Origin of the sequence: Mycobacterium sp. NPDC050041 (assembly GCF_049541695.1) — a bacterium.
Lineage (GTDB): Bacteria > Actinomycetota > Actinomycetes > Mycobacteriales > Mycobacteriaceae > Mycobacterium.
On sequence record NZ_JBMVDG010000008.1, the window covers coordinates 55,141 to 168,968 of the forward strand.

General features: G+C 70.2%; 104 protein-coding genes and 3 pseudogenes (2 of these 107 only partly in view). 57 read left to right on the plus strand and 50 right to left on the minus strand.

Annotation, left to right across the window (positions count from 1 at the left end):
* A protein-coding gene (locus tag ACPCHZ_RS22285; RefSeq protein ID WP_423486738.1) for a PQQ-binding-like beta-propeller repeat protein crosses the window boundary here: on the minus strand, positions 1-1,195 show its 5' portion. Its footprint begins 428 nt before the window's first position; the window shows 1,195 of its 1,623 coding nt (coding positions 1-1,195); the start codon lies at positions 1,193-1,195; the stop codon falls past the left edge of the window.
* 169 nt (positions 1,196-1,364) lie between these two features.
* Here ACPCHZ_RS22285 and ACPCHZ_RS22290 point away from each other — a divergent pair, with 169 nt between their 5' ends.
* The 9 genes and pseudogenes from ACPCHZ_RS22290 (at position 1,365) to ACPCHZ_RS22330 (ending at position 10,932) form a co-directional block, all read left to right on the plus strand.
* Positions 1,365-1,658: a hypothetical protein gene (locus ACPCHZ_RS22290; RefSeq protein ID WP_423486739.1), complete on the plus strand. Its 294-nt coding sequence runs from the start codon at positions 1,365-1,367 to the stop codon at positions 1,656-1,658.
* A 103-nt stretch (positions 1,659-1,761) separates the two neighbouring features.
* Positions 1,762-3,144, plus strand: a complete 1,383-nt coding sequence (locus tag ACPCHZ_RS22295; protein WP_423486740.1) for an acyl-CoA dehydrogenase family protein — start codon at positions 1,762-1,764, stop codon at positions 3,142-3,144.
* A gap of 9 nt (positions 3,145-3,153) precedes the next feature.
* Positions 3,154-3,953 (plus strand): annotated as a pseudogene (locus tag ACPCHZ_RS22300) (DUF427 domain-containing protein).
* A gap of 79 nt (positions 3,954-4,032) precedes the next feature.
* Positions 4,033-5,211 carry an alcohol dehydrogenase catalytic domain-containing protein gene (locus ACPCHZ_RS22305; protein ID WP_423486741.1) on the plus strand — a complete coding sequence of 393 codons (1,179 nt, stop codon included), beginning with the start codon at positions 4,033-4,035 and terminating at the stop codon, positions 5,209-5,211.
* A 99-nt stretch (positions 5,212-5,310) separates the two neighbouring features.
* A complete protein-coding gene (locus ACPCHZ_RS22310; RefSeq protein WP_423486742.1) occupies positions 5,311-7,164 on the plus strand; it encodes a hypothetical protein in 1,854 nt (617 codons plus the stop codon).
* A 175-nt stretch (positions 7,165-7,339) separates the two neighbouring features.
* Positions 7,340-7,780, plus strand: a complete 441-nt coding sequence (locus tag ACPCHZ_RS22315) for a hypothetical protein (protein ID WP_423486743.1) — start codon at positions 7,340-7,342, stop codon at positions 7,778-7,780.
* Positions 7,777-9,114: a hypothetical protein gene (locus tag ACPCHZ_RS22320; protein WP_423486744.1), complete on the plus strand. Its 1,338-nt coding sequence runs from the start codon at positions 7,777-7,779 to the stop codon at positions 9,112-9,114. The genes ACPCHZ_RS22315 and ACPCHZ_RS22320 overlap by 4 nt, the downstream gene beginning before the upstream one ends.
* 110 nt (positions 9,115-9,224) lie before the next feature.
* Positions 9,225-10,349, plus strand: a complete 1,125-nt coding sequence (locus tag ACPCHZ_RS22325) for a GGDEF domain-containing protein (protein ID WP_423486745.1) — start codon at positions 9,225-9,227, stop codon at positions 10,347-10,349.
* A 34-nt stretch (positions 10,350-10,383) separates the two neighbouring features.
* A complete protein-coding gene (locus ACPCHZ_RS22330; protein ID WP_423486746.1) occupies positions 10,384-10,932 on the plus strand; it encodes an isochorismatase family protein in 549 nt (182 codons plus the stop codon).
* A 4-nt stretch (positions 10,933-10,936) separates the two neighbouring features.
* Here the strand turns inward: ACPCHZ_RS22330 and ACPCHZ_RS22335 are convergent, their stop codons facing one another.
* Positions 10,937-11,734 carry an enoyl-CoA hydratase/isomerase family protein gene (locus ACPCHZ_RS22335; RefSeq protein ID WP_423486747.1) on the minus strand — a complete coding sequence of 266 codons (798 nt, stop codon included), beginning with the start codon at positions 11,732-11,734 and terminating at the stop codon, positions 10,937-10,939.
* A gap of 161 nt (positions 11,735-11,895) precedes the next feature.
* Here ACPCHZ_RS22335 and glgX point away from each other — a divergent pair, with 161 nt between their 5' ends.
* Positions 11,896-14,010 (plus strand): glycogen debranching protein GlgX, encoded by a 2,115-nt coding sequence (glgX, locus tag ACPCHZ_RS22340; protein WP_423486902.1) that lies wholly within the window; start codon positions 11,896-11,898, stop codon positions 14,008-14,010.
* Between the two features lie 3 nt (positions 14,011-14,013).
* On the opposite strand, the gene ACPCHZ_RS22345 is transcribed toward glgX, so the two are convergent.
* Positions 14,014-14,382: a hypothetical protein gene (locus tag ACPCHZ_RS22345; protein ID WP_423486748.1), complete on the minus strand. Its 369-nt coding sequence runs from the start codon at positions 14,380-14,382 to the stop codon at positions 14,014-14,016.
* A gap of 145 nt (positions 14,383-14,527) precedes the next feature.
* Between ACPCHZ_RS22345 and ACPCHZ_RS22350 the strand changes: the two genes are divergently transcribed.
* The gene (locus ACPCHZ_RS22350) at positions 14,528-15,082 is read left to right on the plus strand and encodes a TetR/AcrR family transcriptional regulator (protein WP_423486749.1); all 555 of its coding nucleotides are present in this window, start codon (positions 14,528-14,530) and stop codon (positions 15,080-15,082) included.
* Here ACPCHZ_RS22350 and ACPCHZ_RS22355 read toward each other — a convergent pair.
* The gene (locus tag ACPCHZ_RS22355; RefSeq protein ID WP_423486750.1) at positions 15,079-15,435 is read right to left on the minus strand and encodes a hypothetical protein; all 357 of its coding nucleotides are present in this window, start codon (positions 15,433-15,435) and stop codon (positions 15,079-15,081) included. The two genes, ACPCHZ_RS22350 and ACPCHZ_RS22355, sit on opposite strands and share 4 nt — an antisense overlap.
* Before the next feature lie 116 nt (positions 15,436-15,551).
* Here ACPCHZ_RS22355 and ACPCHZ_RS22360 point away from each other — a divergent pair, with 116 nt between their 5' ends.
* Positions 15,552-16,712 (plus strand): acyl-CoA dehydrogenase family protein, encoded by a 1,161-nt coding sequence (locus ACPCHZ_RS22360; RefSeq protein ID WP_423486751.1) that lies wholly within the window; start codon positions 15,552-15,554, stop codon positions 16,710-16,712.
* A gap of 15 nt (positions 16,713-16,727) precedes the next feature.
* Positions 16,728-17,846, plus strand: a complete 1,119-nt coding sequence (locus ACPCHZ_RS22365) for an acyl-CoA dehydrogenase family protein (protein WP_423486752.1) — start codon at positions 16,728-16,730, stop codon at positions 17,844-17,846.
* A gap of 6 nt (positions 17,847-17,852) precedes the next feature.
* On the opposite strand, the gene ACPCHZ_RS22370 is transcribed toward ACPCHZ_RS22365, so the two are convergent.
* Positions 17,853-19,163: a maltokinase N-terminal cap-like domain-containing protein gene (locus tag ACPCHZ_RS22370; RefSeq protein WP_423486753.1), complete on the minus strand. Its 1,311-nt coding sequence runs from the start codon at positions 19,161-19,163 to the stop codon at positions 17,853-17,855.
* 292 nt (positions 19,164-19,455) lie between these two features.
* On the opposite strand from ACPCHZ_RS22370, the gene ACPCHZ_RS22375 reads away from it, so the two are divergent.
* Entirely contained in the window at positions 19,456-19,845 is a 390-nt protein-coding gene (locus tag ACPCHZ_RS22375; protein WP_423486903.1) for a hypothetical protein, read from the plus strand.
* Positions 19,846-19,848: 3 nt separating this feature from the next.
* On the opposite strand, the gene ACPCHZ_RS22380 is transcribed toward ACPCHZ_RS22375, so the two are convergent.
* Positions 19,849-20,847: a hypothetical protein gene (locus tag ACPCHZ_RS22380; RefSeq protein ID WP_423486754.1), complete on the minus strand. Its 999-nt coding sequence runs from the start codon at positions 20,845-20,847 to the stop codon at positions 19,849-19,851.
* 174 nt (positions 20,848-21,021) lie between these two features.
* On the opposite strand from ACPCHZ_RS22380, the gene ACPCHZ_RS22385 reads away from it, so the two are divergent.
* The 5 genes from ACPCHZ_RS22385 (at position 21,022) to ACPCHZ_RS22405 (ending at position 25,665) form a co-directional block, all read left to right on the plus strand.
* Positions 21,022-21,825 (plus strand): HugZ family protein, encoded by an 804-nt coding sequence (locus tag ACPCHZ_RS22385; protein ID WP_423486755.1) that lies wholly within the window; start codon positions 21,022-21,024, stop codon positions 21,823-21,825.
* 21 nt (positions 21,826-21,846) lie between these two features.
* On the plus strand, positions 21,847-22,425 hold the full coding sequence (locus ACPCHZ_RS22390) for an orotate phosphoribosyltransferase (RefSeq protein WP_423486756.1): 579 nt from the start codon (positions 21,847-21,849) through the stop codon (positions 22,423-22,425).
* An 8-nt stretch (positions 22,426-22,433) separates the two neighbouring features.
* Positions 22,434-22,853 (plus strand): TIGR03668 family PPOX class F420-dependent oxidoreductase, encoded by a 420-nt coding sequence (locus tag ACPCHZ_RS22395; RefSeq protein WP_423486757.1) that lies wholly within the window; start codon positions 22,434-22,436, stop codon positions 22,851-22,853.
* The gene (locus tag ACPCHZ_RS22400) at positions 22,841-23,497 is read left to right on the plus strand and encodes a cytochrome b (RefSeq protein WP_423486758.1); all 657 of its coding nucleotides are present in this window, start codon (positions 22,841-22,843) and stop codon (positions 23,495-23,497) included. The genes ACPCHZ_RS22395 and ACPCHZ_RS22400 overlap by 13 nt, the downstream gene beginning before the upstream one ends.
* An 80-nt stretch (positions 23,498-23,577) precedes the next feature.
* Positions 23,578-25,665 (plus strand): elongation factor G-like protein EF-G2, encoded by a 2,088-nt coding sequence (locus ACPCHZ_RS22405; protein WP_423486759.1) that lies wholly within the window; start codon positions 23,578-23,580, stop codon positions 25,663-25,665.
* On the opposite strand, the gene ACPCHZ_RS22410 is transcribed toward ACPCHZ_RS22405, so the two are convergent.
* A complete protein-coding gene (locus tag ACPCHZ_RS22410; protein ID WP_423486760.1) occupies positions 25,632-26,204 on the minus strand; it encodes a carboxymuconolactone decarboxylase family protein in 573 nt (190 codons plus the stop codon). The two genes, ACPCHZ_RS22405 and ACPCHZ_RS22410, sit on opposite strands and share 34 nt — an antisense overlap.
* Before the next feature lie 269 nt (positions 26,205-26,473).
* Here ACPCHZ_RS22410 and ACPCHZ_RS22415 point away from each other — a divergent pair, with 269 nt between their 5' ends.
* Positions 26,474-27,649, plus strand: a complete 1,176-nt coding sequence (locus tag ACPCHZ_RS22415; RefSeq protein ID WP_423486761.1) for an MCE family protein — start codon at positions 26,474-26,476, stop codon at positions 27,647-27,649.
* A 3-nt stretch (positions 27,650-27,652) separates the two neighbouring features.
* Here the strand turns inward: ACPCHZ_RS22415 and ACPCHZ_RS22420 are convergent, their stop codons facing one another.
* The 7 genes and pseudogenes from ACPCHZ_RS22420 to ACPCHZ_RS22450 form a co-directional block, all read right to left on the minus strand.
* On the minus strand, positions 27,653-28,540 hold the full coding sequence (locus ACPCHZ_RS22420; RefSeq protein ID WP_423486904.1) for a DMT family transporter: 888 nt from the start codon (positions 28,538-28,540) through the stop codon (positions 27,653-27,655).
* Positions 28,541-28,668: 128 nt separating this feature from the next.
* Complete coding sequence (locus tag ACPCHZ_RS22425) at positions 28,669-28,941, minus strand: hypothetical protein (protein WP_423486762.1); 273 nt, start codon at positions 28,939-28,941, stop codon at positions 28,669-28,671.
* Positions 28,942-29,056: 115 nt separating this feature from the next.
* A complete protein-coding gene (locus tag ACPCHZ_RS22430; protein ID WP_423486763.1) occupies positions 29,057-29,740 on the minus strand; it encodes a histidine phosphatase family protein in 684 nt (227 codons plus the stop codon).
* Positions 29,741-29,784: 44 nt separating this feature from the next.
* On the minus strand, positions 29,785-32,115 hold the full coding sequence (locus ACPCHZ_RS22435; RefSeq protein ID WP_423486764.1) for an MMPL family transporter: 2,331 nt from the start codon (positions 32,113-32,115) through the stop codon (positions 29,785-29,787).
* A gap of 101 nt (positions 32,116-32,216) precedes the next feature.
* Positions 32,217-33,074, minus strand: coding sequence for a hypothetical protein (locus ACPCHZ_RS22440; RefSeq protein ID WP_423486765.1), 858 nt, complete (start codon positions 33,072-33,074; stop codon positions 32,217-32,219).
* A gap of 33 nt (positions 33,075-33,107) precedes the next feature.
* The gene (locus ACPCHZ_RS22445) at positions 33,108-33,359 is read right to left on the minus strand and encodes a hypothetical protein (protein ID WP_423486766.1); all 252 of its coding nucleotides are present in this window, start codon (positions 33,357-33,359) and stop codon (positions 33,108-33,110) included.
* Positions 33,360-33,362: 3 nt separating this feature from the next.
* Positions 33,363-34,270, minus strand: a pseudogene (locus ACPCHZ_RS22450) (oxygenase MpaB family protein).
* A gap of 180 nt (positions 34,271-34,450) precedes the next feature.
* On the opposite strand from ACPCHZ_RS22450, the gene ACPCHZ_RS22455 reads away from it, so the two are divergent.
* From ACPCHZ_RS22455 to ACPCHZ_RS22465, 3 genes are read left to right on the plus strand one after another with little or no spacing between them, the layout of a single operon-like run.
* Positions 34,451-34,675 (plus strand): hypothetical protein, encoded by a 225-nt coding sequence (locus ACPCHZ_RS22455; protein ID WP_264011630.1) that lies wholly within the window; start codon positions 34,451-34,453, stop codon positions 34,673-34,675.
* Positions 34,676-34,712: 37 nt separating this feature from the next.
* Positions 34,713-34,973 carry a hypothetical protein gene (locus ACPCHZ_RS22460; protein ID WP_423486767.1) on the plus strand — a complete coding sequence of 87 codons (261 nt, stop codon included), beginning with the start codon at positions 34,713-34,715 and terminating at the stop codon, positions 34,971-34,973.
* 42 nt (positions 34,974-35,015) lie between these two features.
* Positions 35,016-35,972 (plus strand): TIGR03557 family F420-dependent LLM class oxidoreductase, encoded by a 957-nt coding sequence (locus tag ACPCHZ_RS22465; RefSeq protein WP_423486768.1) that lies wholly within the window; start codon positions 35,016-35,018, stop codon positions 35,970-35,972.
* Here ACPCHZ_RS22465 and ACPCHZ_RS22470 read toward each other — a convergent pair.
* The 7 genes from ACPCHZ_RS22470 to ACPCHZ_RS22500 all read right to left on the minus strand — a co-directional run bounded on the left by ACPCHZ_RS22470 (position 35,969) and on the right by ACPCHZ_RS22500 (position 40,350).
* Entirely contained in the window at positions 35,969-36,844 is an 876-nt protein-coding gene (locus tag ACPCHZ_RS22470; protein WP_423486769.1) for a rhomboid family intramembrane serine protease, read from the minus strand. The two genes, ACPCHZ_RS22465 and ACPCHZ_RS22470, sit on opposite strands and share 4 nt — an antisense overlap.
* Before the next feature lie 2 nt (positions 36,845-36,846).
* Entirely contained in the window at positions 36,847-37,254 is a 408-nt protein-coding gene (locus tag ACPCHZ_RS22475) for a VOC family protein (RefSeq protein WP_423486770.1), read from the minus strand.
* A gap of 44 nt (positions 37,255-37,298) precedes the next feature.
* Positions 37,299-37,724 (minus strand): nuclear transport factor 2 family protein, encoded by a 426-nt coding sequence (locus tag ACPCHZ_RS22480; RefSeq protein WP_364982354.1) that lies wholly within the window; start codon positions 37,722-37,724, stop codon positions 37,299-37,301.
* Positions 37,725-37,728: 4 nt separating this feature from the next.
* Positions 37,729-38,925, minus strand: coding sequence for a cytochrome P450 (locus tag ACPCHZ_RS22485; protein ID WP_423486771.1), 1,197 nt, complete (start codon positions 38,923-38,925; stop codon positions 37,729-37,731).
* A gap of 84 nt (positions 38,926-39,009) precedes the next feature.
* Positions 39,010-39,411 (minus strand): STAS domain-containing protein, encoded by a 402-nt coding sequence (locus ACPCHZ_RS22490; protein ID WP_423486772.1) that lies wholly within the window; start codon positions 39,409-39,411, stop codon positions 39,010-39,012.
* Positions 39,412-39,497: 86 nt separating this feature from the next.
* The gene (locus ACPCHZ_RS22495; RefSeq protein WP_423486773.1) at positions 39,498-39,938 is read right to left on the minus strand and encodes an ATP-binding protein; all 441 of its coding nucleotides are present in this window, start codon (positions 39,936-39,938) and stop codon (positions 39,498-39,500) included.
* Positions 39,939-40,005: 67 nt separating this feature from the next.
* Positions 40,006-40,350 carry an STAS domain-containing protein gene (locus tag ACPCHZ_RS22500; protein ID WP_423486774.1) on the minus strand — a complete coding sequence of 115 codons (345 nt, stop codon included), beginning with the start codon at positions 40,348-40,350 and terminating at the stop codon, positions 40,006-40,008.
* A gap of 175 nt (positions 40,351-40,525) precedes the next feature.
* Here ACPCHZ_RS22500 and ACPCHZ_RS22505 point away from each other — a divergent pair, with 175 nt between their 5' ends.
* Positions 40,526-41,836 carry a PP2C family protein-serine/threonine phosphatase gene (locus ACPCHZ_RS22505; protein ID WP_423486775.1) on the plus strand — a complete coding sequence of 437 codons (1,311 nt, stop codon included), beginning with the start codon at positions 40,526-40,528 and terminating at the stop codon, positions 41,834-41,836.
* Complete coding sequence (locus ACPCHZ_RS22510) at positions 41,833-42,852, plus strand: cobalamin B12-binding domain-containing protein (protein WP_423486776.1); 1,020 nt, start codon at positions 41,833-41,835, stop codon at positions 42,850-42,852. The genes ACPCHZ_RS22505 and ACPCHZ_RS22510 overlap by 4 nt, the downstream gene beginning before the upstream one ends.
* On the opposite strand, the gene ACPCHZ_RS22515 is transcribed toward ACPCHZ_RS22510, so the two are convergent.
* Genes ACPCHZ_RS22515 through ACPCHZ_RS22540 form a run of 6 tightly spaced genes read right to left on the minus strand, consistent with a single transcriptional unit; the run spans position 42,849 to position 49,625 of the window.
* Positions 42,849-45,047 carry an MMPL family transporter gene (locus tag ACPCHZ_RS22515; RefSeq protein ID WP_423486777.1) on the minus strand — a complete coding sequence of 733 codons (2,199 nt, stop codon included), beginning with the start codon at positions 45,045-45,047 and terminating at the stop codon, positions 42,849-42,851. The two genes, ACPCHZ_RS22510 and ACPCHZ_RS22515, sit on opposite strands and share 4 nt — an antisense overlap.
* 42 nt (positions 45,048-45,089) lie before the next feature.
* A complete protein-coding gene (locus ACPCHZ_RS22520) occupies positions 45,090-47,285 on the minus strand; it encodes a SpoIIE family protein phosphatase (protein WP_423486778.1) in 2,196 nt (731 codons plus the stop codon).
* Positions 47,282-47,908 (minus strand): SpoIIE family protein phosphatase, encoded by a 627-nt coding sequence (locus ACPCHZ_RS22525; RefSeq protein WP_423486905.1) that lies wholly within the window; start codon positions 47,906-47,908, stop codon positions 47,282-47,284. Before ACPCHZ_RS22525 ends, ACPCHZ_RS22520 begins: the two co-directional genes overlap by 4 nt.
* 4 nt (positions 47,909-47,912) lie before the next feature.
* Positions 47,913-48,335 carry an anti-sigma regulatory factor gene (locus ACPCHZ_RS22530; protein WP_423486779.1) on the minus strand — a complete coding sequence of 141 codons (423 nt, stop codon included), beginning with the start codon at positions 48,333-48,335 and terminating at the stop codon, positions 47,913-47,915.
* Entirely contained in the window at positions 48,332-48,706 is a 375-nt protein-coding gene (locus ACPCHZ_RS22535) for an STAS domain-containing protein (RefSeq protein ID WP_423486780.1), read from the minus strand. Before ACPCHZ_RS22535 ends, ACPCHZ_RS22530 begins: the two co-directional genes overlap by 4 nt.
* Positions 48,707-48,734: 28 nt before the next feature.
* A complete protein-coding gene (locus ACPCHZ_RS22540; protein WP_423486781.1) occupies positions 48,735-49,625 on the minus strand; it encodes an STAS domain-containing protein in 891 nt (296 codons plus the stop codon).
* 162 nt (positions 49,626-49,787) lie between these two features.
* On the opposite strand from ACPCHZ_RS22540, the gene ACPCHZ_RS22545 reads away from it, so the two are divergent.
* Positions 49,788-50,156 (plus strand): STAS domain-containing protein, encoded by a 369-nt coding sequence (locus ACPCHZ_RS22545; RefSeq protein WP_364982324.1) that lies wholly within the window; start codon positions 49,788-49,790, stop codon positions 50,154-50,156.
* Between the two features lie 5 nt (positions 50,157-50,161).
* On the opposite strand, the gene ACPCHZ_RS22550 is transcribed toward ACPCHZ_RS22545, so the two are convergent.
* From ACPCHZ_RS22550 to ACPCHZ_RS22565, 4 genes are all read right to left on the minus strand, one after another.
* Positions 50,162-50,914: a hypothetical protein gene (locus ACPCHZ_RS22550; RefSeq protein WP_423486782.1), complete on the minus strand. Its 753-nt coding sequence runs from the start codon at positions 50,912-50,914 to the stop codon at positions 50,162-50,164.
* Positions 50,911-51,864 carry a VWA domain-containing protein gene (locus tag ACPCHZ_RS22555; RefSeq protein ID WP_423486783.1) on the minus strand — a complete coding sequence of 318 codons (954 nt, stop codon included), beginning with the start codon at positions 51,862-51,864 and terminating at the stop codon, positions 50,911-50,913. Before ACPCHZ_RS22555 ends, ACPCHZ_RS22550 begins: the two co-directional genes overlap by 4 nt.
* Before the next feature lie 28 nt (positions 51,865-51,892).
* Positions 51,893-52,906, minus strand: a complete 1,014-nt coding sequence (locus tag ACPCHZ_RS22560; RefSeq protein ID WP_423486784.1) for a hypothetical protein — start codon at positions 52,904-52,906, stop codon at positions 51,893-51,895.
* 75 nt (positions 52,907-52,981) lie between these two features.
* Positions 52,982-53,611 carry a TetR/AcrR family transcriptional regulator gene (locus tag ACPCHZ_RS22565; RefSeq protein ID WP_423486785.1) on the minus strand — a complete coding sequence of 210 codons (630 nt, stop codon included), beginning with the start codon at positions 53,609-53,611 and terminating at the stop codon, positions 52,982-52,984.
* 60 nt (positions 53,612-53,671) lie between these two features.
* Between ACPCHZ_RS22565 and ACPCHZ_RS22570 the strand changes: the two genes are divergently transcribed.
* From ACPCHZ_RS22570 to ACPCHZ_RS22585, 4 genes are all read left to right on the plus strand, one after another.
* Entirely contained in the window at positions 53,672-54,517 is an 846-nt protein-coding gene (locus ACPCHZ_RS22570) for an alpha/beta fold hydrolase (protein ID WP_423486786.1), read from the plus strand.
* Positions 54,518-54,557: 40 nt separating this feature from the next.
* On the plus strand, positions 54,558-55,145 hold the full coding sequence (locus ACPCHZ_RS22575; protein WP_423486787.1) for a TetR/AcrR family transcriptional regulator: 588 nt from the start codon (positions 54,558-54,560) through the stop codon (positions 55,143-55,145).
* A 128-nt stretch (positions 55,146-55,273) separates the two neighbouring features.
* The gene (locus ACPCHZ_RS22580; RefSeq protein WP_423486788.1) at positions 55,274-55,552 is read left to right on the plus strand and encodes a hypothetical protein; all 279 of its coding nucleotides are present in this window, start codon (positions 55,274-55,276) and stop codon (positions 55,550-55,552) included.
* A 65-nt stretch (positions 55,553-55,617) separates the two neighbouring features.
* Positions 55,618-56,253, plus strand: coding sequence for a class I SAM-dependent methyltransferase (locus ACPCHZ_RS22585; RefSeq protein ID WP_423486789.1), 636 nt, complete (start codon positions 55,618-55,620; stop codon positions 56,251-56,253).
* A 4-nt stretch (positions 56,254-56,257) separates the two neighbouring features.
* On the opposite strand, the gene ACPCHZ_RS22590 is transcribed toward ACPCHZ_RS22585, so the two are convergent.
* From ACPCHZ_RS22590 to ACPCHZ_RS22610, 5 genes are all read right to left on the minus strand, one after another.
* Positions 56,258-57,571: an HNH endonuclease gene (locus ACPCHZ_RS22590; protein ID WP_423486790.1), complete on the minus strand. Its 1,314-nt coding sequence runs from the start codon at positions 57,569-57,571 to the stop codon at positions 56,258-56,260.
* A 490-nt stretch (positions 57,572-58,061) separates the two neighbouring features.
* Positions 58,062-58,508 (minus strand): STAS domain-containing protein, encoded by a 447-nt coding sequence (locus ACPCHZ_RS22595; protein WP_423486791.1) that lies wholly within the window; start codon positions 58,506-58,508, stop codon positions 58,062-58,064.
* Positions 58,509-58,652: 144 nt separating this feature from the next.
* Positions 58,653-59,309: a nitroreductase family protein gene (locus tag ACPCHZ_RS22600; RefSeq protein ID WP_423486906.1), complete on the minus strand. Its 657-nt coding sequence runs from the start codon at positions 59,307-59,309 to the stop codon at positions 58,653-58,655.
* 69 nt (positions 59,310-59,378) lie between these two features.
* Complete coding sequence (locus tag ACPCHZ_RS22605) at positions 59,379-61,112, minus strand: ABC transporter ATP-binding protein (RefSeq protein WP_423486792.1); 1,734 nt, start codon at positions 61,110-61,112, stop codon at positions 59,379-59,381.
* Positions 61,109-63,694 (minus strand): ABC transporter ATP-binding protein/permease, encoded by a 2,586-nt coding sequence (locus ACPCHZ_RS22610; protein WP_423486793.1) that lies wholly within the window; start codon positions 63,692-63,694, stop codon positions 61,109-61,111. The genes ACPCHZ_RS22605 and ACPCHZ_RS22610 overlap by 4 nt, the downstream gene beginning before the upstream one ends.
* A gap of 247 nt (positions 63,695-63,941) precedes the next feature.
* Between ACPCHZ_RS22610 and ACPCHZ_RS22615 the strand changes: the two genes are divergently transcribed.
* On the plus strand, positions 63,942-65,060 hold the full coding sequence (locus tag ACPCHZ_RS22615) for a diguanylate cyclase (RefSeq protein WP_423486794.1): 1,119 nt from the start codon (positions 63,942-63,944) through the stop codon (positions 65,058-65,060).
* A 10-nt stretch (positions 65,061-65,070) separates the two neighbouring features.
* Here the strand turns inward: ACPCHZ_RS22615 and ACPCHZ_RS22620 are convergent, their stop codons facing one another.
* Positions 65,071-65,649, minus strand: a complete 579-nt coding sequence (locus tag ACPCHZ_RS22620) for a MarR family winged helix-turn-helix transcriptional regulator (protein WP_364982280.1) — start codon at positions 65,647-65,649, stop codon at positions 65,071-65,073.
* 367 nt (positions 65,650-66,016) lie between these two features.
* On the opposite strand from ACPCHZ_RS22620, the pseudogene ACPCHZ_RS22625 reads away from it, so the two are divergent.
* The 4 genes and pseudogenes from ACPCHZ_RS22625 to ACPCHZ_RS22640 all read left to right on the plus strand — a co-directional run.
* Positions 66,017-67,123: pseudogene (locus tag ACPCHZ_RS22625) on the plus strand (LLM class flavin-dependent oxidoreductase); the annotation flags it as partial.
* A gap of 36 nt (positions 67,124-67,159) precedes the next feature.
* Positions 67,160-68,332 (plus strand): sulfotransferase family protein, encoded by a 1,173-nt coding sequence (locus tag ACPCHZ_RS22630; RefSeq protein WP_423486907.1) that lies wholly within the window; start codon positions 67,160-67,162, stop codon positions 68,330-68,332.
* A 2-nt stretch (positions 68,333-68,334) separates the two neighbouring features.
* Positions 68,335-69,135: a sugar phosphate isomerase/epimerase family protein gene (locus ACPCHZ_RS22635; protein WP_423486795.1), complete on the plus strand. Its 801-nt coding sequence runs from the start codon at positions 68,335-68,337 to the stop codon at positions 69,133-69,135.
* 5 nt (positions 69,136-69,140) lie between these two features.
* Positions 69,141-70,376, plus strand: a complete 1,236-nt coding sequence (locus ACPCHZ_RS22640) for a DUF1214 domain-containing protein (protein WP_423486796.1) — start codon at positions 69,141-69,143, stop codon at positions 70,374-70,376.
* 3 nt (positions 70,377-70,379) lie between these two features.
* Here ACPCHZ_RS22640 and ACPCHZ_RS22645 read toward each other — a convergent pair whose 3' ends face one another.
* Positions 70,380-71,270, minus strand: a complete 891-nt coding sequence (locus ACPCHZ_RS22645; RefSeq protein ID WP_423486797.1) for an SDR family NAD(P)-dependent oxidoreductase — start codon at positions 71,268-71,270, stop codon at positions 70,380-70,382.
* 185 nt (positions 71,271-71,455) lie between these two features.
* On the opposite strand from ACPCHZ_RS22645, the gene ACPCHZ_RS22650 reads away from it, so the two are divergent.
* Genes ACPCHZ_RS22650 through ACPCHZ_RS22670 form a run of 5 tightly spaced genes read left to right on the plus strand, consistent with a single transcriptional unit; the run spans position 71,456 to position 75,967 of the window.
* On the plus strand, positions 71,456-71,899 hold the full coding sequence (locus ACPCHZ_RS22650) for a nuclear transport factor 2 family protein (protein ID WP_423486798.1): 444 nt from the start codon (positions 71,456-71,458) through the stop codon (positions 71,897-71,899).
* A 41-nt stretch (positions 71,900-71,940) separates the two neighbouring features.
* Positions 71,941-73,074: a sulfotransferase family protein gene (locus ACPCHZ_RS22655; protein WP_423486908.1), complete on the plus strand. Its 1,134-nt coding sequence runs from the start codon at positions 71,941-71,943 to the stop codon at positions 73,072-73,074.
* Positions 73,074-74,318 carry a hypothetical protein gene (locus ACPCHZ_RS22660; RefSeq protein ID WP_423486799.1) on the plus strand — a complete coding sequence of 415 codons (1,245 nt, stop codon included), beginning with the start codon at positions 73,074-73,076 and terminating at the stop codon, positions 74,316-74,318. Before ACPCHZ_RS22655 ends, ACPCHZ_RS22660 begins: the two co-directional genes overlap by 1 nt.
* Position 74,319: 1 nt before the next feature.
* The gene (locus ACPCHZ_RS22665; RefSeq protein WP_423486800.1) at positions 74,320-75,153 is read left to right on the plus strand and encodes an oxidoreductase; all 834 of its coding nucleotides are present in this window, start codon (positions 74,320-74,322) and stop codon (positions 75,151-75,153) included.
* A complete protein-coding gene (locus ACPCHZ_RS22670; protein ID WP_423486801.1) occupies positions 75,146-75,967 on the plus strand; it encodes a mycofactocin-coupled SDR family oxidoreductase in 822 nt (273 codons plus the stop codon). Before ACPCHZ_RS22665 ends, ACPCHZ_RS22670 begins: the two co-directional genes overlap by 8 nt.
* Here ACPCHZ_RS22670 and ACPCHZ_RS22675 read toward each other — a convergent pair whose 3' ends face one another.
* Positions 75,968-76,357, minus strand: a complete 390-nt coding sequence (locus ACPCHZ_RS22675) for a MarR family winged helix-turn-helix transcriptional regulator (RefSeq protein WP_423486909.1) — start codon at positions 76,355-76,357, stop codon at positions 75,968-75,970. It abuts the gene before it with no gap.
* Positions 76,358-76,444: 87 nt separating this feature from the next.
* Between ACPCHZ_RS22675 and ACPCHZ_RS22680 the strand changes: the two genes are divergently transcribed.
* Positions 76,445-77,059, plus strand: coding sequence for a TIGR03086 family metal-binding protein (locus tag ACPCHZ_RS22680; RefSeq protein WP_423486802.1), 615 nt, complete (start codon positions 76,445-76,447; stop codon positions 77,057-77,059).
* Between the two features lie 56 nt (positions 77,060-77,115).
* Here the strand turns inward: ACPCHZ_RS22680 and ACPCHZ_RS22685 are convergent, their stop codons facing one another.
* Positions 77,116-78,081, minus strand: coding sequence for a ferritin-like domain-containing protein (locus ACPCHZ_RS22685; RefSeq protein ID WP_423486803.1), 966 nt, complete (start codon positions 78,079-78,081; stop codon positions 77,116-77,118).
* A 213-nt stretch (positions 78,082-78,294) separates the two neighbouring features.
* Between ACPCHZ_RS22685 and lipE the strand changes: the two genes are divergently transcribed.
* Entirely contained in the window at positions 78,295-79,563 is a 1,269-nt protein-coding gene (gene lipE / locus ACPCHZ_RS22690; RefSeq protein WP_423486804.1) for a lipase LipE, read from the plus strand.
* Between the two features lie 255 nt (positions 79,564-79,818).
* Positions 79,819-80,220 carry a heme-binding protein gene (locus tag ACPCHZ_RS22695; RefSeq protein WP_423486805.1) on the plus strand — a complete coding sequence of 134 codons (402 nt, stop codon included), beginning with the start codon at positions 79,819-79,821 and terminating at the stop codon, positions 80,218-80,220.
* 76 nt (positions 80,221-80,296) lie between these two features.
* On the opposite strand, the gene ACPCHZ_RS22700 is transcribed toward ACPCHZ_RS22695, so the two are convergent.
* Positions 80,297-81,418 (minus strand): FAD-dependent oxidoreductase, encoded by a 1,122-nt coding sequence (locus ACPCHZ_RS22700; protein WP_423486806.1) that lies wholly within the window; start codon positions 81,416-81,418, stop codon positions 80,297-80,299.
* A gap of 111 nt (positions 81,419-81,529) precedes the next feature.
* Between ACPCHZ_RS22700 and ACPCHZ_RS22705 the strand changes: the two genes are divergently transcribed.
* The 3 genes from ACPCHZ_RS22705 to upp are packed head-to-tail and all read left to right on the plus strand — an operon-like array spanning position 81,530 to position 84,676.
* Positions 81,530-82,810: a GTP cyclohydrolase II gene (locus tag ACPCHZ_RS22705; RefSeq protein WP_423486807.1), complete on the plus strand. Its 1,281-nt coding sequence runs from the start codon at positions 81,530-81,532 to the stop codon at positions 82,808-82,810.
* A complete protein-coding gene (locus ACPCHZ_RS22710; protein ID WP_423486808.1) occupies positions 82,807-84,045 on the plus strand; it encodes a URC4/urg3 family protein in 1,239 nt (412 codons plus the stop codon). Before ACPCHZ_RS22705 ends, ACPCHZ_RS22710 begins: the two co-directional genes overlap by 4 nt.
* Position 84,046: 1 nt before the next feature.
* Entirely contained in the window at positions 84,047-84,676 is a 630-nt protein-coding gene (gene upp / locus ACPCHZ_RS22715) for a uracil phosphoribosyltransferase (RefSeq protein WP_423486809.1), read from the plus strand.
* Positions 84,677-84,689: 13 nt separating this feature from the next.
* Here the strand turns inward: upp and ACPCHZ_RS22720 are convergent, their stop codons facing one another.
* Positions 84,690-85,076, minus strand: a complete 387-nt coding sequence (locus ACPCHZ_RS22720; protein ID WP_423486810.1) for an STAS domain-containing protein — start codon at positions 85,074-85,076, stop codon at positions 84,690-84,692.
* A 257-nt stretch (positions 85,077-85,333) separates the two neighbouring features.
* Here ACPCHZ_RS22720 and ACPCHZ_RS22725 point away from each other — a divergent pair, with 257 nt between their 5' ends.
* Positions 85,334-86,209, plus strand: coding sequence for a LysR family transcriptional regulator (locus ACPCHZ_RS22725; RefSeq protein ID WP_423486811.1), 876 nt, complete (start codon positions 85,334-85,336; stop codon positions 86,207-86,209).
* Positions 86,210-86,284: 75 nt separating this feature from the next.
* Positions 86,285-87,496, plus strand: coding sequence for an MFS transporter (locus tag ACPCHZ_RS22730; protein ID WP_423486812.1), 1,212 nt, complete (start codon positions 86,285-86,287; stop codon positions 87,494-87,496).
* Here the strand turns inward: ACPCHZ_RS22730 and hrpA are convergent.
* A complete protein-coding gene (gene hrpA, locus ACPCHZ_RS22735; RefSeq protein WP_423486813.1) occupies positions 87,489-91,415 on the minus strand; it encodes an ATP-dependent RNA helicase HrpA in 3,927 nt (1,308 codons plus the stop codon). The two genes, ACPCHZ_RS22730 and hrpA, sit on opposite strands and share 8 nt — an antisense overlap.
* A 54-nt stretch (positions 91,416-91,469) precedes the next feature.
* Here hrpA and ACPCHZ_RS22740 point away from each other — a divergent pair, with 54 nt between their 5' ends.
* The gene (locus ACPCHZ_RS22740) at positions 91,470-92,279 is read left to right on the plus strand and encodes a helix-turn-helix transcriptional regulator (protein ID WP_423486814.1); all 810 of its coding nucleotides are present in this window, start codon (positions 91,470-91,472) and stop codon (positions 92,277-92,279) included.
* A 55-nt stretch (positions 92,280-92,334) separates the two neighbouring features.
* On the plus strand, positions 92,335-93,099 hold the full coding sequence (locus ACPCHZ_RS22745; RefSeq protein ID WP_423486815.1) for a glucose 1-dehydrogenase: 765 nt from the start codon (positions 92,335-92,337) through the stop codon (positions 93,097-93,099).
* Between the two features lie 6 nt (positions 93,100-93,105).
* Here ACPCHZ_RS22745 and ACPCHZ_RS22750 read toward each other — a convergent pair whose 3' ends face one another.
* Positions 93,106-94,296 (minus strand): geranylgeranyl reductase family protein, encoded by a 1,191-nt coding sequence (locus ACPCHZ_RS22750; RefSeq protein ID WP_423486816.1) that lies wholly within the window; start codon positions 94,294-94,296, stop codon positions 93,106-93,108.
* A gap of 200 nt (positions 94,297-94,496) precedes the next feature.
* On the opposite strand from ACPCHZ_RS22750, the gene ACPCHZ_RS22755 reads away from it, so the two are divergent.
* The 3 genes from ACPCHZ_RS22755 to ACPCHZ_RS22765 are packed head-to-tail and all read left to right on the plus strand — an operon-like array spanning position 94,497 to position 98,008.
* Positions 94,497-94,916 carry a Fur family transcriptional regulator gene (locus ACPCHZ_RS22755; protein WP_364983114.1) on the plus strand — a complete coding sequence of 140 codons (420 nt, stop codon included), beginning with the start codon at positions 94,497-94,499 and terminating at the stop codon, positions 94,914-94,916.
* A gap of 48 nt (positions 94,917-94,964) precedes the next feature.
* Positions 94,965-97,205 carry a catalase/peroxidase HPI gene (gene katG, locus ACPCHZ_RS22760; protein ID WP_423486817.1) on the plus strand — a complete coding sequence of 747 codons (2,241 nt, stop codon included), beginning with the start codon at positions 94,965-94,967 and terminating at the stop codon, positions 97,203-97,205.
* 23 nt (positions 97,206-97,228) lie between these two features.
* Complete coding sequence (locus ACPCHZ_RS22765) at positions 97,229-98,008, plus strand: glutamine amidotransferase (protein ID WP_423486910.1); 780 nt, start codon at positions 97,229-97,231, stop codon at positions 98,006-98,008.
* Between the two features lie 23 nt (positions 98,009-98,031).
* On the opposite strand, the gene ACPCHZ_RS22770 is transcribed toward ACPCHZ_RS22765, so the two are convergent.
* Positions 98,032-98,688: an SDR family oxidoreductase gene (locus ACPCHZ_RS22770; protein WP_423486818.1), complete on the minus strand. Its 657-nt coding sequence runs from the start codon at positions 98,686-98,688 to the stop codon at positions 98,032-98,034.
* Positions 98,689-98,864: 176 nt separating this feature from the next.
* Between ACPCHZ_RS22770 and ACPCHZ_RS22775 the strand changes: the two genes are divergently transcribed.
* Positions 98,865-100,115: a DUF222 domain-containing protein gene (locus ACPCHZ_RS22775; RefSeq protein ID WP_423486819.1), complete on the plus strand. Its 1,251-nt coding sequence runs from the start codon at positions 98,865-98,867 to the stop codon at positions 100,113-100,115.
* A gap of 27 nt (positions 100,116-100,142) precedes the next feature.
* Here ACPCHZ_RS22775 and ACPCHZ_RS22780 read toward each other — a convergent pair whose 3' ends face one another.
* The 3 genes from ACPCHZ_RS22780 to ACPCHZ_RS22790 form a co-directional block, all read right to left on the minus strand.
* Positions 100,143-108,065: a BTAD domain-containing putative transcriptional regulator gene (locus ACPCHZ_RS22780; RefSeq protein ID WP_423486911.1), complete on the minus strand. Its 7,923-nt coding sequence runs from the start codon at positions 108,063-108,065 to the stop codon at positions 100,143-100,145.
* Between the two features lie 121 nt (positions 108,066-108,186).
* Positions 108,187-108,843 carry a hypothetical protein gene (locus ACPCHZ_RS22785; RefSeq protein ID WP_423486820.1) on the minus strand — a complete coding sequence of 219 codons (657 nt, stop codon included), beginning with the start codon at positions 108,841-108,843 and terminating at the stop codon, positions 108,187-108,189.
* Positions 108,840-109,427 carry a hypothetical protein gene (locus ACPCHZ_RS22790; RefSeq protein WP_264010632.1) on the minus strand — a complete coding sequence of 196 codons (588 nt, stop codon included), beginning with the start codon at positions 109,425-109,427 and terminating at the stop codon, positions 108,840-108,842. The genes ACPCHZ_RS22785 and ACPCHZ_RS22790 overlap by 4 nt, the downstream gene beginning before the upstream one ends.
* 118 nt (positions 109,428-109,545) lie before the next feature.
* Here ACPCHZ_RS22790 and ACPCHZ_RS22795 point away from each other — a divergent pair, with 118 nt between their 5' ends.
* Entirely contained in the window at positions 109,546-109,695 is a 150-nt protein-coding gene (locus tag ACPCHZ_RS22795; RefSeq protein WP_364982194.1) for a hypothetical protein, read from the plus strand.
* Here ACPCHZ_RS22795 and ACPCHZ_RS22800 read toward each other — a convergent pair.
* Entirely contained in the window at positions 109,671-110,564 is an 894-nt protein-coding gene (locus ACPCHZ_RS22800; RefSeq protein ID WP_423486821.1) for a mycobacterial-type methylenetetrahydrofolate reductase, read from the minus strand. The two genes, ACPCHZ_RS22795 and ACPCHZ_RS22800, sit on opposite strands and share 25 nt — an antisense overlap.
* Positions 110,565-110,718: 154 nt before the next feature.
* On the opposite strand from ACPCHZ_RS22800, the gene ACPCHZ_RS22805 reads away from it, so the two are divergent.
* On the plus strand, positions 110,719-112,131 hold the full coding sequence (locus ACPCHZ_RS22805) for an acyl-CoA carboxylase subunit beta (protein WP_423486822.1): 1,413 nt from the start codon (positions 110,719-110,721) through the stop codon (positions 112,129-112,131).
* A gap of 133 nt (positions 112,132-112,264) precedes the next feature.
* On the opposite strand, the gene ACPCHZ_RS22810 is transcribed toward ACPCHZ_RS22805, so the two are convergent.
* Positions 112,265-112,810: a hypothetical protein gene (locus tag ACPCHZ_RS22810; RefSeq protein ID WP_423486823.1), complete on the minus strand. Its 546-nt coding sequence runs from the start codon at positions 112,808-112,810 to the stop codon at positions 112,265-112,267.
* A gap of 43 nt (positions 112,811-112,853) precedes the next feature.
* Between ACPCHZ_RS22810 and ACPCHZ_RS22815 the strand changes: the two genes are divergently transcribed.
* Positions 112,854-113,828, plus strand: partial view of a protein adenylyltransferase SelO gene (locus ACPCHZ_RS22815; protein ID WP_423486824.1) — the 5' portion only. It continues 477 nt past the right edge of the window; 975 of the gene's 1,452 nt are visible here — the first part of the coding sequence; its start codon is at positions 112,854-112,856; the stop codon falls past the right edge of the window.

A 113,828-nucleotide genomic window follows, 5' to 3' on the forward strand; every position in this document is an offset into this window, starting at 1 on the left:
GCTCGGTGAACGACGACGCGTAGACGTCGGTGCCCGCCCTCGGCGCGTATTCACCGGGCACATCGGTGAAGGCGCCGGTGTGCGCGTCGATGAGCGTCGGCTTCGAGCAGTCGTAGGCGAACTGGCCCGGGGTGCCGGGCGAGAGAGTGGGATTGCTGCACGAGATGGACTGGCTCCAACGCTCACGTCCGGTGGCGGGGTCCAGAGAGTGGAAGCGGGTGCGGCTATCGGATCCGCTCACGGGTGCGTTGGCGGTGAAGACGGCCATGCCGAGTGCGTCGACCGATCCGGTCGCCGCGGTCACGTCCCCGCCGCTGCTGTACTCGCGACGCCACAGCACCTCGCCGGTGCCGCCGTCGAACGCGATGATCCCGTGATAGAGGAAGACGACGACGATCCCCGTCCGGTCGTCCCGATCGCGGCGCACCACCAGGAGTCGTCCACTGGTTCCATAACCGGTGGCGTGCCAGCGCTTCGCGCCGGTCGCACCGTCGTAGGCGGTGATCTCTCTACGGGTGTCCACGACGAAACCGTTGCCGACGCCGTAGACCTCGGGGAGGTTCTCTCCGTCGTCGAGCGGGATCTCGTAGCGGACGGGGCCGACCGCGTTCGGAGCCTCGGTGGGCGGAGTGGGCGTCGCAATGAGATCTGGACCCCACACGCCGCTGCGGTGGTCCGCAACGCTCTGGTAGCTCAGGACGGGAACGACGACCACCACGACGAGGGCGACGCACCACGCGGCTCTGCCACTGACCGGGCCGGCGACGGCCGTCGAGGCGAGGGCGGAGACCGTCGCCACGACGGCACACAGCACAGCGACGACCGCGAGGATGCTCGCGCCCGTGCTGTCCACGAAGGGCAGCGCATCCCGGGCCCCGAACACTCCGAACGCCATCCAGAGCGCCCAGGCGCAGAGTGCCGCGGCGACGAAGCCTGCGACCTTCATCAGGCCGGTCGCGAGTGAGTCCCTGCCGATCAGTCGCGGCACTGCGGCGATGAACGCCCATCCCCCGGCGACCGCGGCGATGATGCCCATGGTGCTGAGCGAATGCGTCGTGACGTCGCCCGACGACCGGATGATCCACATGACCCCCAGACCGGCGACCGCCAGCGCCGCCGCCGAGACCGCAAGGCCGACAGCGACGCCGAGCGCGCGGGGACGCCACCGCGCGCCCGCCGGGAAGTCCTTGCCCACGCATCGATCGTAGGGGCGACGCGTGAGCGTCGATGACACCGAAATCGGGCGTCGACCGATCACTTCCTGCCACCGGTCGGCCAATCCCTGCCAACGGAAATCAAACGCTTGACCTGCTGGTTTGAACTGTCAGACCACAACGAGAAACACCTAAGAAAGAAGCAAGACCATGAACAAGTTCGGATTCGCCACCCTCGCCGCCAGCGCCTTCGCCGCCGCCTTCGTCGGCCTCGCCGGCCCCGCCGCCGCCGCACCCACCGGCCCCGGCAACGCCGAACAAGCCATCGAAGAACTCCGCTCGCAGGGCTACCGCGTTCAGGTCAACCGCCTCAACGACGTCGCCCTCGACGAAGCCCGCGTCGTCTCGGTCAGCCCCAACGCCAGCATCCGCCCCAACGCGATCCGCTCCAACGACAAGAACAACAACAACTTCAGCCCGACGGTCACCATCGACGTCAAGTAACACCCCCCGACGACGGCCCCCGGAGCAATCCGGGGGCCGTCGTCGTTGCGGGTCGCGTGGTCCGAGGTTTCGCGGCGACGCTGCGCGGCTAATCCGTCGCTTGATGACCTTCGACCTGACGCCCACCATCGCGCAGCACGACCTCGCGCGGCGCGCCCACGAGTTCGCTGAGCAGTGCATCCGTCCTGTGGCGCAGGAGTACGACAAGCGCCAGGAGTTCCCGTGGCCGGTGCTGGAGGAGGCTGCGCAGCGCGGCTTCTACAGCCCGCTGTTCTATCGCGACCTGATCGGCGACCCCACCGGGCTGTCGCTGCCGATGTTCATGGAGGAGCTGTTCTGGGGCTGCGCCGGCATCGGGCTGGCCGTGGTGATGCCCGCACTGGCGCTCTCGGCGATCGGGCAGGCCGCATCGCCGGAGCAGATGCTGCAGTGGGCGCCCGAATGTTTCGGCACTCCGGGTGATCTCAAGCTCGCCGCGCTGGCCATCTCGGAACCCGAGGGTGGCAGCGACGTCCGCAACCTGCGCACCACGGCGCGTCGCGACGGCGGCGACTGGATCATCGACGGTCACAAGATGTGGATCGGCAACGGCGGCATCGCCAACGTCCACGTGGTCAACGCCGTGGTCGACCAGGAACTGGGCCACCGCGGGCAGGCGATGTTCATCGTCCCCGGCGGCACACCCGGACTGGAACTGGTGCGCAAGCTCGACAAGCTGGGCTGCCGGGCGTCGCACACCGCCGAGCTGAAGTTCGACGGCGTGCGCGTGCCCGGCGAGAACCTGCTCGGCGGGAACGAGAAACTCGAGCACAAACTGGAGAAGGCGCGCGAGGCCGTCGAGGGCGCCCGCCGGTCCGGCTCGGCGTCGCTGGGCACCTTCGAGCAGACCCGGCCGATGGTGGCCGCGCAGGCGCTCGGAATCGCCCGTGCCGCACTGGAATACATGACCGAGTACGCCAACCGGCGGGAGGCCTTCGGCGCGCCCATCATCGACAACCAAGGCATCTCGTTCCCGATCGCGGACATCGCGACCCAGATCGACGCGGCGCGGCTGCTCACGTGGCGGGCGTCGTGGATGGCCGCTACCGGTGTGCCGTTCGACCGCGGCGAGGGCTCGATGTCCAAGCTCGCCGCCAGCGAGGTGGCAGTCAAGGCCACCGAGCGCGCCATCCAGACCATGGGTGGGTGGGGCTACATCACCGACCACCCGGTGGAGAAGTGGTACCGCGACGCCAAGCTGTACACCATTTTCGAGGGCACCAGCGAGATTCAGCGGATGGTCATCGGCCGTGCGCTCGGCGCCGCCGACGGTGCGCCACCCCTGCACGTCGACCTCGAACCGACCGGCGGGCCGCTGAACCGGTGGTTCGGCCGCGGCACGCCGTTGCGCGGCCGCGCCGCCGACGCGGCCCTCGGCGCGAAGGACCGCGTCCCCGACCCGGTGATGCGGCTGGCCATGAAGGTGCTCCAGCCGCCGCGGAAGTAGCTGCACTTCATGGCGATTCGGATGCTGGACGCTATCGGCGGCAACATCGGGGCGCTGCGCTTCGAGCCGACCGAGAAGCGGGTGCGGGTGTCGCTCGGCGGTGAGCCCGTCGCCGACACCTCCCGGGCCCGGCTGGTGTGGGAGCCGCGCCGCATCGTGCCTGCCTACGCCGTCCCCGTCGCCGACCTCGCCGCCCAGTTGGTTCCGGCGGGCGCCGAATCGGGGATCGACGACGACACCGCGCGCCCGTCCTCGATCCGTCGGTGCCTTTCGTCTCGCACAGCTGTGCCGGCACGCCGTACGACGTGATTGCCGGCGACCAGACCGGCGCGGCCGCGGCCTTCACCCCCGACGACCCCTACCTCGAGGGCTACGTGATCCTGCAGTTCGACACCTTCCAGTGGCGTGAGGAGGACGAGCCGATCGTCGGGCACCCACACGATCCGTTCAGCCGCATCGACGTGCTGCGCAGCGACCGCCACGTGGTCGTCGAACTCGACGGCACCCGGCTCGCGGAGTCCACCCGGCCGATGCTGCTCTTCGAGACGCAACTGCCGGTGCGGTTTTGCCTGCCGCGCGAGGACGTCACCGCCGATCTGGAGCCCAGCGACACCGCGAGTCACTGCGCGTACAAGGGCCGCGCCCACTACTTCTCCCTGCCGGGCGGCCCGCGCGACCTCGCGTGGACCTATCCCGACCCGCTGCACGACGCCGAACCGGTGCGTGACCGGGTGTGCTTCTTCGACGAGAAGGTCGACGTCGTGGTCGACGGCCACCGCCGCGACCGCCCGACCACCCCCTGGAGCTGACCCCGCCGCCCGTTTGGGGCACCGCATTGCGGGCATGCCACTCCGAGAGAGATCAGGACGAGATTTCGGAGGAGGACGTATGCGTGCCGTCACCTGGCAGGGCAGGCGGAAGGTGTCCGTGGACACGGTGCCCGACCCCATCATCAAGGAACCGACTGACGCGATCATTAAGGTCACCAGCACCAACATCTGCGGCTCCGACCTGCACCTCTACGAGGTGCTCGGTGCGTTCATGAGCCCCGGCGACATCCTCGGCCACGAGGCGATGGGCGTGGTCGAAGAGACGGGCAGCTCGGTCGGCGACCTCAACGTGGGAGACCGGGTGGTCATCCCGTTCAACATCTCCTGCGGGGCCTGCTTCATGTGCGATCACGGCCTGCAGAGCCAGTGCGAAACCACGCAGAACCGCGACCAGGGCACCGGCGCAGCGCTTTTCGGCTACTCGAAGCTCTACGGCGAAGTCGCAGGCGGACAGGCCGAGTACCTGCGCGTGCCGCAGGCGCAGTACACCCACATCAAGGTTCCCGACGACGGGCCCGACGACCGCTACGTCTACCTGTCCGACGTGTTGCCCACGGCGTGGCAGGCCGTCGAGTACGCCGAGGTGCCCGCCAGCGGCACGCTCGTCGTGCTCGGTCTCGGGCCGATCGGCGCGATGTCGTGCCGCATCGCCGCCCACCGCAAGGACTGCCGGGTGATCGGCGTCGACCGGGTCGCGGAACGGCTGGACCGTGCGCGGCCGTACTGCGCCGAGGTGGTCGACATGCGCAGCGAGGACGCGAACGCCGTGGTCGCCGACTTCACCGAGGGCCGCGGCGCCGACGCGGTGATCGATGCCGTCGGGATGGAGGCGCACGGCTCGCCGATCGCCGAGGCGGCGCAGACCGCGAGCGGCTTCCTGCCCGCCCCGGTGGGCCGGCTGGTGATGAAGAACGCCGGGGTGGACCGGCTGGCCGCGCTGAACTCCGCGATCTCGCTGGTGCGCCGCGGCGGCACCATCTCGTTGAGCGGGGTGTACGGCGGCGTCGCCGACCCGATCGACATGAAGACCCTGTTCGACAAGCAGATCCAGCTGCGGATGGGGCAGGCCAACGTCAAGCGGTGGGTGCCGGAGATCATGCCGCTGCTGACCGCCGACGACCCGCTCGGTGTGGAGTCGTTCGCGACGCACCGGTTGCCGCTCGATGCCGCGCCGGGCGCCTACGCGACGTTCCAGAAGAAGGAGGACGGGATGGTGAAGGTCGTCCTGCAGCCGTGACCGCCGGATGAATTACCCGGTACCCCTGGTTTCGGGTCGGCCGTCTCTGGCAATATTACCCAGCGGTAGGTTCGGTCCGCGCGACTTGGGGAGATGACAGTGGGGTTGTTCGACCAGGTTTCCAGCGTCTCGGTGCTGGCTGCCCAGAATTCTGAGGGCGGCGGCGCCGCCATCAACGAGATCATCGGCTTAGCCGCCACGGGCGGCGTCGTCACGGCGGTGCTGCTCTGGATCGGCTGGATGCACCGCCAACACAAGATCACCTGGCTCAGGAAGCTGGCCGACTGGAGCGGGCACCGCTTCAAGCGCCCGTCGTGGGTGGCACTGCCCGTCGCGATGTTCATCTCGTCGATCATCTGCGCGCTGTTCGGCTTCATCTGGGACGTCAGCCTGCACATAGGCAACGGTCGCGATGACGGCGCGCTGGCAAACCCGGCCCACTACTTCATCCTGATCGGCCTGTTCGGCATCTTCGTCGCGGGCTGCACAGCGATGGTGCTGCCGCTGGACGGGAAGCGGCCCGGACCGGCCGCCGTGCGGATCACCGACCACTGGTACGCCCCGGTCGGCGGCATCGTGATGGCCGGCTGCGGTCTCTATGCGCTGTTGGGCTTCCCGCTCGACGACATCTGGCACCGCATCTTCGGCCAGGACGTCACGCTGTGGGGCCCCACCCACCTAATGATGATCGGTGGCGCCGGGTTCTCCACCCTGGCGGCGCTGTACCTCGAGCACGAGGGCCGCAAGGCCCGTCCGGCCGACGCGGGACCCGACGGCTTCGGGCTGAAGTTCGTGCAGTACCTCGCATTCGCCGGCGTCCTGATCGGCGCATCCGTCTACCAGATCGAGTTCGACTTCGGGGTGCCGCAGTTCCGGCAGGCGTTCCAGCCGATGCTGATCGCCGCCGCCGCCGCGCTCGCCCTGGTCGGCGCCCGCATCTTCATGGGTCGCGGCGCCGCGCTGATCGCCGCGCTGGTGGCGATCGGACTGCGCGGCATCGTCGCCCTCATCGTGACCCCGGTGCTCGACGCGCCGGTCAACTGGTTCCCGCTCTACCTCGGCGCCGCGATCGTGGTCGAACTCCTCGCGCTGACGCCCCTGCTCAGGCGGCCCGTGGTGTTCGGCCTCGTCGCCGGCCTCGGCATCGGGACGGTCGGCATCTGGCTGGAGTCGCTGTGGATAAACTCCGTCTACGCCTACTCGTGGCCGACCAGCATCTGGACCGAGGCCCTGGCGATGACGGTGCCGGTGGCTGTCCTGACCGGCGGCTGCGGCGCGATGGTCGGCATGGTGCTTACCGCCCAGAAGTTGCCGCGCCGGGCGATCGGCGCCGGTCTCGTCGCGCTGACCGTGCTCGCCATCGGCGGGGCGGCCGCGAACGGCCTGCGTTACGACGTGCCGCAGAACGCCACCGCCGCGTTCACACTCGCCGAGGCCCCGCCCGTCAACGGCCAACGCTACGTCACCGCCGACGTGCGCTTCAACCCGCCGGACGTCGTCAGCGACGACCCGAACTGGGTGTCGGTGCTGGGCTGGCAGGGCGGCCTGCCCAACGAGCGCGGCCAGTTCATCGACCATCTCGAGAAGGTCGGTCCGGGCCACTACGTGTCCACCAAGCCGATGCCGGTAGCCGGTGAATGGAAGACTCTGCTGCGCGTGCACGACGGCAAGACCTTCACCGCCGTGCCGATCTACCTGGCCGGCGACCCGGGCATCGGGGCACCTGAGGTGCGCGCCGATCCGCAGTTCACCCGGCCGTTCGTCTCGGAGATCACCATCCTGCAGCGCGAGCGCAGCCCGGACATCCCGCAGTCGCTGTGGCTGATCGGCTGCCTCATCGTGCTGTTCTGCACGCTGGCGATGATCTCCGGCATCACCTGGGGTGGCGGCCGCATCAATAACAGCGAACCGTCCGACAGCGACGCCGAACTGCAGCCCTCAGCGCAGGCATGACGGGTCGGCCCGACGTCCAACTGCTCGCTGACCACTCGGTGTGGCTGGCATTGCCGGCATTGACACCCGCGTTCATCGTTGCCGCGGTGGTGATCTACATCGCGGTGAAGAACCGGCGCAGAGGAGACGGGCCTCACAGTGAAGGGATCGGCGCGACAGACCAAGATGGGTGACCGTGACAGCGCTTAGCAGAACTCTTGTACTCGCAGCCACGACAACCCTTCTCGCCGCGTGCGGCGGCGGTGGCGACGGAGCGGACGGCGGCGGCAGCACAGCCGCCGCGTCGAGCAGCCCGTCGGTCACCACCGTCGCGCCCTCGGACATGACCGATCAGCAGCAGGCACCCGAGCGGCTGACGATCGAGGTGAAGATCCAGGGTGTCGACGTCACCCCGACCAACGCCGCGCTGCAGGCCAAGGTGGGCCAGCCGATCGTGATCCGGGTGGACAGCGACGCTGCGGACGAACTGCACGTGCACTCGGTGCCCGAGCACAGCTTCCCGGTCGAGGCCAGGCCGGGTCAGCAGTTCCAGTTCACCGTCGACGTGCCCGGCAACGTCGACATCGAACTGCACGACGCGGGCAAGGTCGTCGCGACCATCCAAGTCCAGCAGTGACGGCGGGCGCCTCCACCGCGATCCTCGCGCACGGCCTCGGCGGCTCGACCGACCTGCCGATCCCGTTCACCTATGCGCTGATCGGCGCGGCGTGGGCGCTGACGTTCACCTTCGCCGTCGTCGCGCTGGCATGGCGCACACCTCGGTTCGACCCCGACAAGCCGGGCCGGGCGCTGCCGCAGTGGGTGACCACGGCGGTGGACGCGCCCGCCACCCGGTGGGTGCTGGCGGCGGCGGCCCTGGCGTTCACCGGCTGGGTGGCGATGGCCGCGTTCTTCGGGCCCGACGGCGCCGACAACCCACTGCCCGGCGTGTTCTACGTGCTGATCTGGGTGGGCGTGCCCGCGCTGTCGCTGCTCATCGGGCCGGTGTGGCGGGCGGTGTCGCCGGTGCGCTGCGCCTTCCGCGTCGCGACGCTCAGGCGCGCTCGCACCGGCAGGCCCTATCCCGAGCGGCTCGGGTACTGGCCCGCGGCCGCAGGGTTGTTCGCGTTCGTGTGGCTGGAGCTGGCCAGCGCCGATCCCGGTTCGCTGCAGGCGATCCGCACCTGGCTGCTGATCTACCTCGCCGTCGTCGTCGCCGGCACGCTGTGGTGGGGGCCGCAGTGGCCGGCCCGCGCCGACCCGTTCGAGGTCTACAGCGTGGTGGCGTCGCGGCTCTCCCCGATGCACCGCGTCCGGGACACCGGCCGCATCGCGATCGGCAACCCGTTCGACCACCTGCTGACGCTGCCGGTGCGCGGCGGCACCGTCGCCGTGCTCGCAGTGCTGCTCGGCTCGACGGCCTTCGACAGCTTCTCGGCGACGCCGGCGTTCCGCACGTTCGTCGACGACCACACGTCGTCGGCGGCGGCCGCGACGCTGGTCCGGACCGCGGGCCTGCTGGTGTTCGCCGGTGTGGTGGCCGGCACGTTCTGGCTCGCGGCCCGCGCGACCGGAGGGGTCGACCGCGCGCTGCGCCGCAGGCTGCCCGGGCTGATGGCGCATTCGCTGATCCCGATCGTGATCGGCTACATCTTCGCCCACTACCTGACCTACCTGATCGAACGCGGACAGCAGACCGTGATCCGGCTGGCCGACCCGCTCGACCGCGGCTGGAATCTGCTCGGGCTCGGCGATGCCGAGGTGAGCTACCTGCTGTCCATGCACCCCGCCGTGCTGGCGACGCTGAAGGTGGGCTTCGTGGTGGCCGGACACATCGCCGGCGTGATCGCCGCACACGACCGGGCGCTGCGGCTGTTGCCGCGCGCCCACCAGCTGACAGGCCAGCTGGCGATGATGCTGGTGATGGTCGGCTACACGTTCATGGGGCTGTACCTGCTGTTCGGCGGCTGATTTCGACATACCGCAGGTACGGGTTTCTTGGTAGCGTCGTCACCGGGGCCGCCCGAGCACACCACGATCTCGGAGCTGTTGCGGGACGTGGCGCCGACTGGGAGGTCCGTATGACGAGCGCGGTACGCGACTGGTGGCGCCAACCCGACCACTACTACTGGCTCACCGCGATGCTGGCCGCCCGCGGCGCCAAGCTCAGCACCTGCCGGCTGTTCGCCTTCGCTCTTGCCGGTTTCGCCGGCGTCGTGCTGGTCTCGCTGGCCAGCCCGGCAGGCCCGCAGGGCCGCGTCGGGTGGACCGTCGCGCTGATCGTCGCCACCTGTCTGCTCGCGCTGGCGGCGACCTGGTTGCTGCACGGCTGGCTCAGCCGCACCCAGTCGTCGCTCTTCGTGGTCGTGGTGGCCGCCTGCATCTCGGCGGCGTGCCTGGTGCAGGCCGACCCGTTCAACGGGATGTTCGGCGCCACCGCCTTCGCCGTGCTCGCCGGCTACATCGCCTTCTTCCACACCCCGCGCTACATGGCGCTGAACTTCGTCATCTCCTCGGCCACCGCCGGAGTGCTGGCGGTGCGCCTCGCGGAGACCGGCGACACCGCGCTGGCCTGCTCGACGCTGCTGTTCCTGGTGCTGGTCAACTTCGGCACGCCGTTCGCCTGCCAGTCCCTGGTGCACCTGCTCGGGATCAACGTCCACAACGCCGAGATCGACCCGCTGACGGGCCTGCTCAACGAGGACGCCTTCTACCGGACCGCCTCGGCGTTCATCGCCGCCCGCAACCGGGACGACGACCGCTACCTGGTCATCGTGGTCGTCGACCTGGACAGCTACGCGCTGCTGACGCAGACCGAGGGCAGGGTTTCCGGCGAGCAGGCCCGCGTCGCCGTCGGGCAGACCCTGCGCGAGACCACCCGGCAGAACGCCGTCATCGCCCACGTTCCGGACTCGGAGTTCCTGATCGTCGACAGCTTTCCCACCACCGACAGTTCGCCGTTGGTCGAGCGGGTCCGCAGTGCGATCAAGGTGACGCCACCGCGCACCAGCGCCAGCATCGGTGTGGTCAGCACGCCGATGCGCGGGCTCGCCCAGCACCCGCCCTATGAGGTGCTCACCGAGCTGATCGGCATCGCCCGCGCGGCCGTCGGCGAGGCCCGGCGCGAGGGCGGGAACCAGGCGCACTACATCGTGTGCCCCACCCTCACCGCCTGCGAGGGCGGCGACGAACCGCCGCGCTTCTGAGCGCCGCCCCGCGGTGCGGGGATACCGTTGCAGGATGCGGGCATTGATCATCGTCGACGTCCAGAACGACTTCTGCGAGGGCGGGTCGCTGGCCGTCGAGGGCGGCGGCGCCGTCGCGCGGGGAATCACCGAACTGCTCGGCGCACACGAGTACGACCACGTCGTCGCGACGAAGGACTACCACATCGATCCGGGAGCGCACTTCTCCGACAACCCGGACTTCCGCGACTCGTGGCCGCCGCACTGCGTCGTCGGCACCCCCGGCGTCGACTTCCATCCCGCGTTCGACCCGTCCGCCGTCGAGGCGGTGTTCCACAAGGGCCACTACTCCGCGGCGTACAGCGGCTTCGAGGGCGCCGACGCCGCGGGCGCCCCGCTCGCCGACTGGCTGCGCGCCCGCGACGTCGACACCGTGGACGTCGTCGGCATCGCCACCGACTACTGCGTGAAGGCCACGGCCGCCGACGCGGCAGCCGCCGGCTTCACCACCCGGGTGCTGCTCGATCTCACCGCGGGGGTGGCGCCGACGACCACCGCCGAGGCCGTCGACGCGCTGCGCGGGGCGGGCGTCGAAGTGGCCTGACCGGTCAACCCGACCAGCGCGGCGGCCGCTGCTGCAGGTACGCGCGCATCGCCTCGCGGGCGTCGTCGTGGGCCATCAGCCGCAGGTGGATCTCCGTCTCGCGGGCGCCGACGGCGTCCCGGTCGAGATCGAAGGAGTCCCACAGCAGCCGCTTGCTGGCGGCCACCGACAACGGCGCGGTGTTCTCGGCGATGTCGCGTGCCACCGCCAGCGCCGCTGGCAGCACCTCGGCGGCGTCGAGCACCCGGCTGCCCAGGCCCAGTTCGACCGCGCGGTGGCCGTCGAACGTCGCGCCGGTGAGCAGGATCTCCGCAGCGCCGGAGATCCCGGCAAGCCGGGGCAGCACCCAGTGCGCGTAGGCGTCACCCACCACTCCCCGGCGCACCTGCACGACGCCGTACTTCGCGTCGGCGGCGAAGATGCGGATGTCGCACTGCAGCGCCAGCGTCAGCCCCAGGCCCAGCGCATGACCGTTGACCGCCGCGATCACGGGTTTGCTCAGCGTCCACGCCGGCACGTCGATCCCGGCCGCGCTGAATACCGGCCCCGGGGCGGTGAAGGTGTCCTCGCCCGCAGCCAGGTCGGCACCCGCGCAGAACGCCGGAGGCGTCCCGGTGAGCACGATCGCGCGCACGTTTTCGTCCCCGTCGCACCGGGTATAGGCCTCAGCCAGTTCGTCCCGCATCCCGTCACCGACGGCGTTGCGCCGGTCCGGCCGGTTAAGGGTGATGGTGGCCACACCGGCGTGGACGTCGACCAGCAACGTGCGGTAACGGGGCTGGTCGGGGCGGCTCGACACCATGGACTCCTCTCCGGAGCGGGACGGCTGGAAGAACGCTCGTGATGCTCCCGCATCACGGGGACCCGTATCGTCGCCTTGGTCAATCCAGGGAAGTAGGAGAGTGCACTTTGGTCCGAGCCAGCTCGAGCAAGCCCGCCCCACCGGCCGACGCGCCCGCCGCGCTGGCCGACATCTGGCCGGGCAAGGCCTATCCGCTCGGCGCGACGTACGACGGCTTCGGCACCAACTTCGCCGTGTTCAGTGAGGTCGCCGAGCGGGTCGAGCTGTGCCTGTTCGACGCCGACGGTCAGCAGACCGGCTGCGTGACGCTGCCCGAGGTGGACGGCTTCGTGTGGCACGGCTTCATCCCGAACATCGAGCCGGGCCAGCGCTACGGCTACCGGGTGCACGGCCCGCACGATCCGGCCAACGGGTTGCGCTGCAATCCCAACAAGCTGCTGCTCGACCCGTACTCCAAGGCGATCGACGGCACGTTCGACTGGGGTCAGCCGCTGTTCGGCTACAACTTCGGCGAACCGGACAGCCGCAACGACGACGACTCGGCGGACCTCATGCCGAAGTCGGTGGTGATCAACCCGTTCTTCGACTGGGGCGTGGACCGCCCGCCGAAACACGAATACGCCGACACGGTGATCTACGAGGCCCACGTCAAGGGACTCACCCAGACCCATCCCGAGATCCCCGAGCAGATCCGGGGGACGTACTCCGCGGTGGCCCACCCGGTGATCATCGATCACCTCAAGGCCCTCGGCGTCAACGCCATCGAACTGATGCCGGTGCACCACTTCGCCAACGACTCGACCCTGATCGACAAGGGCTTGTCGAACTACTGGGGCTACAACACGATCGGCTTTCTGGCGCCCGACCCCAAGTACAGCTCGAGCAACACCCCCGGCGGTCAGGTGCAGGAGTTCAAGGCGATGGTGCGCACGCTGCACGAAGCCGGCATCGAAGTGATCCTCGACGTGGTCTACAACCACACCGCCGAGGGCAACCACATGGGTCCGACGGTCTCGTTCCGCGGCATCGACAACGCGGCGTACTACCGCCTCGTCGACGACGACAAGCGCTACTACATGGACTACACGGGCACCGGCAACAGCCTCAACGCCGGCAGCCCGCACGCGCTGCAGCTGATCATGGACTCGCTGCGGTACTGGGTCACCGAGATGCATGTCGACGGATTCCGCTTCGATCTGGCCTCGACGCTCGCCCGCGAGTTCTACGACGTGGACCGGCTGTCGACGTTCTTCGAACTCGTGCAGCAGGATCCGACGGTCAGCCAGGTGAAGCTGATCGCCGAACCGTGGGACGTCGGACCCGGCGGCTACCAGGTCGGCAACTTCCCGCCGCAGTGGACGGAGTGGAACGGCAAATACCGCGACACGGTCCGCGACTACTGGCGCGGCGAGTCGGCCACGCTCGACGAGTTCGCCTCCCGGCTGACCGGCTCCTCGGACCTCTACGAGCACACCGCTCGCCGTCCGGTCGCCTCTATCAACTTCGTCATCGCCCACGACGGCTTCACGCTGCGGGACCTGGTGTCCTACAACGAGAAACACAACGAGGCCAACGGCGAGGACAACAACGACGGCGAGAGCCACAACCGGTCCTGGAACTGCGGCGTCGAGGGCCCCACCGATGACCCTGAGGTCATCGCGCTGCGATCCAAGCAGCAGCGCAACTTCCTGACCACTCTGCTGCTGTCGCAGGGTGTTCCGATGATCGCGCACGGTGATGAATTGGGCCGCACCCAGCACGGCAACAACAACGTCTACTGCCAGGACAACGAGCTGTCCTGGATCGACTGGTCCACCGCGGACACCGATCTGATGGAGTTCACCCAGGCCGTGTCGGCACTGCGGGCCGCGCACCCGGTGTTCCGCCGTCGCCGGTTCTTCAGCGGCAGGCCGGTCCGGCAGAAGGGCGGACCCGGCCTGCCCGACATCGCGTGGTTCTCCCCCGACGGCTCGGAGATGACCGACGAGGACTGGGAGAGCGGGTTCGCCAAGTCGGTGGCGGTGTACCTCAACGGCGACGGCATCCCCGACCTCGACGACCGGGGTCAGCGGGTGGTGGACGACTCGTTCTTCCTGTGCTTCAACGCCCACCACGAGCCGATCGACTTCACCATGCCCGGCGAGGAGTTCGGGGCGCTGTGGAAGCCGGTGATCTACACCGGCGGCAACGGCGCCGGACACAGCGAGCCGGTGCCGGCCGGGACGACGTTCAGTGTCGACTCGCGCTCGGTGATCGTGCTGCAGGCGGGCGACTGAGCGCTACTCCACGACGTCGAAGAACGACTCGCCGTCCTCCGGGGTGCCGCTGATCTGCCCTTCGTCGGTGCCGTGCCGCTGGGTGTCGAGGCGGTCGATCTCGTCGTCGCTGATCGAGACGACGTCACCGCCGTCGGTGGCGTCGCCTGCGGCCGGTGCGCCGTCGGCGGAGACATCGGGCACCTCGTCGGACAGCCGCTCGTCGAGGGTTTCGTCCTCCTTGGGCTCGATCCACCGCTCGGGCGGGTCGACGACATCGTCGCCGTCGTTGTTGCGCACCTCGTCGGAGTCCAGCGCCTCGGACGGGCGCAACGATTCGCCCTCTCCGCCGACGTCGTTGGCGGAGTCGGCGGCGTTGTTCTCGGTGCTCATGGGAGACCTCCTGGATCGGTCCGGTGCGGCCTACTGTCGCCTGCCCGGTTGCCCCTAGGGCCGCGGCGCTAAACGCGCTGCCCGAGCGGGCAAATTTTCGCCAGTGTCAACGGATCGCTGCGACGGTGTCCGTATGCTGCGCGTCATGGCGTCGCAGCGCGACCAACCCCTGTCATTCGACGACTGGGTGGAAGCCGGTTTCGACCTGCTTGCCGAGGGTGGCTTCGACGCGCTGCGCATCGGCCGGCTCTGCGAGCGGCTCAACGTCACCAAGGGCAGTTTCTACTGGCACTTCGCCGACATCCAGGCCTACCGCGCTGCGCTCGTGGACTCCTGGACCGACCTGCGTGCCGAGGACCGCCGCCGGTTGACCTCGATGGAGGACCTGGATCCGCGGGAGCGGCTGGCCCGGATGATGGGCATGCTGGCGCGCCCCGACCACTGGTCGGTGGAGCGGGTGATGCGGGCCTGGGCGCTCACCGACGACCGGGTCGGCGAGAGCGTCCGGCGCGGCGACCAGCGGGTGTTCGCGGCGGTCCTGCAGGCCTTCACCGACTACGGCTTCGAACCCGCCGACGCGGCGCTGCGCTCCGGGCTGCTGTTCGGCGCCGGCCTCGGCCTGCTGCACGGCTCGGACCCCGCCGTCGACGCGTCGCCGGAGGTGCGGGACCGGCTGCTGGAGTTCCTGCTGCGCGACTAGGTGATGCCGCAGGCGCGGTCGAGCCGTTGCAGCAGATCATGGGCCGCCAGCTCCACCTGCTTGTGCCGCCACTCGGCGGCCCGGTACACGCAGGCGATCAGGCCGGTGCGGTGCAGACGCCGGAAGTCGCCGTACCCGAAGGCGTACCGCGCCTTGGTGCCGTCGGACGCGCCGTCGGTGAGCGCGAGATGCCAGGCGGCGTAGTCGTCCCACGAGTGCCGGTCCAGGTAGGCGTTCTGCGCGTCGGCGCGGGGCTGGACCTCGCCCCAGTCGCTGTCGAGCACGTACTGGCGGGCCTCGATGAGGTCGCGGGCCTTCTCCACGGCCGCGTCGTTGAGCAGGTACTTGGCCATGTCCGCATTCTCCGCCATCGCAGCGGCGGGTAGTAGTCCCGGTGCGCCAGCGACCCGACCAACCGGGTGGTTTACGGTACATACAGGCCTGATTACCGACGAGTAGGGAGGCAGCAATGCAACTGGCGCTGACACCGGAGGAAGCCGCCTTCCGGGACGAGCTACGCACCTTCTACACGACCAAGATCCCCGCCGACGTGCGCGAGCGCTCGCGCCGCGGCGGCGAGGTGTCCAAAGAGGACATCGTCACCACGCACAAGATCCTGCACGAGCACGGACTGGCGGTGCCGAACTGGCCCGTCGAGTGGGGCGGTAAGGACTGGACGCCGACCCAGCACCAGATCTGGCTCGATGAGATGCAGCTGGCCAGCGTGCCCGAGCCGCTGACGTTCAACGCCAAGATGATCGGCCCGGTGATCGCCGAGTTCGGCTCGCAGGAGATGAAGGAACGGTTCCTGCCGCCGACCGCGTCGCTGGACATCTGGTGGTGCCAGGGGTTCTCCGAGCCGGAGGCCGGATCCGACCTCGCCTCGCTGCGCACCACCGCGACCCGCGACGGCGACACCTACGTGGTCAACGGACAGAAGACCTGGACCACCCTGGGCCAGCACGCCGACTGGATCTTCAACCTGGTGCGCACCGACCCGCAGGCGCCCAAGCGTCAGGCGGGTATCTCGCTGCTGCTCATCGACATGAACACCCCGGGCATCACGCTGCGGCCGATCAAGCTCGTCGACGGCAGCTACGAGGTCAACGAGGTGTTCTTCGAGGACGTCCGGGTGCCCGCCGACCAGCTCGTCGGCGAGGAGAACCAGGGCTGGAGCTACGCCAAGTTCCTGCTCGGCAACGAGCGCACCGGCATCACCCAGGTGGCCCGCACCAAGCTGAAGCTCTCCGAGGTCAAGGCCCGCGCCAAGGAGTCCGGCCTGCTCGAGGACCCGTTGTTCGCCGCCCGCCTGGCCGAGGCCGAGAACGACGCGCTGGCACTGGAACTCACCCAGATGCGGGTGGCGTCCGGATCGGTAGACGGCAAGCCCAACCCGGCGTCGTCGGTGCTCAAGCTGCGCGGCAGCCAGCTCCAGCAGATCGCGACCGAACTGCTGGTCGAGGTGGCGGGCGCCGATGCGCTGCCGTTCGAGGCCGGCGACGACATCGCCTCGCCGTACTGGGCCCAACACGCGGCGCCCACGTACCTGAACTACCGCAAGACCTCGATCTACGGCGGCAGCAACGAGGTGCAGCGCACCATCATCGCCTCGACGATCCTCGGACTGTGAGATAGGGAGCAACTCGTGGACTTTCAGCTCAGCGAAGAGCAGGTGCTGCTGCGCGACACCACCCGTGACGTGCTGGCCCGCAGCTACGACCCGGAGAGCCGCCTCAAGGTGATCGACTCCGAGCTCGGGTGGAGCCGCGACGTGTGGAACCAGCTCGCCGAGATCGGCATCCTGGGACTCGGATTCGAGGAGGACGCCGGCGGGGCGCTCGAGATCATGGCGGTGGCCACAGAGATCGGCCGCAGGCTTGCCCCGGAACCGGTGCTGAACGCCGCGCTCGGCCCCGGCGCGCTGATCGCCGAAGCAGGCACCGACGAGCAGCGCGGCCTCCTCGACGAGGTGGCCGCCGGTCAGCGGCTGCTGGCCTTCGCCCACGTCGAGCCCGGTATGCGCGGCGCGACCGGGACGATCACGACCAAGGCTGTGCAGCAAGGGGATTCGTGGTCGCTCAGCGGACGCAAGAACCCGGTGCTCGCCGGTGACTCCGCGGACACGCTGGTGGTCAGCGCGGCGCTGCCCGACGGCGGGACGGGACTGTTCCTCGTCGATACGGGCGGGGATGCCAGGGGGGTCACCCGCACGGGCTACCGCACCTTCGACGGCCAGCACGGCGCGCAGATCGACCTGGCCGACGCGCCGGCACAGCCGCTGGGTTCGGCGTCGGACGCATCAGAGGCGATCGCCCGCACCGTCGTGCGCCTGCAGTCCGCCCTGTGCGCCGAGGCGCTCGGCGCGATGGAGGAGGCGCTGCGGCTGACCACCGAATACCTCACCAGCCGTAAGCAATTCGGTGTCACGCTGAACAAGTTCCAGACGCTCACCCAGCGCGCGGCCGACATGTACGTCTCCCTCGAACTGGCGCGTTCCATGAGCATGTACGCCGCCATGTCGATCGCGGACGGCAACTTCGACCCGGCGGTGTCGGCCCGGGCGAAGCTGCAGATCTGCCGCTCCGGGCGCCACATCAGCCAGGAGGCGATCCAGCTGCACGGCGGCATCGGCGTCACCGCCGAATACCCGGTCGGGCACTACGCGGCGCGGCTGACGGCCATCGAGCACACCCTCGGCTCGGCCGGTGACCAGCTGCACGTGCTGACCGACCGGCTCACCGACTACGAGGTCGCCACGCTGTAACGGCCGCTACCCGACGAGGCGGGCGATCGAGTCCAACGGGATGGGCAGCCACCCCGGCCGGTGACGGCTCTCGTAGCCCGCCTCGTACACGGCCTTGTCCAGTTCGTAGGCCGCCAGCAGTTCGGCCGAATCGCGGGGATCTACGCCACATCCGGCGGCATATCCGTCGCAGAACGCGGTCACGTTGCGCTGCGCCCACTCCCGGGCGCGCTGGGCCTGCTGCGGATCGGTCTCCGACGTACCCTCGATCAGCTGCTGATGGGCGGCGTACTCGTAGGACCGCAGCACACCGGCGACGTCGCGCAGTGCGGAGTCCGGCCGCCTGCGCTCGTCGAGCGGCTGGCCGGGCTCACCCTCGAAGTCGATGAGCAGCCAGGCGGTTCCGGTCCGCAGCACCTGGCCCAGGTGCAGGTCGCCGTGCACGCGCTGCACGGTGATCGACTGCTCGGCCAGCTTGCGGTAACGCTCCTCGATCAACGGCACGTAGCGGCCGATCTCGGGTACCGCACCGGCCACCGCGCGCAGCCGCTCGAGCACCGTGTCGGTGGGGAACGGCAGGGTCGACGTGCCCAGCTCGTCGGCGAGCGTGGCGTGCACCGAGGCGACGGCCTCGCCGAGCAGGCGCGACTCCGCGACGAATTCGTCTGCGGCGCCGCCATTCTGAGTGTCGACGAACAGATTCCGGGTGCTGGCCAGGGCCATGTCCCAGCCCTCGGTGGAGCCGCCGGCGAACTCGGTCACCATGCCCATCGCGTAGGGCTGCCCGTCCAGCGTCGTCTCGATGGAGCCCAGCAGCCGGGCGACGTGCGGGTTGCCCGCACGGGCGAGCACCCGGTTGAGCTCGATGTCCGGGTTGACGCCGGGGGTGATGCGGCGGAAGGCCTTGAAGATGGCCTCGCGGCCGAAGATCACGCTGGTGTTGCTCTGCTCGGCGCCCGACACCCTGGCCGCCTCGCCCGTCGGCAGCGCGGCGCCCGGTTCCTTGACGAAGCGGACGCCGTCGACGTCGGCATCGTCGTCGATCAACGACAGCAGGTACTGCGCGGCGGCCGGGTCGAACAGCGCGTCGTAGGCGGTGCGGCCGCCGTCGACGCCGATCACCGCACCGGAGGGAACGTCGGAGGGCGTGGTGTCGCCGTGGCCGACCAGCAACTGGTAGCGCTCGGCGGCGCCGTCGGCGTAGAGGACGTCGAGCAGCACCAGGTCGAGGTCGGGTCGCAGGGAGATCACCCGGCCCGGCCGGGCCTCCTCGAGGTGGCGGGTACGCCCGGCGTACCACCGCTGCTGCGGTAGCCAGGTGTCGAACGGCAGGTTCATCGCTTGGCTCCAGATCGTCGGACGGGGGTCGCGGCGCCGTCGCACCCTGAAACCTACCCATCGCGGCGCGAACCGAATCGTGGCCCGCCGGGCCGGTTTCCGGCACCGGTTCCAGGGTGTGAGGTAACTGTTGAAACCCCGGTGCCGACACGTTACGGTTTCGGCGTCTGTGATCTGCCCGTCGGGGGCGATCGATACTCTGAGTAGGAATTCGGGTGGGTCTGTGGCTGAATCGACGCCAAATGATGGTGAAGCTCCGGTAATCGTCAGTCTGTCCGATGCGGCGATGCACATGTACTCGGCGGCCATCGATTCGCTGCCCGACGCGGCCGATCCCGAGTTCCCGGAGCGGTCCGCGGTGGTGCTGACGGGTCTGCGCAAGCTGCTCGGTGCGATGTCGGAGGCCGCGAGCCACAGCCGGATCAACCCGTCGGTGATCGTCGCGCTCAGCGGTGTGCGCAACCGCTACGACGCGTTGATGGAGAGCGCGGCCGGCGGGCCCGGAGCCACCCTCGGACAGCGCCTCTACGTCGCACGCACGCGGGCGAAGCTGAGCACCAAGGAAGCCGCCAACGGTGTCGGACTGCGCCGCGACCTGATCGAGGCCGTCGAGGCCGAGGAGCAGGCGAGCGAGGCGGAGACCGGCAAGATCAAGGACCTCATCGCCGCACTCGGCGGCTAGCCGTCAGCCCAGGAACCGGTCGGCTCCCCCGGTCCGCACGTACCGGCCCGCGTTGGCCTGCCGATAGCCGATGAAGCCGCCGCAGGCCGTCACGATGAACAGCCCGAACAACCCCGGCATGGCGCCCACCCACTGGCCGCCCGGCCCGCCGGCGCGCGAGGCGGACGGCAGACCCAACCGTGCCGCGGCACCGCTCGCGACGCTCGACCCCGGTAACGCGGGTGCATTGAAAGCGGATGGCGTGCCGATCATCGACCCGCCCGAGGCGGACGTGGGCAGAGCGGCCTGGATACCGAAGAACCCCGTCGACGCCGGTGCGGGCCCCGGCGGACCCGGTAAGACAACGGGGGGTGGTGCCATCCCCACGAAGGGCGGCGCGGCGACGATCATCGGCACCTCGAGCACCTCCGGCGCCCCGGGGCTGAACTGCCCCACCTCACCGCCGCTGCCGGCATCGACGACCGGGTCCTCCTCGGCGGGTCCGCCGCGAAACGCCGGGCCGGGTGGTTCCGGTTCGGGTTCGCGTGCGCCGGAGTACAGCGACACCGATGCGGAGACGCCCGGCGTCCCGACCCGCAGACTCGCCAGGCACGACCCGGTGCAGTTGTCGGCCCCGCGCTCGGTTGCGCCGACGGACATCCGCACCTGCGGGATGGGCAGGTTGCTCCGGCCGCCGGGCACGCGGATGTCGATGCGGTCGCGGTCGGATTTGGTGTCCTCGCCGTCGTCGGTGCGCTCCTCACGCGCCCGGGTGCCGCCGAGGCTGATACCGAATGTCCGCCGCTTGCGCTGACCGCCGGAACCGTCGTCGTTGCGGGAGTCGCGCCCCTGTCCGGGCGTTCGGTCGTCGTCGCCTTTGCCGGTTTCACTGCTGTCGGACTTGCCCGCATCATCGGAGCTGCCGGGGTCGGCAACCGCGACGCCCGCGACCGGACCCGCCACGACCAGTCCACCCACCACGACACCGGCACACATCAGCGGGCGCAACGACGGCATTGCCATGCGACCCTCACTCCCCCGGCGGGCGATTGCTATACCACACACCCACCGCAGGTATTTTCGCATATTGACGGCATTTGGCGGTAGCTGTCGGCAATAGCACTTCGCCGACGGTCCCCCGGGGCGGCTGCCGGCCGTCCCATCGGCGGCCGCGCGCAGGTCAGGTAGGGTGCCGAGGTGGCCAACCGCGATCATGGTGACCCCGGCGACGCCCCGTCGATCCCCCCGCCGCTGGGCGAGGTGTCCCGTGCCGTCCGCCCGTCGGCCGCCGAAGAGGCCCGCACCATCGCGGCCTCGACCAACACCGCGACGCTGGCGACGCTCACCGCCGACGGCGACCCCTGGGCGTCGTTCGTCACCTACGGACTGCACGGCGGGGCGCCCGTACTGTGCGTGTCGAACCTCGCCGAGCACGGCCGCAACCTCGACGGCGACCCGCGGGCCAGCCTGGCGATCGTCGCGCCTGCCACCGACACCGACCCGCTCGCCAGTGGCCGGGTCACCCTCGCCGGTGTCGCCGAACGACCGACCGGCGACGAGCGCGACGCCGCCCGGGAGGCGCACCTGGCCGCGGTGGCGGCCGCCAAGTACTACATCGACTACAGCGACTTCACGCTGTGGGTGCTGCGGGTGCAGCGGGTCCGGTGGGTCGGCGGGTACGGCCGGATGGAGTCCACCACCGGCGCCGAGTACGCCGCGGCCGAGCCCGATCCGGTGGCGCCGCGAGCCGCGGGCGCCGTCGCCCACCTCAACGCCGACCACTCGGAGGCGCTGCTGGCGATGGCCGCCTCGCTCGGCGGTTACGCCGACGCCACGGCCGCCGTCTGCACCGGCGCCGACCGGTACGGCCTCGACCTGCGGGTGACCACACCGCGCGGCGTCGCGTACCCGCGCATCGGCTACGCCGCGCCCATCGCGTCGTTCGAGGAACTGCGCTCGGCGGCGGTGGAACTGACCCGCCGCGCCCGCGGGGACGGCTGACCCTGCAATACGATCGCCGGTATGTCTGCTGCGACCGGGCGTCCGGACACCTGGCAAGCCGCCTTCGACCTCATCCGCACCCGCGGATACGAGCACCGCGCCGAGCCGTTCCGGCTGGCGAGCGGCCAGCTCAGCCACGACTACATCGACGGTAAGTACGCCGTCGACAACGGCGAACGGCTGACCGTGGTGAGCCGTGCGGTCGCGGACCTGGCGGCGATGAACGGCATCGAGTTCGACGCCGTCGGGGGGCTCACCATGGGCGCGGATCCGCTGGCCCACGGTGTCGCGATGGTGACCGGAGCCGCGTGGTTCTCGGTGCGCAAGGAGCAGAAGCAGCGCGGCCGCGAACAGTGGATCGAGGGCACCCGCATCGAGCCCGGCACGCGGGTGCTGCTGGTCGACGACGTGATCAGCACCGGCGGATCGACGGCGCTCGCGCTCGACCGGGTGACCGCGGCGGGGGCGGTGGCCACCGGCGTCATCCCGATGGTCGACCGCGGCGACGTGGCGGCCGCACTGTTCGCCGAACTCAACGTCCCGTTCGTCGCGCTGGTCACCTACCGCGACCTCGGGATCGAACCGGTCAAGGCGGTGTGAGTCCGGAGATGGCCGGTGACGACGACGCCAGGGCGGCAGCGGCCCGCTTCGCGGACGCCCCGTCCGCGGTGCTGGCGACCATCGACCCCGGCGGCGCGCCGCACCTGGTGCCGGTGGTGTTCGCCGTGTCGGGTGACACGATCTACACCGCGGTCGACGCCAAGCGCAAGACCACCCAGCGGCTGCGGCGGCTGGCCAACATCGAGGCCGATCCGCGGGTGACGCTGCTCGTCGACCACTACGCCGACGACTGGACCCAGCTGTGGTGGGCACGCGCCGACGGCGAGGCGACGGTGCACCACAGCGGCGAGGAGATGGCGGCCGGCTATTCACTGTTGCGCCACAAGTACGTTCAGTACCAGCGCCTCGCCCTCGACGGTCCGGTGGTGACCGTCGCGGTGCGACGGTGGTCGTCGTGGCAGGCCTGATCCGGCTGCGCAATGGCGCCCACGGATACGGCGCCGTCTCGAAGCTCCTGCACTGGCTGACCGTCGCGGTGATCGTCGCGCAGTTCACGGTGGGCGCGACGATGGGTCCCGACGAGGCCGCGCTCGACCGCGAGAAGGACCGCATCGACGAACTCGAGGAGCTCGGCGAGGAGCGGGCCGAACGGCAGGGCGAAGCGGCCGAGGAACGTTTCGAGAACGAGATCGACCGACTGGAGGACGAACTCGACGTCCGCGAGGACGACTACGTGGCCGACGCGTTCGGCGACGTGGCGTCGGGCACCTTTGCGGGCGACGGGGTCTCGTTGCCGGAACTCCATGTGACGCTGGGTCTCTCGCTGATCGCTCTGGGTGTGCTGCGCATCGTCTGGCGTGCCGTGGCCGGGTTGCCGCCGTGGGCCGAGCACCTCAGCGCGGGGGAACGGACCCTCGAAGCCGCCCTGGAGAAGTCGCTGCTGGCACTGCTGTTCGTGGTGCCCGGCACCGGCCTGGCGGTGCTCGCCCTCGGTCACGACTGGGTGCCGCTGCACGTGGCCGCCCAGGTCGCGTTGCTGCTGGCCATCGCCCTGCATGTCGGGCTGGTGCTCAAGCACACGCGCAACCGGCACCTGTCCCGCATGCTCTGACGGTCGCCCTTGTGCTGCCGTCCGCATCGGAGAATTCTGGACGGTGCACCGGGCGACGCGGCCCGGGCGAAGGGATCGTCATGGCCGACCGGACGACAACGTCCCGCGGCGGCGCCTCCGCCGTCATCACCGCGGACCGGCCCGCCGCCATCCGCAACGTCGTGCTCGTCGGCCCCTCGGGGGCTGGCAAGACGACGCTCGTCGAAGCGCTGCTGGTGGCCGCCGGTGTGCTCAACCGCGCCGGCGCCGTGACCGACGGCACCACCGTCTGCGACAGCGACGACGCGGAGGTCGCCCAGCAGCGGTCGGTCGGCCTGGCGCTGGCGTCGCTGCGCTTCCGCGACGTCAAGATCAACCTGATCGACACCCCCGGGTACGCCGACTTCGTCGGTGAGCTGCGGGCCGGTCTGAGGGCGGCGGACTGCGCGCTGTTCGTGATCGCCGCGAACGAGGGTGTCGACGAGCCGACGCGATCGCTGTGGCTGGAGTGCAGCCAGGTGCGGATGCCGAGGGCGGTGGTGATCACCAAGCTCGACCACGCCAGGGCCGACTACTCCGCCGCACTCTCCGCGGTACAGGATGCGTTCGGCGACAGGGTTCTTCCGTTGTACGTGCCCGCCGGCGACGGGCTGACCGGGCTGCTCGCACTCAGCCCCGTCGGCGAGGACCGCGCCGGCGAGCTGCGCGGCGCCCTGATCGAGGGCATCATCGAGGAGTCCGAGGACGAGACCCTGATGGAGCGCTACCTCGGCGGCGAGGACATCGACGAGTCGGTGCTGATCGAGGATCTCGAGAAGGCCGTCGCCCGCGCGTCGTTCTTCCCCGTCGTCCCGGTGTGCAGCACCACCGGTACCGGCACGCTGGAACTGCTCGAGGTCGCCGCGCGCGGCTTCCCGTCGCCGCCGGAACATCCTCTGCCCGAGGCGTTCACGCCGCAGGGCGCCGACCGCAAGGGGTTGTGCTGCGACCCGGACGGCCCACTGCTCGCCGAGGTGGTGAAGACGACGTCGGATCCCTATGTCGGCAGGGTGAGTCTGGCCCGGGTGTTCTCCGGGACGATCAGGCCCGACATGACGGTGCACGTGTCGGGCCATTTCTCGTCCTTCTTCGGCGCGGGCGCCGGACCCGCCGACCACGACGAGGACGAACGGATCTGTGCGCTGTCGTTCCCGCTCGGCCGCCACCAGCGGCCCGCGCCGTCGGTGATCGCAGGCGACATCTGCGCGATCGGCAGGCTGAACCACGCCGAGACCGGAGACACGTTGTCCGACAAGGATTCGCCGCTCGTGCTCAGACCGTGGACGATGCCCGAGCCGCTGCTGCCGATCGCGGTGGCGCCGCGCGCCAGGACCGACGAGGACAAGCTGTCGGTCGGCTTGGCACGGTTGGCCGCCGAGGACCCGACGCTGCGCATCGAGCAGAACCCCGACACCCACCAGCTGGTGCTGTGGTGCATGGGCGAGGCTCACTCCCACGTCGTGCTCGATGCGCTGGCGCGTCGCTACGGCGTCGCCGTCGACGTCGTCGAATTACGGGTGCCGCTGCACGAGACGTTCGGTGCCGCCGCGAAAGGCCATGGCAGGCACGTCAAACAGTCCGGCGGCCACGGCCAGTACGCGGTGTGCGACATCGAGGTCGAGCCGTTGCCCCCCGGTGCGGGCTTCGAGTTCGTCGACCGCGTCGTCGGCGGTGCGGTGCCGCGCCAGTTCATCCCCAGTGTGGAGAAAGGCGTCCGGGCGCAAATGGCCAAGGGCCTCACCGGCAACGGCGGGGCGGGACACCCGGTGGTCGACATCAGGGTGACGCTGGTCGACGGCAAGGCGCACAGCGTGGACTCGTCGGACTCCGCGTTCCAGACGGCCGGGGCGCTGGCGTTGCGCGACGCGGCCGCCGCGACGGTCATCACGGCGCTGGAACCGGTCGACGAGGTGTCGGTACTGATCCCCGACGATCTGGTGGGTGCGGTGATGACCGACCTGTCGACGCGTCGCGGCCGGGTGCTTGGCACCGAGACGATGGGCGGCGACCGCACGCTGGTGAAGGCGGACGTCCCGCAGATCGAGCTCAGCCGCTACGCGGTGGACCTGCGGTCGCTGTCCCACGGCGCGGGGTCGTTCACCCGCCGGTTCGTCCGCTACGAGCCGATGCCCGAGGCGCTGGCCTGGTAGTGCTCCGGCTTGCCCGCCCACTCCTCCGGTTCGACGCCGAACGTGTTCAGCGCCGTCGCCAGCACCCCGTAGCCGCCTGCGGTGAACAGCAGGTCCATCCGCTGCCGGTCGTCGAGGTGCTGCCCCAGCGCATCCCAGGTGCCGGGAGTGATCCGCGACCCGTCGTGGAGTTCGTCGACGGCGGCCAGCACCGCGCGGTCGAACGCGCCTGCGGCCTCACCGGCGCGGGCGGCCTCCACGTCGGCGTCGGTCAGGCCGGCCTGCTTGCCGATCGCGACGTGGTGCACCCACTCGTACCGGCACCCGTGGCGGTGGGCGACACGCAGAATGGCCAGTTCGCGCTCGCGTGCGGGCAGCGACGAACCCTCCATCAGATAGGTGTTGAACGGCAGGAACTTGCCCGCCAGTTCCGGATGGCGCACGAGTGTCGCCAGTGCGTTCCCCGCGTCTTCGGGGTTGCGCCGCTCGGGGGCCACGGTGCCCTCGAGGGCGCGGCTGGTGTGGTCGTCCCACTCGTCGGCCGGCAGTGGCGTCAGCATCGGTGTCCTCTCGGCATAGCTCTTTAGCCAGTCTATGCATTGAGCGGGCGCCTGCGCGAATGTGACCGGCGTCGCACACCCATCACCACGTGATGTGCACCGCACTCACTTGCGGCGACGCAACCGGGTTGAAAAAGTTAGGTCACTTTAACTGTCGGAATCGTCATTAACTTATATGCTGGCGGCCGAGGTGACGACCATCCGGGGAGGAAGCACCTGTGGATACCGGCCTGCAAAAACGGTTCAAGCACTGGCGCTGGGATCCGCCCGTGAAGACGGCGAGCGTCATCACCATCCTGATCATGGTGGTGATCCTGGCGATGGTGTGGCTGCAGTTCCGCGGGTCGTTCACCCCGGTCACGCGGCTCACCCTGATGGCCGACCGCGCCGGCCTGAACACCGACCCGGGTTCCAAGGTCACCTACAACGGCGTGCAGATCGGCCGGGTGGCGGAGGTCGAGCCGCAGAGTGTCGGCAACGAACCGCGGGCCAAGCTACTCCTCGACATCGACCCGCAGTACATGCGACTCATCCCGGCCAACGTGGACGTCGACATCGCGGCCTCCACGGTGTTCGGCAACAAGTTCGTGTCTTTCTCGACGCCGGAGAACCCGGTGCCGCAGCGGCTCGACCCCGCCGACGTCGTCGACGCGACCAGCGTGACCACCGAGTTCAACACGCTGTTCGAGACGGTGGTCGAGGTCGCCCAGCAGGTCGACCCGATCAAGCTGAACCAGACGCTGACCGCGACGGCCGAGGCGCTCGACGGACTCGGTGAGCGATTCGGCCAGGCGGTGGTCAACGGCAACGAGATCCTGGCCGACGTGAACCCGCAGATGCCGCAGATCCGCCGCGACACCCAGTTGCTGGCCGACCTGGGCGAGGTGTACGCCGACGCCGCGCCGGACCTGTTCGACGGGCTGGAGAACGCCGTCACCACCGCGCGCACCCTGAACCAGGAGCGCGGCAATCTCGACGCGGCGCTGATGGCCGCGGTCGGCTTCGGCAACACCGGCGGTGACGTGTTCGAGCGCGGTGGCCCCTACCTGGTGCGCGGCTCCGAGGATCTGATCCGCACCTCGGCGACGCTCGACGAGTACAGCCCCGCGCTGTACTGCACCATCCGCAACTGGCACGACAACGAGCCCAAGTTCACCGAGTTCAACGGCGGCAACGGCTATTCGGTGAACCTGCACAACACGCTCGTCGGCGCGGCCAACCCGTGGGTGTACCCGGACAACCTGCCGCGGGTGAACGCCAAGGGCGGCCCCGAGGGCAGGCCGGGCTGCTGGCAGAAGGTCACCCGCGACCTGTTCCCCGCGCCGTATCTGGTGATGGACACCGGCGCCTCGCTCGCCCCGTACAACCACATCGAACTCGGCCAGCCCATCGCCATCGAATACGTGTGGGGACGCCAGATCGGCGAGAACACGATCAACCCGTAACCGCTACGGCTGGCGCACCACGGCCTCGAGTTCGGCTTCGTAGGCGCCTTCCTCACGGCCGAGGGCGATGGTGGCCGCCACCATCGCGGCGATCGCGATGACCAGGGCCACCGGTTCCCAACCGGTGATCGACAGGTGCTCGCCGAGCAGGACCGAGCCCAGCACGACGGCGACCGCCGGCTCCAGCACCAGCATCGTCGGCACCGACGTCTGCAGCGAGCCCGCGTGGAAGGCCGACTGCTGCAGCAGCGTCGCGGCCACCCCGAGCAGGACGACGAGGTAGATCGTGGGCGTGGTCAGCACCTCCTCCACCCGGCCCTCGGTGATCAGGTGCATCACGATCTTGGTGAGCACCGCCACCACGCCGAAGAGCACACCCACGGCGACGGCCAGCAGCACCGCGCGCCGCCAGTCGACGGCGCGGACTGCGACGGCGATGCACGCCAGCACCGCCGCGCCGCACACCACGGCCACCGCCACCGTCGCCGGGACCGAGATGTCGTAGTCGCCGGCCTTGGCCTTGGCCAGCGCCACGAACACCGTCAGCGCAACGGTCAGCAGCACCGCCCACAGCCATTCGGCGCGGCTCACCCGCCTGCCGGCCAGCCGCGCACTCAGTGGAAGCGCGAACAGCAGGGCGGACACCAGGATCGGCTGCACCAGGATCAGCGACCCGTAGCCCAGCGCCAGCGCCTGGAACACGAAGCCGGCGACGGCGGACCCGGTGCCGGCCCACCACAGGGGGCGGCGCACCAGCGTCATCAACATCAGGGTGCTGACGCCTTTCTCCGCGGGCACGTCCATCGTGGCGCGCTGTCGCACGACGATCCCGACCGCCATGAACACCGCTGCAAGCAGTGCGAAGAGCACCGCCAAACCGTGGCCCACCAAGCCGCGCACCCCTTCCGGTCCTGCCGCCGTCGGCAGGCAGCACCCACCACCGTAGGCGGAGTGCGGCGCGGGGTCAGCGCGGGCGCGCGCTCAGTCCGCGCGGAAGGTGGCGGGCAGTGTGGCGGCTACTAGCTGGCTTCGCGATCGGCGACCGGGCGCAGATGCGGCCGGGGCGCCGACGGCGCGATCCGGTCGTTGACGCCGGCCACCACCGAGTCGACGCGGGTGACCGCCTTGTCGCAGAGGCCGCGGACCCGGTCGCCCGCGGTGTCGACGTCGTCGGCGGCGCTGAGCAGGTATGCCCGCACGTTCAGCCGCAGTCGCTCGCCGCGCCGGCGCATCCCCTGGCGCAGGCGGTCGTCGACCTCGAGGTTGACGTATGGCAACAGCCGGATCTTCATGTGTGCTCCCGATCGTCGGATGCTTGGGCCAACCCTAACGCGCAGGTGGCCGGCGGAGAAGACGACGTGGGGCGGACGCACGACCATGCGCGGTGTGGCGTACGTCACGTCGCGGTCAGGCCGGAGCGCCCTGCCAGTCGTCGAGCGTCCAGCCCTGCTCGGGGCTGCCGGTGAGCACCACGCGGCCGGTGTTCTGCAGCGGCTCGCTGCGCAGCAGCGACGGGTCGGGGTTGGCCACGTTCATCGTCACCCACAGCATGATCGCCGCGCCGTGGGAGAACGCGACGGGATCGCGGGCGCCGCTGTCGTAGATCCGGCGGACGGCGTCGTCGAACCGGGCGTCGAATTCGTCGCCGCTCAGCGAACCCGGGATGCGTGCCGACCGGTCGCCGGCCAGCCAGCGTTGCGGCGCCGAGAAGTAGTCGACCGCGTCGGCCTCGGGCCTGCCCTCGTACTCGCCCGCCTCGATCTCGCGCAGGCCGGGCAGCACCGTGACGGGCTCGCCGAGCGCAGCCGACATGGGTTGCGCGGTCTGCTGCGTGCGCACCATCGTCGAGGCGAAGATGCCGTCGTAGTCGTTGCCGCTCAGATGCGTCGCGGCGGCTGCGGCCTGCTCGCGGCCGAGTTCGGTCAGACCAGGACCCGGGGTCGACGTGTCGATCAGGCCGGAGGCGTTGCCCGCGGACTGCGCGTGCCGGATGAACGTCAGCGTGATGGTGTGCGGGCCGCCCGCCGCCGCCGACGGGGCACCGGCGATGGTGATCGTCACAGCGGCCAGAGCCGCGAGTATCCGGCGCATCCCGTGATGGTGGCAGAGTTCTCTGCGCGAGCCAACGGTGGTGGCTACACGGGGACGGGGGCGTCCTCGCCTGCGCTGCGGGCCAGCCGGCGATTCAGCTTGTCGCCCTCGATGTCCAGGTCGGGCAGGAAGGCCGCCAGCCGCCGCGGCAGCCACCAGGCCCGGTCGCCCAGCATCGACATCACCGCGGGCACCACGGTCATCCGCACCACGAACGCGTCGATCAGCACGCCGAACGCCAGCGCGAAGCCCATCTGCTTGATCATCGGGTCGGCGTTGAACACGAAGCCGGCGAACACCGCCATCATGATCACCGCGGCCGCCGCGACCACCCGGCTGGCCTGGGCGAACCCGTGTGACACCGCCTCGTCGCCGCGGTGGCCGTGCACGTGCGCCTCCTTCATCGACGAGACCAGGAACACCTCGTAATCCATTGCCAGGCCGTACAACACACCGATGACGATGATCGGCAGCAGGCTCAGGATCGGCCCGGTGGCGCTCAGCCCGATGAGTTGCTGGAACCAGCCCCACTGGAACAGCGCGGTGGTGGCGCCGAACGTGGCGATCACGCTGAGCAGGAAGCCCACCGTCGCCTTGACGGGCACCGCGATCGAGCGGAACACCACCAGCAGCACCAGCAGCGACAGCCCCACGACGACGGCGATGTACAGCGGGATGGCCTCGGCCAGCCGGTCGGTGGTGTCAATGCCCATCGCGGTGACGCCGGTGACCCCGAGGTCGACGTCGCGCAGTTCCGACAGCGGTCCGGCATGTGCCCGGATGTCGCGCACCAGTTGAGCGGTGGCGTCGTCGGTCGGACCGGCGGTGGGCACCACCGAGAACACCGCGGTGTCGGCGGTGTCGCTGACGGTGCCCAGGCTCACCGACTCCACCCCGGGCATCCGGCGCAGGTCGTTGTAGGTGTCGACGAGGGCGGCTGTGGTCAGCGCCCCACTGGCGGCCGGTTCGGCGATCACCACAAGGGGTCCGTTGAAGCCGTCGCCGTAGTGCTCGCCGACCAGGTCGTAGCTCGCCCGCTGCGGGGTGCCCTGGTTGTAGCTGCCACCGTCGGGCAGCCCCAGCGACATGTTCAGCGCGGGCACCGCGAGCAGACCGGTGACGACGACGCCGGCGATCGCGACCGGAACACGATGCCGCAGCACCGCTCCCACCCACGCCGAGGCGAACCGGTGGTTCCCGGTGTCGCTGTCGGCCGCGGCAGCCTCGTCACGGGCCTTCGCCGAGCAGATCCGCTCGCCGACCAGGCCCAGCAGCGCGGGCAACAGGGTGATCGCGGAGGCGACGGCGACGATCACCGTCCCCGCGGCGGCCAGCGCCATCGGCGTCAGCAGCGAGATGCCGACCACGGTCAGCGCCACCAGCGCGATGACGACCGTGGTGCCTGCGAAGACCACGGCGCTGCCCGCGGTGCCGATGGCCCGCGCGGCGGCGTCGGCCGCCGACAGGCCGCGGTCCAGGATGAGGCGGCGCTGCCGGTTGACGATGAACATCGCGTAGTCGATGCCGACGGCCAAGCCGAGCATCAACGCCAGCACGGCCGTCATCGACTGCATGTTCACCAGATGCGAGAACAGGAAGGTGCCGCCCACCCCGATCGCGACGGCGGTCAGCGCGGTCACCAGCGGCAGGCCTGCGGCCACCAGCGAGCCGAGCGTGACCACCAGGACGAGTGCGGCCACCATCACGCCGATGACCTCGCCTGCGCCGATGATCTCGGGCATCTGCAGCATGCTCGCCGACGGCAGCACCTCGATCCCGCTCCGCCCCAGTGCGTCCCGTGCGGCGTCGACGGTGTGCTCGATGGTTCCGGTGGGCAGCTCGGCGGTCTGCTTGTCGAACGAGAACTGGTAGAGCGCCGCGGCGCCGTCGGCCGACACCACCACGCCGGGCACCGGTCGGCCGTTGAGCAGCAACGGCTTCGGCGCATTCTCCGGCGCAGGCGCGTGTACCTGCGCCTGCGCGATGGCCGCCGATGCGGCCAGCGTCGGGCTGGCAGGCCCCTTGGCCATTTCGGCTCGGGCGATCTCGTTCGGGTCGAGCACGTGATCGCTGTGCGCGACGGCGTCGACGGCGGCCAGCACGGCGTCGCGGTGCGCCGGGTCGTCGATGCGGGTGCCTGCCGGCGCGGCGAACGCGATCAGGCCCTGCCCGCCGGACGCTTCGGGCATCCGCTCGGCCAACTGGTCGATGACCTGCTGGGCGGGCGTGCCGTTGATGCGCATCTCGTTGGAGACCTTGGGCGGGTTGATCGCGAGAATGCCTGCGACGACGGCGATCAGCGCCAGCCACACGCCGATGACGTGCCAGGGCCGGGCGAAGGCGTAGCGGCCCATGCGATGCAGAAGTGTCGACATGTAAGTGAGAGTAGGCTCCCGATATGGGAGTCGGCTATCGTTTGTCGCCAAGCCCACGTGGGTCCCGCCGGCATGACCCGCGACACACACCGGGCCGGGGTTCAGCCCCGGCCGAGGCCCTTCTTGGCCTCCTTCACCACGGCCCCCGCATCGCGCCCGGCCTGTTTGGCGGCGGCGTAGGCCTCCTCGGCCTCCTCGAGCGCCTCCTCGGCCCTGGCGAGTCGGTTGCGCGCGTCGTCGCGCTTGAGCCGCGCGGTGGCCAGGTCGCTCTGCCGCTCGGCGATCGCCTCGTCGGCCTCGGCCTTGGCCCGCTCCGCGGCCGCCAGCACGGCGCGCGCCCGCTCCCGGCGCTGCCGGTCGGCCTTGTCCCTGTCTTCCTTGTCCCGGCCGGCCTTGTCCCGGTCGGCCGCGGGCTCCGGCGCCGGGGCGGCCTTCGGCGTGGCCGCCCTGCTGCCGCGCGCCGTGGTGGACACCTGGGAGATCTCACCGAACTCACCGAACCCCGACCACTGTTCGGCCTTGGCCAGCCGGCCGAGCCGGGCGGTGACGTCGGGGTCCGCGACGGCGGCCTGCAGGGTGTCGGTGACGTCGTCGCGCAGCGCCGCCGACGGGTTGGCGATGCCCGCGACCCGGAACGCCGTGCGGGTGAGCTCCACGACGAGACGGCGTTGCTCGCCGGAGAATTGCCGGATGCGCTCACCGTCCATCGTGGAGTGCGCGCTGCGTAGCCGCTCCCCCAGGTCGGCCAGCTGCGACCTGACCTCGGGGTCGTCGTGGATCAGCCGGTTGACCACCCATGCCGAGGTGGTCGGCTTGCGCGACGCCGAGATCGCCTTGGCGCCTTCGGTGTCGCCGCCCTGTTTGGCCGCCTTGGCCAGTTGTGTCCGCAGCGCGGTGAACTCCTCGGGTGCCGCTTGGTACAGCTCGTCGATCGCCTGATCGGTCGCACTGTCGGCCATCGGGCCATGATCCCGCGCCGGACGTCGTGAACGCTAGACCGCCGCGCACACCTCGGGTGCGAACAGCAGCACCGGCCAGTAGAGCACCGACTCGCCGAAGGCCACCAGATTGGCGCCCGCGGGCAGCGTGGCCTGCAGCCGCAGCTCGGCGAGCCGGGCGAATTCCGGCTGCAAGAAGGTGAACCCGATGCCGATAGCGAGGTACGGGATGGCGAGCCACATGCCCAGCTCGAGCCATCCCGCGACAGTCAACTCCCGGGCGAGCAGGCGGCGCAGCGCGTCCATGGTTCAGATCAGCGGGCGGTGGCGGCGGATGCGGCGGCGGACATCGGCGAGCAGCACCAGGCTGCCGCCCTGCCGGATGAACGGCGGAAGGAATCGGTTTACCAAAGCCACTGTGCGGAAGAGTCTTTCGAACCACCTCTGCTCGGCGTCACTCCACCGCACCCCCATGGCGTCGCGGAAGACGGGGGCCAGGAAGCCGATGGTGAGGAATCTCAGCAGCCGCCGCGACGTCAGCCGCAGCGGCGCCCGGATCATCTGCAGGTCGATCAGGTCCTCGAGGTAGGCACGCACCTTGTCGTCGACGGCCACCCGTGCGCACGCGGTGTTCCAGTAGTGGTCGAAATCGGCTCGGCTGGGCGGCCATTGGTCCTCGGTCACCTGAAGCGTGGTGCCGAGCGTCCATGCCGAGCGGTAGAACTGCTCGGACTGGTCGGGGGTCATCTGACCACGCAGCAGCTGGTAGGTGTCCTCCAGTCCGACGAAAGACATGCGGCCACCCACATCTGCAGCTCACGGTCGAAGGCGTTGTAGCGCACCGCGCTGCCCGGCTCCGACTTCACATGACGGTGGGCGCCGTTGACGGCCTCCCGCATCGCCGCCCGGTCGGCGTCGGTGCCGAGGATCGCGACCGCGAGGTACTGGAACGTCGTCCTGGCCCGCTTCCACGGATGCTTGAGCAGGTTGCCGGAGTCCACCTTGCTCTCCACCACGCCGTAGCCGACCCCCGGCGAGGAGAGCTGCATGATGACGTTGGCCGCACCCGCCGCGAACGACCAGAAGTCCATCGCGTCGGCCACGGTGACGGGTTCGTCGGACCAGCGCGCGGTGCGGCGCCCGATCGTGATGCGGGTGTCGGTGGTGGTCAACACGCGGTCCTCGGCTGTTCTCTGGCTGTCCCCCGGTACTGCCATGTCGGTCAGCGTGCCACACCGGCGACCGCTGCGGGAACACATTCTCGCGAAACAGCGGTACACATCAACGTCACCCGGGCGCGGTATTCGGCTGACAACACGGGTTCTGATCGCGTCGATCCGTTCCGTTACCTACGAACGCCCGTTAACATTCCGGTGGAGTGGATGGAGGGGACACCGATGGAGACCAAGCTTCGTCAGCTGCTGGCCTACAAGCTCAGCATCGCCGAGTTGATCGGCATCGCACTGCTGCTCGGGACGCCGTACCTGATCGTCGGTGTCATCTGGTCGAGCACGCACACCGAGCACCTGCGCGGCATGGAGGGCGCCGACCTGGCGATCTCCTTCCTCGGCTCGATCGCGTCCTGGCCGGTGCTGCTGTTCTCCAATGTCTGTATGACCTGAGCGTGCATGCGCCGAGCCGTCGGCTACCGTCGGGGCCATGTCCAACGTTGCCAACGATCCGATCGACGACGTGGCCGAGGGCGACGTCGTCGACGTCGACCGCGGGTCCGGTTCACGGCCCTACCAGGTGGTGTTCAAGAGCACCGACGAGACGCCGCAGGGGACCGTCTTCACCGTCACGTTCCAGGACACCGACGGCGAGACCTTCCAGCAGGAGTATCCGGCGGGCACGGTGGTGACCCGCTCGCTGGAGAGCAAGTGGGAGTCCCCGCAGAGTCCGACGCAGCACGGCGGGTAGCGCGAACGCATAGCCGGCGTGGCGGCGGGTACCCCCCGCGCCATGGCGAAGATCGGATACTTCCTGTCGTGTGAGCAGTACACCCCTGCCGAACTGGTGGACCAGGCCAAGCGTGCGGAGGCCGCGGGCTTCGACTCCCTGTGGATCTCGGATCACTTCCACCCGTGGAACGACGAACAGGGCCAGAGCCCGTTCGTGTGGGGGGTGATCGGCGCCCTGTCGCAGGTGACCTCGCTACCCGTGTCGACGGGGGTCACCTGCCCCACCATCCGCATCCATCCGGCGATCATCGCCCAGGCGGCCGCCACCGCCGCCGTCCAGCTCGACGGCCGGTTCGTGCTGGGCGTCGGCAGCGGGGAGGCACTCAACGAGCACGTCCTCGGCGATCACTGGCCGTCTGTCGGCGTCCGGCTGGAGATGCTCGAGGAGGCCGTCGACGTGATCCGGCTGCTGCACGGCGGCAAGGAGGTCAGTCACCACGGCCTGCACTACGAGGTGCAGGAGGCCCGCATCTACACGCTCCCCGAGCAGCCGGTGCCCATCTACGTCTCGGGCTTCGGCCCGCAGGCCGCCGAGCTGGCCGGCCGCATCGGCGACGGCTTCGCCACCACGATGGCGGACGCCGAGCTGATCAAGACGTTCCGCGACTCCGGTGGCGGCGACAAGCCCGTGCAGGCCGGCACCAAGGTCAGCTGGGACCGCGACGCCGAGAAGGGCCTCGACGCGGCGCACCGGCTGTGGCCGAACGAGAGCCTGCCCGGTCAGCTGGCCCAGACGCTGCCGCGGCCCGGCGACTTCGCCGACGCCGGCGCCCTGGTGCCGCGGGAGAAGGTCGCCGAGTCGGTGACGTGCGGCCCGGACCCCGACAAGCACGCCGCGCAGGTGCGCGAGTACCTCGACGCCGGGGTCGACGAGGTCTACGTCCAGCAGATCGGACCGGACCTCGACGGCTTCTTCGAGTCCTGGCAGCGCGACGTGCTGCCGCAGCTGCGGTCCTAGCGCACCGAGCCGCCGAACAGGTCGAGCAATTGGCCGGTGCGCCACCAGATCAGCGCCGCCAGCACCACCAGTACGGCTGCCGTCACACCAGCTTGGATCAGGTTGCGCTGCTCGCGCGGGGCGTAGGCGTACGCCGCGGCCACCGCGGCACCGGTGATCAGCCCGCCGATGTGGCCCTGCCAGCTGATGTTCTGTGAACTGATCAGCGGATAGACGAACGTGAAAGCGAGGTTCAGCACGATGATCGCGGCGATCCCGCGGATGTCCAGGTTGAGCCGCTTGGCCACCACGAACGTCGCGCCGAAGAGGCCGAACACCGCCCCGGAGGCGCCCGCGGTGCCGGTGTTGAGCGGGGAGAGCAGGTAGACCAGCACCGAGCCGCCCAGTGCGCTCAGCCCGTAGAGCGCGCCGAAGCGCAGCCGGCCCAGCGCCGCCTCCAGCGGCGGCCCCACGTAGTACAGCGCCAGCATGTTGAACAGCAGGTGGGTGATGCCGTAGTGCAGGAACGCCGACGTCACCAGCCGCCACCACTCGCCGGACGCGACGCCGGGCGCCCACAGCACGAGCTCGCGCTCCAGCTCGGGCATCGCGGACTGCAGCACGAACGCCAGCACGTTGACCGCGATGAGCACGTAGGTGACCATCGGCTTGGTGGCGCCTGCGCGGCCGCCGAACGGGGTACGCACCGGCCGCACCGTCCTGGCGCCGGCGTTCACGCACTCGACGCACTGATGGCCCACCGCCGCTGAGCGCATGCACTCACCGCAGATGTACCGCCCGCAGCGGTTGCAGCGCACATAGGTCTGCCGGTCGGGATGGCGGTAGCAGGTCGGCGTCTCGGCCGGCGACTGCTGCGGATGCGGGTAAGCCATGGTTACAGCGTCCCGAACAGTTCGATCCAGTTGCCGTCGGGGTCGGCGACGAACATCCAGCCCATCCCCGGCACCGGCGCGAATTCCGTCAGCGGTTCGACGATGTCGTAAGGCGACGCGGCGAACTCCTCGGCGACGGCGCGCAGCTTCTGCACCCCGATCGTGAAGTACCGGACCCCGGCCTGGGCCCGCCCGCCTCCCGGCGCCGCGGGTTGCGGCGGCGGCGGGTCGTAGGTCACCAGCTTGAGCACGCCGTTGCCCAGCGTGTAGCGCCGCTGCGTGCCGCCGGGGAACTCGAGCTCGCCCTGAAACTCCAGCTCGAGGAAGCCCTCGTAGAACGTCACCATGGGGTCGGGATTCGTGGTCACCAGGCCGACTTCGATGCCGGGGGTGAGCAGATCGAACTTCACCTACGCCATTGTCCCGGTCGGCGCGCGTGCCCCGCGCGCGGCCGTCAGGAGCCGGGGGTGCTGAACTCCATGATCAGCCGGGTCAGCCGCAGCGCCTTGATCCGCCACGCGCCGTCCTGGCGGACCCAGCGCTCGTGGTAGTGGCCGTAACCGGTGAGTGCCGGACCGTTCTCCCACACCACCCGGTCCTGCATGGCCCACACGACGGTGGCCTCGTCACCGTCGACCTCGATCAGCGGGGTGTGTACCTGGTGGGCGGAGCGGGCGTTGGTCAGCGAGGACCGGATCATGTCGACGGCGGCGTCGCGGCCGGTGATGACGGGCACGCCGGTGCCGCCGTCGCTGACGTCGAGCTCCATGTCGTCGGTCATCAGGTCGCCGAACCCGGCCCAGTCGCGGGTGTCCAGGGTGTAGCAGTAGCGGCCCTTGGCGTGGGTGAGGGCGAGGAAGTCCTCGGGAGTCGTCGTCATCGGTCTAGGACACCACGATCCGCAACCGCTCCCAGCCCCGGACCGTCGATGTCGGGGCGAGTTCCATGCTGTCGTAGTCGATGCCCCACTCGGGCCACCGGTTGAGCAGCTCGTCGAGCGCGATCCGGCCTTCCATGCGGGCGAGGTTGGCGCCGAGGCAGTAGTGCACGCCCTTGCCGAAGGTCAGGTGGCTGATGTTGTCGCGGCCGATGTCGAACGTGTCGGGGTCGCGGTAGCGGCGCGGGTCGCGGTTGGCGGCGCCGAACAGCAGCAGGATCGCGCTGCCCGCGGGCACGGTGGTGCCGTACAGCTCGTGGTCGCAGGCGAGGTATCGCGCGACGTGCGGGCCGGTCGGCTCGAACCGCAGCGTCTCGTCGATCGCGCGGTTGAGCAGCGAGCGGTCCTGGGCGACCCGGCGGCGCTGGTCGGGGTGTTCGGCGAGCACCTTCGCCAGCCAGCCGATCAGCCGGCCGGTGGTCTCATTGCCCGCACCGGCCACCACCTGCGTGTAGTGCAGCACCTCCTTGCGGGTGAGCTTGCGGGTGACGCCGTCGGCGTCGGTGAACTCGACGTTGAGCAGCGCCGTCATCAGGTCGTCGGAGGGGTTGTGCGAGCGCCATTCGACGTAGTCGGCGTAAATGCGGCCGTCGGCGATCCTGTCGGCAGCGACCACCTTCATCGGCGCGCCGCGCTGGGTGCGCAGGTTGGCGTCGTTGGCGTCACGCACCGAGACCTGTTCGGACTCAGGGATTCCCAGCAGCATGCCGATCACCCGCATCGGCATCATGGCGGCCAGTTCGGCGATGATGTCGAAGCCGTCGCTGCCGACGTGCGGGTCGAGGCAGCCGATGCAGAACCGGCGGATCTGGTCCTCGATCTCGGCCATCCGGCGCGGCGTGAACACCCGCGACATCAGCCCGCGCAGCATGCTGTGCACGGGTGGGTCCTCGAACATCATCACGCCCTCGGGCATGTCGAAGTCGGACTGCACGAGTTCGAGGATGTCGCTGCGGGAGTTCGAGAACGTCTGCCAGTTCGACAGCGCGTCCTCGACGTCGGCGTGCCGGGAGATCGCCCAGAAGTCGTAGCGCTCGTTGTAGTAGAGCGGCGCCTCCTCGCGCAACCGCGCGTAGGTCGGGTAGGGATCGTTGACGATGTCGACGGAGTAGGGGTCGTAGTAGACCGCGGCGGCGGTGGTCATCATGGCTCCCTGCGTGCACTGAGCGATCGCTCAACAATGCGTCCCGTGTATGACTAGCAGCCCGCAGGCGGGGCGGTCAACGGTTCAGGCGGTGGCGCCGTGCGCGCGTTCGGGCATCGACCGCGGGATCAGGCCCACCGGGTCGCACAGGTCGAGGACGCGGCTCACCGCGCGGCTGGGCAGCACGTGCCACGTGGCGTCACTGCGGGTCAGGTGGGCGTTGATGGCGTGTAGGGCGGCGATGCCGTCCACCGCGATGAAGTCCAGGTCGGTGAGGTCCAGCGTGACGGAACGGGCGGCCGCGGGTATCGCCTCGTACACCGCGACCGCGAAATCCTTGGCGTTGGCGGCGTCCACCTCGCCGCACACCCTCACGGTGGTGCGCCGCGACGCCCCACGCCCACGGGTACTGCCGACAGCCGCCACCCGCGATGCGATCGGCGGCCGGCACGCGGATACCCGACCGTGCAGGTATGCGATCGTCACGGCGTGACTCCATCAGCAGGGGGGTCCGGTGGGCGTTTCGTTCCCACTGCAAAGGACAACCAAACCTGTGGTGGAAATAATTTCCGTCAGGCCGGCGCGACCGGGCGCAAGGTGGCGGCGCACCCGTCGAAGCCCAGATACACCCGGGTGCCCTGCGGCGACGGGTCGATGGCGAACCGGTCGGCGAGTGCCCGCATCAGCGGGATGCCGCGGCCCCGCGCGGACGTTCTCGATGCGGGTGCGGCCTCCCGCCACCTCCCGCGGTCGGCGACGGTGACGGCGAGGACGCCCGGGCCGTCGCGGTGGGCCTGCAGGCAGAACGTCCGATCCCGCCCGCCGTCGCGGTAGGCGAACTCGGCGGCGTTGGCCATGGCCTCGTTCACCGCGAGCACGATGTCGCTGTACCGGACCGAGTCCAGCCGGAAACCGGTCCGCAGCCACCGGGAGAACTCCTCCCGCAGGCTGCTCACCGCGCCGGCATCGGCGGCCACGGTCCGGACGAAGGCGGCGTCCGCGCTGTCGGTCAAGGCGTGTGCGAAAGACATGGTCTTTGTGGGCTACCCGCTTCCCCGCGGAGTCACTCGCCGCGGCAGGTCACGGTCTGACGTGATCCAGGGCACCATCGAGTGTCGGGAACAGCGTGATCACGTCGGTCAGCCCGGTGATCTTGAGCGGTCTGCTGGTCGCCGGACCATCGGCGACGACCGCGAACCGGATCGCGGGCGTGACCTCGTGGTGGGTGTTGACCAGGACCTGCATGCCGGCGGAGGCGAGGAATTCGACGTCGGTCAGGTCGATGATCACGGCGGTGGGCCGCTGTGCGACGACCGCACGGACCTTCTCGGTCAACGCCGGCGCGGTCAGCATGTCGATCGCACCGGACGCGCGCACGACGACGACGCTGCCGACCCATTCCTCACGATCGTCTTCAGCGGTCACAGCCCACCTCGTCTCGGCGCCGTCGACGACGCGCACAGAAAGAAAGGAGGCTGCAGGCTGAACCCGGGAATCGCCGCCATCGGACCCAGCGGCGTCGGACGGCGGCTCACAGCGTATCCGACCGCCGCACTCGTCGGATGATGAGGCGCAGCGAGTGCGGCTACGGTGAATGGTGATGGCGAGTAACCGGATGGCGCAGGAGCCGTCGGCGATCCATGCGGAGACCGTGGCAGCGGTGCAGCGCCGTGCGCTGATGGAGTCGGTCGAGGTCGATCTCGCCGGTTCGCTCAACTACCGCAGGACCGTGCTGCGGGTGCTCAGCCTCATCCGGCCCGCGATCGCGGACTGGGCCGCGCTGGTGATGCCCGACAACCGCACCGGTGGACTCGAGGTGCACGGTGGCGACGACGTGGCCTTCACCGAGGTGGTGCCGCGCTCGGTGGTCGACGGCCTGGCCACCGACCGGGTGCTGCGCACCGGCCACCGCGAGCTGCTGCACTTCGGGATCGGGGCGGACCCGGCGGGCTCTGCCGAGCACGGGATGTTCGGCATCATCCGGCATCCGCGGCTGCGCGAGCAGGTGGACGCGCTGCGGCCGGCCGACGTGCTGTTGCTCGGGTTGACCGCCCGCGGGGCGACGGTGGGCGTGCTGATGATCACCCGCGGCCAGGGTCGCGGATTCGACGACGACGAGGTGGCGTTCGCGGAGCGGATCGCCTCCCGCGCGGCGGTCGCACTCGACTCGGCCCGCCTCTACGAGGAGCGGGCGCGGGTGGCGACGATCCTGCAGCGCAGCCTGCGGCCACCCGCACTTCCGGAGGCGGGCGACATCCGGCTGGCCGCGCGATACCGGCCCTCGGCCGAACACCTCGAGATCGGCGGCGACTTCTACGACGTGTACGGAGCCGACGGCGACTGGCTGCTGGCCCTCGGCGACGTCTGCGGAAAAGGCGTCGAGGCCGCCGCGCTGACCGGCCAGACCCGCCAGAGTCTGCGCACCGCCGCCTATTTCGACCCGCGGCCTGCCGTGGTGCTCGGCGCTCTGAATCACGTGCTGTGGCAACCGGGTTCCGACCAGTTCGTCACCGTGGTCTGCGCGCGGGTCCGGACGTCCGCCGACGGCGGGGCCGACGTCGAGATCGCGGTGGCGGGCCACCCGGCGCCGATCGTGCTGCGTGCCGGCGGCGACGTCGAGCAGGTCGAGATCTTCGGCACCGCCATCAGAGTGCTGCCGCAGGCGACGTACCGCACCGCGACGCTGCGCCTGGAGCGCGGCGACACCCTGCTGATGTTCACCGACGGGGTCGACGAGGCCCGTGGCGGCGACGGCTTCTACGGCGTCGACCGGCTGACGGCCCTACTGCCCGCCTACGCGGGCGCCGCGCCCGCGGTGGTCTGTGAGGCCATCGAGCAGGACGTCATCGAATTCGTCGACGGCGGCCCGCACGACGACATCGCGCTGCTCGCGGTGACGTGCGGGAGGTGAACACCGCCGTCCTGACGGACGCGCTGAACGGTTACGAGCAGGCCCTCTCGGCCAACGATGCGGTGGCCGCGACCCTCCTGGTGACCCGTCTGCTGGCCGACGGCGCCGATCCGGTGGCGGTGCTGACCGACGTCGTCGCGACCGCGCAGCGCACCGTCGGGTCACGCTGGCAGCGCGGGGAGTGGACGGTCGCCGAGGAGCACGCGGCCACCGCGATCGCGGTCGCGGCGACGACGGCGGTGGCCGGACACGTCCGGCAGGTGCCGGTGACCCACGGCCGCGTGCTGGTGGCGTGCGCCGAGCGGGAGTGGCATGCGCTGCCCGCGATGATCATCGACTGCGCGCTGCGCGCCAACGGCTGGGACAGCACGCTGCTCGGCGCCTCCACCACGCCGTTGCGGCTCAGCCAGCACCTGCAGGATCTGGGCCCGGATGCGATCGCGGTGAGCTGCTCGATTCTCGGTTCGCTGCCGACGACGCGGCGGTTCATCGAGGCGGGCACCGGCGCGGGCGTGCCCGTCGTGGTCGGCGGACCGGCGTTCGGCTACGACGACGTCCGGGCCACGGCGCTGGGGGCGACGGCATGGGCGCCCGATGCCCACGGGGCGGTCGCGGTGCTTGCCGGTCTGCCCGCGGTGGTGCCGCCTGCAGGCCCGTTGCCCGCCGACGCCGTCGCCGAGCAATCCGCCCTCGACCTGGATCACCGGCGGCTGGTCGCGCTGCTGCGCGATCGGTGGTCGCTGACCCGCGAGGCGGACGCGGACAGCCGGGTGCACGACGTCGCCGACGACGCGCTGCACCAGGCGCTGCACGCGGTGGCGGCCGCCCTTCTCACCGGAGATCCCCGCCCGGTCGCCGAGACCTCCGCGTGGATCGCCGACCTGCTGCGCACCCGCGGCGCGGACGCCGCTGCCATCACCGAACTCGCGGCACTGATGACAACGGCGCTGCGCGACTACCCGCTGGCGGGCCGCCTGGTCGCCGAACACTTCACCGGCGAGTGGCCGGTGCTCTAGGCAGGCACGTGCTCGCGGGATTCGGTGGCCTCGGTGCTCAGCTTGTCGCCCTCGACGTCGACGTCGGGCAGCAACCGGTCCAGCCAGGCCGGCAGGTACCAGGCCCGCTCCCCGAGCAGCGACATGACCGCGGGTATGAACACCATCCGCACCACGAACGCGTCGAACACCACGGCGACGGCCAGCGCGAAGCCCATCGACTTGGCCACGGAGTCGGGCGACAGGATGAACGCCGCGAACACCGAGATCATGATGACGGCCGCACAGCTGACCACCCGCGCACTGCGCTGGAACCCGGTGATGACCGCCTCCTGCGCGGTGCGGTCGGTGTCGCCGGTGACGAACTTCTCGCGCATCCGCGTCACCAGGAACACCTGGTAGTCCATCGCCAGGCCGAACACGATGCCGATCAGGAAGATGGGCAGGAAGCTGATGATCGGCCCGGGGTCGGACACCAGCCCGAACCAGCCCTCCTGGAACACCGCGACGGTGGCGCCGAACGTCGCACCGATCGACAACACGAATCCCAGTGTCGCCGTGAGAGGTACGAGCAGGGAGCGGAACACCAGCGTCAGCACCAGGAAGGCCAGCCCCACCACCAGTGCCAGGTACGGCACCAGCGCCTTGGTCATCGATTCGGACAGGTCCGACAGGATCGCCGTCTGCCCGGTCACGCCGAACTGCACGCCGGTGGCGTCGGTGATGGCCTGCTCGAGACCGCGGATCGAGTCGACGAGGGCCTGGGTCTGCGGGCTGCTCGGCCCGCTGGCCGGGATGACGCTGATCAGCGCGCCGGTGCCGTCGGGATTGAGCTGCGGCGGGGCGACCATCCGCACGTCGGGCAGCGCCTGGATCTCCTTCGCGAGCGCCTGGTAGCCGGCCGGGGCAGCGGAGGCCCCCCTGCCGTCGGCGACGACGATCAGCGGGCCGGTGATGCCTTCGCCGAACCCCTGGTCGAGCAGCTTGACGGCGTTCTTCTGATCGCTGGTGGCGGCCACGTCCATGCCGAGCTGCAGCTTGAAGGTCGGCAGTGCGATCACGCCGAGCGCGAGCACCACCGCGATGATCGCCGGAACAGGATGCGCGGCAATCATTTTGGCCCAGCGCAGTCCGTTGGTCGGCGCGGTGTCCGGTTCGTCGCCCTGGCGCAGCCGCTTGATGCGGCCGGCGAAGGCGCGGTGGCCGAACAGTCCGAGGAACGCGGGCAGCAGCGTCACCGCCGCGAGCACGGCCATCACCACCGCCAGCGCCGCGGTCAGGCCCATCACCGAGATCATCGGGATGCCGACGACCGTCAGACCGACCAGGGCGATGACGACGGTCAGGCCTGCGAACACCACCGAGGACCCCGCGGTGCCGACGGCCCGGCCGGTGGCGTGGGCGCGGTCGTCGGTGACGCGGAGTTCGTTGCGGTAGCGCGACACGATGAACAGCGAGTAGTCGATGGACACCGCGATGCCGAGCATCGACGACAGCATCAGCGCCGAGGAGTCCATGTCGACCAGCGACGTCGCACCGGTGATCAGGGCGATCGAGATCCCGACGCCGAACAGCGCGGTGATGATCGGCAGGGTCGCGGCCACCACCGAGGCGAAGGCGATCACCATCACCACCAGGGCGACGGCGAATCCGATGGCCTCCGAAGGGCCCTGCTGCGGGGTCTGCCCGTTGTAGAGAGTGCCGGTGCCCTCGACGGTCAACCCGCCGTCGCGCGCCTTCGCCATCACGGACTCCAGCGCGTCGATCTGGTCCTTGGACACGTCGACGAACTTCTGGTCGTAGGTCACGTCCAGGTAGGCGATGGTGCGGTCCTTGCTGACGCTCGTCGCACCCGCGGACGTGGTCAGCGGGTTCATCAGGGTCTGGCCCTGCACGTGCGGCAACCCGCGCAACTCTCCGACGAGCCTGTCGACCGCGGCGACGGTCTCCGGGCGGTCCAGCGTGGCGCCGGCGGGCGCCTGGAGCACCACCTTGGCCTGCGCCATCTCGTCGATGTCGCGTTGCGCGGGGAACTTCTGGTCCATCAGGTCGCTCGCCTGCTGTGACGCCGAGCCCGGCAGCGAGAAGTCTTTCTGGAACGGCTGGGCCAGTGTGGTACCGGCCAGCGCGGCCAGCAGCAGCCCCACCCAGAGTCCGATCACCAGCAGCCGGCGGCGGTACGCGAAGCCCCCGACGCGATACAGGAATGTCGCCATGGTTAGTCGGGCTACCCGGTTCGGCGGCGAGTATTCCGTCGGTCAGCCGGGTGTGAGCCGGAACACCATCTCGACGGTGGTGCCTGCCGCCGACGGCCCCAGGTCGACGCGTGTGCTGACCGCCCGCATCATCGGCAGCCCGCGGCCGCGGGTGCGCGGCTTCGCGTCGGGGATCTTCCACGCCCCGAAATCGACCACGCGGGTGACGATCTCGTCGCCCCACACCGCGGCGTCCACGATCATCACGCCGGCGGCCACGTCGCGGTAGCCGTGCTCGACGCTGTTGGTGCACGCCTCGTTGACCGCGAGCACGACGTCGGTGGCCAGCTCCTCGCCCGCGCCGACCTCGGCCAACCAGGCCGTCAGCTCGGTGCGGACCCGGCCGAGGTGAGCGGGGGTGGCGGCGATCTCCAGGTGCAGCGGTTCGGGTGGCCGGCGGTAGACCAGCACGGCGACGTCGTCGTCGTACCCCGACGGCGGGGCCAGCTCGCGCAGCACCGCGTCGGCGATGGTGTCGGCGTGCGAGGACATCTCGCGTTCCAGCACCCGGGTGACGCGGTCGATGCCGTCGTCGATGGACGCGTCCCGCCGTTCCACCAGGCCGTCGGTGTAGAGCAGCAGCGCCGAACCGTGCGGCAGGGTGCGGGTGGCCTGCGGGCGCGGTCCCGTGCGCCGCACCGCCAGCGGCACCGCCCCGGCGTCGGAGAGCACGGTGGGCGGCGACGCGGGCGCGGCGAGCACCGCGGGCATGTGACCGGCGCTGCTGTAGCGCAGTTCGCCGGTCCGGATGTCGAGGATGGCGAGGAATACCGTCGCGCAGTAGGCGTGCGGGATGAGCGCGGCCGCCGAGTCGAGCTCCTCGAGCAGGACGGCGGGCTCGGCGCCGGTCAGCAGCAATGCGCGCGCCGAACTGCGCAGCTGACCCATCACGGCGGCGGCGGGCAGCCCGCGCCCCACGCAGTCGCCGACGATGATGCCGATGTCGTGGTCGCCGATGGGCAGCACGTCGTACCAGTCGCCGCCGATCTCCAGCGGCGCGACCGCCGGTTCGTAACGCACCGCGAACCCGGCGGGCGGGCTGGTGGTGGGCAGCATCGCCCGCTGCAGGGTCAGCGACGCCTCGCGCGCGGCCTCGAACTGGCGGACGTGCTGGATCGCCAGGCCGAGGTGGCCGACCAGCGCTGTGAGCAGCAGCCGGTCGTCGGCACTGATCTGCCGGGGCCGGGAGTGTTCGAGCACCACCGCGGTGTCACCGGCGCCGGGCAGCATGGCGACGATTCCGCAGGCGGTGTCCGAATCATCTGGCGGCAACACGGGTTCGATGGTCAGCGGCGGCCACTGCCGGGCCTCGCCCAGGGTGACCTGCAGGGCCGGGTCGAGGTCGGACCACTCCGTGCCTGCCGGCTCACCGGCCGCCCGGACCGCGGGCTCCTCGTCGGCGGTCAGCCAGGTCACCGTGAGCACCCGCTGCAGGTCGATCGCCGTGCGGCATTCGTCCAGCGTGATCGCCAGCACCTCGGCCATACTCTTGGCCAAGCCGATCGCCGTGGCCAGCCGGGCGAGCAGCCGTTCGCGCTCCGAGGCGGCCCGCGCCAGGGTGACGTCGCGGATGGTGCCGACGTACGCCTCCCGGCTCCTTCCCGCCGCGGGCACCACGTTGATGCTCACCGCGGCCCAGCCTGCGGTGCCGTCGCGGCGCCGGATCTCCGTCTCGGACTGGATGTCCCCGGCCTCGGTCAGCTGGTTGAGCTGCCGGGCGGCCAGCGCCTGGTCGGCGAGCCACGGGTAGGGCCACCGGTAGGGCAGGCCCGCCGCGTCGTAGCCGGTGATGTCGGTGAATGCGTCGTTGATCTCCACCACCGCGCCGTCTCCGTCGGCGATGAAGAAGCCTTCCTGCAGTGCGTTGACCAGTGCGCGGCGGAACTGGTCGCGGTCGGCGAGGCCGTCGGCGCGGGCCCGCTGCTGCTCGTACCGCTCTGTGCCGTCGAGGAATCCGCGGGTGGCCACGTCCAGGGCGGCCAGCGCCTGGAGCAGGAACTGCAGTGCCGCAGCCGGTTCCGCCCCGGCGTCGCCCCCGTCGAGCAGCCGGAAGTGGTTCTCCACGATGTCGAGCGTGCTGATCCGCTCGGCCAGCGCGCGGCGGCCCAGTTCGTGGCCGACCTCGAGCGTCGCCTCGTCGCGCCCGGCCAGATAGGCGCGCAGCGCGTCGGCGTAGGCGGAATGGAACTCGTCGGTCATGACGCCGTCCCGCGGTGGCGGGCCACCAGCACCAGCGCGTCGTCGCCGTCCCTGCCGTGCCGGTGCAGGATCTGCTCGGCGAGGGTGTCGGCGGGTGCCGCGAAATCGAGTGCCTGCAGCCGGTTCTCGTCCAGGCCGTCGCTGGCCATCACGAGCAGGTGGCCCGGCCGCACCGGGAGGCCTTCCGGCGCGGCAATGTCGGGCAGCCGGTAGCCGACGATGCCGCCGAGCAGCCGGGCCGACGAGCAGGTGTCGACTCCGCTCGGCGCGCGCGCGACCAGGTCCGCCGACACATTGCCGACGCCGACCCACTGCAGGATGCCCGCGCCGAAGTCGATGCGCGCAAGCGTGATCGCGGCGCCGCGGGTGTCGGTCATCTCCCGGTGGCACTGGGCCATCAGGTCGTACAGCGGCCGGTCGTCGGCGTGCCGCAGCACCTGCTCGGCGCACCGGGCCGCAGCGGCCGCGGGTTCGCCGTGCCCGAGGCCGTCGATGACGCCGAACAGCGCGGCGTGCGGGCCGACCCCCACCGCCACCGACCGGTCGCCGCACACCACCTGGCCGGCCACCGGCCGCGCCGCCGCTGCCCACTCCATCGGGCCGAGCCGCCCGTGCTGGGCCATCGTCTCAGCCATCGTCGGGCGCCCACTTCCACATCTCGACGACGGTGCCCTGCCCCGGTGTCGACTCGACGATCAGCCGGTCCATCAGCCGCCGGGCGCCGGGCAGGCCGAGGCCGAGGCCGCGGCCGGTCGAGTAGCCGTCCTCCAGTGCGCGGTCGATGTCGGCGATGCCGGGGCCGTCGTCCTCCGCACGCACCACCAGCGCCCTGCGCCCGTCGCGGTACTGCACCCCCACCCGCACCTCGCCGCGGCCCGCGTAGCTGGTGATGTTGCGCGCGATCTCCGAGATCGCGGTGGCCACCATGGTCACGTCGGTCAGCGAAAAGCCCAGTCGGCGTGCGAGTTCGTGGCCGGCCTGACGCGCGGTGACGATGTCGTCGGAGTCGTTGACGTCGACGACGAAGTCCGCCGACCGCGGCGGTGTCACCGTCGCGGCCGTTCGTCGCCGGGCGCCCGGCGGTGCAGCAGCGCCAGCCCCTCCTCCAGGTCGAGTGCGGTGTGCATGCCGTCGAAGACCAGGCCCAGCTGCACCATCGCGAAGGCCACCTCGGGCTGAAGGCCGACGATCACTGTGTCGGCGCCGCGCAGCCGCGTCATGTGCGCGATCGTCCGGAGTGACCGGGCCGCATAGGAATCCATCACGTCGATCGCGGTCACGTCGACGATGATGCCCTGCGCGCGGAACCGGCTGACCCGTTCCATCAGGTCGTGCTGCAGCCGCTCGGTGTCGGAGTCGGTCAGCGCGGCCTGCACGGTCGCGATCAGGATCGCGCCCTGCTTGAGGATGGGTACCGGCATGGAAGTGGTTGCGGCGCAGTCGGCGCGCTCAGCCGTTCTGCTCGCCGGTGCGGCTCACCTCGTATCCGAGCAGGCGTTCTGCCTCCTCGATGCCGCCCTGCAGGTCGCCGACAGCGTTCATCTTCGACAGGTCGAGGCCGATGGTGACCAGCGTCAGGGCGATCTCCGAGGACAGCCCGGTGATGATCACGCTGGCGCCCATCAGGCCCGACGCGTCGACGGTCTGCACCAGGTGGTTGGCGACGGTGGAGTCGATGGTCGGGACGCCGGTGATGTCGATGACCACCACCTTGGCGCGGTTGGCCCGGATGGCCCGCAGCAGCTGTTCGGTGACCTGGCGGGCGCGCTGGCTGTCGAGCACGCCGATGATCGGCAGGATCAGCAGCTGCTCGCGCACCTGCAGCACCGGGGTGGACAGCTCGCGGATGGCCTCCTGCTGCTGGCGGATGATGCGCTCGCGTTCCTGGACGAAGCTGACGCCCACGGTGTTGGCGATGCGGTTGGCGGCCGGCTCGTAGGCGTCGAGCACGCGGTTGAGCAGGTCGAAGTCGGTCTGGTACTTCTCGAACAGCGAGCGGGCGAGCACGTCGCGCAGCAGCAGCACGATGCCGAGCACCTCGTCGGTCTCGACGCCCCGCGGGATGATGCGCTCGGACAGGTCGCGGGCGTAGGCCTGCAGGGCTTCCACGCTGCCGGTCTCCAGCACCTCGACGTAGTTGTCGTACACCGCGGTCGCCTCGGAGAACAGTTCCTCCGGCGTCATCGCGGTGAGCAGTTCGGCGGCGGTGATGCGGCGGGCCCATTCCTCGCGCAGCACCGTGCGGTTCTGCCGCAGATGCTTGACCAGCTGCGGCAACAGCCCCTCGGTGGAAATGCCGGGCGTGCCCGCGGCGGTGAAATCGGTCGACATCTCGGTCATGTGCTCTCCCGGCCAGCGCATGCGCGCACCCGGCGCGCGAGTCACCTGACGAGCCTATCCCGGTGGTGAGCCCGTTTCCGGTGAAGTATTTTTTCCGTGTTGCCCGAGACGGTTAGGCTTCCAACGTCCGCCCACCGGCGGATGGCGACGTAAGGACGGCAGTTGTCAGCTTCGCAAGCGATCTCCACCTCGGTGCAGCACGTCGACGGCATCGCGGTGCTCGCCGTGGGCGGCGTGGTCGATCTCGCCACCTCCGCCACCCTCGAGGAAGTGGTCGCGGGCCTGGTGGACGAGCGTCCCGCCGCCCTGATCATCGACCTCTCCGAGGTGACGTTCCTGGCGTCGGTGGGCCTGCAGATCCTGGTCGCCACCCACGAGAAGGTCAGCGGGTCGGCGCGCTACGCGGTGGTGGCCAGCGGCCCCGTCACCGCACGGCCGATCCAGCTGACGCGCCTGGACGACGTGTTCCCGCTGCACGCCACGCTCGACGACGCGCTGGCCGATCTGCGCGACGGCGACGCCACCGTCTGACCTGCTCAGCCCGCCGCAGCGGCGCCGGCCGCATCCCGCAGCACCCGTTTCAACCGCTCCAGCGGATCGCCGCCGCGCGGGTCCAACCGTCGCGGGTCGTCGGGCCGCTGCTCCTCGTCCTCGGTCGGTGACCCCGCCGACGGGGGCGGTGGCGGTGGGGGCGGCGGAGGCGGTGGTGGCGGCGGTGGTGGTGGCGGCGGCATCGCGTCGGCGTTCCTGATCTTGGCGGCCAGTCGTTCGGCGGCGTCGTCGCGGATGGCGCGGCGCTCCTCGTCCGGGTCGGTGTTGCCTTCGAAGCACTCCGGCGGTGCGCCTTCGACGACGGCCAGCGCGCTGGTGTAGCGCTCGCGGGCGGCCACCGGGTCCCTGGCGAAGCCGGCCAGGTCGCCCTGGGTCTCGCGGACCAGCTCGAGGTTGACCCGCACCGGGCAGGACTGCGCGGCGTCGGTGCGGCGCAGCGCCTCGTCGAACTCCACGTCCGCGTCGGCGAGGCGGCCGTCGAGCACCGCAAGCGTGCCCGCGGCGAACGGCGCCTTCGCGGTCTCGACGAGGTTGCCGAACTGCAGCACCGACACGTCGGAGGACAGGCCGTCGAGGTCGCCCTCGGCGTAGTCGTCGACGGCTGAGCTCCCCGCCGCCACCATCGTGACCAGCTTGAGCGCGACCACCAGCGCGAGCAACGCCACCGGCGCGGAGAGCAGCAACAGCCGCCTGCGCAGTCTCAGCCGCCGCGGGGCCGGCCCCCGCCGGCGCGTCACGAGGTCACCGCCCGCCGGGCCGCCCGGTGCCTGCGCAGCTCGCGGACCATCAGGTAGATCTCGGCCAGTGCCAGCGCGGCGGCCAGCAGCATGAACAACCAGTACCACTCCGTGCGCGGGGTGTTCTGCGCATTCTCGGTGTCGGCGGACGACGGGGCGGGCAGCACGCTCTCCAGCGGTGGCCCCGCGTCGCGCCGGGCATACGGCACGCCCAGCTGGTCGGCGACTTGCTGCAGCGCGGCCTCGTCGAGCGGCGCGCCACCGTCGGGTCCCGGTGTGCCGTAGCCGAGCACCGCACCGCCGTCGACCATGCCCGTCTCCAGCTCGAAGCGGCCCTGCGGCGCCTCCGACCCGCCCGCGCCGGAGCCGAGGTAGAAGACCAGGTTGCGGGACTGCGGATACTGCTGGCCGGCTTGAATCAGCTGATAGCGCAGGGGATTCGCAGCGGCGGCGACGTTGACCTGCGCCGCCGCGTCGGGCGGGTCGGCATACGGGGTCAGCGCGGCGGCCACCGGTTCGAGGCTCCACGCATCGTCGGACAGCGGCCAGTCCAGCGACGGACGGGCCGCGAAAGAGATCATGGCGAACCGGGCCTGCGGGTAGCGCTCGATGAGGGCCTCGATGTCGGTCCGCATGCCCTCGATCCGGGGCCGGCCGCCGTAGTCGGCGACGCCGGAGTCCACCGAGCGGTCCACCACGAAGAAGACGTTCGGCCCGCTTGCCGGGGCCGCCGCAGCGGAGTCCGCTTCGACGGTGCCGGCCCCGGGCCGGGCCAGCGCCGCCAGCACCAGCAGCACCGCGAGGGTCAGGCCGCTCCAGCGCAGCGCCGCCGCGCGTCGCTGCGCGCCGGTGGCCACGAACACCTGGCGCAAGGTGACCAGCCGGGCGACGACGAGCGCCGCGGCCACCACCGCGAGGATCGGCCCGGGCAGGACGGGGTCAACACTCATCGGTGCCGTCTCCTCTTCGCGCAAGCGCTCATCGACGCAGCACCACCAGGGCCACCGACAACACGGCGGCCGACAGCAGCGCCACCGTCAGCGGCACGGTCGGCGACTCGCCGGGCAGCTTGCTGAACAGCCCGCTGTCGGCGGGGACGGCGGGCGGCGGGTCGGCGCGGATGGCGTCCAGCCGGGTGGTGAGCTGGTCGGCGCCGCCGCCGACGCCCGCGGGCAGTTGACGGAAGAACTGCCCGCCGGTGCGTTCGGCGAGGTCTTCGAGCGCGGCGTCGGCGTCCCGGGACGACTCGGTGGGATCGGCCACTGCGACGATGTTCACCTGAGCGCGGGCATCGGCCGCGAGGTCGCCCACCTGGTCGGCGGTGAACAGTCCGGGCTCGGCGCCGTCAGTGCGAAACACGCTGGGCCCGAGATAGATCAGCGAGCGGCGGTACGCGGTCGCGGGCCCGTCCGTCGGAAAGCCGGTGAGGCACAGCGCGAGTACGTCCTCGACGGTGCGCGCATAGTCGACGTAGGTGACCGCGGGCGCGAACGAGCCGGCCTCGTCCGATGCCGGCTCTAGGCCGGCGTAGTCGTTGAATCGGCCTGCGGCGTACTGGTAGTCGCGGGTGAGCGGGACGACCCGCCGATTGGACGACGTCAGTCCGATGCGTTCGGTGCCGGGGCCGGTGGTGACCTGTCCGGCGAAGTAGGACAGGAACGCGGCGGTGGCCGGATCGGTGGCGGGCTGACCCACGCAGAGCATCACCTCCTCGGGCTGGCTCTCCTCGGCGGTGCGCACGTCCACGGGCCGGGCGCCCGCGATCACGGCGGCGCCGAACAGCACCGCCAGCATCAGCACGGTGGCCAGCGCGGAGGCCCGGCGGACGCGCGCGGCCCTGGCGTACTCGGGCAGCCGGGTGAGGCGGTCGACGTTGGCCAGCGGTCGCAGTCGGCGCGGCGCGTGCGCCATCGGCAGCAGTACGGCCAGGCCGACAACCACGGCCAGGAGTGCGAACCCGGCGATCGCGACCGGCCACCAGGTCAGCTCCATGGTCGGTGTTCGCTCATAGCGCGCTTGGCATACCCTTCGCGTCGGCTCTCAACACGTCGGCCCGGTTTGCTGTGGTCACCGCGAGGCGATCCCGCGGATGATCCGGTCGCAGACCTCGTACATGTCCCGTTGCGCGGCTTCGGGGTCCTGCGCGCGGGACACGTACAGCGCCGCCTCGTCGAGCGCGCCGAGGAGCACGTGGGCCGTCGGCCGCACCGGTTGCTCGGGCAGCACGCCGTCGGCGATGGCCTGCGAGAGCATCGCCTCGATCACCCCCAGCCCGTAGCGCGCCCCGACCTCGCGCCAGTGCTCCCAGCCGAGCACCGCGGGCGCGTTGACGAGGACGATCCGGTGCACGTCCGGGGCGGCGCAGTGGTCGAGGAACAGCCGGACGCCGTGCCGCATCGCCTCGAGTTGGTCCCCTGGCGCCGCGGTGGCGATGGCCTCGGCGATGCTCGCCACGAGTTCCTCCTCGACCTGCTCGTACACGGCCTCGAACAGCGCCGCCTTGTCGGAGAACTGGTGGTAGAGGGCGCCCCGGGTGACGCCGGCCGCCGCCACGATCTGCTGGGTGGACACGTCGGCGAAGGCGTGGTCGGCGAACAGTCGGCGCCCGGCCGCCATCAGCCGGGCGCGGGTCTCGGCGGTGCGCTCCGCCTGAGTGCGGCGCACGGGCCGGCCGTCCGGGGAACCGTTGACTTTCATACAGTCTGCACGTAACTTTCATACCGAGTGTTTGTAAATGTCGATCGAAGGATATCCGAGATGCCACAGCTGAACCTGAAGGACACCACCCTCGACTACCGCGTCGTCGGCCCGGAGGACTCCCCGCATCCCCCGGTCCTGTTCGTGCACGGCATCCTCGTCGATCACCGGCTGTGGTCGGGGGTCGCAGACGAGTTGGCGCGCAGGGGCTTCCGCTGCGTGCTGCCGGACTGGCCGCTCGGATCGCACATTCGCCCCGCGGGCGATCGCGCCGACCTGTCGCCGATGGGCGTGGCCACGATGGTCCGCGACACCATCTCCGCGCTCGGACTGGAGAACGTGACCCTGGTCGGCAACGACACCGGCGGCGGCATCTGCCAGCTGGTGGTCGACGCCTATCCCGAGTCCGTGGGCAGGCTGGTGCTGACCAACTGCGACGCGTTCGACAAGTTCCCGCCGTTCCCGTTCAACCTGGTGTTCGCGACGTTGCGCGGAAACCTGTCGATCAAGCTGCTGATGAACCTGATGAGGATCACTGCGCTGCGCCACTCCCCGATCGGCTTCGGGATGTTGTTCCGGACGGATCCGACACTCACCGCGGCGTGGGTGGCGCCATGCCAGAACGATCAGCGGATCCGGCGGGAACTCGCGAGGCTGCTGCGCAACGTCGCGAAGACGGACCTCACCGACGTGGCATCGCGCCTGCCCCGGTTCACCAAGCCGGTCACGGTGGTGTGGGGCATGCTCGACCGCAGCTTCACCCCCGCTCTCGGACGGCGCCTCGTCGCGCTGTTCCCCGACGCCACCTGGGTCGAGGTGCCGGATGCCCGGACGTTCGTCGCCCAGGACGCCCCGCTGGCGGTGGTCGACGCGATCAGCTCGATCACCGCAAAGACCGACGCCTGAATCAGCACCGCGCTAACTGGGAGCGCGCTACCATTTGGATGTGGCGCGCACAGCTCACCAACGATCGGACGCGTTCGCGAACGTCAGCAGGATCGTCGCCGCCGCGCGCGAGATCTTCGCGCGCGACGGCACTTCCGCGACCCTGAGCCAGGTGGCCAAGGCCGCGGGCGTCGGCAACGCGACGCTGTACCGGCATTTCCCGAACCGCCGCGCGCTGGCCGCCGCGGTGTACGAGGACATCGTCGTCAACGACATCCGGCCGACGATCACCGCGCTGGGCGACAACGCGCCGCGCGAGGCGTTCATCGACGCGCTGGCCCGTCTCGAGGACGCCATGTTCGAGCAGCGGCCACTGCTCGCCTCGATGGGTGACCTGGCCGAGCTGACCGTCGACCTGTTCACCCGCGACCGCGAGCAGTTCGAGGCGATGATCGCGCACGCCAAGGAGTCCGGACTGCTGCGGGCGGACCTGACCGCGGACGACGTGGTCAACTTCGTCGCGATGGTGACCACCGCGTCGGTGGCGATGAACCAGCCGAAGGCGGTGCGCCGGCGCTACCTGAGCCTCATGTTCGACGCGTTCAGTGCCCAGGGCGCGCAGGCCTTGCCCACGCCTCCTTTGCGTTGACTTTGCATTGAGGGCGCCCCTCACTCGCACTTCTGCACCCTCATCGCAAAGTCAATGCGAGAAGTAGAGCCGGTGCGGTGAACCTTTTCGCGTCCCGCCTCGTAGAGCCTTCTGAACACTCACAACGAATGGAAGGCACGACCATGAGGACCCACCTGTTGATCTCCGCCGGTATCGCCGCGGCGGCTTGCGCGACGATCCTTGCACCGACGGCGGCGGCCGAGGCGGCCTCTGGACCGGCGGGGCACTCCATTGCGACCTTCGAGACCCACGGGGCCGAATGCGCCGCTACCGATCGAAACCCGCGGAGGCAGACCGGATTCGTCCTGCGTGACGAGGACGGGAAGAACCCATTCGCGGTGGCCGACTCCCGCAGGGTCGCCCTCAAGGCGGACTGCTCGCGTTGACCCGACCGGCGCCCACAGGCCGCCTCGGTACTGTGGAGCGTCGAGGCGATTCGGAGGCGATACACGTGGCGACGGAAACGCGCAGGGGACTGAACGACGCGATCACACGATTCTGGAGTGTGGCCGCGCCCTTGTACGACCAGCAGCTCCTGCAACGCCTGGTGTACCGCCCCGCGCAGGACGAGGTGGTCGACCGGCTGCGCACCCACGGGGCCCGGCGGATAGCCGATATCGCTTGCGGCACGGGCATTCTCACTGATCGCATCCAGCGCGAGCTCGGGCCGGACGAAATCTACGGCGTCGACATGTCCGACGGGATGCTCGAGCAGGCGCACGCCCGGTCAGCGAAGGTCGACTGGCGCAAGGGACCGGCCGAGCGGTTGCCGTTCGACGACGGTGCGCTCGACGCGGTCGTCACCACTTCGGCGTTCCACTTCTTCGACCAGCCGGCCGCCCTGCGCGAATTCCATCGCGTGCTCGCGCCCGGCGGGCTGGTCGCCGTCACGACGATCAATCCGAATCTGCCGGCGCCCTTCGACCGGCTGACGCTCGGCCGCCGCAGTCCCGCGCACAACCCGTCGCCCGCGCAGATGCGCACGCTGTTCACCGACGCCGGATTCACGCTCGTCGACCAACACCGGGTCCGGCGTCCAGGATGGACCCAGCTGGTGTCCGACATGATCACCGTCGGCGGCCGGTAGCCGGTCACGTTCGACGTGGGCGATATCGTCCCGGGTCTGGGTGCAGCCGGTTCTTGAGTAGCGCCGCGCCGCAGGTGATCCGCTGGTGCGGGCGCTTGACCAGGATGTCGAGTTTCCCCGGCGCCGGCGGCGCGGTGGAGCGGTAGCGGCCCCCACTGGGGGCGACGAAATCGGCGGTGTGCACGCCGTCGACCTCGCCGGTGCTGACCTGCCAGCCCGGAGCCTCCTTGTCGTAATTGCACCGCGCACAGTCCCCCAGGGCGTTGACCGCGCTGGTCGCCCCACCCCGGTGATGCGGGTCGGCGTGGTCGTGGTGGCGGATCGGGGCATCGCAATACGGCGTGCGGCACCGCTGATCACGCAGATCGATGAACCTCGCCAAGGCCTTCGGGAAACACCGCGACCGCGACTCCATCGCCACCAACGCCCCCGACACCGGCCGCGCATAGAGCCGGCGCAACGCCGCCACCCCCGCACCCGCGGCATCAGCCACCATCTGCCGCGCGATCGACGCCGGGACCGGCCCATAGCCCTGCAGGTGCGCCGGCTCGCCATCCCCACCCAGCAGCGCCCGATCCGACATCACCAGATCCACGGTCACCGGCACCGGTGTCGCTGCGCTGCGACCGGTCACCCGCTCATAGAGGGTGTCGGCCATCACCTGCCCGCGGCTGCGCTCATCGAAAGTGGTGTCGGCCGCATTCTTGAGCGCGGCGTACACCGCAACCCCCTGGGCCATCGGCAGCAGCGCGCTCACGTACGCCATCACATCGGGGGCGGGCCGGATCGTCACCGTCCGCTCGGTGACCGCCTTCGCGGCGCGGTCGACCACCGCCTGCGCATCCAACCGGTAGGCGATCTTCTTCGCCTCGGCCTCGATCCGGCCGTCACCCAGGCCCTCCAACGCAGCCAGATCGCCGCACATCTCGGCGTCCAACTGCTTGCGGTGCTCGACCGACAGGCACGCCGACTCCCGCACGATCAGCGTCGCCCGCCACTCGGTGAGCACCCCGCACTCCAACGCCGCCAGCGTGCACGGCATCTCATACACCAACGCCCGGGCGACACCCAGATGCCGCCCACCCTGATTCGGCGACGCCCGCCGGGCCAACGCGATCTCCCCGGCCAACCCCCGACCCCGCTTCGCCGCCGGCACCCCCTGGGCGGCTTCGCGCGCCCGCCGCATCGCATCGAGTTCAACGGCGACCCGGGCCTGCCCGGCGGCGCAGGCGGCCTTGGCCGTCTCCAACGCCGCCAACCGGGCATGCAGCCGGGCTTCGTCAGCCCCGAACGGCACCGCCGACAACTCTTCGAACATGTGTGCGATCATACCGGCGCCCACCGACACGCCCGTTGCATCACGACCGTGGAGCGGGCCCCACGCGGTGAATCCGAGCGACCCTCAGCGCGGACCCAGCGTCTTCTCGAACATGCACTGGAAGTCTTCGGGCGGACAGCCGTACTTCGTGGGGTCCGGGACGCCCGCGCACCCGGATCCGTCCGTTGTGGGGAACTGACCCTCGGGACACTGGCCGGGGGGCTGTGCGCTCGCGACCGGCGTGGCGAGCAGCCCGAAAGCCGCTATGCCCGCTGCCGCGGCGAGGACTGCCGGGATTCTCTTGCACACGGAAATTCTGTCTCGGTTCATGATCGATCCCACTCTTTGCTACCGGAACCCGCTGCCCCAGGATGCGAGAACGATAACCGCATGTTCACGCTGTTCTGACCGAGATTGGTGAGCGGCGATCGCGTTAGTTGCGTTTGCCATGATCGCCATCAGCCGATGTCAGTACGGACGACGACAGCCCTCAGCCCCGTCCCATCGCCAGGCGGTGACAGCGAGCCAGGCAGTCCAGCCGCGACTCTGCGGCGGCCAGGTCTTCGACCAGCGGTAATTCGTTGTTCGGGTCGAGGATCTGCAGCAGCCTCCGTACGGCCGGGCTGCCGACCAGGGCCCAGTCCACGTCGGACCGCGCACAGTGCACCCCGATGTAGTACAGGGCCCGGAAGCCTTGACAGCCGAAGAATTCGACATCGCTCAGGTCCAGGACGAGCTGGGTGGAGATGCCGGTGTGCCGCTCGACGAATCGGCCCAACGCCCGGCCGTTGGTGGCGTCGATCTCACCGTCGACGGTCACCACCACCCGGGCCGGCGAATGGCGACGCACCGCGAAGGCGGCCCGGCCAGTGAGTTCGACACCGTCATCAGGACTGCGCGGCTCGACCGCACAACGGTTGTCGGTAGTGCTCAGCATGGCGCACCTTCCACGCGGAACGGGGGGTCGCTTCGTTCTCGACCGGAAAGTACTACGGATTCCGCATCAGCGGCTAGAGATCGCCCGAATACTCAATATCGTTTCGGCCAAGATCGATTCGTGCATGCATTCATGATCAGAAGCTTAACCAGACTCAGCATTCGCCGGCCGGGCGACGGAATCCGCACCGCCGATGATCTCGCCCGCGGAGGCGTCCCAGTGGTCGAGGTTCACCACGGTCTCCAGCGGTCGCCTACGCACCGGGCCGTGCCTGCCCTTGGGCCACCCGACCACCACGTGCCCGGCCAGCAGCCAGCCCTCGGGCACCCCGACCGCCCCGCGCAGCAGCTGTTCACCGCCGTATGACGCCCAGCTGGTCGGGCAGGCGCCCAGCCCCTGCGCGCGCGCCGCGAGCAGGAAGTTCTGCATGGCCGGGAAGATCGAGCCACCCAGCAGCAGCTCCGACGCGGTCGGGTAGTGCTGCTGGGCGAACAGCACCGAGGTGAATTCGCCTGCCCGGTCGTGCAACTCGTAGAGCGCGCGATTGTCGCGGGCGCGCCGGCTGAGGTCGTCCGCTGCCGGGCGGGTGATCCCGTAGACCGGTTCGATGACGGCGAGCGCCTGCGCGGCGGCCTCGGCCACCACCGCCCGCTGCCGCTCCGACCGCAGCACCACGAACCGCCAGCCCTGGGCGTTGGCCCCTGAGGGCGCGCAGCGCGCGGCGTCCAGGCACCGGGTTAGCGTGGCGTCGTCCACCGGATCGGCGGTGAACCGCCGGATCGACCTGGCGGTCGACAGCACCTCCCAGACGTCACTGCTGGTGTCGGCCACGCATGCCTCCCCGAGTCTTGGCGACGAGGTCCGGCGAAGTCAGGCGTGGATGCGCCAGTCCGCGGCGTCGCGCTGCTGGCGCCAGAACTCCTCGAACCGGCCGCCGGCTGAAAGTAGTTCGTCGATACTGCCATCCTCGACGACGCGGCCGCCGTCCAGGAACAGCACGCGGTCGGCGTGGCGGATGCTGGCCAGCCGGTGCGCGACGATCACCTTGGTGCGCGGCCGTACATCGGCCGTGAGCGCGTCGACGATCGCCGCCTCGTTCTCGTTGTCCAGCGCGCTGGTGGCCTCGTCGACGAGCAGCACCGGCGACTTCTTGAGCAGCGCACGGGCGATGCTCACCCGCTGGCGCTCGCCACCGGACAGTGCGGTGCCCGCCTCGCCGACGCGGGTGGCATCGCCGTCGGGCAGCCGTCCGGTCAGTTCGTCGACCCGGGCCAGCGCCGTCGCGCGCGCCAGCTCGCCGGCGTCTGCGGCGGGATCACCGGCCAGCACGTTCTCCCGGATGGTGCCGTTGAACAGGTACGGCTGCTGGAACACCACACTCGCGGCGGCGCGACGGCTCTCGGCGTCAAGGCCTGCCGCGTCGACACCGTCGATCAGCACCCGACCCGACACCGGTTCGTGCAGTCCGGCGATCAGCGCCAGGATTGTGCTCTTGCCCGAACCCGACGGCCCGACGATCGCGGTGGTGGCGCCCGGCTCGAGCGTGAAGCTGACGCCGTCGAGCACGGGGGTGTCCCCGTAGCCGAAGGTGACGTCGGAGAACGTGATCCGGGGCGGCGCCGATGATTCGGGCAGCGTGCCGGTGCCCGTCCGCAGCGTCGGCGCCGTGATCACCGCGCGGATGTGGTCGAGGGTGGCGCGGATCGTCTCGAGTGCGGGCGCCAGCTCGCTCAGCGTGGTGAACGGCTCCAGGTAGCGGGCGATGACGACGATCAGCGCGACGGCCTCCGGCACCGAGAGCGCACCGTTCACGGTCATCACGGTGGTCACGCCTGCCAGCAGGATGAGCGCCAGCTGACTGGCGATGCTGAACAGCAGCTGCCCGGGCACCTGCATGAGCAGCAGCCGCATGGTCGCCCCGTGCTGGGTGGCCAGCGCCTCGCCGACGTGGCTGCGGGCGGGCTCGACGCGGCGCGCGGCGCGCAACGCCTGTTGGGTGCGGGCGAACTCGATGAGCCGTTCGGTCAGCGCGCTGTTGGACTCCCCGGCCACCCGGTCGGCCTGCCGGCTCAGCCGGCCCGAGGCGCCCATCGCCGCCAGCAGCACCACCACTCCGGCCAGCGCAGCGGCGCCGAGCTGCCACGGCGCGACCGCGAACAGTGCCAGCGCGACCGACAGCGGCAGCAGCACCGCGTTGAGCAGCGGGGTCAGCAGGTTGACGACGAGGCCCACCAGGTCCGGCCCGGTCGCCGCGATGGCCTGCCGTGCGGTGGCGGTGTTCTCGGCGTCGAACCAGTCCAGCCGCACCGCGGGCAGCCGGTCGGCGACGTCGTGCTGGGTGCGGTCGAGGACGGCGAAACCCAGGTCGAAACCGATCCGCGCGGTCGCGCCGTCCACCGCCCAGCCCACCAGGGTCGCCAGGGTCAGCCAGCCGAGCCACGGCAGCGCGTCCGCCGGGGTGTCGCCGAACAGCGCGGCGATCAGCGGCACCAGCAGCACCGCGGCGACGGCCCGCAGAATCACCGATATCAGCGCGAGTGCCGCATAGAGCGCCACCCTTGGCGTGCGGTCGACCGGGATGAGCCGGATCAGGGTCGGGATCATCGCGTCGCCTCCTGCGCGCTCGCCACGGCGCCCTCGCCGGGCCGGGCGGTGTCCCAGAGCCGCCGGTAGAGACCGTCGGCGGCCAGCAGCTCGTCGTGGGTGCCGCGTTCGGCGATGCGGCCGTCGTCGAGGACGACGATCTGGTCGGCGCCGGTGACGGTGTGCAGCCGGTGGGCGATCACCAGCACGGTGCGGTCACTGGTCAGCCGGTTGAGCGCCTGCTGCACCAGGTACTCCGACTCGGGGTCGGCGAACGCGGTGGCCTCGTCGAGGATCAGCACCGGGGTGTCGGCGACGATCGCCCTGGCGATGGTGAGCCGCTGCCGCTCACCGCCGGACAACCCGCTGGCGGCGCCGAGCACGGTGTCGTAGCCGTCCGGCAGCCGCAGCACCCGGTCATGGATCTGGGCCTGCTCGGCCGCCGCGTGCACCCGCTCCGGCGGTGAGTCCGGCTCGGCCAGCGCGATGTTCTCGGCGACGGTGCCGTGCACCAGCTGGGTCTCCTGCAACACGAAGCCCACCCGCCGGTACAGCTCGTCGGCGCTCAGCGACCGGACGTCCCTGCCGTCGACCAGTATCGCGCCGTCGGCGACGTCGTGGAAGCGTGCCAGCAGCGCGGCCAGCGTCGACTTGCCCGAGCCCGACGGCCCGACCAGCGCGGTGACCGTGCCCGGCCGCAGCGTCAGCGAGACGTCCTTGATCACCGGCACCCCGGGGCGGTAGCCGAAGGTGACGCGGTCGAATTCGACGATGCCGCTCCGGTTGTCGTCATGCGGGGCGGCGTCGTCGCGCACGTCGAGTTCGGGCTCGTCGAGCGTGTTCTGCAGCCGCCGCGCGGCGAGCACGCCGGTCCGGATGCCGCCCAGCCCGTAGGCGATGTTGAGCAGCCGGGAACCGAAGGTGGTGCCCAGCAACAGGAACGGCAGCAGATTCACCGGGTCCATCGACCCCGCGACGACGAGCAGCGTGCCGGTGACGGCGATCAGCCACAGGAACGTCGCGGGCCGGGTCGCGATGTCCATCGTCGTCTTCTTGCCGACGAAGGGCCGCTGCCAGTCGTTGAGGAACGCGATGTACTCGTCGAGCCGGGCACGGAAGCTCGACGCCGCGGCGCCACCGAACACCCGCACCACCGGCTGACCCTCGAGGTAGGCGCCGGCCTCGCCGTTCATCCGCTCCACCCACTTGGCCGACTGCGGGATCTTCGGTCCGGACTGCACCGTCATCGTCGACGTCAGCACCATCCACACCAGCACCGGGACGAACAGCACCAGCGCGATCCGCCAGTCGACGACGAACAGGTAGACCAGCACGGCGACCGGCGCCACCGCCGCGGCGACCGCATCCGGAATGGCGTGCGTGACAAGGTAATGCAGGGCCAGGGTGTCGTCCTGCACCAGCTGCTTGATGGAGCCGGAGCCGCGGGCGGTGAACCAGCCCAGCGGGAGCCGGGCCATCTTGGTCAGCAGCCGGCCGCGCAGCTCGCGCGCGAACCGGGCGTCGAGCGCGTGCAGCCACAGGGTCAGCGCGGCGCCGAGCACGGTGCCGACGCCCAGCAGTGTCAGCGCGGTAAACGCCAGTGTCCACAAACGGGATTCGTCGGCGCCGGTCAGCAGCAGCCGGGCGAGTTCGACCAGCAGCACGAAGGGCGCCAGCTGGACGAGCGTGATCACCGCCTGCAGCACCCCGGAGACGATCAGCGGTGTCTTCAGTGGCGCCAGCAGCCTGCCCGCCGCCTGCGAACGCCAGCTGCCCTGTGGCGCCGCGGGAACGGGTGTCGGGGCCTCGGCCGCCGGCGCTGCTGTCACGGCGGGCGCGGCGGTCTGCTGCTCGTCGCCACCGCGTTGCCTGCCCATCGCCTTGCCCGCGTTCCAGTACGCCTGGGCGTGGATCTCGGACTTGGGAAAACCGAACTCCTTCAGCCGGTTCCGCACATGCTTGAGGGTGTTGGCCTCGGGCGTCGCCCAGGCGTACCAGTTCGACCAGTCACGGATCTCGAGGGCCTCGGCGAGTGACTTCTCGTCGCGGCGGGCCACCCGGTGCAGGCGTAGCCGCGGGTGCTCGGTGATCGGGATCAGCGGGTCGTGTTCGTCGTGCTGCTCGAGGTACAGCTCGATGGGCACCTCGGTGTCGATCGCGCCGATGATGCCGTTGATGCCGGGGATCGAGGCCGCGTCGCCGATCAGCAGGTAGCCCGCGGGCGGTTCCTCGGGCAGATCGAAGCGCGTCGACCCCATCAGCGCCATCACCTCGATGGTCGCGCCGGGTTGCACGGTCTTCGCCCACGTCGACGCGGGACCCGCCGGTTCGTGCAGCACGACGTCGACGGCGAAACGGCCGCTGTCGGCGTCGGCCTCCGACAGCGTGTAGCCGCGCTGGAACTCCGAATCGGACCCCTCAGGGTCGGGGAACCAGAACCGCAGCCACGCCGCGGGTTCGGGCACCACGTCTTCGAAGACGGTCGGCGACTCCATCCGGATGCGCATGAAGTGCGGTGCGATCCGTTCGGTCCCGATCACCGTCGCGGTGTGGTCGCGCGCGCCGAACCCCTTCATCATGGCGCCCTGGAAACCGCGTGCCATCAGGTGTCCTCTCCCGCGGCACGTCGCCACGCCATCGTCGGCCGAGCATTCGGGTGGGCGGAGTCCGGTCCGGGCGTTCCACACCAGCCGGTTCGCGCAAAGCTGTCACCACAAACTAAGGGTCCCCTAACCGGCAGTCAACACGTCCGTCGGCAATCGACCGATAATGAAAAAGCCGTCGACGGCGATAGGGACAATGGGTGAGCGGCCGGGGGCGCGGACAGTTCGGACGGAAGATGACGCGGAGATGACGGCGTCGAAGCGAGTGGGTCCCGGGGACCATTACTACTGGCTGACGGCGATCCTGGCGGCGCGCGGAGCGCAGGTGCGCACCTGTCGCGTCATCGCGGGCTCCGTCGTCGTCGCCGGTGCGTTGCCGCTGGCGCTCACGGGAAGTTCGATCGGGCCGCAGACCGGTCGCGACCGGGTGATCGCCGCCGCCGTGGCGGTGACGTGCCTGGTCGTCGGACTGTTGTGGCTGCGCCGCCGCTGGCCGAGTCGCACCGAATCGGCGGCCAGCGTCGTCATCGGCACGGTGGCGGTCACTGCGGGGTGCCTGATCCAGCCGGTTCCGCTGGTGGGGCTGCTCGGGGCGACGAACTTCGCGATCATCGCGGCCTACGTCGCGTTCTTCCACTCGCTGCGACTGCTGTTCCTGGTGTGGACGGGCATGGCGGCCACGCTGCTGACGCTCGCCCTGCGGATGACCGCCGACGCCACGCTGGCGGTCGTCGGCGCGGCGCTGGTGGTGACGGTCAACGTGGTGGTGGTCTACACCTGCCGGACCGCCAGCCGGCTGATCGTCGACGACATCGACCAGGACGAGATCGAGCCGCTCACCGGCCTGCTGAATCGCGACGCATTCGGGCTGCGGGCGGCAACGCTGCTGGCGTCGCGCAGCCGCGACGACGACCGCTACTTCGTGATCGTCGTCGTCAGCATCGACAGCTTCTCGCTCCGGGTCGACGTCGGCGGCGTGCACGTCGGCGACCAGGTTCGGGTCGCCGTCGGCCAGACGATGCGCGAGAACGTCCGGCAGAACGCGGTGGTCGCCCACATGCTGACCGGCGAGGCCGACGCCGAGTTCCTGATCGCCGACACGTTCACCACCGCCGATGCGTCGCCGCTGGTGGAGCGGCTGCGCGGAGCGATCACCACCACCCCGTCAGGCCTGACGGCGAGCATCGGGGTGGTCAGCACACCGCTGCGGCCCTTGACGCGGCATCCACCCGACGAGGTGCTCGACGAGGTGATCGGCATTGCCTGCGCGGCCATGCGGCAGGCACGCGTCGACGGCGGCAATCAGGCCCGGTATGTGCGCAACCCACCGCTGCGGGTGCTGGGCGAGCCGAACGCGCGCGACTGAGGCGACGCGCTCAGACAGTGTCCTCGCACATCAGCGCCGCGTTGATCCGCCTGCAGTTCTCGGCCATGGCCGCGGTCTGCGGCCGGGACAGCTGCTGCAGGTAATGCTCACGGATCGCCTCGCCGTAGGTGAGCATCGCCTCCTCGAGCAGGGCAGTGCCCTTCTCGGTGATGGTGGCCAGCACGCTACGGCCGTCCTTCTCGCTGGGCATCCGCTTGGCAAGGCCCTTGTCCTCGAGCCGGCCCACCTGGCGGCTGATCCGGCTGGCCGACACCACGAGCGCGTCGGCGAGGTCCCCCATCCTCGCCGAGCCGGTGTCGGACTTCTGCAGCCGCTGCAGCAGCCGCAGGTCGGACAGCCCCACCTGGTGCGCGTCGGACAGCACCCGGTTGAGCCGGGCCGTCAGCCGAAGCGACGCGTCGAGGAAGTTCTGCCACGAACGCAGCTCCCCGATGTCGAGTCCCGGCACCTCGCTGGCGGTGCGTCCGCCGATGGTCCGCTGTTCAAGCGGTCGCGGCCCCCCAAACTGGCCGATCAGGCTCGGCCGGTGCTCCCCGCCGATCCGACGCTCCTCCGTCTGCTGGATCATGCTTTCCCCTCCCCCTTCGTGACGCGACTGTCTATTCGCCGCGCCGCACGTGTCCCTTGTCGCCAAGTCTCGACGCGCAACGGGGGTGAAGGAATCGGGGGTTTCCCTAACGTTGACACCCGCACCCTGTGACCCCTGCGACAGACGGTGCCGGCACCACCCGGATCGTCCTGCTGCAGCCGGGCGCCGGGACGGCGGTACGGCGAGCAACCGGGCGAAATCGACGCCGGCGTCAACGCACAGCAACGTCGGCATACGTAGCTCACCCGGGCCCCTGGCGACCTCAACGCGGGAAGTTGCCGCGGCGAGAGGGTCACGGCTCGTATGCTGTGCGAGTGCTCAACAGCCTGCATGCAAGCGCCCCGCGATGAAGGTGCAACCGGCCGCGTTCCTGCGCACCACGCTCCCGCTCGGGCTGGATCAGCTCGGCGCGTACGACTCCGGCCGGTACCACTCGATCTGGATTCCCGACCACATGGTCAGCTTCTGGCCGGACGCGATCTGGACACCGGAATTCACCGACCTGGCGACCGCCTCGCCGTCGCCCCACCAGAATCTGGACGCCATGGCCGTCGCCGCCGCGGCGGCCGTGCTCACCGAGCGCACCCCGCTGGCCACCAGCGTCGTCGACACGGTGCGCAGGCACCCGGCGCTGCTCGCCCAGACGGCGCTCACCCTCGACCACCTCTCGAACGGCCGCTTCATCCTCGGCCTCGGATCCGGTGAACTCGAGAACATCGTGCCCTACGGCTTCGACTTCGCCCGTCCCGTCAGCCGTCTCGAGGAGTCGATCCGGGTGATCAGACTGCTGTGGGACAGCGAGGGCCCCGTCGACTTCCGCGGCGAGTTCTACCGCCTCGACCACGCCCGCCTCGATACCGCCCACGTCGACGGCCGCTGTCCGCCGCTGTGGATCGGCGCCGCCAGACCCCGCATGCTCGAACTCACCGGCCGGTACGCCGACGGCTGGTGGCCGATGGGCGCCTACACGCCCGAGGACTACGCCGCCAAGCTCGCCGCCGTGCGGTCCGCCGCCGACCGCGCCGGACGCGACCCGATGGCGATCGTGCCCGCGCTGACGCAGATCTGCCTGATCGGTGACGACGACGAGATCGCCGAGATGCTGCGCGCGCCGTTGGTGAAGTCGATCCTGCTGCTGCTGACCGCGGCGGATCTGCGAGCCTTCGGACACCGGCATCCGATGGGCGAGAACTGGCGCGGGGTACAGGATTTCGATCCGGTGAAGCTGTCGCGGGAGAACCTCCTGCGGTTCTGCGACGAGGTGGACACCCAGGCCATCCGGGACATCTTCCCGTGCGGCAGCCCGCGTGAGGTGGCTCAGCGGCTCAAGGACTTCGCCGACGCAGGCATGCGGGTGTTCAAGCTGATGGAGTACGGCGGCATGGCCGGGCTGGCCTACAGCGCCGCCTCGGCGGGCAAGGTCCGCGAGACCGAGGACATGCTGCTCGCGCTGCTCGACGCTGCCCCGGCGGCGCCCGCACCGATCACCCTGTCGGACAACGCACTCGACGCGGAGGAACTGCTCGGCGCGGCGTGCCGGGACACCGGTCTGACCGACTGGGGCGACGACACCCTGCCCGCGCGGTTCGCCGTGGCCGTGGACCACCTCAACGCCGCGGGCCTCGACGACGCCGGACGGCGGCAGGCCACCGAGGTGTGCCGGTGGCTGCTCACGTCGCGACTGGAGTTCTTCGAGGACCGCCAACGCCATCCGATCGCCGACGAGGTGATCGACCGACCGCTGTTCGTCACCGGCGAACCCCGCTCCGGCACGACGCTGATGCACGCGCTGATGTCGGTGGATCCTGCCGCCCGCGCGCTGAGGTTCTGGGAGGTGATGTACCCGTCGCCGCCGCCGGGACTCGCCGGCCCCGACGATCCCCGCCGGGCCCGCGCCGACGAGGACTGGCGGGAGATCAACGCCAAGCTGCCCAAGTGGCTGCACAGCCATCCGTACAACGACATGCTCGGCGACGGACTGCCCGAGGACGAGCGGACGTGGGCGTTCGACTTCCGGGTGATGACACCGACGGCCTGGTGGCGGGTGCCGATGAAGACACTCGCGGCCGGGCTTCCCACCGACGCGGCAGCGCAGTACCGCATCCACCGCGCCATGCTGCAGCAGCTTCAGTACGGCGGGCCGCCGCAGCAGTGGGTGTGCAAGGGCTTCCACGGCTTCCGGCTCGCCGAGTTCTTCGACGCCTATCCCGATGCCCGGCTGGTCTGGCTGCACCGCGACCCGGTGCAGGTGGCGGCGTCGCGCACGATGATGATGGCCGACATCGCCGACGGGCTCGTCGGCCCGGTGGATCTCGCCGCCGAGGCGAAGTTCCACCTGGAGATGACGCGGGCGAGCATCGCCAACACCATGACCAACCCGCTCGCCGCCGATCCGCGCATCCACCACGTCCGCTATGTGGACTTCGTCGCCGACCCCGTCGCCACCGTTCGCGACTGCTACGGGTTCGCCGGCCGCGAGCTGTCCGCCGAGGCCGAAGCGGCGATGCGTGACTACCTGGCGACGAACAAGGGCGACCGGCACGGCAAGTTCCGGTACTCCACCACGGTGCTCACCGACATCGGCGAGGACCTCGAGGCGCTGCACGAGGAGTTCCGCCCGTTCCGGGAACGCTTCGGGGTGCCCATCGAAAAGCGTTCCTAGCCGTGCATTCCCGCGTCAGCCTGCACCAGGTGGCCTTCCTCGGCCAGCCGACCGAGGTGTTCGTCGAGCACTGCCGGTCCATGGAAATCCAGCACATGACACTGGTCAGCCAGGCGTTCCCGCTGTCCGCCGAGGCCTGGCGCGCGGTGCGCCGCGGCGGGCCGCGGGTCACCACGGTGAACCACGTCTTCGCCGTCCATCCGGACATCGAACGCGACAGTGGCGAGGCGGGCCGGCGGCTGCTGGAGGTCGTCGACGTCGCCGCGGAACTCGGCGCCGAGCGGCTGTATCTGCTGACCGGCGGCCGCGGCGGGCTGACGTGGGAGCGGGCCGCCGACCGGCTCACCGATCTGCTCGGCGCGGGCCGGGAGGCCGCCGAAGCCGCGGGGGTCCGGCTGCTGGTGGAGAACGCCTCGCCGTTCAACGCCGACATCCACATGGCCCACACGCTGTCCGACACGATCGCGCTGGCCGAGCGCGCGGACATCGGGGTGTGTGTCGACCTGCACGCCTGCTGGATGGAGGCGGGGCTGCGCGGGCTCATCGAGCGCGCCGCGCCGCACACCGGACTGGTGCAGGTCAGCGACTACGTGCTCGGTGACCGGAGCGCACCGTGCCGGGCGGTGCCCGGTGACGGGACCATCGACCTGCTGCGGATCCTGGGCGACGTGCTGGCGGCTGGCTACGGCGGTGTCTTCGACATCGAACTGGTGGGACCGCGCATCGACGCCGAGGGCGCCGCGCCGGCCACCGCACGTGCGGCGCGCCACCTGTCCGATCTGTTGACGCGCCTGGGAGCCTGAACATCGTGGCCTTCCGCGACGGACCCGCCGACGATGCACTCGATCAGGCGTGGCGCGACTTCTGCGATCGACTGAAAGACGCAGGGGCGCAGGCGTTCAAGGATGTCAACCCGGGAACGCCGGTGCAGCGCGCCGACGCCTTCCGCTTCCTCACCCAGAACCTCGGGCAGGCCTTCGACCTTGCGCTGGAGACCCGCGACCCGGCGTACCCGCAGCTGCACCCGTTCTGCACGCCGACCCGCAAGCTCGGCGGCGACGTCGCCGACTTCACCTACCGGCAGGCCTGGATCGACGGCGCCCACACCTACCGGCTCACCGGCGCCCGCGGCACCGCGCGGTGGCTGAACATCACGGTGCAGGGACCGCGGCCGGACACCATCCCCGGCACCGAGTGGCCGTCGCTGCACGAACCCTTCGGCGACATCCCGGAGGCCAACCTGTTCGGCCACCAGATCGTCACCGACGCCGACGGTCGATTCGAGGTGTACGTGGGCGGGCCGCAACGCCCGCAGAACTGGTTGCCGACCACCGCAGGCAGCCGGAAGCTGTTCGTGCGCGAGGCGTTCGACGCCTGGTACGAGACACCGACGACGCTGACGATCGAACGGGTGGGCATGACCGGCCCGCCGGCACCGCCGTCGGCCGACCGGATGGTCGAGGCGTTCGGCTGGGCCGCCGACTTCCTCACCGGCGCGATGCGCGACTGGCCCGAGCATTCGTGGCGGTACTCCGGTGGCGTGTGTGACCCGTTGCAACTCAACCGGTTTCCTGCCGACCGGTCCGCGGACTCCGACGCCGACGCCAAGCGCGGCCGGGTCGCCGCGCACATGGTGTGGCGGCTGGCGCCCGACGAGGCGCTGATCGTGGAGATGGACGCCCACGACGGATTCTGGGTGTTCGGTATGGGCGGCGTGTTCGGCTCGAGCATGGACTTCCTGCACCGACCGGTCAGCTACACCCCGGCCCGTACGGCGGTCGACGCCGACGGAGTGGTGCGGCTGGTGCTGTCGCACGACGACCCGCTGGTGCACAACTGGCTTGACACACAGGGCTTCTCGGACGGAAACCTCACCTACCGCAATCTGGCCGGCCGACACGCCGCGGTGTTCCGCACCCGGCTGGTGCCGCGGGCAGACCTACTCGACGCACTGCCGCCCGGTACCGCGATGGTGACGCCGGAGCAGCGCACCGCCCAGCTGCAGGACCGCTACCGCAGCGTGAAGCTGCGCTACGGCATCTGAGGCTCAGACGGGCAGCGTGGTGTTGGTCTCCTGCTCGGCGAACTCGAACACCCTTCTGGCCGAGGCATAGTCACAGGCGGCCTCGCTGCGGCCGATCAGGACGGGCCCACCCGTCAGACCCATCCGACCCGCCACCCCGACGTAGCTGCCCGGCGGGATGGGCTCGCTGATGCAGTAGAGCGTCGGTGCCGCGCCGGCGTCGATGTCGTTGGCCAGCCGGTCGGCCACCCCCTTGACCACCTTGTGCGCCACCGCCATCAGCGGCTTGTCCGACACCTGGGAGATGTTCGACGCCACCCAGCCCGGATCGGTCAGCTGGCTGACCACCGGCGACTTCGCCGCCCGTAGCCGCCGGTCCAGTTCAAGGCCCCACAGCATCACGGCCATCTTCGAGCGGGCGTAGGCGCCCATCACGGTCCACTTGTTGGTGCGCAGATGCATGTCGTCGAGGCGCAGGGTCGCATTGCGGTGCGCATTCGACCCGACGGTGATGATCTGCGACGTCACCCGGTCGAACAGCAGGTTCGTCAGTGCGAACGGCCCGAGCAGGTTGGTGCCGATCGTTCCCTCGAAGCCGTCGACGGTGTCGGTTCGGGCCTGGGTGAGGGCCCCGGCGTTGTTGATCAGGATGTCGATCTCGCCGTCGAGGTCGGCGCAGAACGCCCGCACCGAAGCCTGGTCGGCGAGGTCCACCTTGCGGACCTCGGTGGAGCCGCCGATCTCCGCGGCGCGCTGCGCGCCGAGTTCGGTGTTGCGGACCGCCATGATGACGTGCGCCCCCGCCGCGGCCAGCGCCCGTGCGGTGCCCAGGCCCACCCCGTTGGTGGCTCCGGTGACGACGATGCGTTTGCCGGTCAGGTTGCCGAGTCGGCTCGGCGCCCACGGTGTGGTCACGGTGTGAGGGTAGCCCGGTGCGGCACCGCGCCGGACCGGCCCCGGCCGTTGACACCGATGTTCACTGCTGGTTAATTGACTAGAGCCAGTAGTACGGCTGGCCATGACGGCCTCCGTGGCCGGATTGCGGGGTCGCCCTTGCGCCAGAACGCCGTTCGCGCACCGTTCACCACGGGGCATTCCGCATGACCGACAGCGCACGCGAAATCGAGAACCTGATCTACTCCTATGCCGAGCGAATCGACGCCGGCGATCTCGGCGCGGTCGCCGACCTGTTCGCGCACGGCCGGATCTGCGGGGTGGAGAACGGCCCGCCGGAGACGGTGTTCGAGGGCGCGGTCCGGGTGCGGCAGATGTACGACATGGCGACCCGGCTCCACGACGACGGCACCCCGAAGACCCACCACCACACCACGAACGTGCGGATCGAGGTCGACGAGGCCGCGGGCAGCGCCGCGGCCCGGTCGTACTACCTGGTCACGCAGGCCACACCCGACCTGCCGCTGCAGGTCATCGTCACCGGTCGCTATCACGACACGTTCCACCGGGTGGACGGGCGCTGGTGGTTCGACTCCCGCACCATGTTCGTCGACCAGGTCGGCGACATGAGTCACCACCTCAAGTGGTGACCGGCACCGCGCAGACCGCCGCGTTCGACGTCGCGGCGGTGATGTCCGCCGCCCAGCAGAAGGAGGGCCTGCAGGACTGGGGCCCGGTGCCGTTCGCCGAGCCGCTGGCCGTCCTGCTCGACGACTACGCGGCCGCCGAGCTCAACGACATCGGCGTGCACATCCTGCGCGCGGGCATCGTGCACAGCCTGCGGATGCGGCTGCGCGCCCAGGAGTGGATCCGCAGATATCCGGAGATCCTCGACGAGGTGATCGCCGCCCCGATCGTGGTGGTCGGCATGATGCGCAGCGGCACCACGCTGCTGCAGCGGCTGCTGGCCGCCGATCCCCGTCTGCACTGCGCCTACGGCTGGGAGGTGGTCGAGGTGGCGCCGCGGCTCGACCACGACTGGTCGGGGACCGACCCGCGGATCGCCATCAGCGAAACGCGCGAGGCCAGGTCGCGCGAGCTCGCGCCGGACCTGTTCGCGATCCACCCGATGTACGCGCGCGAACCGGAGGAGGAGATCGACTTCCTGTCCGACGCGTTCCTGTCCCACGTGCCCGAGTCCGGTGCGCACGTGCCGCGGTACCGGTCCTGGATCGACACGCAGGACTTCGCGCCGGCGTACGAGTACCTGCACCGCATGCTGCAGTTCCTGCAGTGGCAGAAACGGCACGCCGGGCCGGCCGGCCGGCGTTGGGTGCTCAAATCGCCTGCCCACCTGGGTTACCTCGACGCCCTGCGGGCACGGTTCCCCGATCTGCACGTGGTGCACATGCACCGCGATCCCCGCGAGACCGTCGCCTCCGGCGCCAGCCTCAACGCGACACTGCACGCGATGCACGCCGACACCGTCGACCGGCACCGCGTCGGGGCACAGTGGTTGCAGCGGATGGGCTGGACCACCGACCGGGCCATGGCCGTGCGCACGCAGTGGCCCGGCGCCCTGGTCACCGACATCGCCTACGCCGACGCGGTCGCCGACCCGATCGGAGCGGTCACGCGGGTGTACGAGGCCATCGGCCTGGCATTCACCGCCGAGGCCGAGGCGGCGATGCGCCGGTGGCTCGTCGAGCGGCCGCGCGCGCCGCAGCGCCCGGCCTATGCGCTGCAGGACTACGGCCTCACCGGGGCCGAGGTCGACGACCGCTTCGCGGCCTACAAATCCCGCTTCCGACACCCGAGGACCTGATGACCGACCACCCCGTCGCCACCGCCGCGCAGCACGAGCACGAACTGGCCGCCCTGGAGCTCACCGAACACCCGACCGTGCGCGCCGCCTACACCTCGGTCGCGGAGAACTGGCTGTCCCGCGCCAAGCCGTCGGACGCCATGCGGGAGCGCTTCGACGCCGCGTTCGCCGAGGTGATGTTCTCCGCGGCGGTGTGGTCGTCCAATCAGGACCCGCTGCGGCCCAAGGTCACCTGCATCACCCGGCTGGCGCACCCGGTGGCCGGACGTACCATCCCCGGAACACGCTGGGGCATCGACAATCCCGACAGCGTGTACCGGGTGATCCCGATCAGCGGCGACGAACGCTACGAGATCCGCGGACGCGTCGGCGAACACCGGATGACCGAGAACTACTTCACGCTGTGGGACGCGAACATGGGCACCGTCGACGTGCTCAACGGCCGCACCATGGAGGTGGAGTCCGACGGGTCGTTCGCCATCACCGTGGACTCCGAACCCGCGAACGGCAGACCCAACCACGTGCGCTCCACGCCGGAGGCGCACGAGTTCTACATCCGCGACGTGCTGCTCGACTGGGGCCGCGACGACCCGAACCATCTCACGGTCGAGCGCCTCGGCGGGCCGCCCGCGGGGCCGGCTCGCACCGTCGACGAACAGGCCGAGGCCACCGCGGCGATGATGGCGCACTTCGCGAACTTCACCGGCAAGCTCAGCCACGGCGTGTACAAGATGCCGGCCAACCACTTCGACCTGGCGTGGTCGGCGGACCGGGCGGGTGCGATGCGCAATCAGGTCTACGTGATGGGCCGGTTCGACCTGCGACCCGACGAGGCGTTCGTGGTGGACGTCGTCGACGGCGGCGCGGAGTACTTCACCGTGCCGCTGAGCAACATCTGGGGTACCACGCTCGAGATCGTGGACCGCACAGGCAGTCTCAACAAGGCGCAGTCGCATCCGGGCGACGGCGGCGGCTACACCTACGTCATCTCCGCCACCGATCCGGGCACCCGCAACTGGATCGACACCGACGGCCTGCACGAGGGCATCCTGACGCTGCGGATGGCCGAGTTCGGACCGGACGGCCCGCGCGAGGACCTGGGCGCGCGCGGCCGGGTGGTCAAGCTCGACGACCTGGACGCCGAGGTGCCGGGACTGGACCGGGTGACACCGCAGGAACGCGCCGGCGAACTGGCGGCACGGCGGGCGGCGTATCTGCGGCGTCTGCCGGAAGGGACGGTCTGACATGGCGCGCTGGCTCATCACCGGGTGCTCGACCGGTATCGGACGCGAGATCGCCCGCGTCGCACTGGAGGACGGCCACAGCGTGGTGGTGACGGCGCGGCGCGCAGAGGCGGTCGGGGACTTCGCCGAGACCTTCGGTGAGCGCGCCGTGCCGGTAGCCCTGGACGTGACGGACAAGGGTCAGGTCGCCGCCGCGGTGGCCGCCGCCGACGATGCGTTCGGCGGGGTCGACGTGCTGGTGAACAACGCCGGCTACGGCTACATGTCCGCCGTCGAGGAGGGCGACGACGCCGAGGTGCGGAAGTTGTTCGATACCAACTACTTCGGCGCGGTCGACATGATCAAGGCGGTGCTGCCGCAGATGCGGGCCCGCCGCGGCGGTCACATCGTCAACATCTCGTCGATGACCGGGCTGGTGGCCAACCCGCCCAATGCGTACTACTCGTCGACCAAGTTCGCCCTCGAGGCGCTCACCGAGGCGCTGGCCGCCGAGGTCAAGCCACTGGGCATCAAGGTGTGCGCGGTCGAGCCGGGCGCTTTCCGCACCGACTGGGCGGCCCGGTCGATGAAGGAGTCCGCCACTCCCGTCGACGATTACGCCGAACACGTCGGCGCACGCAAGACGCTGATCAAGCAGTTCGCCAACGACCTGCCCGGTGACCCGCGCAAGGTCGCCGAGGCGGTGCTGATGCTCACCACCCTCGACGATCCGCCGCTGCGGCTGCTGCTCGGCCGCGACGTGCTCAAGGCCACCCGCGACAAGCTGGCCGCGATGTCGGCTTCGATCGAGGAGTGGAAGCCCGTGACGAAGGATGTGAACTTCCCTGATGGCTGAGCTGGGCCTGGACGGCCGGGTCGCTCTCGTCACCGGCGCGGCGCGGGGGCTGGGCCGCGCGTACGCGGTCGCGCTGGCGGCCGCGGGCGCCGACGTCATCGCGCTCGACGCCTGCGCGGAGTTCGACTCGACCGACTACCCCGGGTCGACACCTGGCGACCTCGCCGCGACGGTCGGTGAGGTCGAGGCACAGGGCAGGCGAATCCTCGCCCGGCAGGCCGACGTTCGCGACGGCGGCGCCGTCCGCGCGGTGGTCGACGAGGGCGTGGGCCTGTTCGGCCGCCTGGACATCGTCATCGCGAACGCCGGCATCATCCGGCTGACCTCCGGCGAGGACCGCGAGCGGATCTTCCGTGACGTCGTCGACGTCAACCTGGTGGGGGTGTGGAACACGGTCGAGGCCGCCATCCCCGCCCTGCTCGCCGGTGGCCGGGGCGGCTCGGTGGTGCTGGCCTCTTCGACGGCGGGCATCAAGGCGTCCGGCACCGACCGGCCCGGCCTGCAGGCCTACTCGGCGTCCAAGCGCGCCCTGGTCGCGTTGATGCAGGGCTGGGCGAGTCAGCTTGCACCGCAGTCGATCCGGGTCAACACCATTCACCCCAGCGGCGTGGCCACCGACATGATCCTCAACGAGACCACGATGGCGCTCTTCGAGGCGGCCGACCCATGGCTGCTGAGCCAGCAGAATGCGCTGCCCATCCCGTTGCTGCAACCGGCCGACGTGGCCGGTGCGGTGGCATGGCTGGTGTCCGACGCGGCGGCGTTCATCACCGGCACCGAGTGGAAGCTGGACGCGGGCTTCCTGACGCGCTGACTACGGGCGACGCGACAACCGGTCGAGCGCCCTCAGGAAGACGCGGCGGTCGGCGTCGGGCAGTTGGCCGAGCAGGCGTTCCTCGCCCTGCTGGATCTCGTCCTGCGCGGCGTCCTTGACCGTGCGGCCGGACTCGGTGATCGCCAGCATCCGCGCGCGGCGGTCGGCCGGATCGGGCCTGCGTTCGATGTGGCCCTGCGCCTGCAGTTCGTCGAGGGTCGCGATGATCCGGGTCTTGTCCGCCCCGATGGCCTCGGCGAGGGCCGCCTGGGTGCGTATCGGCGACTCGTCGAGGGTGACCAGCACGCTGTAGCCCCACATGGAGAGGCCGTGTGCCTCCAGCACCGGACGCTCGGCCGCGATCGCGTCGCGCACCAGCGGCGCCAGCATCGCCGCGAGGTCGCGCCGCCTCGACCGTCCCGCCACGGCGCGAGTATAGGCATTGTCATATCGTACGCATGCGCATACGATCTGCACATGCTTACCAATACCGATCTCCGTCCCCTGCACCGCCGCGCCGTGCTCGCCTCCGTCGACGTGGTCGCCGCGATCACCCCCGACCATCTCGATCTGCCCACCCCGTGCGGCGACTGGACGCTGCACCACCTGCTCGCGCACATGACGGTCCAGCACCGCGGTTTCGCCGCGGCGGCGCGAGGTGCCGCGGCGGACCTGCAGGTCTGGGATCCCGACCGCGTTGCCGCCGCCGTCGCCGCCGACCCGGTGGGGACCTACACCGAAGCGGCCGAGGACCTGCTCGCGGCGTTCGGCGCCGACGGTGTGCTCGGCGCGTCGTTCACCCTGCCCGAATTCGGGCCCGACGCGGTGTTCCCCGGGCCGGTGGCGATCGCCATGCACTTCGTCGACTACGCGGTGCACGGCTGGGACGTGGCGCGCAGCCTGGGCCGGCCCTTCGCACTCGACGACGACGTGGTGGCCGCGGCGTTGTCCGTCGCGCGGATCGTGCCCGACGACGAGTCGCGCGCCGCTGCCGGGGCGCCGTTCGGTCCGGCGGACCACGCCGGCGACGGCGCCACCGACCTCGACCTGCTGGTCGCCCACCTCGGCCGGTCACCGCGCTGGCCGAACTGACCCGGGCACGCGAAAACCCCGGCGACCGTGGCCGCCGGGGCTGTACTTCGCGTGGATCAGTTGCTGATGCCCACGATCTCCTTGGCGATGTCGGCGACGCGCGTCTGCGCGGCGGACACGACGCTCGACCGGTTCTTGTGGGCCTCCTCGTAGTGGATGATCGCCCGGATGTCGGCGGCGTCCTCGAGGTCCTTGACCGCGGCCACGGCCTGGCTCACGTTGAGGTCCTCGTAGTCCGCGATCGGCAGTTCGGACGCGTCCAGCACACCGGTGGCCGACCGGGCGGAGTGCAGCGCGTCGGCCGCGTCGTCGGCGCCTTCCTGGCGGGTGACCCGCTCGGCGGCGTTCAGCGCGGCGTCGCGCGAGGCGCTGATCGTCTTGGCCGCGATCTCACCGGCGTTGACGCCCCGGTTGCGCAGCTCGTTGAGCGCCGGCGGCACCGAGCGCACGGAATCCAGCGCGCGGTCGATACCGCGGGTGGTCCAGGTCACCGGCACGTTGACCAGCTTGACGGTCGCACCGGCGAACGCCTGAACCGGCGTGCGACGCAGTGCGGCGGGTCCGCCCAGCGCGTCCTCGGCGAGAACGGTGGTGAGCCAGTCGACGGTCGCCGCGTGCGCGGTGATCAGCCGGGTGGCCAGGTTCTCGACGTCCTTGTTGCGGGCCGCGACGGCCAGCGCCTTCGTGTAGCGGGCCCGGTCGAGCAACTGGTGCTCGAGCGCCAGGTCGCCCAGCAGCGCCTCGTCGAACGGCTGCGCCTGCTCGGTGAGCGCCTTGACGGCAGCCGCGGCACGACCCAGGAACGGGCCGATCACGTCGGGGAAGCCGCCGAGGTCGCGGATGGTCTGCTCGATGGCCTCGGCACGGTCACGCCCGTTCGACGCGTTCTGGGTGAGCTCAGTGCGGACGGCCTCGGTACGGGCCTGTGCGACCCGGGTCTCGGCCACCTGGATCTCGGTGGACGTGAGGTCGAGCAGCGTGCGCAACTGCGCGAGCAAGGTGGTGGTCTCTGCGGTAGTCATATGGTTAGCCCCTTTGGCGTTGACGGTGTTTCTGTCGGCGCCGTTTGCACCTGTCCAATGGGCTACCCGGTGTTGCGGGAGCGTTAAAACCAGCCGCGGTGTTGCATATGTCACTATTTCGCCGACATCCGCGTCGCCGCTTGTCAGAGGTCGAAAGCTGTTGTAGTCGAGCGACGAATTCATCCGCCGGAGAGCTGCGGTTAGCCTGTCGACGTGGCCGAATCGCAGCTCGAAGCACCCGCCGACGGCCGGATCCGCGTCCCGGCCGATCTGGACGCGGTCACCACCGCCGGCGCCGAAGACCACTCCGGCATCGACCCGGCGGCTGTCGAGCGGATCTGGGCCGCGGTCCGGTACTGGTACGCCGCCGGGATGCATCCCGCGATCCAGCTGTGCCTGCGTCACAACGGCAGGATCGTGCTGAACCGGGCCATCGGCCACGGCTGGGGCAACGGTCCCGACGATCCGCCGGACGCCGAGAAGGTGCCCGTCACCCCGGACACGCCGTTCTGCGCGTACTCCGCCGCGAAGTTCGTCACCACCACGGTGGTGCACATGCTCGTCGAGCGCGGCGTGCTGTCCCTCGACGACCGGGTGTGCGACCACCTGCCCGAGTACACCGGCCACGGCAAGGAACGCACCACGATCCGGCACGTCATGACGCACAGCGCCGGCGTTCCCATCTACACCGGCCCGCGCGTCGACCTCAAACGCATGGACGACAGCGAGTACACGCGTCAGATGCTCGGGAGTCTGCGTCCGCTGCACCGCCCCGGACTGGTGCACATCTATCACGGGCTCACGTGGGGCCCGTTGATCCGGGAAATCGTCGGCGCGGCCGCAGGACGGAACATCCGCGACATCCTGGCCACCGACATCCTCGAGCCGCTGGGCTTCCGGTGGACCAACTTCGGCGTCGCACCGCAGGACGTCCCGAAGGTCGCGCCGAGCCACGCGACGGGCGTTCCGCTGCCCGCGGCGATGCAGAAGGTCTTCCAATTGGCCACCGGCGGACCGCTGCACAAGATCATCCCGTTCTCGAACAGCCCGCAGTACCTGACCAGCGTGCTGCCGTCGTCCAACACGGTCTCCACCGCCGACGAACTGTCCCGATTCGCCGAGCTGCTGCGTCGCGGCGGCGAACTCGACGGCGTGCGGGTGACGGCGCCCGAAACCGTCTACGCGGCCACCCGCCCGTGCCGGCGACTGCGTCCGGATGTCGCGGTCGGGCTGATGCCGCTGCGCTGGGGCACCGGGTACATGCTCGGGTCGAAGCGCTTCGGCCCGTTCGGCCGCAACGCCCCGGCGGCGTTCGGCAACCTCGGCCTGACCAACGTCGCGGTGTGGGCCGACCCGGAGCGCGGACTCGCGGCCGGACTCATCAGCAGCGGTAAACCGGGGCAGCACCGCGAGGCCGACCGCTACACCGCTCTGATGGACCGCATCGCCGAAGACATCCCCCGCAGCGGCATTCGAAGGTAACAATTCGGTCACCGCGCACATCACGATCATTTAAGAGTCGGGCGGCGATTCTGAGGAATTCGGCCCGGTCTGCGGATGCGCTTATCGATACCGCCGTTATTGAGGCGCATGTCACGCCCTGATCATGTAACGCCTCCGGGAGGCGTTTCCGCAGGCCCGCGGCTCGCGTTTGGCACCCCGACCATTCGGCTACCTTGGTTTGCGGGGGCGGGGGATTCGCACCAAATCAATTCGCAATACGAAGGACGAGTGATCATGAATTCGAGTGGTAACACCGTGCGCCGGAGAATCGCCGGCGCGAGCGCAGGCATCTTGTTCGGGGGCCTGGCCGCAGCGACCATCGCAGCGCCGAGCGCCGTCGCGGCGCCTGCCCAGTGCAACGCCGACCAGGTGGCCAACACGGTCAGCAACGTCACCGGCGAGGCGCGCAACTACCTGGCCGCCCACCCGGGTGCCAACCAGGCGGTCACCGCGGCGTTCACCCAGCCGCGTCCGCAGGCCGACGCCAACCTGCGCGGGTACTTCACCGCGAACTCGCAGGAGTACTACGAGCTGCGCGGGATCCTCGCGCCGATCGGCGAGACGCAGCGTCAGTGCAACGTGACGGTGCTGTCGCCGGAGCTCGCGTCGGCCTACGACCAGTTCATGGCCGGCTAGATCCAGCAGTAGCGCGAAAGACCCGCCGCCGCAGCCCCCGCTGCGGCGGCGGGTTTCTTCGTGCCGGAAGCCGGACTCAGAGCGGACGGTTGGTGCGCACTCCGCGGTAGATCCCGCGGCGCACGATGAGCGGCAGCAGGATTCGCTCCACCGACCAGGCCGGGAACCGGAATGCCTGCCCGCTGGGGGCGAACACCTGCAGCCCGTCGGCCTGCACGCCGAGCACCGAACCCCAGCGCCGCTTCGGCGCCCGGTACTCCTTCAGGGTGCGGCCCTCGAACTCCGCGATGACGTTGTGCGCCAACAGTTTATCCGCGCGGTTGCGCGCGGAGGTGCGCAGCGGATCGGTCGCCGCGACGTCGCCGACCGCGAACACCCCCGGCTGGTGCGGCACCTGCAGCGTCGGCGTGACGCGCACGAAGCCCTGCTCGTCGAGCAGCTCGCCGGGCAGCCATCCGGTGTTCGGTCGCACCCGCCCGATCGCCCAGAGCACCGCGTCGGCCGAGGCGGCGGGCTGGCCACTGGACCAGTGCACGGGCCCGTCGGTGATCTGGTCGCACGCGAAGCCGTCGGGCACCAGCGCACGGTGGCCCGGGTGCAGCGCGACCCCGAACTCCTCGAGCCGCCGCCGGACCCGCCGCCACACCCCGTCGTGGTGGTGCGGCAGCGCCCGCTCGCCGGGGAAGTACAGTCCGACCCGCTTGGCCGGCCACGTCGCGGCCACGTTAGCGGCGGTGCTGACGGCGGCCGCTCCCCCACCGATCACCATCACGGTGCCCGCGCCGGCCAGCCGGTCGTGGGCCGCGCGCAGGTCCGCCCCGACGGCGCCGGCGTCCTGCACCGTCGACTGCCGCCAGAAGCCGTTGGTCACCCCCGTCGAGATGACCAGTGCGTCGTAGGGCTCGGCGTGCACCGCGCCGTCCGCGCCGCGCACGCCGAGCGTGCGCGCGCCGAGGTCGACACCGGTGATCTCGCCGTGCACAGTGCGCACCCGGTCCAGGCCGCGCAGCCGGTCGAACGGGATCCAGTAGTCACGCGCCCAGTCGTGCGGCCGGCTGAGCCGGGTGCCCAGTTCCTGCCCGCTGAGCAGGCCGGGCTTGACCGAGATGCCCACCACGTCGGCCCGGCGTGCCAGCTTGATCGCGGTGAGCACCCCGGTGTCGCCCAGGCCCGCGACGACGACGCGCTTGCGACTCACCGTCGGGTCACCTTCACCAGCACGCCTGCCAGGCTAGGCGGTTGCGCACGGGTGGCCGCATCGGCCGGCCGTCATTAAGCTGGCGGCTTCCCCACCGGCCGAGGAGCGCACATGCCCGCTGATGCCACAGCCGCGCCCCCGCCTGCCGCGCCGAGGCCCGCCGGGCACATCCGGCTGACCTCCCACAGCGGCGGTCTCGGGGCCCCACCGCTGAACTGGGGTGCGCCGACGGCGGCCGAGCGCGGTCCCGTGGTCGGCACCACCATCAACCGCGGGCACCGCAACGTGATCGGCACGCACAGCGGGTCCTACAGCGTCTACCGCGCACTGGCCGTCGCCGCGGGCGCGCTGTCACGCGATCACCGCGCCGACCTCACCGACACCTCGCCCACCGACCGCATCGGCCCGCACCCGCAGTGGGGCGACCCCGCGCGGATCGTCAGCCTCGATCCGTGGGGCGCCACGGTCGGCGAGGTGTTCGCCGCCGAACTGGCCGCCGGCTACGACATCCGGCCCACGATCGCGGTCACCAAGGCGCACGTGGTGCTGCCCGAGATCGCCGACGCGATCGCCAGGGGGCGGCTGGAACCGGACGGCCGCATGCTGCTGGAGGGTGGCGCCGCGCTCGTCACCAAGGCGGCGATCGAGCCGGTGTGGCACCTGCCCGGGGTGGCGCAGCGGTTCGGTTGCAGCGAAACGGATCTGCGCCGGGTGCTGTTCGAGGAGACCGGAGGCATGTATCCCGAACTCGTCACCCGCTCCGACCTCGAGGTGTTCCTGCCCCCGATCGGCGGCCAGACGCTGTACATCTTCGGCGACCCGGGCGATCTCGCGGACCCAGCCGTCGAGCTGACCGCGCGGGTGCACGACGAGTGCAACGGCTCCGACGTGTTCGGCTCCGACATCTGCACCTGCCGCCCATATCTGACGCACGCCATCGAGGAGTGCGTCCGCGGCGCCCAGCACGGCGGCGTCGGCCTGGTGAGCTACTCCCGCAAGGAGGGCCGCGCGCTGGGCGAGGTGACGAAGTTCCTGGTGTACAACGCCCGCAAGCGGCAGGTCGGCGGCGACACGGCCGACCAGTACTTCGCCCGCACGGAATGTGTTGCCGGCGTGCAGGACATGCGCTTCCAGGAACTCATGCCCGACGTCCTGCACTGGCTGGGTGTGACCAAGATCCACCGCCTGGTGTCGATGAGCAACATGAAGTACGACGCGATCACCGGATCCGGCATCGAGGTCGGCGAGCGGGTGAACATCCCCGACGAGCTGATCCCCGCCGACGCCCGGGTGGAGATCGACGCGAAGACCGCCGCCGGTTACTTCACTCCGGGACCGGTGCCCGACGCCGCCGAACTCGCGAAGGCCAAGGGCCGGGGCCTCGAGGCGTGAGCACGGTCGCCGTCACACCCGACACCGCCACCGCGGACGGCGCCGCCACGGCGCTGCGCTCGCCGGCCGTCATCCGGGAGCGGGCGCGCCATCTGCTCGATCGGGCCCGTTCCGGCGGTTCGCGGTGGTTCGTCGTCCGTGACGACGCGCTGCCGCACGCCGCCACCGAGGTGGCCGCCGTGACGCGGAACCGTTTCCCGGACTTGCGGATTCCGTACCACAGTCGGTGGCGGCACTTCGAGGCCGGCGGCGTCGACCGCAGACAGCGCCTGGAGTCGCGCCTCACCGGCTACGAGCCGGTTGCGCGCGCCCGCACCATGATCGACCTCGCGGTGGTGAGCGTCCTGCAGGACGCCGGGGCCGGGCCGGAATGGGTGTTCCGGGAACAGGACCGGACGTTCACGCGCTCGGAGGGACTGGCCGTCGCCGGGATGCACGCCTTCGAGTCCGGGCTGTTCTCCTCCGACCCCGACGATCCGTACCGGGTCGACGCGGCGGCACTGCGCGCGCTGACGACCGACGCGCTCGCCGGCGCCTTCCAGGCGGGGCCGGACAACCCGCTGCTCGGCCTCGACGGTCGCGCCGAACTGCTGCGCCGCCTCGGTGCGGCGCTGGCCGGACGGCCGGACGTCTTCGGTCCGCAGGGCCGCCCCGGCGGGCTCTTCGACGCGCTCGCCGCCGGCGGGCGGCTCTCGGCTCCGACGCTGCTGGCGCAGCTGCTCTCCACGATGGCGCCGATCTGGCCCGCGGACAACGCCATCGGCGAACAGCGGCTCGGTGACTGCTGGCGCCACGACGCGGTGCCCGGCCCGGGGCTGACGGCGGGCTGGATGCCGTTCCACAAACTGTCGCAGTGGTTGACCTATTCGCTGCTCGAGCCGTTCGAGTGGGCAGGGGTGCGGGTGGACGACGTCGACGCACTGACCGGATTGCCCGAGTACCGCAACGGCGGCCTGCTGCTCGACACCGGCGTCCTGCAACTGCGCGACGCGGCGTGGACCACGCAGACCTGGCGGCCCGGCGACGAACTGGTCGTCGAATGGCGTGCCTTGACGGTGGCACTGCTCGACGACCTGGCGCCCCTGGTGCGTGCGGAACTCGGTGCGGGCGCACAGGACCTGCCGCTGGCCTGCATCCTCGAGGGTGGCACCTGGGCCACCGGCCGGGCACTGGCGGGCCGGCTGCGTGGCGGGCTACCACCGTTGACGGTCAGCAGCGACGGGACGGTGTTCTGACATGACAGGGGTCCACCTCGTCGAGCACCCGCTGGTGCAGCACAAGCTGACGCTGATGCGCCGGAAAGAGGCGTCCACGAACAGCTTCCGCCGGCTGCTGCAGGAGATCTCGGCGCTGATGGCCTACGAGGTGCTGCGCGACATGCCGATGCACGACATCGAGATCGAGACACCGCTGGAGACGATGACCAGCCGGGTGATCGACGGCAAGAAACTCGTCTTCGTGTCGATCCTGCGCGCGGGCACCGGCATCCTGGACGGCATGCTGAGCGTCGTGCCCGCCGCCCGGGTCGGCCACATCGGCCTCTACCGGGACCCGAAAACGCTTGTCGCCATCGAGTACTACTTCAAGATGCCGGGCGATCTCAACGAGCGCGACGTGGTGGTGGTCGATCCCATGCTGGCCACCGGCCATTCGGCGGTGGCCGCGGTGGAGCGGCTGAAGGAGTGCTCACCGCGGTCCATCAAGTTCGTCTGCCTGCTCACCTGCCCCGAGGGGATCCAGGCTCTGCAGGACGCCCACCCCGACGTGCCGATCTACACCGCAGCAATCGATCGCCGGCTCGACGAGCACGGGTACATCGTTCCCGGTCTCGGCGACGCCGGCGATCGCATGTTCGGCACCAAATAGCCGGAAGAGAAACTCAGGCGGCGGTGAGGCCCACCAGCGCGTCGTCGACGGTGGAGAACAGCGCCAGGTCGTCGTTCAGGCCGAGCACCGTGATGGGCCGGGAGGTGACCGGTCCGGCGGCGACCACGCCGAACCCGGCAGCCGCCGAGCCCCAGCGTGCGGCGAGCAGCGAATTGATGCCTGCGGCGGCCAGGAAGCGGACACCGGTGAGATCGACGATCACCCCGCCCGCCGGCTTCTCGCTGCACGCCTGCTCGATCGCGGTGGTCAACTCCGCGGCGGTGCGCATGTCGACGCACCCGCCGACACTGATGACGATGGCCGATCCCAGCCGGGCCTCGGTGAGTTCGATTCCTGGAAGCGTTGTGGTGGTGCTCGAAAGAGAGATGCGTCCGTCCATGAGGGATTCCTCGGACTTCCCGGCGCATTCAGCGCCTTGATGGCGTCGTCTCGACGCCCGGTACTGCAGAGGGCTACGTCCCAACCCGTTGCAAGGTCATTCGTGGGAGTTCCACAGGTCGTCGGCCGCGAGGGCCGGTTGACCGCTGTACCCCACGCTACGGCAATCGGCATCCACAAGCCAGGGGGGCGTCAATATTCGGTGATGAGCCCTCCTACCAGCCACGATTGCCGTTACGGCGTCGTATCGTCTGTCTCGTGAACCTCGACGAGCTGCACTGGTTCGTGGTCCTGGCGCAGACCCAGCACATGACCGATGCGGCCGCCGAGTTGCGGATCACCCAGCCGACGCTGTCCCGCGCGCTGGCCCGGCTGGAGGACCGGGTCGGCACGCAGCTGTTCGACCGGGTGAACCGGCGGCTGCGCCTCAACGTGTACGGCGAGATCATGCTCGAACACGCGCAGCGCAGCATCGCCGAGATCGCCTCGGCCACCGATCGGATCTCGGCCCTGCGCGACCCGGACGGCGGCACCGTGCGGCTGGCGTTCCTGCACTCGCTGGCGAGCTGGTTCGTGCCCGATCTGCTCGGCCGGTTCCGCACGGAGGCGCCGCGGGTGCGGATACTGCTGCGCCAGGCCGCGGCCTATGACATCGCCGAGTACCTCGGCGGCGGTCAGGTCGACCTGGCGATCACCGCACCACGGCCGGAGAGCGGCGAATTCGGCTGGCATCAGCTACATGTCGAGCGGCTGTGCCTGGTGGTCCCGCGCGATCACCGGTTCGCCGGACGGCGCAGGATCCGGCTCGCCGAGGCGGCCGACGAGCCGATCGTCGCGCTGGGTGAACAGTTCGCGCTGCGCGCGCTGACCGATCAGTTGTGGGCGGCCGACGGCGTGACTCCCCGGGTGGTGTTCGAGGCGATCGAGGTGCCCACCGTCGAGGGACTCGTGGCCGCGGGCCTCGGCGTGGCGGTGGTGCCCATGCCGCAGCCGCCCCGGGGTGAACCGGCCGCCGCGTACATCCCGCTGACGAACCCGCACGCCCGGCGGTCCGTGGGCGTCGCGTGGCACGCTGCGAGGCCGATGTCACCGGCGGCGCGCCGGTTCGCCGCATTCCTCGGCGCCGCCGTCTGACCATGCGTCACACGTATCACTGAGCATCGATACATGCATTGGACACATTGAACGGCCCTTCCTACCGTGTCCCGGGTGGCCACAGCCGTCGAACCGCTCCATCTCGACCGGGCTGGACACGCGCGCGGCACCCGCGCCTACCGCCGCGCGCTGGCCGCGCTGTTCTGCGCCGGCCTGGCCTCCTTCGCCCAGCTCTACGCGCCGCAGGCGGTGCTGCCGCAGGTCTCCGCCGAACTGGGCGTCACGGCGTCGCGGGCCGCACTGCTGATCTCCGTCGCCACCATCGGCCTGGCGGTCGGCGTCATCCCCTGGTCCCTGATCTCCGACCGGGTCGGCCGGGTCCGGGCGATGTCGGGCGCGGTGATCGCCGCGACACTGCTCGGACTGGTGACGCCGTTCGCACCGACCATGTCGCTGCTGCTGACCGGACGCTTCCTCGAGGGTCTGATGGTGGGCGCGGTGCCCGTCGTCGCGCTCACCTACCTCACCGAGGAGATCGACCCGCGCGACGCCGCCCGCGCCGCGGGCACCTACGTGGCGGGCACCACCATCGGCGGCCTCACCGGGCGCCTGCTCGCCGGGCCGGTCGCCGACGCCACGACGTGGCGGCTCGGGATCTTCTCGGTGTCGGTGTTGTGCGCCGTCGCGGCGGTCGCGTTCATCGCGCTGATTCCCGCACAGCACAACTTCACGGCCGGGTCGGCAGCAGGCGGTGGGGGCGGACTGCTGCGCCGGCTGGCCGTCAATCTGCGCTCACCGCAACAGCTCACACTGTTCGCGGTCGCGTTCATGCTCACCGGCGGCTTCGTCGCGCTCTACAACTTCCTCGGCTTCCGGCTGTCCGCGCCGCCGTTCGGCCTGCCGCACACGGTGATCAGCCTGGTCTTCGTCGCCTATCTGGCCGGCACCTGGTCGTCGGCCCGATCCGGTTCGGCGGCAGCGCGATTCGGGCGCAGGCCGGTGCTGCTGGCGGCGGCCGCGGTGATGGCGGTAGGCGTGGCCGCGACGCTGGCCTCCCATGTGGTCGTGGTGCTGGCCGGGCTGGTGGTCGCCACGGCCGGCTTCTTCGGCGTGCACGCGGTCGCCTCGGGGTGGGTTGCCAGGGCGGCCACCGTCGGCCGGGCGCAGGCCGCGTCGCTGTACAACCTGGCGTTCTACGCCGGATCCAGTGTGTTCGGCTGGCTGGGCGGGGTGATGCTCGACGGGTTCGGCTGGGCCGGTGTCGCGACGATGATCCTCGCGCTCGTAGCCGTCGCGGCCGTGTCCGCCGCCACCGTGCTCAGATGAGGGCGTCGATCGCCCGGTAGATGCGCTGCTCGCTGACGGGGCGCGGGGTCCCGAGCTGCTGCGCCCACAGGCTGACGCGCAACTCTTGGATCTGCCGCGCGATGTCGCCGACGTCGGCGGCCGCCGCCCGGCCGGGGGCGAGTGCGCGCAGCACCTCGTCGTAGGCCTGCTGCACGGCGTGCACCCTGGCCATCCGCTCCCGGTCGGCGTTCAGCGCGTGCGGCAACCGCTCGAGCCGCCTGCTGACGGCGGTCAGGTAGCGGGTCAGGTCGCCCAGGTGCGCGGCGCCGGTGGCCGCGACGAAGCCCCGCGGCAGCAGGCCGGCCAACTGGGCGCGGATGTCGGCGATCGACTCGGCCTGCGCCGCCGACGGCGTCTGCGGCAGTGCGAGTTCCGCGTCGTGCGCCGCGGCCAGCACCTTCTGCACGCGGCCGACGATGTCGAGCGTGGTCGGCACCAGAGCGCCCGCCACCCGGTCGCGCAGCGCGCCGAATTCGTCTCGCCGCCACACCGGGACGGGCGCCAGCGCGGCGACCGCGGCATCGGCACAGTCCTCGATCAGCGCCTGCAGTGAACCGTCGGGATTGGCGCCGAGCACCAGCCGGGTGCGGGTGTCGAGCGCGCGCTCCACCGCCTTGGCCGGTGACGGCGCCGAGAGCCGCAGCAGCCGGCGCAGACCGGGCGTCATCGCCGCGTTCTGCTCGGCCGCCGTCGCCAGCACCCGCACGTCCACCGCGGCGCCGGCGTCGACCAGCGCCGGGTATCCGCGCACCGTGCGGCCGCCGACGGTGCGCTCGACCGTGCGCGGCAACTCCTCCAGATCGTCGGGCCAGCCACGTAGTCCGCTGCGTTCGAGGTCTCCGGCGACCGCCTCGGCGACGGCCCGGCGCGCCGATCCGGCGAGCTCCTCCTGCAGCGCGTCGAGATCCTTGCCGCGGGCCACCTCGGCGCCGTCGGCGTCCTCGACGGCGAATGTCACCCGCAGGTGCGCGGGCAGTTTGCCGAGGTCGAACGCGTCGACGGGGACCAGCACCCCGGTGCGGCGGTGCAGCTCGCGCTGCAGCGCGTCGAGCAGCGGCTCCGTCCCGGGGTCGAGCGTGGACAGCACCGCACGCGCGGTGTCGGGCGCCGGGACGAAGTTGCGCCGCAGCGTCTTCGGCAGCGAGCGGATCAATTCGGTGAGCAGTTCTTCGCGGAATGCCGGTACCTGCCAGGCGAATTGGTCACCGCCGAGGCGGGCCAGCACGTCGACGGGGACGTGCACGGTCACCCCGTCGTCGGGCGCCGTCGGCTCGAAACGGTAGCTCAGCGGCAGCGACAGGTCGTCGGCCTCCCACCGGTCGGGCTGATCGGCGTCGACATCCCCGCGCAGCAGGTCGGCGCGCGTCAAGGTGAGAAGGTCGGCGGTCTTGTGGCGCTGCTTCTTCCACCACCCGTCGAAGTGCCGCACCGACACCACGTCAGCGGGCACGCGCGCGTCGTAGAACGCGAAGATGTCGTCGTCGGACACCAGCAGGTCACGCCTGCGGGTGCGTTCCTCCAGTTCGGCGAGTTCCGCACGCAGCCGCGCGTTGTCGCGGAAGAAGTGGTGCCGGGTCTGCCACTCGCCGTCGACGAGGGCGTGCCGGATGAACAGGTCGCGCGCCAGTTCCGGATCGTGCCGGGTGTAGTCGACGCGGCGGCGGGCCACCAGCGTCAACCCGTAGAGGGTGACCCGCTCGTAGGCCATCACGGCGCCGCGCTGGGCGTCCCAGTGCGGTTCACTGTGGTTGCGCCGCACCCGTTCTCCGGCGATACGCTCCACCGTCTCCGGCTGGACCCGCGCCGCGATGCGGCCGTACAGCCTGCTGGTCTCCACCAGGTCGGCCACCACGATCCAGCGTGGCGGCCTGCGGGTCAGCACCGAGCCGGGGGCCAGGACGAAGCGGGTGTTGCGGGCGCCGAGATACTCCCGCGACTCCTCCTGGCGCATGCCGACATGGGACAGCAGCCCAGCGAGCAGCGCGGCGTGTACCCGGTCCGGTTCGGCCGGCTCCTTGTCGTCCGACTCGACGATGCCCAGGTCGCGGGCGATGCTGCGCAGCTGGCCGTTGAGGTCCTGCCACTCCCGGATCCGCAGGTAGTGCAGGAACTCGTCGCGGCACATCCTCCGGAAAGAGCTGCCCGACCGCTCCTTTCGCTGCTCGCGCAGGTAGCGCCACAGGTTCAGGTAGCTCATGAAGTCGGACTGCTCGTCGGCGAACCTGGCGTGCTTCTGCCGGGCCGCCTCCTCGCGGTCGGCGGGGCGTTCGCGCGGGTCCGGAATGGACAGCGCGGCGGCCAGCACCAGCACCTCGCGCACGCAGCCCTCGGTGTCGGCCTGCAGGATCATCCGGCCGATGCGGGGGTCCAGCGGCAGCCGGGCCAGCCGGCGGCCGACGTCGGTGAGCGCGCCGCCCTCGTCGAAGGCGCCCAGTTCCTGCAGCAACTGCACGCCGTCGCGGATGCTGCGCGCATCCGGCGGATCCAGAAACGGAAACCGTTCGACGTCACCGAGTCCCAGTGCCGACATCTGCAGCAGCACCGCGGCGAGGTTGGTGCGCAGGATCTCGGGGTCGGTGTAGCGGGGCCGCGAGGCGAAGTCGTCCTCGGAGTACAGCCGGATGCACACGCCGGGCGCGACGCGACCCGAGCGGCCCGCCCGCTGCGCGGCCGATGCCTGCGAGATCGGCTCGATCGGCAGCCGCTGGACCTTGGTACGGCGGCTGTAGCGGGAGATGCGCGCAGTGCCGGGGTCGACGACGTAGCGCACCCCCGGCACCGTCAGCGACGTCTCGGCGACGTTGGTGGCCAACACGATCCGACGGTGAGATCGGCTGGGCGAGAACACTTTCTGCTGTTCGGCGGTCGGCAGCCGGGCGTACAGCGGCAGCACCTCGGTGTGCGGATCGAGCGCGGCCCGTAGGGCCTCGGCGGTGTCGCGGATCTCCCGCTCGCCGGAGAGGAACACCAGCACGTCGCCCGGTGGTTCGGCGGCGAGTTCGCGCACCGCGTCGACGATCGCCTCGGTCGGGTCGCGCAACTCGGTGCGCACCACCTCGTGATCGGGATCGTCGGGGTCGTCCCCGTCCGCCGCGGGAACGACGACCTCCAGTGGCCGGTAACGGATCTCGACGGGATAGGTGCGTCCGGACACCTCCACGATCGGTGCGGGCGTGCCTGCCGCGTCGGCGAAGTGGGCGGCGAAGCGCTGCGGCTCGATGGTCGCCGAGGTGACGATGACCTTGAGGTCGGGGCGCCGCGGCAGCAGTTCGCGAAGGTAGCCGAGTAGGAAGTCGATGTTGAGGCTGCGCTCGTGCGCCTCGTCGAGGATGAGGGTGTCGTAGCCGAGCAGCCTGCGGTCGCGCTGGATCTCGGCGAGCAGGATGCCGTCGGTCATCAGCTTGACCAGGGTGCGGTCGCTGACCTGGTCGGTGAACCGGACCGTGTACCCGACGGCGTCGCCGAGCGGGGTGCCGAGCTCGTCGGCGATGCGCTGGGCCACCGTGCGCGCCGCGAGCCGGCGGGGCTGCGTGTGGCCGATGGTGCCCCGCACGCCGCGGCCGAGTTCCAGGCAGATCTTGGGCAGCTGGGTGGTCTTGCCCGAACCGGTCTCACCGGCGATCACCACGACCTGGTTCTCCCCGATGGCGGTGGCGATCTCCCCGCGCAGATCACTGACCGGCAGATCGGGGTAGGTGATCGCGGGCACGGCCGCGGCACGGCTCGCGACGACCGCCTCACCGGTGGTGACCTGGGCGGCGAGCTGCGCCAGGCGGTCGTCGTCGACCGGGCCGCGCAGGTTCTTCAGCCTGCGGCCGATCCGCGCCGCGTCGCGGATGGTGAGCCCGTCGAGGCGGGCGCGCAACGCACGCACGTCGTCGCGGGGCTGATCGGACACTCCGACAAGGGTAGGCGGTGGAACGGGGTGGGCCGATCCGGTGTTGTGCCGGGCATGCCCACGCGCGACGAACTGAGTGACTATCTGCGGTCCCGGCGGGCGCGGCTCTCGCCCGCCGACGTCGGCCTGCCGACGAGCGGGCGTCGTCGCACACCGGGACTGCGGCGCGAGGAGGTCGCCGTCCTCGCCGGTGTCGGGGTGTCCTGGTACACGTGGCTCGAGCAGGGCCGCGAGATCACCGTCTCCGCCGACGTGCTGGACGCGGTGGCCCGTGCGCTGCGCCTCGACCCGCACGAACGGGTGTACCTGTATCTGCTGGCGGGGGCGAACCCGCCGCTTCCCGCCCGCACCGGCGCGGCCGTCACCGCGGAGGTGCGCAGGCTGCTCGACACCTGGCCCGCGCCGGCCGTCGTCCGGGACCGGCACTGGCACCTGCTGGCGGTGAATGTCTGGGCTGAAACGGTTTTCGGATACGGCGAGCCCGACCAGAACTGCCTGGTGACGTTCTTCACCAGTGCCCGCTACCGCGGCATGCGGATGAACTGGGAGGCGGCAGCGCCTGCCGTGGTGGCGGCCTTCCGCGCCGACGCGGCGCTGTTCCCCGAGGACCGGGAGTTCGGCCGCCTCGTTGAGCGCCTGCAGGCGGTCAGCGCCGAGTTCGCCGAGTTGTGGGAGCGCCACGACGTCACCGCACCGGCACAGACGGTCAAGGCCGTGCGACATCCCGCGGTGGGCGAGCTGCACTTCGACACCACCACGCTGCTGGTCGCCGACCACCCGGACTGGCATCTCGAGTTGTCGAACCCGCTGCCCGGCACCGACACCCGCGAGCGCCTCGACCGGCTGCCCAGCCTGGTGGTGTGAACACCAGGACAATCACACACTGCCGCGGCGGCCGAATGCCCGCGACGCTGAACCCATGAACGAATCCCGATTCCACGACAAGATCGCGCTGATCACCGGCGGCTCCAGCGGCATGGGCCTGGCCACCGCCCGCCGGCTGCTCACCGAGGGCGCCACCGTCGTCATCACCGGCCGCGACGCCACCCGCCTCGAGACCGCGGTCGACGCACTCGGCGGTGGCGCCAGGGTGCTGCCGCTGGTCGCCGACGTCATCGATCCGGCGGCGCTGGACGCGGTGCGCGCGGCCGTCGGTGAGCGGTTCGGACGGCTCGACGTGGTGTTCGCCAACGCCGGGACGGCGACCTTCGCCGCCACGGAGGCCGTCACCGCCGCCGAGTTCGACCGCATCGCCGACACCAACTTCAAGGGGGTGTTCTTCACCGTCGCGCGGACCCTGCCGCTGCTGGCCGACGGCGCCGCCGTGGTGATCAACGCCTCGTGGAGCCTGCATCGCGGAATGGCCGGGGCCGCGGTGTATTCGGCCACCAAGGCCGCCGTGCACAACCTCGCCCACACCCTGGCCGCGGAGCTGGCGCCACGACGGATCCGGGTCAACTCGGTGAGCCCCGGCTACATCGAGACGCCGATGTTCCACGACAACGTGTCGCCCGACGCGCAGCCCGCGGTGCTCGCGGCGATCGCCGCGGGACGGTTCGGCACACCCGAGGACGTGGCCTCAGCGGTGGCCTTCCTCGCCTCGGCCGAGGCGTCCTACGTCAACGGCCAGGACCTGGTGGTCGACGGCGGACTCGTCGCCGCGATCCCCGGCGCGATGCGGTGACCGGGCTCAGCGCCCGGTGCCCCGGCCGGCGGGCGTGCCCCAGTCCTCCCAGAACAACAGGTTCGCCCGCAGCTTCGGGTGGGCGACCTTGTCCAGCACCTTGACCCCGGCCCCGGCGATCGCCGGCTGGCCGACCACGCGGTGGAAGAACCGGCCGCGCCGATACTCCCGGCCCCAGGCCGCCCGGATCTGCTGGGTGTAGTTGGTGAAGTCGTCCGGCCCGCCGTTGGTCAGCGCGGCGACCGCGCACTCCCCGGCGGCCATCCCCGACTGCAGCGCCTTGGAGATGCCCGCACCCGACACCGGCCGCGCCGCACCGAGTGCGTCCCCGGCGAACAGGATGCCGGGCCGCCACGGCGGCCACGCCGAGAATCCCATCGGCAGCCGCCAGGCCTGCAGCGCCTTCGACCGTTTGAGCTCCTCGATCTTCGGCAGCCGCCACTCGGCGGGCAGCGTCGCCATGAACGAGCCGAGCAGGTCCGTCGCGTTGATCTCGTGCCAGCGCCGGTAGCTGGTGGCGTAGCCGAGGCCGATGTTGGCCCGGCCGCCGCCGACCGGGAACACCCACCCGTAGCCGGGGAGCTGGTCCCCGTCGAAGGTCAGCTTCAGATGGATGTCGAGGGTGTCGCCGTCCGGACCCTCCAGCGGCATCTCCGCACGGATCGCGATCGCGGCGTAGTTGGTGTACGGCGAGGTCAGGTTCAACGCCCGGCGGGTCGGCGAGTACGCACCGTCGGCGGCGATCACCGCGTCGGCCGCGATCTGTTCGCCACCCTTGAGCACCACGCCGGTGACCCGGCCGTCCTCGACGACCGGCGCGGCCACCTCGGCGCCCTGACGCACCTCGGCCCCCGCCGAGGCCGCCCTCTCCAGCAGCAGACCGTCGATCTCGGTGCGGCGGGCGACATATCCGTGGTCGGGCATCCCCGGCCTGCGGGGGAAGCCCAGCTCCCACGCGCTCGGGCTGAAGATCCTCGCGCCGTTGACGCGGTGGAACTTGTCGACGGCGTCGGCGAGCCCCATCTTCTGGATGTAGCTGACGGCGCGTGGCGTCAGCCCGTCCCCGCACGGTTTGTCCCGCGGGAATTCGGCTTTGTCGAGGACCACCACACGGGCGCCCGTCTGGACCGCCTGCCATGCGGCGGCCGATCCTGCCGGTCCACCCCCGGCGATCACGATGTCGTATCGCTGCGTCACTGGCTCGTCATTCGTCGTCGTTCCCCCTGGCCACCCTCAGATTAGGGGGGCGGTGCAGTCATCCCACGGTAACCGTCGCGTGGTCACAGATGCGTAATGCCCGGGTTCGCCCGCAGTGAATCCGGGCGGACCGACTCTTGACTGATTCCAGAAAAGGGACAAGACTCGTTTCCGTGCCCGCCGCCTCCGAATTCCCGGACATGCTGCGCGCCGCCGCGCTGCGTGTGACGCGGCCCCGGCTGGCCGTGCTGGGCGCGGTGCACGCGCTGCCGCACGCCGACACCGACTCGATCATCCGCGCCGTCCGCCACGATCTGCCCGAGGTCTCGCATCAGGCGGTCTACGACTCGCTGAGCGCGCTGACCGCCGTCGGACTGGTGCGGCGGATCCAACCCGCCGGGTCGGTGGCGCGCTACGAGTCGCGCGTCGGCGACAACCACCACCACGTGGTGTGCCGCGGGTGCGGCGCCATCGCCGATGTCGACTGCGCGGTCGGCGAAGCGCCATGCCTCACAGCGTCGGATGATCAGGGCTTCGTCATCGACGAGGCCGAGGTCATCTACTGGGGATTGTGTCCCGAATGCTCCACCGCTCCAGCACCCTCCCGATCACACCCGTGATCAGCCCCATCACCCACATGATGTTTACGGAATACGAAGGGAAACACAGTGTCATCCGATACTTCTGACGCCAAGCCGCCGAAGCCCGAGGCGCCGACCCAGAGCAAGGGCAGCGAGAGCGAGAACCCGGCGATCAAGTCGCCCGAGGTGAAGGGCGGCGCTCCGCGGAAGAACCAGGACTGGTGGCCCGAGCAGATCGACGTCTCGGTGCTGCACGCGCATTCCAACAAGGGCAATCCGCTGGGCGACGACTTCGACTACTCCCAGGAGTTCGCGAAGCTCGACGTCGAGGCACTCAAGGCCGACGTCATCTCGGTCATCAACACCTCCCAGGACTGGTGGCCGGCCGACTACGGCAGCTACGCCGGGCTCTTCATCCGGATGAGCTGGCACGCCGCGGGCACCTACCGCACCTATGACGGACGCGGCGGCGGCGGCCAGGGCATGCAGCGCTTCGCGCCGCTCAACAGCTGGCCCGACAACGCCAACCTCGACAAGGCCCGCCGCCTGCTGTGGCCGGTCAAGAAGAAGTACGGCAACAAGATCTCCTGGGCCGACCTGCTGGTGTTCGCCGGCAACGCCGCCCTGGAGTCGGCCGGCTTCGAGACGTTCGGCTTCGGGTTCGGCCGCCCCGACTTCTGGGAGCCCGAAGAGGTCATCTTCGGCGAGGAGGAGGAGTGGCTCGGCACCGACAAGCGTTACGCCGGCGCCGACGCCACCGCACGCCAGCTCGAGGAGCGCTACGGCGCCACCACGATGGGCCTGATCTACGTCAATCCCGAGGGCCCGGAGGGCAAGCCGGACCCACTGGCCGCGGCCATCGACATCCGCGAGACGTTCGGCCGGATGGCGATGAACGACGAGGAGACCGCGGCGCTGATCGTCGGCGGCCACACCCTGGGCAAGACGCACGGTGCGAGCGCCGACGACGTGGGCCCGGAGCCCGAGGGCGCGCCCATCGAGCAGCAAGGCTTGGGCTGGAAGTGCCCGTTCGGCAGCGGCAACGCCGGCGACACCATCACCAGTGGTCTCGAAGTCGTGTGGACGGACAAGCCCACCCAGTGGAGCAACCGCTACCTGGAGATCCTCTACGGCAACGAGTGGGAGCTGACCAAGAGCCCCGGTGGCGCATGGCAGTTCGAGGCCAAGGACGCCGAGGCGATCATCCCCGATCCGTTCGGCGGCCCGCCGCGCAAGCCCACGATGCTGGTCACCGACGTCTCGATGCGTGTCGACCCCATCTACGGCGAGATCACCCGGCGGTGGCTCGACCATCCCGAGGAGTTGAACGAGGCGTTCGCCAAGGCCTGGTACAAGCTGCTGCACCGCGACCTCGGCCCGATCACCCGCTACCTCGGCCCGTGGGTGGCCGAGCCGCAGCTGTGGCAGGACCCGGTGCCCGCCGTCGAGGGTGAGCTGATCGACGACGCGGACATCGCGAAGTTGAAGAGCGCCGTGCTGGACTCGGGCCTGTCGGTGCCGCAGCTGGTGAAGACGGCGTGGTCGTCGGCGGCCAGCTTCCGCAGCACCGACAAGCGTGGCGGCGCCAACGGCGCCCGGCTGCGGCTCGAGCCGCAGCGCAGCTGGGAGGTCAACGAGCCCTCCGAGCTGGACAGGGTGCTGCCGGTGCTGGAGAGGATCCAGCAGGAGTTCAACAGCGCAGGCGGCAAGCAGGTTTCGCTGGCCGACCTGATCGTGCTGGCCGGTTCAGCGGCAGTCGAGAAGGCCGCCAAGGACGCCGGATACGAGATCGACGTCCACTTCGCGCCGGGCCGCACCGACGCGTCGCAGGAGCAGACCGACGTGGAGTCGTTCGCGGTGCTCGAACCGCGCGGCGACGGGTTCCGCAACTACGTCCGGCCGGGTGAGAAGGCGCAGCTGGAGGAGCTGCTGCTCGAGCGCGCCTACTTCCTGGATGTCACCGCACCGGAGCTGACCGTCCTCATCGGCGGCCTGCGGGCGCTGAACGCCAACCACGGCGGCACCAAGCACGGCGTGTTCACCGACAAGCCGGGCGTGCTGACCAACGACTTCTTCGTGAACCTGCTCGACATGGGCACGGAGTGGAAGTCGTCGGCGATCGGCGAGAACGTCTACGAGGGCGTCGACCGGGCCTCCGGCGAGACCAAGTGGACGGCGACCGTCAACGACCTGGTGTTCGGTTCGCACTCGGTGCTGCGGGCGATCGCCGAGGTCTACGCCCAGGACGACAACAAGGGCAAGTTCGTCGAGGACTTCGTCGCGGCGTGGGTGAAGGTCATGAACAACGACCGGTTCGAACTGGCCTGACGCGCGACATCGTCACCGGCATGATGCGACACCCCGCGGGCTCCTCGAGCTCGCGGGGTGTCGTGCTTCCGCGGCCCTTCCTGTTGCTGTCGATCCGCGGTGAGGACGCCGCCGCCGACGACGAGTACCTGGCGATGATGCGCTTCGCCGGAATGGATCGCGAAGGGATGCACCGCATCCGGTTGACGCACGAGCCGTTGGGGGAGATCGACCTCGCGGACTGGTCGGGCGTGATCCTCGGCGGCGGGCCGTATAACGTCAGCGACGATCCGTCGACCAAGTCGCCGACGCAGCGCCGCGTCGAGTGCGAGTTGCTTCCGTTGATCGAGCGCATCGTCGATGCCGACTTCCCGTTCCTCGGCTGCTGTTACGGCGTGGGCACCCTCGGCACGGTCGTCGGCGCGACGATCGACAAGACCTATCCCGAACCCGTCGGCGGGATGTCGGTCTCGGTGTCGGCCGCCGGCCGGGACGACGCGCTGTTCTGCGACGCGCCAGAGCGTTTCGATGCCTACGGCGGCCATAAGGAGGCGGCTTCGGCACTTCCGCCCGATGTGGTCTGCCTCGCGTCGTCGCCCGACAGCCCGGTGCAGGCGTTCCGGGTGAAGGCCAATGTGTACGCCACGCAGTTCCACCCCGAACTCGACGTCGACGGCGTCCGTACGCGAATCGACGTCTATAAGGACTACGGGTACTTCGCGCCCGAGTCGGCGAAGGAACTCAAAGTCGCTGCGCTGCAGTGGAATGTGACGTATCCGCCGGAGATCCTTCGGAAATTCGTCGAGCGGTATGCGCGGGCTTGATGTGTCGTCGCTGAACTGAGTGACTAGGCGATCATCGAGGAGTCGGCGCCGCCGACGTACACGATGCCGGACGGATTCGCGGCGTCGGCGGCGTTGACTATCGCCCCGGCGAAGGTCGTGTCCACCTCATTGCCGGAAACAACGGTGAAATGCAGACCGGCGCGGCGGAATTCCGGCCGCATCGCGTAGAGCGCTGTTTCGCCGGCCCATTTGCTCGCGGCGATCGCCGCTTGCCCCTTCGGAACAGCCCGATGGGGGAAGAAGTGGGCTGCGTGGCTGGTGACGAAAACGATGCGTCCGCCCGCAGGCATCAGCGGCACCGCCCGCAGCGCAAGACGGCGCTGGGCATCGCGGTTGACGCGCTTCGCGTAGCCGAGGTCGACGCCGAGTTCGAGGCCGGCCGACGCGTTGAGGATCAGGGTGTCGAGCCGCCCGAATCGGGCCGCGACGGTGTCGATCATCGCCGCGCACTCGATCTCGTCGGAGATATCGGCTCGCAGCGTCGAGGCGTGGCCGCCTGCACTGCGGATGGCCTCGGCGATCGATTCCGCCCGCTCGGCCTTCTCGCGGTAATTCACCACGACATGGGTGTCGGGACTGGCGAGCCGTTGTGCGACTTCCGCGCCAACGCCCCTCGAGCCGCCGGTGACCAGGACGATCCGTGCTGGTGCCTGATACATGTCGGGTTCCTTCCGTCGCAGTGCTGCGTGCGCCTGGAGTTCGACCGTACACGAATCTCTAAGAAAATTAAGACGTATCTAAGGTCACAATAAGGCAATGGCTGGGTCTAGCTGAGGTGTCGGGCGCGACAACCGACGGGGGCTGACGTGTCGGACCCCTCTGCGATGATGGGGTCATGTCCTCGAGCGCAACGTCTTTCGCTCCTTCGGTGAGGCCGAAGGACCGCCTGGCGGTGTTGTTCGACGAGATCGCGGAGTTGTCCGGTCAGCGCAATGCGATCGACGGGCGGCTGGTGGAGATCGTCGCCGAGATCGAACACACTGGATTGCGCGGCATGACGGGCACCAAATCGGTGGCCGCGATGGTGGCGTGGAAAACCGGCTCCTCATTGCGCAACGCCCACACCGTTGCCGCGGTCGTCGACCGGCTCGAGGAGTTCCCGCGCTGCACACAACTCTTGCGGGACGGGCGAGTGTCGCTGGATCAGGTCGGGGTGATCGCCGAGAACGCCGGCCCAGGATCCGATGAGCACTACGCCGAGCTGGTCACCGTCGCGACGGTCAGCCAGCTACGCACCGCGATCAAACTCGAACCGCGGCCCGAACCCGCCCCCGAGCCCGAACCCGCCCCGTCATACCGCAGGAGCAGCGACGACAAGGGCACCTGCTACCGGATCTGGCTACCGCATCTTGAGGCGGCGAAGCTCGACGCCGCGGTGGCGTCGCATCTCGACGGGATGGTCGCCGACTGGAAACGCGACCACGCCGAGGGCGACGGCCTATCTGAGCAGGCGCCGTCGCTGCCGACGACTGCCGATGCGTTCCTGAGTCTCGTCGACGCGGGCTGGGACACCGAGGTGGCCCGCCGCCCACACGGTCAGCGCACCACCGTGGTGGCGCATCTCGACGTCGAGCAGAACAGCGCCTCGCTGCACCTGGGTCCGCTGCTGACCGACGCTGATCGCCAGTTCCTGCTGTGCGACGCCACCTTCGAGGTGTGGTTTGAACGTCACGGGCAGGTCATCGGCTCCGGACGGGAGACCCGCCAGATCAGCCGCCGGCTGCGACGTGCGTTGGAGCATCGTGACCGCTGCTGTGTAGTGCCAGGCTGTGGTTCCACCCGCGGATTGCACGCCCACCACATCCGGCACTGGGAGGACGGCGGCCTCACCGAACTCGACAACCTGGTCTTGGTGTGCCCGTATCACCACCGGATGCATCATCGCGGCGGCATCACGATCACCGGACCCGCACAGGACCTTGTCGTCACCGACGGCGAAGGGGAGCAACTGAGTTCGGCCTCACTCGCCCGACCGCCAACGAAACCCCCACCCGATGTACCGCCCTGTCCCGGGCCCACCGGCGAACGCGCCGACTGGTGGTGGTACCCACCGTTCCAACCTCAACCACCTCCGGCAGCCGCCTGATTCGGGCACACCCTTGCGCCGTTGTGGTTACACGGCGCCCGGAGACGAAGCAGCCTCCCCGGCTGACTGAAGAGCATCGAGTTCAGCAGTGGCGAGCTCGATCTCGTCGACATCGAACAATATGGTCAGTCGCACCAGTCTGTCGTCGCCGGTCTCGGTGAGGGTCAGGTGCTCGGCGGTGACCGTTGGTTCTCCGTCTGTCGTTCGGTAGGTGTCATGCGTAAGCGCGAGGCGAGACCCCCTGATACTGAGAGGCTTCACCTCCAGCAGCCAGTCTGCAGGCACCACGTCGAACAACGTGTGCGCAACCTTGGCCAGTCCTGTGCTCGTCGCCTCGTCCCGCAGTCCCTTTCTCCGGTCCTCGTAACGCCCGTCCGGGGCTGCCAGGCCGAGGAAGGTGGTCCTGTCACGGCTGTTGAATGCGTCGGCGACCCGGGTCCGGACGCGGGTCGCGGTGTTCTGGAGGTCAGCCGCTGCGGAGTTCAGCTCGTCGAACCGTGCGAGCGCGGAGTCCAGGTCTGCCTCGTCGAATGCCTCACAGCGGTCGAGCATGTCGCCGTCGACGGTCAGAATGACGGCGTCCCGCCACTCGCCGTTGAACCCGTCGTGAGACGTTGCCGACACGAGCTGCGTGAAGGCCGCTCCGCGGTCGCTCAACCGGTGCACGTCCACGATGCGGTTGGTGACATGGGCCGCGACGTCCCACGTGGCGCGGATGTACGCCGACTGGTCGCCGGGCGCGAAGGCCATCCCGCCCCGACGGTGGTCGACATTGACCCAGCCCGGGGTCGTCGGCGGCATCTCCCGGGAGTTGAACGCCGCGTTGGCCTTCACGATCGCCGACCATGTGTTCGCGTGGAATGCGCCCTCACCGGCGAGGTAGCGCGCGTCGAGTTCCTCGTAGGCGGCATCGATGTCGTCGATGTCGAAGAATGCTGTGTAGAGAATCGTGTCGTCGGCAGTGATCTCGGTCAGCGTCAAGAATTCCACGGTGACCGGTGAACCGGGCTGTTGCAGGTCGCGAGCCGTTTCCCGGGTGAGCGCCAGGCGATCCCCTCGGACGGCGACCGGATCGACCATCAAGTTCCAGCTCGCAGGTGTCTCGGACAACAACGCAAGCGCGTACTCGCGGTCCGCTGTTCCCTCGTCGCGCAATCCTCTGCGGTGGTCCTCGTAGTGTCCCTGCGCGAATGCGATGCAGCCGTCGATATCTCGGCGGTTGTACGCGTCGAGCACTCGTGTCCGCGTGCGCGTGGCGGCGTTCTCCAAGCGAGGCGATGAGGCGGTCAGCCCATCGAACCGAGCGAGCGCGGCGACGAGATCCGACTCGTCGAACAGCTCGCATCGATTGATCAGGTCGCCGTCGAGCGTCGACACCCCGATCACCCGCCATTCTGCGTCGAAGCCCTGCTGCGATGTGTTGTGCCAGACATGCGTGGTGACCGCGCCCGTGCTGTTCAAGCGATGGACGGCGTCGATCCTGATCCGGATGTCAGGCGTGTCGTTCAAGGTGGCCTGCAGATACGACATCAAATCTCCGGGCGCGAACGCGATCGGGCGCCGGTGATCGATGCTCACCAGGTCCGCTGCCGTCACCGGTAGTTCGTGTCGGTTGACCGCAGCGAAGGCGCCGGCGATGGCCGAGTAGGCCTTCGCGTGGGGCGCCGCCTCGCCGGCGAGATAACGGGTGTCGAGTTCCATGTAGGCGGCGTCGATGTCATCGAGGTCGAAGGCGACGAACGCCGAGATCTGTTGCTCTGCACGAATCTCGACCATGTGAAGCACTTCTGACTGGAAAGCGTCGGGCCGCTCGTCGCTGCCCCAGAATCGGGCGCGTATGAGGGCGAGGCGCTGGCCGCGGGTCGCGACGACCGTCGATGTCGAGTTGGTGACACCGATCTCGGCGGTCACCCGCGCGTGTTCGATCACAGCCTCACGACCCGCCTGCGCTGCCAACCCCACGAGCCGGCGACGGTCGTCAGCAACGAAGTCCTGGGCCATTGTCGAGCGCAGCGCTTCCCAGTCGCCCGCAAGGTAGCTCATATTGAAGCGCTGGTGCGCCCGGCTCGCCGCATTCTCCAGTTGCGCCGCTGGGCGGTTCAGCGTGTCGAAGCGCTCCAACGCGGCATCGAGATCCGCCTCGTCGAAGAGTTCAAGGCGGCTGATGAGGTCACCCTCGACCGTCGCCAGTTGGATCATCCTCCACTCGGCGTCGAACCCCTCGTGTGAGGCTGCCGATGATGTGAACGTCACGACCGCTCCGGAATTGGTGATCCGGTGCACCTCCTCGAGGTAAATGCTGAAATCCGGGAAATCGTCCAGCGTCGCGCCCATGTAGGCGGTCAGACCACCTGGCGCGAAACCTATTCCGCGGCGATGATCGACGGTGACGCAGTCGGGCGTGAGTTCAGGGACTTCACGCCTCTTGAGTGCCTCGACGGCCGCTGTGACGGCCGACCACGTGTTCGCCAGTGGCGCTGCCTCGCCGGCGAGATATCGCGCGTCGAGCTCCTGGAATGCGCCGTCGATGTCGTCTTCATCGAAGACGATCCGGGCAGAGATCCGGTCGTCGACATCGGTCTGAATGATGTCCAGGACATCGAACCGAAATGCGTCGGAGCTCTCGCCGGTCGACGCCCCGGCCCAGTTGAGAACCAGGTGCTCGCCGCGGGTCGCGACGACCCGTGAAGTCCACGTGTCGATTCCGACGTCGGCGATGCTCGAGATCTCGGAAATGATCGCGTCCCGACCCTGCTGGAGGCCGGCGTTGGTGGTGTGTCGGCGATCATCGTTGGTGATGCCATCGGCGAGCATCATGCCGATCGCGCTCCAGTCGCGTGTTCTGAAGTACGCCTGCATGCGCTGGTACGCCCGGCTCGCAGCATTCTCCAGAGACGCCGCCGGACGGCTCAGTGCGTCGAAGCGGGCCAACGCGGCATCGAGGTCGCTTTCATTGAACAGTTCACTGCGGCCGACCAGCTCGCCGTCCATCGTCATGAGATTGACGTCACGCCATTCGGCCTCGAAGCCGTCGCGCGACGTTCCCGTCGAAGAGTGCGTCACGACCACGCCGAAGACGCTCAGTCGGTGCACCTCTTCGATCTGAATCCTCGTTCCCGGCGAGTCATCCCACGCTGCAGACAGATACGCCGCCATCTCGCCGGACTCGAACGCGGCTCCGCGGCGGTGGTCGATGCTGACGCAGTCCGGAGTCATGGCGGCCAACTCCCGCCGGTTGAACGCCGAGTACGCGTCGACGGTGACCGACCACACCCGCGCGTGCGGCGCCGCTTCACCGGCGAGATAGCGGGCGTCGAGTTCTCGCAATGCGTCGTCCAGGCCGTCCGGATCGAACGCGATCATCGCGATGATCTTCCCGTCTTCGTCGACTTCGTCCACCGCAAGGGTTTCGGTCGCGAAGGACCCCGAGCGGACATCGTCGCCGCGGAACGTCACCTGGCTGAGGCAGAGCCGTTCACCCCGCAGGGCACATGGCGTCATGACGATCTGGGTCACGCCCAGCTCTGCGAGCTGTCGAAGATTGTCGACCTCAGTGGCAGGGTCGTTGCTCTCACGACGCAACCCTCGCCGACGGTCCTCGACGCGCAGCTCGGCGGCGAACACGTCGGCGAGCTCGTCCCACCGGTTGTCGGCGAAGAGGGCGATGATCCGGTCCCCGGCGAGGCTTGCCGCGTTTCCTCGATGCGGCCGCCGGACCGGTGTCTCGGACCGGGCGCCCTGCGCATCCAGTTCGGCCAATGCAGCGTCGATGTCTTCGACGTCGAACGCCACCTGCAGCGCAATCCGCTCTTCTTCGTCGAGCCCCGCGAGAAGGAGCGACTCGTCCAGCGGCGCCCCGGGGCTGGTGTCGGTGGTTCTGCACTCCAGTCGGACGAGCGCCAGCTGCTCACCTCGTATCGCGATCACTTCACGAACCCGGTATGAACCGCCGACTTCGAGGAATCGCCGCACCTGCTGTGGCCAGTCGCTCGACGGCAGATCCTCCTGCGTGAAGCCGATGATCTTCCTTCGGATCTCGACGATGACGTCCGGTGCGTACGCCCGCCCGAACCCATCCCAGTCTTCGCGGTCGTGCGCCTCTTCCAATCTTCGCAACGCTCGCACGCACCGGTTGGCCGACTCCTCACCGGTGGACTCAGACGACAGCGCCGGGACCGGTGTCGCCATGTCGACGTCGAGCAGATCGCGCGCCTTGGCCACGAGTGCCGCCGCACCTTTCGCCTCGTACAAGCCCACGGCCCGCTCAGCGGCGGCACGTGCCTCTGCGGCACTCCCGGCGGCTGCCAGTACCGTTGCCAGAGCAAGACATGCGTCCCCGTGATCGACCAGGGCATCGGTACGCTCGGCGATCGCCACCGCCTCCTCGGCGACCCGCCGGGCAGCGTCATGGTCACCAGCACGCGAGCACAGCTGCGCCCGAACCGTCCGCCAGGCGATTGACGCTTTGAGCGCGTGACCGGCGAGACGCTCGCTCTCCGCGCACAATTCGTCGGCTTCGGCGTCGCGGTCGAGCTCCAGACATGCCTTCGCCAACAACGCCGCTGTCTCCGCCGTGTCCGAGTCCAGTCCCATGCGGCGAAAGCCTTGGTAGGCCCGCCGCAGACAAACCTCAGCCGAGGCGGGTTCGCCGGCCACCAGCTCGACGATGCCCGCGAACTGGTCGACCTCGAGCAGCGCGTGCCGCATCCCGAGCTCGGTCAATGAGCGTCGAGCTGACTCGATCAGCTGGCGGCCTGCGGACGCGCGTCCCCGGAACGCGTCCAGCACTCCCTGGCACCGGGTCGAGGTCGCCTCCACGACCGGTGAACCCGTGGTGATGCGCAGCAGCCGCACCACGTCGAGACACCGGCCGCCGGCCCGCGGAACCGGATTGGGGCCCCACAGCGCCGCAAGTGGCGCGCCCGCCAGCACGGCGTTCACCCGGCGGTGATCACGGGCCCGCCGCGCCGCCGTCAGCGCCTGATCCAACGCGGCTTCACAGGCGCCCACCCGTCCGAGGCGACCCAGACATCCGGCCCGCACGGTGTGGGCCATCGCCTCCCCCGCGGCATCCGCCAGTTGTGCCAACTTCGCTGCGGCCGATGTCAATTCGACCTCGATCTCCTCCAGGCGCTCGGGGTCCGTCAACATCGAGAGCTGGCCGTCGAAGCACGTCCCCCATGCCGCGAGACGGCCGGAGTCGCCCGCGCTGTCCCGTAGGTGCGCGACCGCGTTCGATGCCGTGACGACGTCACCCGCGGCCAGCAAGGCCTCACATCGGGCGATGAGGAGTTCGGCCTGCTGCTGATCGGGCAGCGGGTCGTCGAGGTCCTCGAGGGCATGCAGCGCCCTGCCGTAGAGATCGGCCGCGCCTTCGTAGGCCAGCCGGGCCATCGCCTGGTCCGCGGCACGCCGACAGTAGTCGACGGCTTTGTCCGCGTTGCCCGCCCACGCACATTCGAAGTAGTGGTGGGCGAGATCGGCCAGCAACTCGTCGTCGGCCCCCGGCTCGGTCTCCAGCGTCACCGCGATCTTCTGGTGCAGCCGCATCCTGCGGACCGATGCCAACTCCGCCAGCAGCGACTGCCGCACCAGGGCGTGGTTGAACCGATAGTGCCCGCCGGGCTCCTCGATCAGCAGGCCGGCCTTGGCCGCTTCGTCGAACGCGTCGACCAGGTCGTCGCCGAGCACTCGCTCCACCAGGTCGAGCGCGAAGCGGCTGCCCACCACCGCGGCCGCCGCCAGCGCCTTGTTCGCCTGCGCCGGCAGCCGGGACAGCCTGCGGCTCACCGCTTCCCGTACGCCCTGCGGCAGGGTGCTCGGATCCCACCGGCCGCCGCTCTCGTCCACGTGACGCAACGCCTCGATCAGGAAGAACGGATTGCCACCGGTGACCGTCGCCAGCGCGCGGGCCAGTTCGTCGTCGTCATACCCGGCTTCCGCGACGTATGCGGTCACATCGCCCTCGTCGAGTCCGCCGAGGGTGATCCGGTCCGCGGAGCCGTCGCGGTGGAGGTCGGCGAGCATCGCCGCCAACGGATGCGACCGGTCGAGGTCGGTGCTGCGATACGTTCCGACGATGTGCACGCGACCGTGTTCTCCGAAGCGCAGGACATGCCGCAACAGCAGCAGCGTGGGCTTGGCGGCCCAGTGCAGATCGTCGAGCACGAGGACGACGGGCGCCTCCGTCGACACCGCCGCCAGGAGGCCGACGACGGCATCGAAGAGCGCATAGCGTTCGGTGTCCGCATCGGCGCGGGTCGGCGCCGCGATCTCGGGCAGGACGTCGATCAGCCCGGGAACCAACGGCAACAGCGATTCGACGCCACGCAGCCGGCGCAGCCGGTCGATCCCCAGGCACGGCACCAGCGACCGCAGCGCTTCGGCGAAGGGTTGGTAGGGCGCCCCGAGATCCTCGTCGCAGCGACCGTAGAGGACGACGGCGCCCTGCGCGTGTGCCCGGCTGGACCACTCCGCGGCCAGCCGCGTCTTGCCCACACCGGGTTCGCCGGCGACCAGCACCGCACGCGTGCCGGAGGCCAGCGTCGTCTGCCAGGTGGCGAGCATGCGTTCGAGCTCGCTGCCGCGGCCGACGAACGGTCCGGGGCCGGCCAGCGCGGCGGGCAGGACCGGGCGCTCGATGGGCGGTCCGGCCGCGGGATCGCCGGTGTCGTCGTCGTTGGTCCGCAGGCGCAGTTCGAACACCCGCTCCGCACGCGCGAGGTTCTTGAGCTGACGCAGCCCGAGGTCGGTGAGCACGACGTCGTCGGCGAGAGTGTCGACGACGAGTTCGGCCGTGGCTCCCGAACACAGGATCTGCCCACCGGCCGCCAGGGACCGCAGCCGGGCGGCGCGGTTGACCGCCCTGCCGAAGTAGTCGCCGTCGCGGAACTCGACTTCACCGGTGTGCAGGACCACGCGGATGCGCATCGGCTCGGCGAGCACCCACGCCTCGTGACGCACGGCCTCCTGCAGCTCGATCGCGGCGGCGGCCGCCGCGGATGGCCGGTCGAACACCGAGAACGTCGCGTCGCCCTCGCCGCGGGTCTTGATCAGCCGTCCGCCGCGGAACGTGACGACCTGCTCCACCATCTCGTCATGGCGGGCCAGCGCCACCGCCATGGCCCCGGCGTCCTTCTCCCAGGCGGCCGTCGACCCCTCGATGTCGGTGAGCAGGAACGTGACCGCGCGTGTCACCACCGAATCTCGTTGTGAGGCAGATATTTCCAGTGAGACATCCTGCGCGACGATCGCGGACTCGAGTCGGCGGAGATCCGGTCCCGGGTCGACGCCCAACTCGTCGGCCAGCAGTGACCTGGCCCGCTGGTACGCCCCGAGCGCTTCACCCTGCCTGCCGGCGCGGTAGAGGGCGAGCATCAGGTGACCCCAGCGCCGCTCGCGCAGCGGCGCATCGGCGATCGCCGCCTCGAGTTCGCCGATGATCTCAGCCGCGCGCCCCGTGGTGAGCAGCGCTTCGGCCCGATCCTCGACCAGAGCCGCATGGCCCTCGACCCAGCGCGTCCTCTCCGACGCGCCGCGTCGGCCCTCGGGCAGCTCGGGGGTACCGCGCCACAGCGCCAACGCCTCGTCGAAGCGGATGACCGCCTCGACGGTGTCACCGGCGGTCATCGCGTCGCGGCCCAGTTTGGTGGCGGCGAGGTAGCGGGTGGCGTCGATCTCGGTGGCGCTCAGTCTCCAGCCGGTTCCCTCGGTGACGACGAACCCGTCGCCGAGCGTGCGTCGCAGGGCGGAGATGTGGGTCTGCAGCGCCTTGGCGGCGGTGCGCGGCGGATCGTCGCCCCAGAGGAGCTCGACGAGCGTGTCCGCCGGGACGACGGAGCCACCGTGCAGTCCGAGCATGCAGAGCAGGGCGCGGGGCTTGGCACCGGGGATGGCGACCGGCAGGCCGTACTGCCGGACGTGCAGAGGACCCAGAACCCCCAGCTCCACCGTATGGACACTAGTCACCGAGTGATCGTCGGACAGGCACTTCAACGACCGGTCAAGGTTCGGTAAAGGCGCAACGAGAAACAGGCCGACCCCGCAGGGCCGGCCTGTTCATCGTTGGGGTCTAGACGGAGAGCAACCGCTGAAAGAACTCGCGGTAGCGCTTGAGCGCCACACGCAGATCCTCGGTCGAGGCGTCCTCGCCCTTCGCCCACTGCGCCTCCATCCGCGTGCGTGCCTCGGAGAAGCCGGCGGTGAGCTGATCGACGACCTCCGACACCAGCGCGTCGGCCGTCTGGACACACTGCTTCGGATCGTCGACGAATCCGGCCTGCACGTCGTTCCAGCGGGCACGGAATCCTGACATCTCCGTCTCGCCGAACAGGGACAGATCGGTGTCGGTGCCAGACGAATCAGACTGTGGCCGATCGTGTTCCGACGAGGGCCGCGCCATTCCCGGGTGGCCGGTGGACGTTGCCGTCTCCGTCGACTGCACCGGCGCTCCGGCGCCGCGCGGCGCGTCGTCGAACGGCGAGTCGTTCTGCTGCAAGCCGGTCTGCTGCGGGTCCGCGTACTGCGCATCCGCGTGCTGTGGGTCGCCGTACTGCTGACCCGATTGCTGCGTTGACGAGTACTGGGCCCCCGGGTTCTGCGGGTCCGAGTACTGCGCATCGGCATGCTGGGGATCCCGGAACTGCGGCTCGGTGGCCTGCGGATCGCCGGCCTGCGGATCCCGGTACTGCGGATCGGTGAACTGGGTGCGGTCTTCGTGAGTGGTCATGCGCGTGCCTCCTGCGAGTTGTTGCCTGTGTCGTGCGGCTGGTGCTGCGCGACGTCGAGGAGCCGCTCGAACAGGGCGCGGTAGTGCACGAACGCCTGTCGCTGCTCTTCGGTGCTGAGCTGCCGGCTCTGCTGCGCCAGATGGATGTCGTGCGCAGCGCGGTAGTTCTCGACCACCTGCGGGTGGTCGACGGAGATGTCGGACGCGCGCTGGTCGAAGTCGTCGACCGGGTAACCGCGTTCGTTCATCACCTCGATGACCAACCGGTCCGCCTCGGCGAGCGTGCCCGCCGGGTCGTCGACGAACGCCGTCTGCACGGAACGCCAACGCAGCGTGTACCTTTCGCCCGCCTCATGACTGAGGGGGACGATGTCGAGCTTCTTGCGCTTCTGTTCACGCTTGGCGAGTTCCGCCTCGGCCGCCTTCTGGTCGCCCACCTCGGCGACCGTCCGTTCGTACTCGGGGCCGAAGGTGCCCTTGAGCCGCTCCGACCTCCTGCGTCGCATCGCCGGTCGGGCGACGATGAATGCGATCACTGCAATGACGATGACCGCCGCTATGACTATCCATCCCCAGTCAGGCATGGTGACCTCCTTGTCCACCGAGGGGTTACCCGGCGGACGGGTCTACGGAAACGTCAATATCGATTCCGGTTCCGCGATCAAGCGTTTCGCGATCCGCCGCGGGGGTAGCCGACGAGGCATGACCGCACCGGAACCCACGCCCCAGCAGGACGACGGAGCCGGCGATCTCGCCGGCCAGGAGGTGCCACCGGTGGCGCCCGCGTATTCGACGCCGCCGCCCGACGCGCCGGGAACGGCCGAGAGTCAGGCTCCCGAGGGCGACCAGTAGTCGAGCATCTCCGCGAACGTGCGGAAGGCGGCGCCCGACACCCCGTAGATGGGTTCGAAGTGGATGCTGAGCGGGAAGCCCAGCTCGGCGACGCCGTCGACGACGCGCTTGTACAGGTCGACCATCATGACCCGCCTGCGATCGGGGTCGCTGGCCGCCAGCTCCTTCACGAATTCCTGCTCGGCGGCGACCTTGGCGTTGCCCTGGTCCTGGATCAGCCAGTTGATCAGCCCGACCCGCGTCTCGACAGTCGGCACGAACCCGAAGGACAGCAGGATCTCGGGCCGATGGTCGGTGGTGTCGGCGAGTTCGCGGAGGAACGGCACGATGGTGTCGGAGAACAGCAGCTGCGTCAGCGCGAACGTCGCACCCTGCTCGCACTTGAACGTCATCCGGCCGCGCTCGCCGTCGCGAGTCGGGATGCAGATGACGCCGCGGTTCGGCACTGTCGCGTCGTAGAGGGACAGCGCGTCGGTCGGCGCGACGCCGGAGCCCTCGCCGTCGCTCATGGTCCTCGGCACGCCGACGAACACGATGCCCTCGAAGCCGGCGTCGCCGAGCACGGTGAGCCGCTGGTCGAGGGCGGCCTTGTCGAGGAACGAGGTGACCTGGGTGCAGATGCCCTTCACCCCGGGCAGCTCCGGCTGCAGCATGTGCCAGAAGTCCAGCACGTCGAGCTTGGGCTTCATCTCGATCGGGCGGTCGTCGTCCTCGGCGATCATGCCCGGGATCAGCACGTGGGACAGCCGGTCGCCGAGCCCGTACTCGCCGGAGAACCGCAGCACCTTCTGCGCGTCCTCCAGCGCCTTCTCCCGGCCGGACTCCACGTTCGGCGGGACGAGTTCGAGCGCGACGGTGTTGAGGCTCATGTGTGAAAGCTCCGGCATCTGACGTCGGGCGGATCGGCCGACGGTGGCTACGTCGACCCCGCCGGGATTTGCCAACGATACCGGTGTTTCCTGGACGGGTGCGTAGCCGCCCGCCCGGCGGCCGTTCCACCGACACCGACGCAGAGGGGCACCCATGCGTGACGAACAGGCCGAACTGCTGCGTCGCCGCGCCCTCACCGAGGACGCCGCACGCCCCGATGCGGTGGCCCGCAGACACGCCGCCGGTGGCCGCACGGCCCGGGAGAACATCGCCGACCTCTTCGGCGACCGCAGCCCGTGCGCGGTGCTGTCCTACGACTACACCGTGCTGGCCGGTACCCAGGGGGTGTACGGCCACCTGAAGAAGGACCGGCTGTTCGATCTGATCGAGCGGCTGCGGCTGCCCACGGTGTTCTTCGCCGAGGGCGGCGGCGGCAGGCCCGGCGACACCGACCACGCGACGGTGTCCTCACTCGAGGTCCGGGCGTTCAAGCTGTGGGCCGGGCTCTCCGGCCTGGTGCCGCGCATCGCGGTGGTGAAGGGCAGGTGCTTCGCCGGCAACGCCGTGCTCGCCGGCTGCTCCGACCTGGTGGTGGCCACCGCGGACACCTCGATCGGCATGGGCGGGCCCGCGATGATCGCCGGCGGCGGCCTCGGCGACGTGCATCCCGACGAGGTCGGGCCGATCTCGGTGCAGGAACCCAACGGCGTCGTCGACGTGGTGGTGCCCGACGAGGCGCAGGCCGTGCGGGTGACCAGGACACTGCTCGGCTACTTCCAGGGATCGACACCACCCGGCGCCGCAGCCGACCAGACGCCGCTGCGCACCGCCATCCCCGAGCGCGCCCGACGCGCCTACGACGTCGGCCCGATCATCGAGACACTGGCCGACGAGGGCTCGGTGACGTTCCTGCGGCGCCGCTTCGCCCGCGAAATGGTGACGGCACTGATCCGCATCGAGGGCCGCGCCGTCGGCGTCGTCGCCAACGACACCCGTTTCATGGCCGGCGCCATCACCGCCGCCGGAGCCGAGAAGGCTGCGCGCTTCCTACAGCTGTGCGACGCATTCGGCCTGCCGGTGGTGTCGCTGGTCGACTGCCCGGGCTACATGGTCGGGCCCGCCGCGGAGGCCGAGGGGCTGGTGCGGCGTGGTTCGCGGCTGCTGGTGGCAGGCGCCGCGCTGCGGGTGCCGCTGATCGCGGTGATCCTGCGCCGCGGCTACGGGCTCGGCGCGCAGGCGATGACCGGCGGCGGGCTGCACGAGCCGGTGCTGACGGTGGCCTGGCCCGGCGCCCACCTCGGGCCGATGGGCCTCGAGGGCGCGGTACGGCTCGGTATGCGCAAGGAGCTGGAGGCGATCACCGACGACGCGGAGCGCGAGGAGCGGGTGCGTGAGGCGACGGCGGCCGCCCAGGAGAACGCGCGGGCGCTCAACGCCGCGGCGATGTTCGAGATCGACGACGTGATCGACCCGGCCGACACCCGCGCGCTCATCGCCGCGACCCTCGCAACGGCCACCGCGCATGCGCTGCCCGCGCCGCCGCGGCGGTTCGTCGACACCTGGTAGGGGCGCTTTCCTCGCAGAGTGGTCCGTCGGTGCCTACAGACGAGAGCGCAGTCAGGGCTGTTGACGGAAGATGCACAGCCCTGTGTGCAATCTCGCTCGTAGGGGTGATGTCAGGGCGTCCGCCGGGCGCTGACTATCTCTGCCGGGCCGGCCGCGTGTGGATGCCGGTGCCGTACACATGCCGCAACTCCCGGTGCTCGATGAGTGCCGCCGCCTCAGGCAGCACCGGATGCGACCCGATCCTGTCCACTGCCAGCGCCCTGATCCGGCGGTTCAATCGCGCCGACGCGCGGTTGATCGCGGCCCAGTCCCATGCGTGCGGGCTGCCCAGCTCGGGATGGACGCCGTCCCACTGCTGCGCGCGCTTCAGCGTGTTGTGGTTGGTGGTGCTCCAGCGCAACTCGCGGTCACGGAAGAAGGTCCCGAAGCTCAGCTGCACCAGGCCCCAGCCGCCGATCGCCGGCCCGCCGAGGATCGGCTCGCCGCCGGCGGCGACGACGTGCAACATCAGGTGCGACCCGTGCGGCGCCATCGACACCTCGTCGGCCGCGTCGTAGCGGCCGATGGGCGTACCGGGTTCGGCGTGCATGTCGTACACCGCGAACTCGCCCTGCTCGAACACCGCCCCGAGGACGGCCCGATGGTCGTCGTCCACCGCGTAGAAGCGCAGATGGGGCATCGCTGAACTATCACAGACCGCCCCGCTCCGTACCCTGGAGAGGGTGAGTGTTGAACCTGCCACCACCGTCGCCCTGCAGCACCGATTCGCCGACGAACTGCCCGAGCTGGCCGTCCGCTGGCGCGCCGAGCAGGCTCCCGAGCCTGCGCTGCTGCTGTTGAACGAGGCGCTGGCCGCCGACCTCGGCCTCGACCCCGCGTGGCTGCGCAGTGCCGACGGCGTCGGCCTGCTGACCGGCAACCAGGTGCCCGAGGACGCCGTGCCGGTGGCCCAGGGCTACGCCGGGCACCAGTTCGGTGGGTACGTGCCGCGGCTGGGCGACGGCCGCGCGCTGCTGCTCGGCGAACGGGAGGACGCCGACGGCCGACTACGCGACCTGGCGCTGAAGGGCTCGGGCCGCACCCCGTTCGCCCGTGGCGGCGACGGGCTGGCCGCCGTCGGCCCGATGCTGCGCGAGTACGTGATCAGCGAGGCCATGCATGCTCTCGCCATCCCGAGCACCCGGTCGCTGGCGGTCGTCGCCACCGGCAGGCAGGTGCAGCGCGAGACGGTGCTGCCCGGCGCCGTGCTCGCCCGGGTGGCGAGCAGTCACCTGCGGGTGGGCAGCTTCCAGTACGCGGCCGCGTCCGGCGACGCGGACGTGCTGCGCCGCCTCGCCGACCACGCCATCGCCCGCCACCACCCGGCGGCGGCCACAGCCGAGCACCCCTACCTCGCGCTGTTCGAATCGGTGGTGGACGCGCAGGCCCGACTGATCGCGCAGTGGATGCTCGTCGGCTTCGTGCACGGCGTGATGAACACCGACAACATGACCATCTCAGGCGAGACCATCGATTACGGCCCGTGCGCGTTCATGGAGGCCTACGACCCGGAGACGGTGTTCAGCTCGATCGACAGCTGGGGCCGCTACGCGTACGGCAACCAGCCTGCCGTCGCGCAGTGGAACCTCGCCCGCTTCGCCGAGGCGCTGCTCCCGCTGCTCGCCGAGGACCAGGAACGGGCCGTCGCGATGGCGACG

Bases quoted from the DNA above. Each gene is read 5' to 3' on its own strand.
- ACPCHZ_RS22290 (WP_423486739.1), top strand. From the start codon at position 1,365: ATGAACAAGTTCGGATTCGCCACCCTCGCCGCCAGCGCCTTCGCCGCC.
- ACPCHZ_RS22295 (WP_423486740.1), top strand. From the start codon at position 1,762: ATGACCTTCGACCTGACGCCCACCATCGCGCAGCACGACCTCGCGCGG.
- ACPCHZ_RS22305 (WP_423486741.1), top strand. From the start codon at position 4,033: ATGCGTGCCGTCACCTGGCAGGGCAGGCGGAAGGTGTCCGTGGACACG.
- ACPCHZ_RS22325 (WP_423486745.1), top strand. From the start codon at position 9,225: ATGACGAGCGCGGTACGCGACTGGTGGCGCCAACCCGACCACTACTAC.
- ACPCHZ_RS22330 (WP_423486746.1), top strand. From the start codon at position 10,384: ATGCGGGCATTGATCATCGTCGACGTCCAGAACGACTTCTGCGAGGGC.
- ACPCHZ_RS22335 (WP_423486747.1), bottom strand. From the start codon at position 11,734: ATGGTGTCGAGCCGCCCCGACCAGCCCCGTTACCGCACGTTGCTGGTC.
- ACPCHZ_RS22345 (WP_423486748.1), bottom strand. From the start codon at position 14,382: ATGAGCACCGAGAACAACGCCGCCGACTCCGCCAACGACGTCGGCGGA.
- ACPCHZ_RS22350 (WP_423486749.1), top strand. From the start codon at position 14,528: ATGGCGTCGCAGCGCGACCAACCCCTGTCATTCGACGACTGGGTGGAA.
- ACPCHZ_RS22355 (WP_423486750.1), bottom strand. From the start codon at position 15,435: ATGGCCAAGTACCTGCTCAACGACGCGGCCGTGGAGAAGGCCCGCGAC.
- ACPCHZ_RS22360 (WP_423486751.1), top strand. From the start codon at position 15,552: ATGCAACTGGCGCTGACACCGGAGGAAGCCGCCTTCCGGGACGAGCTA.
- ACPCHZ_RS22370 (WP_423486753.1), bottom strand. From the start codon at position 19,163: ATGAACCTGCCGTTCGACACCTGGCTACCGCAGCAGCGGTGGTACGCC.
- ACPCHZ_RS22375 (WP_423486903.1), top strand. From the start codon at position 19,456: ATGTACTCGGCGGCCATCGATTCGCTGCCCGACGCGGCCGATCCCGAG.
- ACPCHZ_RS22380 (WP_423486754.1), bottom strand. From the start codon at position 20,847: ATGGCAATGCCGTCGTTGCGCCCGCTGATGTGTGCCGGTGTCGTGGTG.
- ACPCHZ_RS22390 (WP_423486756.1), top strand. From the start codon at position 21,847: ATGTCTGCTGCGACCGGGCGTCCGGACACCTGGCAAGCCGCCTTCGAC.
- ACPCHZ_RS22395 (WP_423486757.1), top strand. From the start codon at position 22,434: ATGGCCGGTGACGACGACGCCAGGGCGGCAGCGGCCCGCTTCGCGGAC.
- ACPCHZ_RS22405 (WP_423486759.1), top strand. From the start codon at position 23,578: ATGGCCGACCGGACGACAACGTCCCGCGGCGGCGCCTCCGCCGTCATC.
- ACPCHZ_RS22410 (WP_423486760.1), bottom strand. From the start codon at position 26,204: ATGCTGACGCCACTGCCGGCCGACGAGTGGGACGACCACACCAGCCGC.
- ACPCHZ_RS22425 (WP_423486762.1), bottom strand. From the start codon at position 28,941: ATGAAGATCCGGCTGTTGCCATACGTCAACCTCGAGGTCGACGACCGC.
- ACPCHZ_RS22430 (WP_423486763.1), bottom strand. From the start codon at position 29,740: ATGCGCCGGATACTCGCGGCTCTGGCCGCTGTGACGATCACCATCGCC.
- ACPCHZ_RS22435 (WP_423486764.1), bottom strand. From the start codon at position 32,115: ATGTCGACACTTCTGCATCGCATGGGCCGCTACGCCTTCGCCCGGCCC.
- ACPCHZ_RS22440 (WP_423486765.1), bottom strand. From the start codon at position 33,074: ATGGCCGACAGTGCGACCGATCAGGCGATCGACGAGCTGTACCAAGCG.
- ACPCHZ_RS22445 (WP_423486766.1), bottom strand. From the start codon at position 33,359: ATGGACGCGCTGCGCCGCCTGCTCGCCCGGGAGTTGACTGTCGCGGGA.
- ACPCHZ_RS22455 (WP_264011630.1), top strand. From the start codon at position 34,451: ATGGAGACCAAGCTTCGTCAGCTGCTGGCCTACAAGCTCAGCATCGCC.
- ACPCHZ_RS22460 (WP_423486767.1), top strand. From the start codon at position 34,713: ATGTCCAACGTTGCCAACGATCCGATCGACGACGTGGCCGAGGGCGAC.
- ACPCHZ_RS22465 (WP_423486768.1), top strand. From the start codon at position 35,016: ATGGCGAAGATCGGATACTTCCTGTCGTGTGAGCAGTACACCCCTGCC.
- ACPCHZ_RS22470 (WP_423486769.1), bottom strand. From the start codon at position 36,844: ATGGCTTACCCGCATCCGCAGCAGTCGCCGGCCGAGACGCCGACCTGC.
- ACPCHZ_RS22480 (WP_364982354.1), bottom strand. From the start codon at position 37,724: ATGACGACGACTCCCGAGGACTTCCTCGCCCTCACCCACGCCAAGGGC.
- ACPCHZ_RS22485 (WP_423486771.1), bottom strand. From the start codon at position 38,925: ATGACCACCGCCGCCGCGGTCTACTACGACCCCTACTCCGTCGACATC.
- ACPCHZ_RS22505 (WP_423486775.1), top strand. From the start codon at position 40,526: ATGGCGAGTAACCGGATGGCGCAGGAGCCGTCGGCGATCCATGCGGAG.
- ACPCHZ_RS22515 (WP_423486777.1), bottom strand. From the start codon at position 45,047: ATGGCGACATTCCTGTATCGCGTCGGGGGCTTCGCGTACCGCCGCCGG.
- ACPCHZ_RS22520 (WP_423486778.1), bottom strand. From the start codon at position 47,285: ATGACCGACGAGTTCCATTCCGCCTACGCCGACGCGCTGCGCGCCTAT.
- ACPCHZ_RS22525 (WP_423486905.1), bottom strand. From the start codon at position 47,908: ATGGCCCAGCACGGGCGGCTCGGCCCGATGGAGTGGGCAGCGGCGGCG.
- ACPCHZ_RS22535 (WP_423486780.1), bottom strand. From the start codon at position 48,706: ATGCCGGTACCCATCCTCAAGCAGGGCGCGATCCTGATCGCGACCGTG.
- ACPCHZ_RS22540 (WP_423486781.1), bottom strand. From the start codon at position 49,625: ATGACCGAGATGTCGACCGATTTCACCGCCGCGGGCACGCCCGGCATT.
- ACPCHZ_RS22555 (WP_423486783.1), bottom strand. From the start codon at position 51,864: ATGAGTGTTGACCCCGTCCTGCCCGGGCCGATCCTCGCGGTGGTGGCC.
- ACPCHZ_RS22560 (WP_423486784.1), bottom strand. From the start codon at position 52,906: ATGGAGCTGACCTGGTGGCCGGTCGCGATCGCCGGGTTCGCACTCCTG.
- ACPCHZ_RS22565 (WP_423486785.1), bottom strand. From the start codon at position 53,611: ATGAAAGTCAACGGTTCCCCGGACGGCCGGCCCGTGCGCCGCACTCAG.
- ACPCHZ_RS22570 (WP_423486786.1), top strand. From the start codon at position 53,672: ATGCCACAGCTGAACCTGAAGGACACCACCCTCGACTACCGCGTCGTC.
- ACPCHZ_RS22580 (WP_423486788.1), top strand. From the start codon at position 55,274: ATGGAAGGCACGACCATGAGGACCCACCTGTTGATCTCCGCCGGTATC.
- ACPCHZ_RS22590 (WP_423486790.1), bottom strand. From the start codon at position 57,571: ATGTTCGAAGAGTTGTCGGCGGTGCCGTTCGGGGCTGACGAAGCCCGG.
- ACPCHZ_RS22595 (WP_423486791.1), bottom strand. From the start codon at position 58,508: ATGCTGAGCACTACCGACAACCGTTGTGCGGTCGAGCCGCGCAGTCCT.
- ACPCHZ_RS22605 (WP_423486792.1), bottom strand. From the start codon at position 61,112: ATGATCCCGACCCTGATCCGGCTCATCCCGGTCGACCGCACGCCAAGG.
- ACPCHZ_RS22610 (WP_423486793.1), bottom strand. From the start codon at position 63,694: ATGGCACGCGGTTTCCAGGGCGCCATGATGAAGGGGTTCGGCGCGCGC.
- ACPCHZ_RS22615 (WP_423486794.1), top strand. From the start codon at position 63,942: ATGACGGCGTCGAAGCGAGTGGGTCCCGGGGACCATTACTACTGGCTG.
- ACPCHZ_RS22620 (WP_364982280.1), bottom strand. From the start codon at position 65,649: ATGATCCAGCAGACGGAGGAGCGTCGGATCGGCGGGGAGCACCGGCCG.
- ACPCHZ_RS22650 (WP_423486798.1), top strand. From the start codon at position 71,456: ATGACCGACAGCGCACGCGAAATCGAGAACCTGATCTACTCCTATGCC.
- ACPCHZ_RS22655 (WP_423486908.1), top strand. From the start codon at position 71,941: ATGTCCGCCGCCCAGCAGAAGGAGGGCCTGCAGGACTGGGGCCCGGTG.
- ACPCHZ_RS22660 (WP_423486799.1), top strand. From the start codon at position 73,074: ATGACCGACCACCCCGTCGCCACCGCCGCGCAGCACGAGCACGAACTG.
- ACPCHZ_RS22665 (WP_423486800.1), top strand. From the start codon at position 74,320: ATGGCGCGCTGGCTCATCACCGGGTGCTCGACCGGTATCGGACGCGAG.
- ACPCHZ_RS22670 (WP_423486801.1), top strand. From the start codon at position 75,146: ATGGCTGAGCTGGGCCTGGACGGCCGGGTCGCTCTCGTCACCGGCGCG.
- ACPCHZ_RS22675 (WP_423486909.1), bottom strand. From the start codon at position 76,357: ATGCTGGCGCCGCTGGTGCGCGACGCGATCGCGGCCGAGCGTCCGGTG.
- ACPCHZ_RS22680 (WP_423486802.1), top strand. From the start codon at position 76,445: ATGCTTACCAATACCGATCTCCGTCCCCTGCACCGCCGCGCCGTGCTC.
- ACPCHZ_RS22685 (WP_423486803.1), bottom strand. From the start codon at position 78,081: ATGACTACCGCAGAGACCACCACCTTGCTCGCGCAGTTGCGCACGCTG.
- ACPCHZ_RS22695 (WP_423486805.1), top strand. From the start codon at position 79,819: ATGAATTCGAGTGGTAACACCGTGCGCCGGAGAATCGCCGGCGCGAGC.
- ACPCHZ_RS22705 (WP_423486807.1), top strand. From the start codon at position 81,530: ATGCCCGCTGATGCCACAGCCGCGCCCCCGCCTGCCGCGCCGAGGCCC.
- upp (WP_423486809.1), top strand. From the start codon at position 84,047: ATGACAGGGGTCCACCTCGTCGAGCACCCGCTGGTGCAGCACAAGCTG.
- ACPCHZ_RS22720 (WP_423486810.1), bottom strand. From the start codon at position 85,076: ATGGACGGACGCATCTCTCTTTCGAGCACCACCACAACGCTTCCAGGA.
- ACPCHZ_RS22740 (WP_423486814.1), top strand. From the start codon at position 91,470: ATGCCCACGCGCGACGAACTGAGTGACTATCTGCGGTCCCGGCGGGCG.
- ACPCHZ_RS22745 (WP_423486815.1), top strand. From the start codon at position 92,335: ATGAACGAATCCCGATTCCACGACAAGATCGCGCTGATCACCGGCGGC.
- ACPCHZ_RS22755 (WP_364983114.1), top strand. From the start codon at position 94,497: ATGCTGCGCGCCGCCGCGCTGCGTGTGACGCGGCCCCGGCTGGCCGTG.
- ACPCHZ_RS22765 (WP_423486910.1), top strand. From the start codon at position 97,229: ATGCGACACCCCGCGGGCTCCTCGAGCTCGCGGGGTGTCGTGCTTCCG.
- ACPCHZ_RS22770 (WP_423486818.1), bottom strand. From the start codon at position 98,688: ATGTATCAGGCACCAGCACGGATCGTCCTGGTCACCGGCGGCTCGAGG.
- ACPCHZ_RS22775 (WP_423486819.1), top strand. From the start codon at position 98,865: ATGTCCTCGAGCGCAACGTCTTTCGCTCCTTCGGTGAGGCCGAAGGAC.
- ACPCHZ_RS22785 (WP_423486820.1), bottom strand. From the start codon at position 108,843: ATGACCACTCACGAAGACCGCACCCAGTTCACCGATCCGCAGTACCGG.
- ACPCHZ_RS22790 (WP_264010632.1), bottom strand. From the start codon at position 109,427: ATGCCTGACTGGGGATGGATAGTCATAGCGGCGGTCATCGTCATTGCA.
- ACPCHZ_RS22795 (WP_364982194.1), top strand. From the start codon at position 109,546: ATGACCGCACCGGAACCCACGCCCCAGCAGGACGACGGAGCCGGCGAT.
- ACPCHZ_RS22800 (WP_423486821.1), bottom strand. From the start codon at position 110,564: ATGAGCCTCAACACCGTCGCGCTCGAACTCGTCCCGCCGAACGTGGAG.
- ACPCHZ_RS22805 (WP_423486822.1), top strand. From the start codon at position 110,719: ATGCGTGACGAACAGGCCGAACTGCTGCGTCGCCGCGCCCTCACCGAG.
- ACPCHZ_RS22810 (WP_423486823.1), bottom strand. From the start codon at position 112,810: ATGCCCCATCTGCGCTTCTACGCGGTGGACGACGACCATCGGGCCGTC.